The organism is Streptomyces sp. NBC_00846 (assembly GCF_045207325.1).
In the GTDB taxonomy this organism is placed as follows: Bacteria; Actinomycetota; Actinomycetes; order Streptomycetales; family Streptomycetaceae; genus Streptomyces.
The window spans coordinates 2871781-2987123 of record NZ_CP108846.1; the positions used below are offsets into that span (position 1 = coordinate 2871781).

101 protein-coding genes, 1 tRNA gene, 9 pseudogenes and 1 riboswitch (2 of these 112 only partly in view) are annotated in these 115343 nt (G+C 69.6%); of the genes and pseudogenes, 51 read left to right on the forward strand and 60 right to left on the reverse strand.

Annotated elements, in window-relative coordinates; translation table 11 throughout:
• From eno to OG936_RS13205, 6 genes are all read right to left on the reverse strand, one after another.
• On the reverse strand, nt 1-985 hold the 5' portion of the coding sequence (gene eno / locus OG936_RS13180) for a phosphopyruvate hydratase (RefSeq protein ID WP_383757657.1). Its footprint begins 302 nt before the window's first position; only the first 985 of its 1287 coding nucleotides appear in the window; the start codon lies at nt 983-985; its stop codon lies beyond the left edge, outside the window.
• Nucleotides 986-1313: 328 nt separating this feature from the next.
• Nucleotides 1314-2078: a transglycosylase family protein gene (locus OG936_RS13185; RefSeq protein WP_406494749.1), complete on the reverse strand. Its 765-nt coding sequence runs from the start codon at nt 2076-2078 to the stop codon at nt 1314-1316.
• 3 nt (nt 2079-2081) lie between these two features.
• Nucleotides 2082-2253, reverse strand: a riboswitch (cyclic di-AMP (ydaO/yuaA leader).
• A 300-nt stretch (nt 2254-2553) separates the two neighbouring features.
• Nucleotides 2554-3525, reverse strand: coding sequence for a transglycosylase family protein (locus tag OG936_RS13190; protein WP_406494751.1), 972 nt, complete (start codon nt 3523-3525; stop codon nt 2554-2556).
• A 105-nt stretch (nt 3526-3630) separates the two neighbouring features.
• Nucleotides 3631-5220 carry a cytochrome P450 gene (locus OG936_RS13195; RefSeq protein ID WP_406494753.1) on the reverse strand — a complete coding sequence of 530 codons (1590 nt, stop codon included), beginning with the start codon at nt 5218-5220 and terminating at the stop codon, nt 3631-3633.
• 9 nt (nt 5221-5229) lie between these two features.
• Complete coding sequence (locus OG936_RS13200; RefSeq protein WP_406494754.1) at nt 5230-6204, reverse strand: nucleoside triphosphate pyrophosphohydrolase; 975 nt, start codon at nt 6202-6204, stop codon at nt 5230-5232.
• A gap of 45 nt (nt 6205-6249) precedes the next feature.
• Nucleotides 6250-6906, reverse strand: a complete 657-nt coding sequence (locus OG936_RS13205; protein WP_406494756.1) for a SurA N-terminal domain-containing protein — start codon at nt 6904-6906, stop codon at nt 6250-6252.
• A 463-nt stretch (nt 6907-7369) separates the two neighbouring features.
• Between OG936_RS13205 and OG936_RS13210 the strand changes: the two genes are divergently transcribed.
• Both OG936_RS13210 and OG936_RS13215 read left to right on the forward strand, forming a co-directional pair.
• A complete protein-coding gene (locus OG936_RS13210; protein WP_406492113.1) occupies nt 7370-7840 on the forward strand; it encodes a helix-turn-helix domain-containing protein in 471 nt (156 codons plus the stop codon).
• Nucleotides 7729-8511: an IS630 family transposase gene (locus OG936_RS13215; protein WP_406492112.1), complete on the forward strand. Its 783-nt coding sequence runs from the start codon at nt 7729-7731 to the stop codon at nt 8509-8511. Before OG936_RS13210 ends, OG936_RS13215 begins: the two co-directional genes overlap by 112 nt.
• Nucleotides 8512-8524: 13 nt before the next feature.
• Here OG936_RS13215 and OG936_RS13220 read toward each other — a convergent pair whose 3' ends face one another.
• From OG936_RS13220 to OG936_RS13240, 5 genes are all read right to left on the reverse strand, one after another.
• On the reverse strand, nt 8525-9358 hold the full coding sequence (locus OG936_RS13220) for a glycoside hydrolase domain-containing protein (protein WP_406494758.1): 834 nt from the start codon (nt 9356-9358) through the stop codon (nt 8525-8527).
• Nucleotides 9359-9583: 225 nt separating this feature from the next.
• Nucleotides 9584-9712, reverse strand: coding sequence for a hypothetical protein (locus OG936_RS13225; protein WP_406494759.1), 129 nt, complete (start codon nt 9710-9712; stop codon nt 9584-9586).
• Nucleotides 9713-10041: 329 nt separating this feature from the next.
• Nucleotides 10042-11580 (reverse strand): protein kinase domain-containing protein, encoded by a 1539-nt coding sequence (locus tag OG936_RS13230; RefSeq protein WP_406494760.1) that lies wholly within the window; start codon nt 11578-11580, stop codon nt 10042-10044.
• A complete protein-coding gene (locus OG936_RS13235) occupies nt 11577-12230 on the reverse strand; it encodes a hypothetical protein (RefSeq protein ID WP_406494761.1) in 654 nt (217 codons plus the stop codon). The genes OG936_RS13230 and OG936_RS13235 overlap by 4 nt, the downstream gene beginning before the upstream one ends.
• A 98-nt stretch (nt 12231-12328) precedes the next feature.
• Nucleotides 12329-14431, reverse strand: a complete 2103-nt coding sequence (locus OG936_RS13240) for an N-6 DNA methylase (protein WP_406494762.1) — start codon at nt 14429-14431, stop codon at nt 12329-12331.
• A gap of 322 nt (nt 14432-14753) precedes the next feature.
• Here OG936_RS13240 and OG936_RS13245 point away from each other — a divergent pair, with 322 nt between their 5' ends.
• Nucleotides 14754-15593 (forward strand): DUF4190 domain-containing protein, encoded by an 840-nt coding sequence (locus OG936_RS13245; protein ID WP_406494764.1) that lies wholly within the window; start codon nt 14754-14756, stop codon nt 15591-15593.
• Between the two features lie 28 nt (nt 15594-15621).
• Nucleotides 15622-16374, forward strand: coding sequence for a hypothetical protein (locus tag OG936_RS13250; RefSeq protein WP_406494766.1), 753 nt, complete (start codon nt 15622-15624; stop codon nt 16372-16374).
• Between the two features lie 238 nt (nt 16375-16612).
• Here the strand turns inward: OG936_RS13250 and OG936_RS13255 are convergent.
• A pseudogene (locus OG936_RS13255) lies at nt 16613-16813 on the reverse strand (HNH endonuclease); the annotation flags it as partial.
• A gap of 191 nt (nt 16814-17004) precedes the next feature.
• Between OG936_RS13255 and OG936_RS13260 the strand changes: the two are divergent.
• The 4 genes from OG936_RS13260 to OG936_RS13275 are packed head-to-tail and all read left to right on the forward strand — an operon-like array spanning nt 17005 to nt 22833.
• Nucleotides 17005-18384 carry a tyrosine-type recombinase/integrase gene (locus tag OG936_RS13260; RefSeq protein ID WP_406494768.1) on the forward strand — a complete coding sequence of 460 codons (1380 nt, stop codon included), beginning with the start codon at nt 17005-17007 and terminating at the stop codon, nt 18382-18384.
• On the forward strand, nt 18381-20192 hold the full coding sequence (locus OG936_RS13265) for a hypothetical protein (RefSeq protein WP_406494769.1): 1812 nt from the start codon (nt 18381-18383) through the stop codon (nt 20190-20192). Before OG936_RS13260 ends, OG936_RS13265 begins: the two co-directional genes overlap by 4 nt.
• Nucleotides 20189-22321 carry a hypothetical protein gene (locus OG936_RS13270; protein ID WP_406494770.1) on the forward strand — a complete coding sequence of 711 codons (2133 nt, stop codon included), beginning with the start codon at nt 20189-20191 and terminating at the stop codon, nt 22319-22321. The genes OG936_RS13265 and OG936_RS13270 overlap by 4 nt, the downstream gene beginning before the upstream one ends.
• The gene (locus OG936_RS13275) at nt 22318-22833 is read left to right on the forward strand and encodes a hypothetical protein (protein WP_406494771.1); all 516 of its coding nucleotides are present in this window, start codon (nt 22318-22320) and stop codon (nt 22831-22833) included. The genes OG936_RS13270 and OG936_RS13275 overlap by 4 nt, the downstream gene beginning before the upstream one ends.
• Nucleotides 22834-22867: 34 nt before the next feature.
• Here the strand turns inward: OG936_RS13275 and OG936_RS13280 are convergent, their stop codons facing one another.
• From OG936_RS13280 to OG936_RS13295, 4 genes and pseudogenes are all read right to left on the reverse strand, one after another.
• Nucleotides 22868-23509, reverse strand: a complete 642-nt coding sequence (locus OG936_RS13280; protein WP_406494772.1) for a DUF6183 family protein — start codon at nt 23507-23509, stop codon at nt 22868-22870.
• Nucleotides 23412-23999 carry a DUF6183 family protein gene (locus tag OG936_RS13285; protein WP_406494773.1) on the reverse strand — a complete coding sequence of 196 codons (588 nt, stop codon included), beginning with the start codon at nt 23997-23999 and terminating at the stop codon, nt 23412-23414. Before OG936_RS13285 ends, OG936_RS13280 begins: the two co-directional genes overlap by 98 nt.
• A gap of 66 nt (nt 24000-24065) precedes the next feature.
• Nucleotides 24066-24827 (reverse strand): HNH endonuclease family protein, encoded by a 762-nt coding sequence (locus OG936_RS13290; protein ID WP_406494775.1) that lies wholly within the window; start codon nt 24825-24827, stop codon nt 24066-24068.
• A gap of 63 nt (nt 24828-24890) precedes the next feature.
• Nucleotides 24891-25121: pseudogene (locus OG936_RS13295) on the reverse strand (HNH endonuclease family protein); the annotation flags it as partial.
• A gap of 122 nt (nt 25122-25243) precedes the next feature.
• On the opposite strand from OG936_RS13295, the gene OG936_RS13300 reads away from it, so the two are divergent.
• From OG936_RS13300 to OG936_RS13310, 3 genes are all read left to right on the forward strand, one after another.
• Complete coding sequence (locus OG936_RS13300; RefSeq protein ID WP_406494777.1) at nt 25244-26374, forward strand: tyrosine-type recombinase/integrase; 1131 nt, start codon at nt 25244-25246, stop codon at nt 26372-26374.
• Nucleotides 26375-26700: 326 nt separating this feature from the next.
• Entirely contained in the window at nt 26701-28575 is a 1875-nt protein-coding gene (locus OG936_RS13305) for a tyrosine-type recombinase/integrase (protein WP_406494779.1), read from the forward strand.
• The gene (locus OG936_RS13310; protein ID WP_406494781.1) at nt 28572-29171 is read left to right on the forward strand and encodes a DUF6262 family protein; all 600 of its coding nucleotides are present in this window, start codon (nt 28572-28574) and stop codon (nt 29169-29171) included. The genes OG936_RS13305 and OG936_RS13310 overlap by 4 nt, the downstream gene beginning before the upstream one ends.
• A gap of 74 nt (nt 29172-29245) precedes the next feature.
• Here OG936_RS13310 and OG936_RS13315 read toward each other — a convergent pair whose 3' ends face one another.
• From OG936_RS13315 to OG936_RS13335, 5 genes are all read right to left on the reverse strand, one after another.
• Nucleotides 29246-30583 (reverse strand): tetratricopeptide repeat protein, encoded by a 1338-nt coding sequence (locus OG936_RS13315; RefSeq protein ID WP_406494783.1) that lies wholly within the window; start codon nt 30581-30583, stop codon nt 29246-29248.
• A 72-nt stretch (nt 30584-30655) separates the two neighbouring features.
• Nucleotides 30656-31426, reverse strand: a complete 771-nt coding sequence (locus OG936_RS13320) for an HNH endonuclease family protein (protein WP_406494785.1) — start codon at nt 31424-31426, stop codon at nt 30656-30658.
• 10 nt (nt 31427-31436) lie between these two features.
• A complete protein-coding gene (locus tag OG936_RS13325) occupies nt 31437-31835 on the reverse strand; it encodes a hypothetical protein (RefSeq protein ID WP_406494786.1) in 399 nt (132 codons plus the stop codon).
• 172 nt (nt 31836-32007) lie between these two features.
• Nucleotides 32008-32787, reverse strand: coding sequence for a GntR family transcriptional regulator (locus OG936_RS13330; RefSeq protein ID WP_406494788.1), 780 nt, complete (start codon nt 32785-32787; stop codon nt 32008-32010).
• Nucleotides 32784-33326 carry a GntR family transcriptional regulator gene (locus OG936_RS13335; protein ID WP_406494789.1) on the reverse strand — a complete coding sequence of 181 codons (543 nt, stop codon included), beginning with the start codon at nt 33324-33326 and terminating at the stop codon, nt 32784-32786. The genes OG936_RS13330 and OG936_RS13335 overlap by 4 nt, the downstream gene beginning before the upstream one ends.
• A 155-nt stretch (nt 33327-33481) precedes the next feature.
• Between OG936_RS13335 and OG936_RS13340 the strand changes: the two genes are divergently transcribed.
• A complete protein-coding gene (locus tag OG936_RS13340; RefSeq protein WP_406494791.1) occupies nt 33482-33904 on the forward strand; it encodes an ATP-binding protein in 423 nt (140 codons plus the stop codon).
• A gap of 115 nt (nt 33905-34019) precedes the next feature.
• Here OG936_RS13340 and mfd read toward each other — a convergent pair whose 3' ends face one another.
• The 3 genes from mfd to OG936_RS13355 form a co-directional block, all read right to left on the reverse strand.
• Nucleotides 34020-37550 carry a transcription-repair coupling factor gene (mfd, locus tag OG936_RS13345; protein ID WP_406494793.1) on the reverse strand — a complete coding sequence of 1177 codons (3531 nt, stop codon included), beginning with the start codon at nt 37548-37550 and terminating at the stop codon, nt 34020-34022.
• A gap of 396 nt (nt 37551-37946) precedes the next feature.
• Nucleotides 37947-40532: an ABC transporter permease gene (locus tag OG936_RS13350; protein WP_406494794.1), complete on the reverse strand. Its 2586-nt coding sequence runs from the start codon at nt 40530-40532 to the stop codon at nt 37947-37949.
• The gene (locus OG936_RS13355) at nt 40529-41317 is read right to left on the reverse strand and encodes an ABC transporter ATP-binding protein (protein WP_383757712.1); all 789 of its coding nucleotides are present in this window, start codon (nt 41315-41317) and stop codon (nt 40529-40531) included. The genes OG936_RS13350 and OG936_RS13355 overlap by 4 nt, the downstream gene beginning before the upstream one ends.
• Nucleotides 41318-41759: 442 nt before the next feature.
• On the opposite strand from OG936_RS13355, the gene OG936_RS13360 reads away from it, so the two are divergent.
• A complete protein-coding gene (locus OG936_RS13360) occupies nt 41760-43361 on the forward strand; it encodes an MFS transporter (protein WP_406494795.1) in 1602 nt (533 codons plus the stop codon).
• Here OG936_RS13360 and OG936_RS13365 read toward each other — a convergent pair.
• The 3 genes from OG936_RS13365 to OG936_RS13375 form a co-directional block, all read right to left on the reverse strand.
• Complete coding sequence (locus tag OG936_RS13365) at nt 43247-43891, reverse strand: hypothetical protein (RefSeq protein ID WP_406494797.1); 645 nt, start codon at nt 43889-43891, stop codon at nt 43247-43249. The two genes, OG936_RS13360 and OG936_RS13365, sit on opposite strands and share 115 nt — an antisense overlap.
• A 363-nt stretch (nt 43892-44254) precedes the next feature.
• A complete protein-coding gene (locus tag OG936_RS13370) occupies nt 44255-45466 on the reverse strand; it encodes an IS4 family transposase (RefSeq protein ID WP_406494799.1) in 1212 nt (403 codons plus the stop codon).
• A 157-nt stretch (nt 45467-45623) separates the two neighbouring features.
• The gene (locus tag OG936_RS13375) at nt 45624-47618 is read right to left on the reverse strand and encodes an NAD(P)-binding protein (RefSeq protein ID WP_406494800.1); all 1995 of its coding nucleotides are present in this window, start codon (nt 47616-47618) and stop codon (nt 45624-45626) included.
• A 313-nt stretch (nt 47619-47931) separates the two neighbouring features.
• On the opposite strand from OG936_RS13375, the pseudogene OG936_RS13380 reads away from it, so the two are divergent.
• From OG936_RS13380 to OG936_RS13390, 3 genes and pseudogenes are all read left to right on the forward strand, one after another.
• Nucleotides 47932-48456: pseudogene (locus OG936_RS13380) on the forward strand (transposase domain-containing protein); the annotation flags it as partial.
• Nucleotides 48457-48975: 519 nt separating this feature from the next.
• Nucleotides 48976-49203 (forward strand): annotated as a pseudogene (locus OG936_RS13385) (transposase); the annotation flags it as partial.
• A gap of 33 nt (nt 49204-49236) precedes the next feature.
• On the forward strand, nt 49237-49503 hold the full coding sequence (locus tag OG936_RS13390) for a hypothetical protein (protein ID WP_406494802.1): 267 nt from the start codon (nt 49237-49239) through the stop codon (nt 49501-49503).
• Between the two features lie 151 nt (nt 49504-49654).
• On the opposite strand, the gene OG936_RS13395 is transcribed toward OG936_RS13390, so the two are convergent.
• A complete protein-coding gene (locus tag OG936_RS13395) occupies nt 49655-50110 on the reverse strand; it encodes a GNAT family N-acetyltransferase (RefSeq protein ID WP_406494804.1) in 456 nt (151 codons plus the stop codon).
• Between the two features lie 360 nt (nt 50111-50470).
• Between OG936_RS13395 and OG936_RS13400 the strand changes: the two genes are divergently transcribed.
• The 4 genes and pseudogenes from OG936_RS13400 (at nt 50471) to OG936_RS13415 (ending at nt 53248) form a co-directional block, all read left to right on the forward strand.
• Nucleotides 50471-50941 carry a DUF485 domain-containing protein gene (locus tag OG936_RS13400; RefSeq protein ID WP_406494806.1) on the forward strand — a complete coding sequence of 157 codons (471 nt, stop codon included), beginning with the start codon at nt 50471-50473 and terminating at the stop codon, nt 50939-50941.
• A complete protein-coding gene (locus OG936_RS13405) occupies nt 50938-52557 on the forward strand; it encodes a cation acetate symporter (protein ID WP_406494807.1) in 1620 nt (539 codons plus the stop codon). The genes OG936_RS13400 and OG936_RS13405 overlap by 4 nt, the downstream gene beginning before the upstream one ends.
• 72 nt (nt 52558-52629) lie before the next feature.
• Nucleotides 52630-52938, forward strand: a pseudogene (locus tag OG936_RS13410) (DUF5753 domain-containing protein); the annotation flags it as partial.
• Nucleotides 52939-53020: 82 nt separating this feature from the next.
• Entirely contained in the window at nt 53021-53248 is a 228-nt protein-coding gene (locus tag OG936_RS13415; protein ID WP_406494808.1) for a DUF397 domain-containing protein, read from the forward strand.
• 145 nt (nt 53249-53393) lie between these two features.
• On the opposite strand, the gene OG936_RS13420 is transcribed toward OG936_RS13415, so the two are convergent.
• From OG936_RS13420 to OG936_RS13430, 3 genes are all read right to left on the reverse strand, one after another.
• Entirely contained in the window at nt 53394-54287 is an 894-nt protein-coding gene (locus tag OG936_RS13420) for a cellulose-binding protein (RefSeq protein ID WP_406494809.1), read from the reverse strand.
• Nucleotides 54288-54471: 184 nt separating this feature from the next.
• Nucleotides 54472-56919, reverse strand: a complete 2448-nt coding sequence (locus tag OG936_RS13425) for an SUKH-4 family immunity protein (RefSeq protein ID WP_406494811.1) — start codon at nt 56917-56919, stop codon at nt 54472-54474.
• Nucleotides 56920-56924: 5 nt separating this feature from the next.
• A complete protein-coding gene (locus OG936_RS13430) occupies nt 56925-57902 on the reverse strand; it encodes an SMI1/KNR4 family protein (RefSeq protein WP_406494813.1) in 978 nt (325 codons plus the stop codon).
• A gap of 302 nt (nt 57903-58204) precedes the next feature.
• Between OG936_RS13430 and OG936_RS13435 the strand changes: the two genes are divergently transcribed.
• Together OG936_RS13435 and OG936_RS13440 are read left to right on the forward strand one after the other, a co-directional pair.
• Entirely contained in the window at nt 58205-58729 is a 525-nt protein-coding gene (locus OG936_RS13435; protein WP_406494814.1) for a YwqJ-related putative deaminase, read from the forward strand.
• A gap of 10 nt (nt 58730-58739) precedes the next feature.
• Nucleotides 58740-59273 (forward strand): SUKH-3 domain-containing protein, encoded by a 534-nt coding sequence (locus OG936_RS13440; protein ID WP_406494816.1) that lies wholly within the window; start codon nt 58740-58742, stop codon nt 59271-59273.
• Between the two features lie 172 nt (nt 59274-59445).
• Here OG936_RS13440 and OG936_RS13445 read toward each other — a convergent pair whose 3' ends face one another.
• Complete coding sequence (locus tag OG936_RS13445; RefSeq protein WP_406494818.1) at nt 59446-60759, reverse strand: sensor histidine kinase; 1314 nt, start codon at nt 60757-60759, stop codon at nt 59446-59448.
• A gap of 161 nt (nt 60760-60920) precedes the next feature.
• On the opposite strand from OG936_RS13445, the gene OG936_RS13450 reads away from it, so the two are divergent.
• The 6 genes from OG936_RS13450 (at nt 60921) to OG936_RS13475 (ending at nt 65784) form a co-directional block, all read left to right on the forward strand.
• Nucleotides 60921-60991 (forward strand) — tRNA-Gln (locus OG936_RS13450).
• A 109-nt stretch (nt 60992-61100) separates the two neighbouring features.
• On the forward strand, nt 61101-62549 hold the full coding sequence (gene glmU, locus OG936_RS13455) for a bifunctional UDP-N-acetylglucosamine diphosphorylase/glucosamine-1-phosphate N-acetyltransferase GlmU (RefSeq protein ID WP_406494820.1): 1449 nt from the start codon (nt 61101-61103) through the stop codon (nt 62547-62549).
• A 120-nt stretch (nt 62550-62669) separates the two neighbouring features.
• Complete coding sequence (locus OG936_RS13460) at nt 62670-63644, forward strand: ribose-phosphate diphosphokinase (protein WP_406494822.1); 975 nt, start codon at nt 62670-62672, stop codon at nt 63642-63644.
• A gap of 180 nt (nt 63645-63824) precedes the next feature.
• Nucleotides 63825-64406 (forward strand): 50S ribosomal protein L25/general stress protein Ctc, encoded by a 582-nt coding sequence (locus OG936_RS13465; RefSeq protein ID WP_406494823.1) that lies wholly within the window; start codon nt 63825-63827, stop codon nt 64404-64406.
• A gap of 114 nt (nt 64407-64520) precedes the next feature.
• Nucleotides 64521-65114, forward strand: a complete 594-nt coding sequence (gene pth, locus OG936_RS13470; RefSeq protein ID WP_383757759.1) for an aminoacyl-tRNA hydrolase — start codon at nt 64521-64523, stop codon at nt 65112-65114.
• 199 nt (nt 65115-65313) lie between these two features.
• Nucleotides 65314-65784, forward strand: a complete 471-nt coding sequence (locus OG936_RS13475; protein ID WP_406494826.1) for a hypothetical protein — start codon at nt 65314-65316, stop codon at nt 65782-65784.
• Between the two features lie 27 nt (nt 65785-65811).
• Here the strand turns inward: OG936_RS13475 and ppc are convergent, their stop codons facing one another.
• Nucleotides 65812-68541: a phosphoenolpyruvate carboxylase gene (gene ppc, locus OG936_RS13480; RefSeq protein ID WP_406494828.1), complete on the reverse strand. Its 2730-nt coding sequence runs from the start codon at nt 68539-68541 to the stop codon at nt 65812-65814.
• A 339-nt stretch (nt 68542-68880) separates the two neighbouring features.
• On the opposite strand from ppc, the gene OG936_RS13485 reads away from it, so the two are divergent.
• The 3 genes from OG936_RS13485 to OG936_RS13495 all read left to right on the forward strand — a co-directional run bounded on the left by OG936_RS13485 (nt 68881) and on the right by OG936_RS13495 (nt 71427).
• Nucleotides 68881-69885 (forward strand): acyl-CoA desaturase, encoded by a 1005-nt coding sequence (locus OG936_RS13485; RefSeq protein WP_406494829.1) that lies wholly within the window; start codon nt 68881-68883, stop codon nt 69883-69885.
• On the forward strand, nt 69882-70568 hold the full coding sequence (locus tag OG936_RS13490; protein WP_406494831.1) for a TetR family transcriptional regulator: 687 nt from the start codon (nt 69882-69884) through the stop codon (nt 70566-70568). The genes OG936_RS13485 and OG936_RS13490 overlap by 4 nt, the downstream gene beginning before the upstream one ends.
• A 157-nt stretch (nt 70569-70725) precedes the next feature.
• Nucleotides 70726-71427, forward strand: coding sequence for an alpha/beta hydrolase (locus tag OG936_RS13495; protein WP_406494833.1), 702 nt, complete (start codon nt 70726-70728; stop codon nt 71425-71427).
• Here the strand turns inward: OG936_RS13495 and OG936_RS13500 are convergent.
• Nucleotides 71411-71743 (reverse strand): annotated as a pseudogene (locus tag OG936_RS13500) (transposase); the annotation flags it as partial. The gene OG936_RS13495 and the pseudogene OG936_RS13500 overlap by 17 nt on opposite strands.
• Here OG936_RS13500 and OG936_RS13505 point away from each other — a divergent pair.
• From OG936_RS13505 to OG936_RS13515, 3 genes and pseudogenes are all read left to right on the forward strand, one after another.
• Nucleotides 71742-71870: pseudogene (locus OG936_RS13505) on the forward strand (IS701 family transposase); the annotation flags it as partial. The pseudogenes OG936_RS13500 and OG936_RS13505 sit on opposite strands and share 2 nt — an antisense overlap.
• A 176-nt stretch (nt 71871-72046) precedes the next feature.
• Nucleotides 72047-73339, forward strand: a pseudogene (locus OG936_RS13510) (IS701 family transposase); the annotation flags it as partial.
• A gap of 346 nt (nt 73340-73685) precedes the next feature.
• A complete protein-coding gene (locus OG936_RS13515) occupies nt 73686-74534 on the forward strand; it encodes a hypothetical protein (protein WP_406494835.1) in 849 nt (282 codons plus the stop codon).
• A gap of 58 nt (nt 74535-74592) precedes the next feature.
• Here OG936_RS13515 and OG936_RS13520 read toward each other — a convergent pair.
• A pseudogene (locus tag OG936_RS13520) lies at nt 74593-75301 on the reverse strand (helix-turn-helix domain-containing protein).
• Between OG936_RS13520 and OG936_RS13525 the strand changes: the two are divergent.
• The gene (locus OG936_RS13525) at nt 75204-75410 is read left to right on the forward strand and encodes a hypothetical protein (protein ID WP_406500780.1); all 207 of its coding nucleotides are present in this window, start codon (nt 75204-75206) and stop codon (nt 75408-75410) included. The pseudogene OG936_RS13520 and the gene OG936_RS13525 sit on opposite strands and share 98 nt — an antisense overlap.
• A gap of 115 nt (nt 75411-75525) precedes the next feature.
• Here OG936_RS13525 and OG936_RS13530 read toward each other — a convergent pair whose 3' ends face one another.
• The 3 genes from OG936_RS13530 to OG936_RS13540 form a co-directional block, all read right to left on the reverse strand.
• On the reverse strand, nt 75526-76164 hold the full coding sequence (locus tag OG936_RS13530; RefSeq protein ID WP_406494836.1) for a tyrosine-type recombinase/integrase: 639 nt from the start codon (nt 76162-76164) through the stop codon (nt 75526-75528).
• A gap of 185 nt (nt 76165-76349) precedes the next feature.
• A complete protein-coding gene (locus OG936_RS13535; RefSeq protein ID WP_406494837.1) occupies nt 76350-76562 on the reverse strand; it encodes a DUF397 domain-containing protein in 213 nt (70 codons plus the stop codon).
• Nucleotides 76559-77425 carry a helix-turn-helix domain-containing protein gene (locus tag OG936_RS13540; protein ID WP_406494839.1) on the reverse strand — a complete coding sequence of 289 codons (867 nt, stop codon included), beginning with the start codon at nt 77423-77425 and terminating at the stop codon, nt 76559-76561. The genes OG936_RS13535 and OG936_RS13540 overlap by 4 nt, the downstream gene beginning before the upstream one ends.
• A gap of 199 nt (nt 77426-77624) precedes the next feature.
• Here OG936_RS13540 and OG936_RS13545 point away from each other — a divergent pair, with 199 nt between their 5' ends.
• From OG936_RS13545 to OG936_RS13570, 6 genes are all read left to right on the forward strand, one after another.
• Nucleotides 77625-77864: a hypothetical protein gene (locus tag OG936_RS13545; protein WP_406494841.1), complete on the forward strand. Its 240-nt coding sequence runs from the start codon at nt 77625-77627 to the stop codon at nt 77862-77864.
• Nucleotides 77861-78148, forward strand: coding sequence for a hypothetical protein (locus OG936_RS13550; protein ID WP_406494842.1), 288 nt, complete (start codon nt 77861-77863; stop codon nt 78146-78148). The genes OG936_RS13545 and OG936_RS13550 overlap by 4 nt, the downstream gene beginning before the upstream one ends.
• Nucleotides 78145-78432, forward strand: coding sequence for a hypothetical protein (locus tag OG936_RS13555; RefSeq protein ID WP_406494844.1), 288 nt, complete (start codon nt 78145-78147; stop codon nt 78430-78432). The genes OG936_RS13550 and OG936_RS13555 overlap by 4 nt, the downstream gene beginning before the upstream one ends.
• A gap of 13 nt (nt 78433-78445) precedes the next feature.
• The gene (locus OG936_RS13560) at nt 78446-78973 is read left to right on the forward strand and encodes an ATP-binding protein (RefSeq protein WP_406494846.1); all 528 of its coding nucleotides are present in this window, start codon (nt 78446-78448) and stop codon (nt 78971-78973) included.
• Nucleotides 78970-79533 (forward strand): Uma2 family endonuclease, encoded by a 564-nt coding sequence (locus OG936_RS13565; protein ID WP_406494847.1) that lies wholly within the window; start codon nt 78970-78972, stop codon nt 79531-79533. Before OG936_RS13560 ends, OG936_RS13565 begins: the two co-directional genes overlap by 4 nt.
• A gap of 303 nt (nt 79534-79836) precedes the next feature.
• Nucleotides 79837-79989, forward strand: coding sequence for a hypothetical protein (locus OG936_RS13570; RefSeq protein ID WP_406494849.1), 153 nt, complete (start codon nt 79837-79839; stop codon nt 79987-79989).
• 12 nt (nt 79990-80001) lie between these two features.
• Here the strand turns inward: OG936_RS13570 and OG936_RS13575 are convergent, their stop codons facing one another.
• The 4 genes from OG936_RS13575 to OG936_RS13590 are packed head-to-tail and all read right to left on the reverse strand — an operon-like array spanning nt 80002 to nt 83252.
• Nucleotides 80002-80367, reverse strand: a complete 366-nt coding sequence (locus OG936_RS13575; RefSeq protein ID WP_406494851.1) for a VOC family protein — start codon at nt 80365-80367, stop codon at nt 80002-80004.
• A gap of 16 nt (nt 80368-80383) precedes the next feature.
• Entirely contained in the window at nt 80384-81805 is a 1422-nt protein-coding gene (locus OG936_RS13580) for a zinc ribbon domain-containing protein (RefSeq protein ID WP_406494853.1), read from the reverse strand.
• Nucleotides 81802-82410, reverse strand: coding sequence for an IS607 family transposase (locus OG936_RS13585; RefSeq protein ID WP_406494854.1), 609 nt, complete (start codon nt 82408-82410; stop codon nt 81802-81804). The genes OG936_RS13580 and OG936_RS13585 overlap by 4 nt, the downstream gene beginning before the upstream one ends.
• A gap of 32 nt (nt 82411-82442) precedes the next feature.
• Complete coding sequence (locus OG936_RS13590) at nt 82443-83252, reverse strand: trans-aconitate 2-methyltransferase (RefSeq protein ID WP_406494856.1); 810 nt, start codon at nt 83250-83252, stop codon at nt 82443-82445.
• A gap of 88 nt (nt 83253-83340) precedes the next feature.
• Here OG936_RS13590 and OG936_RS13595 point away from each other — a divergent pair, with 88 nt between their 5' ends.
• The gene (locus OG936_RS13595; protein ID WP_406494857.1) at nt 83341-83835 is read left to right on the forward strand and encodes a MarR family winged helix-turn-helix transcriptional regulator; all 495 of its coding nucleotides are present in this window, start codon (nt 83341-83343) and stop codon (nt 83833-83835) included.
• Nucleotides 83836-83860: 25 nt separating this feature from the next.
• On the opposite strand, the gene OG936_RS13600 is transcribed toward OG936_RS13595, so the two are convergent.
• From OG936_RS13600 to OG936_RS13640, 9 genes are all read right to left on the reverse strand, one after another.
• Nucleotides 83861-84655, reverse strand: a complete 795-nt coding sequence (locus tag OG936_RS13600; RefSeq protein ID WP_406494859.1) for a LuxR C-terminal-related transcriptional regulator — start codon at nt 84653-84655, stop codon at nt 83861-83863.
• 309 nt (nt 84656-84964) lie between these two features.
• On the reverse strand, nt 84965-86131 hold the full coding sequence (gene galK / locus OG936_RS13605; protein WP_406494861.1) for a galactokinase: 1167 nt from the start codon (nt 86129-86131) through the stop codon (nt 84965-84967).
• Nucleotides 86128-87108 carry a UDP-glucose 4-epimerase GalE gene (gene galE, locus OG936_RS13610; protein WP_406494863.1) on the reverse strand — a complete coding sequence of 327 codons (981 nt, stop codon included), beginning with the start codon at nt 87106-87108 and terminating at the stop codon, nt 86128-86130. The genes galK and galE overlap by 4 nt, the downstream gene beginning before the upstream one ends.
• The gene (gene galT / locus OG936_RS13615) at nt 87105-88148 is read right to left on the reverse strand and encodes a galactose-1-phosphate uridylyltransferase (protein WP_406494865.1); all 1044 of its coding nucleotides are present in this window, start codon (nt 88146-88148) and stop codon (nt 87105-87107) included. Before galT ends, galE begins: the two co-directional genes overlap by 4 nt.
• 275 nt (nt 88149-88423) lie before the next feature.
• On the reverse strand, nt 88424-89119 hold the full coding sequence (locus tag OG936_RS13620) for a LuxR C-terminal-related transcriptional regulator (RefSeq protein WP_406494866.1): 696 nt from the start codon (nt 89117-89119) through the stop codon (nt 88424-88426).
• A gap of 279 nt (nt 89120-89398) precedes the next feature.
• The gene (locus tag OG936_RS13625; protein WP_406494868.1) at nt 89399-91345 is read right to left on the reverse strand and encodes a PQQ-binding-like beta-propeller repeat protein; all 1947 of its coding nucleotides are present in this window, start codon (nt 91343-91345) and stop codon (nt 89399-89401) included.
• 106 nt (nt 91346-91451) lie between these two features.
• Nucleotides 91452-93338, reverse strand: coding sequence for a PQQ-binding-like beta-propeller repeat protein (locus tag OG936_RS13630; RefSeq protein WP_406494869.1), 1887 nt, complete (start codon nt 93336-93338; stop codon nt 91452-91454).
• 247 nt (nt 93339-93585) lie between these two features.
• Nucleotides 93586-95454 (reverse strand): PQQ-binding-like beta-propeller repeat protein, encoded by a 1869-nt coding sequence (locus tag OG936_RS13635; RefSeq protein WP_406494871.1) that lies wholly within the window; start codon nt 95452-95454, stop codon nt 93586-93588.
• A 123-nt stretch (nt 95455-95577) separates the two neighbouring features.
• A complete protein-coding gene (locus tag OG936_RS13640; RefSeq protein ID WP_406494873.1) occupies nt 95578-97392 on the reverse strand; it encodes an ABC-F family ATP-binding cassette domain-containing protein in 1815 nt (604 codons plus the stop codon).
• 228 nt (nt 97393-97620) lie between these two features.
• On the opposite strand from OG936_RS13640, the gene OG936_RS13645 reads away from it, so the two are divergent.
• Entirely contained in the window at nt 97621-98253 is a 633-nt protein-coding gene (locus tag OG936_RS13645) for a lipoprotein (protein ID WP_406494875.1), read from the forward strand.
• 28 nt (nt 98254-98281) lie between these two features.
• Here the strand turns inward: OG936_RS13645 and OG936_RS13650 are convergent, their stop codons facing one another.
• The 6 genes from OG936_RS13650 to rsmI form a co-directional block, all read right to left on the reverse strand.
• Nucleotides 98282-99175 carry a 4-(cytidine 5'-diphospho)-2-C-methyl-D-erythritol kinase gene (locus OG936_RS13650; protein ID WP_406494876.1) on the reverse strand — a complete coding sequence of 298 codons (894 nt, stop codon included), beginning with the start codon at nt 99173-99175 and terminating at the stop codon, nt 98282-98284.
• Nucleotides 99172-100101 carry a 16S rRNA (adenine(1518)-N(6)/adenine(1519)-N(6))-dimethyltransferase RsmA gene (gene rsmA / locus OG936_RS13655; protein ID WP_406494877.1) on the reverse strand — a complete coding sequence of 310 codons (930 nt, stop codon included), beginning with the start codon at nt 100099-100101 and terminating at the stop codon, nt 99172-99174. The genes OG936_RS13650 and rsmA overlap by 4 nt, the downstream gene beginning before the upstream one ends.
• A 79-nt stretch (nt 100102-100180) precedes the next feature.
• Nucleotides 100181-100705, reverse strand: coding sequence for a ubiquitin-like domain-containing protein (locus OG936_RS13660; protein ID WP_406494879.1), 525 nt, complete (start codon nt 100703-100705; stop codon nt 100181-100183).
• A gap of 121 nt (nt 100706-100826) precedes the next feature.
• A complete protein-coding gene (locus tag OG936_RS13665) occupies nt 100827-101693 on the reverse strand; it encodes a TatD family hydrolase (protein WP_406494881.1) in 867 nt (288 codons plus the stop codon).
• A gap of 59 nt (nt 101694-101752) precedes the next feature.
• On the reverse strand, nt 101753-102136 hold the full coding sequence (locus OG936_RS13670) for a hypothetical protein (protein WP_383757821.1): 384 nt from the start codon (nt 102134-102136) through the stop codon (nt 101753-101755).
• A gap of 177 nt (nt 102137-102313) precedes the next feature.
• Entirely contained in the window at nt 102314-103192 is an 879-nt protein-coding gene (gene rsmI, locus OG936_RS13675) for a 16S rRNA (cytidine(1402)-2'-O)-methyltransferase (RefSeq protein WP_266746683.1), read from the reverse strand.
• A 215-nt stretch (nt 103193-103407) separates the two neighbouring features.
• Between rsmI and OG936_RS13680 the strand changes: the two genes are divergently transcribed.
• The 8 genes from OG936_RS13680 to OG936_RS13715 all read left to right on the forward strand — a co-directional run bounded on the left by OG936_RS13680 (nt 103408) and on the right by OG936_RS13715 (nt 112470).
• Nucleotides 103408-105174: a dolichyl-phosphate-mannose--protein mannosyltransferase gene (locus tag OG936_RS13680; RefSeq protein ID WP_406494883.1), complete on the forward strand. Its 1767-nt coding sequence runs from the start codon at nt 103408-103410 to the stop codon at nt 105172-105174.
• Nucleotides 105175-105768: 594 nt separating this feature from the next.
• Nucleotides 105769-106164: a VOC family protein gene (locus OG936_RS13685; RefSeq protein ID WP_406494884.1), complete on the forward strand. Its 396-nt coding sequence runs from the start codon at nt 105769-105771 to the stop codon at nt 106162-106164.
• A 295-nt stretch (nt 106165-106459) separates the two neighbouring features.
• On the forward strand, nt 106460-106891 hold the full coding sequence (locus tag OG936_RS13690; protein ID WP_406494886.1) for a hypothetical protein: 432 nt from the start codon (nt 106460-106462) through the stop codon (nt 106889-106891).
• A 211-nt stretch (nt 106892-107102) separates the two neighbouring features.
• On the forward strand, nt 107103-108545 hold the full coding sequence (locus OG936_RS13695; RefSeq protein WP_406494887.1) for an IS630 family transposase: 1443 nt from the start codon (nt 107103-107105) through the stop codon (nt 108543-108545).
• Between the two features lie 64 nt (nt 108546-108609).
• Nucleotides 108610-110256, forward strand: coding sequence for a penicillin-binding transpeptidase domain-containing protein (locus OG936_RS13700; protein WP_406494888.1), 1647 nt, complete (start codon nt 108610-108612; stop codon nt 110254-110256).
• Nucleotides 110257-110353: 97 nt separating this feature from the next.
• Entirely contained in the window at nt 110354-110851 is a 498-nt protein-coding gene (locus tag OG936_RS13705) for a YbaK/EbsC family protein (RefSeq protein WP_406494890.1), read from the forward strand.
• On the forward strand, nt 110848-111699 hold the full coding sequence (locus tag OG936_RS13710; protein WP_406494891.1) for an EamA family transporter: 852 nt from the start codon (nt 110848-110850) through the stop codon (nt 111697-111699). Before OG936_RS13705 ends, OG936_RS13710 begins: the two co-directional genes overlap by 4 nt.
• A 618-nt stretch (nt 111700-112317) precedes the next feature.
• On the forward strand, nt 112318-112470 hold the full coding sequence (locus OG936_RS13715) for a hypothetical protein (protein WP_406494892.1): 153 nt from the start codon (nt 112318-112320) through the stop codon (nt 112468-112470).
• Nucleotides 112471-112679: 209 nt separating this feature from the next.
• On the opposite strand, the gene OG936_RS13720 is transcribed toward OG936_RS13715, so the two are convergent.
• The 3 genes from OG936_RS13720 to OG936_RS13730 form a co-directional block, all read right to left on the reverse strand.
• The gene (locus OG936_RS13720) at nt 112680-113480 is read right to left on the reverse strand and encodes an SDR family NAD(P)-dependent oxidoreductase (RefSeq protein WP_406494894.1); all 801 of its coding nucleotides are present in this window, start codon (nt 113478-113480) and stop codon (nt 112680-112682) included.
• Nucleotides 113477-114640 (reverse strand): serine hydrolase domain-containing protein, encoded by a 1164-nt coding sequence (locus OG936_RS13725; RefSeq protein ID WP_406500429.1) that lies wholly within the window; start codon nt 114638-114640, stop codon nt 113477-113479. The genes OG936_RS13720 and OG936_RS13725 overlap by 4 nt, the downstream gene beginning before the upstream one ends.
• A 66-nt stretch (nt 114641-114706) precedes the next feature.
• On the reverse strand, nt 114707-115343 hold the 3' portion of the coding sequence (locus OG936_RS13730; protein WP_406494896.1) for an energy-coupling factor ABC transporter ATP-binding protein. It continues 134 nt past the right edge of the window; only the last 637 of its 771 coding nucleotides appear in the window; the start codon falls outside the window, past its right edge — the gene reads right to left on this strand; its stop codon occupies nt 114707-114709.

A 115343-nucleotide genomic window follows, 5' to 3' on the forward strand; every position in this document is an offset into this window, starting at 1 on the left:
CGGAGCCCTCCTCGATGCCGCGGGCCAGGCGCTCCGGGTTGGTGACGAAGAGGTCGTCGCCGACGATCTGCACCTTGGCGCCGAGCCTGTCGGTGATGACCTTCCAGCCGGCCCAGTCGTCCTCGTACAGCGGGTCCTCGATGGAGACCAGCGGGTACGCGGAGACGAGCTCCTCGTAGTACTCCGTCATCTCGGCGGCCGAGCGGGACTTGCCCTCGAACTCGTACGAACCGTCCTTGTAGAACTCGGACGCGGCGACGTCGAGCGCGAGCGCGATGTCCTTGCCCGGGACGTAGCCGGCTTCCTTGATGGCCTCGACAATGAGGTCGAGGGCGGCGCGGTTCGACTCCAGGTTCGGCGCGAAGCCGCCCTCGTCGCCGAGACCGGTCGAAAGTCCCTTGGTCTTCAGGACCTTCTTCAGCGTGTGGTAGACCTCGGCACCCCAGCGCAGCGCCTCGGAGAAGGACTCCGCGCCGATCGGAGCGATCATGAACTCCTGGATGTCCACGTTGGAGTCGGCGTGCGACCCGCCGTTGAGGATGTTCATCATCGGAACGGGCAGCAGGTGCGCGTTCGGGCCGCCGAGGTAGCGGAAGAGCGGCAGGTCCGAGGCCTCGGAGGCGGCGTGGGCGACGGCCAGCGAGACGCCGAGGATGGCGTTGGCGCCGAGCGAGCCCTTGTTCTCGGTGGCGTCCAGGTCGAACATCGCCTGGTCGATCAGCCGCTGCTCGGTCGCGTCGTAACCGACGAGCTCCGGGCCGATCTGCTCGATCACGGCGAGGACGGCCTTCTCCACGCCCTTGCCCTGGTAGCGGTTGGGGTCACCGTCGCGAAGCTCAATGGCCTCGAACGCGCCGGTGGAGGCGCCGGACGGCACGGCAGCACGGCCGGTGCTGCCGTCGTCGAGGCCAACCTCGACCTCGACCGTGGGGTTCCCCCGGGAGTCGAGGATTTCCCGGGCTACGACGACGTCGATGGACGGCACGAGGCATCTCCTTCTGGGATATGACACTGGTTGTGCAGGGTCACTTTGGCCTTGCGACAAGAGCCTAACCGGCCCGGCCCGCTCAGCCGGACGACCGCCCGACCCCTGGGACGAAAAAGGACCCGAGGACGCTCATCGCCGGACAAACCGTCAGAATTTTACTGGTCAGCAACTACAACAGTTGAACGATCACACAGAGCGGAAGCGCCACGTAGGGGTGGCGCGCGGGGGTGCCGGCCGGGGTGGCATGCGACACAGGAAACCCCGGCCCGGCGCATACGGGGGGATGCGCGCCGGGCCGGGGTGCTCGGGGAGGAGAGGCCCTGGACTACTTGGTCAGGTGCAGCTGCTGACCCGGGTAGATCAGGTCCGCGTCCTTGACGATGTCCTTGTTCATCTCGAACAGCCGCTGCCAGCCGCCCTCGACCTTGTGGTCGGCGGCGATCTTGCTCAGGGAGTCGCCGGAGACGACCTTGTACTCGCCGTCACCCTTCTTGACCTTCTGGCCGGTCGGGGTGGTGACGGTCTTCTTCGACTCGGCCTGCGGGGCGGCGGAGCGGTCCGAGCGGTCGGCGGCGGGGGCCTCGGCGCGCTCGGCCTTCTTCGGCTGCGCCTGCTGCACCGGCTGGGACTGCTGCTTCGGCGCGGCCGGGGCGCTCTGCTGCTTGGTGGCGCCGGAGTTCGAGGAGGAGCCGGTGTCGACACCCGGGTTGACACCGTCGTTGGTCAGATTGCCGGCACCGGCACAGCCCCAGGCGCCCGGGCCCTGCATGGCGAGGAGCTTCTCGGCGGTGGCGATCTGCTGGGCCTTGGTGGCCAGGTCGGCACGGGGGGCGTACTGCGTACCGCCGGCGGCGGCCCAGCTGGACTGCGAGAACTGCAGACCGCCGTAGTAGCCGTTACCCGTGTTGATGGACCAGTTGCCACCCGACTCGCACCGGGCAACGGCGTCCCAGGTGGCGACGGAGGCGGCGGAGGCGCCGGTCGCGCCCATCAGCGGAACGGCGACGGCAGCACCGGCGACACCGGCGAGCGTGGCGACACGGACGGCCTTGGACGGGCGGCGGTGCTTGCCCTTGCTGGAAAACAGCATGGAACTTCTCCTCACCGACGCCTACGAGGTGAGCTGTCGGGTTCGGGCCAAGTGAGTTGCCCGGCCGCACGTCCTAGCGCGCGACTTCACCCCAAGCCGGTCCTGATGCGTCTTTCGACGATCGGGCCCGGCGCTTACCTGGGTCCCCCGCTCCTGCCTACGGCGCTTTACGCGTCTGTTCCCTTCGACCGACGGCAGGATTCGGCGTGACGGTCGACGGGGCCCGCGGTGCGAGCGGTTCCGACCGTAAACATAGGCAACCCCCACTTTCAAAGATGGACACATCGGACAATCAGCCCTTACTTGCATGTGAGGAACCATCGTTTTCGCAGGTGGGAGGCGATACAGCCGGAGTCCCCGGGCGCGACACGCCAGTTGACGCAAAGAGACCCATGTCTCACTTACGCATAAGCGGACATAGGCCTCTGAACTGCCCCGATTTTTGGGTCTCTTTTAGTCGATTTTCAGACCGCCCTCATTCGGCCTTCACGCCGAGATCGAGACTCTGGCCAGGGAGAATGAGGTCCGGGTCGGAGCCGACGGCACTCTTGTTGGCCTCATAGAGCGCGGGCCAGCCACCAGGAACCTTCTGTGCGTCAGCAATCGCCCAGAGATTGTCGCCGGGGCGGACGGTGTACGTGCCGTCGGCGGCCGAGGCGCCCGCGTCGCGTGCGTCACCGTCGCCACGTGAGGCATGGCGGCCCGACTCGCGGCCCAGCCCGCCGTCCGCACCCCGGCTCGCCTCGGCGGCCGGTGCGCCACGGTGCTTGCCACCCGTACGGCTGAGGGAATCGGATGAATCACGCACATCGTGCACTTCGGGCGCGTCGGAGGACGGGGCGGCCGACTCGGTGGTCGAGGGCCGCGCGGAGGACTTGGCCTTGTCCGTCGACCCACCGGCACCGCCCGAGCCCTTCGAGCCGCCCTTGCCGTGCGTGGCGCCCTTGCCGTTCGTAGCGCCCTTGCCGTTGCCGTTCGACGGTGTGGCGTCCGACGTGCCGTCAGCCGGCTCCGTGCTCTGCGCCGGCTCGGGGGCGGGCGCGATCCCCGGATCGACGCCCGGCAGCGTCCCGTCCTCCGCAAGGCCGGAGATGACCGCACAGCTGGGCCAGGCCCGCGGGCCACGGTCCTCCAGGACCTTCTCGGCCACGGCTATCTGCTGCGCGCGGCTGGCGAGGTCGGCGCGCGCGGCGTACGAATCGCCGCCGTACGCCTTCCAGGTCTCCTGCGAGAACTGCAGGCCACCGTAGAAGCCGTTGCCGAGGTCGGCGCTCCACATGCCGCCGCTCTCGCACTCGGCCACCCGGTCCCAGGTCGTGGCGTCGGCCGCGTGCGCGCCGGCCGCGCCGAGCAGCGGGATGGCGATGGCCGATCCGGTCACGCCCGCGGCGACGACGATGGCGGGTGCCTGACGAGGGCGACGGTGTCTGCCGTTCGCGGAGCCCATGGGGATGCCTTCCGTGTGACTGACGAGTGACTGGTGAGTCGAACGGTGAACCTAGCGGGACTCGAACGCGCGTCACAAGTCGATGCAGCGCAGATCACGTGAAAGTCACAGCGTTGACGGGTCATCACTTCGTGTCGGCGTGGACCCCGGTGTGAACTCCACGGGCAGTGTGCGCAGTCCACGCATGATGAGCCCGCCACGCCACCTCAAATCGGCATGTTCCACCGCAAGTCGCAGGTCGGGAAGGCGCCTCAGGAGCGTGGCGAGGGCGGTCTGTCCCTCCAGCCGGGCGAGCGGTGCTCCCAGGCAGTAGTGGATGCCGTGCCCGTATCCGAGGTGCTGATTGTCACTCCGCGCGAGGTCGAGCGTGTCGGGGTCCTCGAAGCGTTCCGGGTCGCGGTCGGCGGCGGCGAGGACGACGAGTACGGGGTCGCCGGCCGCGATCTCCTGTCCGCCGAGCGTCAGCGGCTCGGTGGCGAACCGCCAGGTCGCCAGCTCCACCGGACCGTCGTACCGCAGCAGTTCCTCGATCCCGGTCTCCAGCAGCCGGCTCTCGCCCGCGTCGAGGGAGAGTTGCAGCCGCTCGCGCTGTGCGGGGTTGCGCAGCAGGGCGTACACGCCGTTGCCGACGAGATTGACGGTTGTCTCGAATCCGGCAAACAGGAGGATGAAGGCCATGGCCGCGGCCTCGTTCTCGGTGAGGTGCTCGCCGTGGTCGCTGGCCCGGATCAGCCCAGAGATCAGATCGTCCCCCGGGTTCTCCCTTTTACGGTGGATCAGTTCGGCGAGATAGCCGCGCATCTTCTTCACCGACCTGGCCACCCCGCCGCGCGGGCCGCCGCCGTGCCGGATCATCATGCCCGCCCAGTCCCGGAAGTCGTCCTGGTCCTCGGGCGGGACGCCGAGCAGGTCGCAGATCGCGTAGATGGGGAGCGGGAACGCGAAGTCGTGGATGAGGTCCGCCTTCCCCTCCGCGATGAAGCGGTCGATGAGGCGGTCCGTCAGTTCCTGCACCCGCGGGGCGAACTCGGCGACCCGGCGCGGGGTGAACGCCTTGGAGACGAGGCGGCGCAGCCGGGTGTGGTCGGGCGGGTCGATGTTCAGCAGATGCGTCATCAGCTCCGCCTTGCGCTCGCCCGGGATGCCCGTCTTCCCCTTGGCGTGCGCCGGCTCGGCGTGATGCGCCGGGTTCTTGGAGAGCCGGGCGTCGGCGAGGGCCTGACGGGCATCCGCGTACCGGGTCACGAGCCAGGCCTCGACGCCGCTGGGCAGCGCGGTGCGGTGCACGGGGCTGTGCTCGCGCAGCCAGGCGTAGGCCGGGTACGGGTCGGTGGCGAACTCCCACGTGAAGAGTTCGGGTGCGTCGGCGGGGCGGGCGGCGGACCGACCGGCGGGACAGGCGACGGGGTCGGCCGCCGGCTGATCGGCGGGGCAGGCGGCGGAGTCGGCCGCCGGCTGATCGGCGGGACGGTCGTCGCGGCCGTCCGCGGGCTGACCGGTGGGACGGGCGGCGGGGCAGGCGGCGGAGTCGGCCGCCGGCTGATCGGCGGGACGGTCGTCGCGGCCGTCCGCGGGCTGACCGGTGGGACGGGCGGCGGGGCAGGCGGCGGGGTCGGCCGCCGGCTGATCGGCGGGACGGTCGTCGCGGCCGTCCGCGGGCTGACCGGTGGGGCGGGCGGCGGGGCTGTGGTTCACCCCCCGACGTTATCCGTTGCCCTCCGCCGCCCGGATGGCGTCCCGGTAGGCGCGGCCCGCGGCCCGCAGTGCGGCCTCGGGGTCGATGCCGTCGCGTTCGGCGCGTACGGCGAGGGCGAGGAGCTCGTAACCGATGCCGTCGCCCGTGGGGAGCGCCACGTCGAGCTCAGCGGTACGGACCCGGCCGGCCAGTTTCGCCGCCAGGGCGAGCCCGGGCTGGCCGAGCGGCACGCCGTCGGTGACCGAGTCGCGCTGCTTCTCGACGGCCTTGGTCCGCAGCCAGTGCGCGTGGACGTCCTCCGGGGTCTCGGCGGTCTCGTCGCCGAAGACGTGCGGGTGGCGGTGGATCAGCTTCTCGACGAGGGTCGCGGCCACGTCGTCGACGGAGAAGGGTTCCTCCCCGTCCTCAGGGCGGCCTTCCTCCGCGATCCGCGCGTGGAACACGACCTGGAGCAGTACGTCCCCGAGCTCCTCGCACAGTTCGTCGCGGTCCCCGTCCTCGATCGCCTCAACGAGTTCGTACGCCTCCTCGATGGCGTACTTGGCGAGGCCCTTGTGGGTCTTCTGCGAGGTCCAGGGGCATTCGATCCGGATCCGGTCCATGACCTGGACCAGATCGAGGAGCCTGGCGCCCGGCAGATCGTACGAACCGGGCAGCAGCTCCAGGTCCGGCATCTGTACCCGTCCCGAACCGGCCAGCCGGGCGAGCCCGTCGGTCAGCGGCTGGTTGCCTTCGCCGCCCGTGAGGACGACGACGCTCCGGCCGCCCGCGCAGGCGTCGACGAGCTCCTGCGCGGTGGGCGCGGACTGCTCGATGGCGACGCCCGCCTCGCGCAGATACGGCAGCTGCGGATTGTCCTGCTCGGCGCAGAGCACCCGGTCGGCGGCGTGCAGCGCCTGCCAGGCGGGCCAGGACAGGAGCCCGGGTGCTACGCGGTGACTGGCGGTGAGCAGGACGATACGGCCGGGATCTTCAGCGTTCACCGTTCGAATCTACTCCGGTCGGTCCGGTCGCCGTTTCCCCGTCTCCTAGATGCCGGACTCGGCGCCCGCTCCGGCGGGCTTGGTGACCTGCTTGATCCAGGGGGCCTTGTAGTTGGCGAGCTGGGTCTGCTTGTCATCCCAGGCGCCGTAGCGCGGATTGACGTCGACCTTCAGTTCCTTCGACGCCTTGCCGAGCGCGTCGCCGACGGCCTTCTGCCCCTCGGGCTGCTGGAGGTCGGCGCCGAGCGCCTGGGCCAGCTTCGTCAGCTGGACCTGCTCGCGCAGGACGGCGTCGATCTGGTCGGGGGCGACCCAGCTCTGCTGGAGCATCGCCGTCCGCAGCTGTGCCTCTCCCCCGGACTGGGCGGCCGCCGCCTTCCGCATCTGCTGGATCTCGTTGCGGCTGACGGTCACGCCCGCGTCCCGCGCGGCCCGGTCCAGGACCCGGTCGAAGATCATGCCGTGCAGCTTGGCCCGGCTGAGCTGCCCGGACTTGTCGATGAGCTGCGAGGCGTCCTTCGAGTCGCGCTGGGCCTCCCGCACCGCCGCCACCTGGCCCTGCAGCGTGGACACCTCGATCCGGTCCCCGCCGACGAGGGCCGCGGCACCCGGGTGGGCCTGGCTGCCGCAGGCGGTCAGGAGTGGGGCTCCGGCCAGCAGGGCGGCGGAGACGGTGAGCGCGGTGCGACGGCGGCGGTGCAAAGGAAACCTCCCGGGGAGAGTTTGTGCATCAGTGCACAAGACCTTGCGTTGATCGATGTTAGGCAGTGGATGTGGTTGAGGCCACTGGTTCGACCAACGATTCGGAAGGAGTTGGGGTTGTGGGAGCCCGCGCGGGGCTAGACGGCGGTCAGGAAGGTCGTGCTCGCCGCCCCCCGCATCGTCGGCAACGGGACCCGGCCTCCGGGAACTAGTGCCGCGACCGGCAATGTTTGCCCGGAAGGAGCGTCGTCCAGTGCGTGCGATCGCAAGGCGGCCGGAAGTCCTTGTAGCGGAGCTACCAGGGCTTTTGGCCAACGCAGCGAGCGTGCGTGCTGGACGACGCGACGGGGCAAAGCTTGCCGGGAGGGGCACTAGTAGCGTGTCGCTGTTTAGTTATGGCGTGTCTGGTTGGGAGGTTGGTGTCTGGCAGATTCCTTCCCCTTTGCCAGACAGGACTGTTGTCATGGGTTCGCAGAAGAAGCGGCCGGTCAGGTTGACCGTGCAGGATCGCGAGGAGTTGGTCCGGGTGACCACGACAGGTGTTCGTGGGGCCTCGATGATCATGCGTGCGCGGGTACTGCTTGCACTGGATACCTCGGCGGGTGAGGCGGATCCCAAGGAGGTGATCGCGGCCCGGCTCGGCGTCTCCGGTGAGACGTTGCGGCTGGTCGCCAAGCGTTTCGCCGAGACCGGTGGCGATGTTCACGCCACGATCGCGCGGAAGAAGCGCGACCTCCCACCGGTGCCCTCGCCAGTGACCGGTGAGGTCGAAGCCCGGCTGATCGCGATGGCGTGCTCACAGCCACCCCAAGGCCATGCCCGGTGGTCACTGCGGCTGCTGGAGAAGCACGTCGCGCTGGTCGAGGACATCCCCGATCTGGACCACTCCACCATCGGGCGGGTCTTAAAAAAACGGAACTGCGTCCTCACCTGAAGAAGTGCTGGACCATCCCACCACGAGCGAACGCGGAGTTCGCGGCCCGGATGGAAGACGTGCTGGCCGTCTATGCCCGGCCATATGACCCGGCACGTCCGGTGGTGTGCATGGACGAGAAGCCCTACCAGCTCCTCGACCATGCCCGCGACCCGCTCCCGGCCCGCCCTGGTCACGACGCCTGCCAGGACAGCGAGTACATCCGCTGCGGCACGTGCTCAATCTTCGTGTGGGTCGAACCCCTGCGCGGGTGGCGTCGAGTTCAGGCACTGTCCCAGCGGACCCGGATCGACTGGGCCGGCCAGGTCAAGCAGCTGCTGAGCGTGGATTACCCCGACGCCGAGGCCGTGGTGCTGGTGATGGACAACCTCAACACCCACGGCATCGCCTCACTGTACGAGGCATTCGAACCAGAAGAGGCCTTCGCGCTGGCCCAACGCCTCGAGATCCACCACACGCCCAAACACGGGTCATGGCTCAACATCGCCGAGATCGAACTCTCCGCGCTGACCCGGCAATGTCTCGACCGCCGGATCGGCGACCTCGACATCCTCAACACCGAACTCTCGGCCTGGCAGAACGCCACCAACACCGACCAACGTCACGTGGACTGGCAGTTCACCACGCACGACGCACGCATCAAGCTGCGCCACCTCTATCCCAAAAATTAGCTGCGACGGTCTACTAGCCCACGATCGCGACGGGCGCGTCCCAGGCGTTCCGGTCGATCGTGAGCGTGCCGCCGGTGTGCGTCACCTTCTTGTTGACGGCGTACTGGTGGCCGCGACGGTGCCCTGTGTACAGCGTCGACGCGTACGGGAAGCCCTTCGTGGTGGAGTACACGTCGTCGTAACGGGCGTACCAGAGGATCTCCGGCAGGTCCGTGCGGTTCGTGGCGTTGGCCACGACGGCGGCGCTGGAGTTGCTGAAGCCGTAGAAGCCGGACCAGTAGCCCTTGGCCTTGACCGTCTTGTCGAACGACCGGATATAGGCGAGCACCGTGTTCACACAGGAAGTGTTCTTCGGGTCGAAGTACTCCATGTCGAGGTAGACCGGGCTGCCCGGCTTCATGCCGAGCGCCGCTTCCTTCGCCACGGCGTCGTTGGCGTCGGTGACGGCCAGTGAGGTGGCGTTGGCGGCGGTCATCTTCTCCGGGTTGGCGCTGGTCTGGCACGGCGGCTGCGCGCCGACGTACAGCGGGACCAGCTTCCAGCCGACGGCGCTGACGGACTTCACCCAGGAGGCGGTGAGGTTGGGCTGCGCGCAGCCGCGGTTCTTCCCGCCGACGTATACGGCGGCACCGTGGTAGACGGAGGAGCTGTACCAGCCCTTCATGGTGGTCAGCGACGGCGCGGTGCAGGTGTCGAAGACAGGCCCGGTGTAGATCTTCGGCGCGGGCCTGGAGACCGTGGTGGCGGTGGCGGCCTGGGCGAGGAACGCACCCCCGGCGAGAACGGCCACGCCGGCCACGGCCAGGGAGATACGGCGACGCTTCTTGGATATGCGGTGAGAAGGCACGGAGACCTCGACAGTGCTCGAAAGAAGTGTGAGGCCGACGGGGCAGGCGGGTCGTCAGCCGCCCCGGCGGCAGATCACGGTCTCACATCGCGATCAACGGCTCGCCGACAAATGGGGCGTTCTGCCAGCCGTTGCGAAAACTTGGCGTGCTCATTGCCTTCACCGCCTACGTCGGGGCCCGTCGGCCCCCTCCAGGCGAGCGCCGGGCCCCGGCCCTGCCGGTTCCTACGCCGCCGCTACGGCGATCCGCTGTGCCACCGCGTCAAGCTCCTTGCGGCTGACCAGTGGGAAGAAGAGGCGCAGAGCACTCCCCAGCGACTCGTCGAACAGCGCCCGACGTCGTCTCGCGTTCAAAACACACCACTCCGGGTGGATCGAAAAAGTACGGTTCGGCGAGCGGGCGCGGAGAACCGCGCGGAGAGCGACAACCACACCAGGGATGCAGGGTTCTTGAGGCTGTGTACAGCTCAGCACGCGTGCCGGGTTACCTTGCCGCACGAAGACGCGCCATCGTGCCGCCCCCCGTCATCCAACTCAGCGCCCCGGACCGGCTGAGAATCTCCCCCTCCGCCGGCCCGCCCGTCGAACGTGACATTCACGCACTGGTCCGCAAACTCCGCGACCTGATGAAAGCCCCGTGAAATGACCGGCGATTCGGCCCGTCGCGCCGGTCGGCCGCCGGGTCAGCCGCCGTGTACCTCCACCTGGCGGTCGAGCCGGCGGCGCAGCTCCACCGGCAGTGGGTGGTGTGGTCCGTAGGCCCGCTCCGTGTCGTAAAGGAGCCCCTGCAGCTGCACACGCGCCGCCATGTGGTCACCGACCGCGAGCAGCAGGTGCCCGATGCGGTTGCGGATCTCGAAGGAGCGGGCCGGATCGTTGCCCGTGGCGTAGTGGTTCTCGTAGTACGGGAGAACGGCGCGGTATTCCGCGAGGGCGGCGGCAGGTTCGCCGAGCTGTTCCAGGCACTGGGCCGCGTCGTAGCGGAACTGGAGCGTCCGGGCGTCGGCCGGGCCGGCCTCCGCGGCGCGGTCGTCGGCGAGGCGGCGCAGTTCGGGCAGGGCGCGGCGGTACTGGCCGTCGTCCATCAGCGTCGCCGCGTACTGCTTGCGCAGGATACGGACCACGGCGGAGTCCTCGCCGTGCTGTTCGGCCGCGACCGGGAGGATCGAGCCGAGGATGTCCACGGCCTGGGTGATACGGCCCTCTCCAAGCAGCTTCTTGACGTCGTCGACGGCGGTTGCGACATCGGGCCGGGCGGCCGTAGGTGCGGGTGGGGCCGGGGGCGGGGGCGGTGTGGTGGCGCGGTCGGGCCAGGGGGCGTGCGGGCGCAGGAAGGGGCGGGTCGGGTCGAGTGGCCCGGTGGGGAGCCCGTTGCCCCGGGAGGGGAGCAGCGGGGCGAGGTGTTCGTACACCTCCTGGGCGTCGGCCGGACGGTGCTGCGGGTCCTTGGCCAGCAGCCGCAGCACCAGCGTTTCGAGCGGCTCGGGGATGTCGGGCCGGATCCGCCGGACCGGGAGCGGCGGCTCGTACAGGTGGCGGTGCAGCACGCCGAGGGCGGTCGATCCCGCGAACGGCACGTCGCCGCTGAGGAGTTCATGCAGGAGCACACCGAGTGCGTACAGATCGGTGTACGGGCCGACGGCACCGCCCATCGCCTGCTCGGGCGCCATGTAGGCCGGGGAGCCGATCGGCGAACCGGTGTGGGTGAGGCGGGTGGTGTCGGTGTCCAGGACGGAGGCGACGCCCAGGTCGAGGACGGTGACGGTGCCGTCCGGACGCACCATCACGTTGCGGGGCTTGAGGTCGCGGTGGACAATCGGCACCGCGTGCACGGCGCAGAGGACGGCGCAGAGCTGGGCGGCGACCGCGACGGACCACTGCCAGGGGTACGGGTCGTGCTCGGCCAGGTGGTCGGCGAGGTCGGCGCCCTCGACGTACTGCATGACGAGGAACAGGTCGTCGCCGTCGCTCCCCGCGTCGTGGACCGTGACCAGGCCCGGGTGGCCGACCTGGGCAGTGACCCGGCACTCACGGACGAAGCGGCGGCGCAGCTCGTCCGCCGCCTCGCTGCCGACGGGGCCGGTGACCCGGTCGGGGCGGAGCAGCTTCACCGCGACCCGGCGGTCCAGTCGCTGGTCGTACGCCGTCCAGACCTGCCCCATGCCGCCCTGACCGAGGACGGTCGCCAGCTGGTACCGCCCGCCGATGACGCGTCCGCTCACCGGTTCTCCTCCTTACGGAGGTAGTCGCTCAGCTCGTCGAGCTCGGCACGGACCTGGTCGATGCGCTGGGGCGCGGCGGGCGGATAGCCGTAACCGGGGGTGGCGGACGGCGGGACCGGGGCCGAGGCCTGGGCCGGGGCCTGGGGCGGGGCCTGGGGCGGGGCCTGGGGCGGGGCCTGGGTCAGCGGTGGGGACTGGGTCAGCGGTGGGGACTGCTGCGGGACGTATCCGCCGTACTGTCCTTGCGCCTGGGGATGAGGCCGGGGCACAGGCGGACGGAGGGTGCCGTACGGTCCTTCGGGGCCGTAGTGGCGTATCTCCGCGTACAGGTAGTAGGCGACCACGCCGACCATGACGCCGAATATCCAGGAGACCCCGATGAACGCCTCCGCGTCGCTCGTCTTCTCGGGGTCCTCCGGCATGACGATCATGAACGCGAAAAGCCCTGTGTTGAGCGCGAACACGAGCGCGAGCAGGGCCCAGTCCCGCCCCTTGCGGGTGACAATCGCGAGCCGCAGCATCGCGGCCCAGCCCAGAAGACCGCAGCTCAGCACGGTCAGTGCCACGAAAACCACGCGCAATGCCGTCAGCACCGCCGAGGACGGACGACGCTTCGGTTGCTGCTCCGGCGGATAGCCGTAGCCGTGCATGTGCCGCTCCTGGAAGGCGTATGTCGGACGTGTGCAGTGAGCGTATACACCGACACCGACAGCTGGTCCCGAGTTGTGCGCAACCGTTGTGGTTGACGTCACTTCGGCGGGACCGTGCCGTCCGTCAACCCGTCGTACATCCCCTGGACCAGCTGCCCGCCGAGCCGCCCGGCCAGCCGGAGCGCGTCCTCGAACTCGGAAAGGGCGCGGAACCGTTCTCCGTACTTCCGCTGTTCCGCGAGCGGTAGCCGGGGCAGTTGGAGGCGGCGGGCGTCCAGCCGGGTGGCGGTGGAGGCGTAGCTGCTGGCCTGGCGGTTGTTGGCGGTGCCGCGCAGGAAGCCGGCGAGGAACCAGGGGTCGAGGGCGGCCGGATCGGGGCGCAGCAGCTGGAGGTTGCGGCCCAGTGCGGCGCCCGTGGTGGACTCGTCGATGACGCGGGTGACGGAGCCGCCGCCGAGCACGGGGACGACGACATCGCCCGGTTCGACGAGGACGGGCTCCTCGGAGGGCCCGTCGGCGGGGAGGCTTCCCGAAGGGGCGGCGGAGCCGAGGACGTCGTGTTCCGTGAGGACGGGGACCGGGCCGGTGCCGGAGCCGCCGGTGCGGAGCTGGAGTGCGCCGGCGCGGGCGAGTTCGCCGACGGTGGTGAGCGGCCAGCGGGCCGGCTCGGCGGGGGTCACGGCCGGCGGGGTGAGGGAGCCGGTGAGTCCGAGCGTCTCGGTGAGCCGCTCCCGTACGCGGATCAGCTCGGCCGGACCGCCCGCGGCGGCCGGGGACGGCAGATGGCGAGCGGGGGCCAGGTCCACGTCGTCGTCGAGGAGTTCGATGACGGGGACGGCGCTCGCGCCCACGCCCTTGGCCGCGTTCTCGCGCTCGCCCTCGAACCATTGCCAGGCTTCGAGCACGGCGCTGCGCACCGCCTGCCAGTCGAGCCGGTCGCGCCCACCGGACGGAGCGGCGGCCGCCGGGCCCGCCGAGGGGGATTCGGCGGGTTCGGCGGTGTCGACGAGCAGCAGTTCGGGCGAGGGGTGCGGGCCGCTGCCCGGCTTGCGCAGCACCCAGAGGTGGAGCGGAACGCCGTACGGGGGTGCGGCACCGGCCGGGAGCGCGATGACGGCGCGCAGGGCGCCGCGGCGCAGCAGATCCGCGCGGATCCGGCGACCGGAGCGGCGCGAAGCGGCGGCCGGGGGCATCAGGAGTACGGCGGTGCCGCCCTCGCGCAGATGGGCCAGGGCGTGCTGGACCCAGGCGAGTTCGGACTCGGTGCGGGCCGGGAACCCGTACTCCCAGCGCGGGTCGTAGGCGAGCTCGTCGTGGCCCCAGTTGCGTTCGTTGAACGGCGGGTGGCAGAGCACGGCGTCGGCGGCGAGCTGCGGGAAGGCGTCGGCGCGTAGGGTGTCGCCGGCCCGCGCCGCGAGGGCGCAGCTGTTGTCGGGGTCGGTGTGCAGGGCGAGCCGCAGTGCGGTGAGCGCGGCGAGGTCGGGGTCGGCCTCCTGCGCGTACAGGGCGGTCGGGCGGTCGACGGCGCGCAGCAGGGCGCCGGTGCCCGCGGCGGGGTCGAGGACGGTACGGGCGGGCTGCTTCCCGGTCTCCACCAGGGCGGCCATGAGTTCGGCGAGCCCAGGTGGCGTGAGTGTGTACTGGCGTGGGTTGGCGTCCAGTTGGCGGCCGAGGAGGAACTCGAAGGTCTCCCGGGCCCCGGTCTCCGCGGCGAGCTCCGCGGCGCCCCGGAGCAGCGGAACGGACGGAAGCAGTTCGGCGCGGCCGGGAGTGTGAACAGCCCGTCCGGCTACCGTGGCGGGCCCGAAGCGGTCGGCAAGCATGTCCTTGAGGGCGAGGGACAGCACACCGGCCATCGCCTCGTCCGACACAGCGGCGATCTCCCGCCAGGCGGTGGGGCTGTTGCGCCGGAGCAGCAGGGCGCAACCGGTGTGGACCAGGACGGGGACCGCGCCGGCCGGGTGTCCGGCGAGCTGCTGCCAGACCCGTTCACGGAGCGGGACCTCGGCGAGTTTCCCCTGGTCACGCAGCCACTGCTCGACCTCGGGCAGGGCGAAGGACGGGCTCGTCTCGGTGCCACCGACGGGCTTGGGAAAGTCGGCATGGCGGCGGCGCCAGTTGCTGACGGCGGCCCGCCCCACGCCCGCGAGCCGGGCGATCCCGGCCGCGGTCACCTCTGTCGAGGTCGAGTTCTCCGGCACTGACTGTCTCCCTGGTCCTGGCACTGGCTGGTCCTGGTACCGGCTGGTCCTGGCACTGGCTGGTCCCGGCACTGACTGGCCCGGCAGTGGCTGTCCCTGCAGTGACTGGCCTGGCCGTGGCTGGCCTGGCAGTGACCTTCGTGCGGTGTTGACGAGCATACCGATCCCGGTTACGCGCCGCCGATTCACAGCGTGCATCAACCCCTCCAGCGTGAACCATGTTGACTCGGTTCACAAGCTCTGTTGTTATTGACTCATCGCTACAGGAGCGATGCACGGAACCGCTCACCATCCATCTCTGCATCCGCCGGAGGGCACAGCCATGTCCCAGTTCACACAGCCGCCGCAGTCCCCGCAGCCCCAGCAGCCGTACGCTCCGGCCCAGATGCCGGGCGCACGCCCGGCCCGTAACGGACTGGGCATCTCCGCCCTCGTCCTGGGTGTCATCGGCGCCGTGTCGGGGCTGATCCCGTTCTTCTTCTGGCTGGCGGGCATTCTCGGCGTCATCGCCCTGATCCTGGGTCTGGTGGGCCGGGGCCGGGCCAAGCGCGGTGAGGCCACCAACAAGGGCATGGCCACCTTCGGCGCCGTCCTCGGCCTGATCTCGCTGATCCTCTCGGTGGTGGGCGCGGTGATCACCTTCAAGGCGGTGGACGACGCGGTGAACGACCTGAACAAGGCGGTGTCGGACACCACGGCCTCCGCGAAGCCGAAGCCCGGCGGCGACGGTTCCGCCAAGGACGGCGGATCCGAGAAGAAGAAGGACACCGGAAAGGCGCTGGAGGCCGGCGACTCGGCCGTGTACGACGACGATCTGACGGTCACGGTCGGCGACGCCACCTCGTACACCCCGGACGCGTACGCCGCCGGGCACACCAAGGGCAAGAAGGCCTACCGGGTCGCCGTCGTCATCGAGAACGCGGGCAAGGAGAAGTTCGACTCCGCGCTCGTCAGTGTCTCGGCCCGGGCCGGCCAGGACGGCGTGGACGCCGAGCAGATCTTCGACAACAAGGTCGGCGCGGGCTTCTCCGGCACGGTCCTGCCGGGCAAGAAGATCACGGTCCAGTTCGCCTTCGACGCCCCCGCGGACGCCAAGAACCTGACGGTCGAGGTCAACCCCGGGTTTACGTACGACGCCACCCAGTGGGACCTGAAGCTCTGACCTTCTCTCCCGACCGGAGCCGACCATCATGCGCCCACTCGCCCGCACCGCAGCAGCCGCTCTCTGCACCGTGACAGTCCTCGCCCTCACGGCGGCCTGCGGCACGCTCTTCGACGACGAGCGGACCGCCGCTCCCTATGCACGGCTGACCGGCCCCGAGGTCGTCAACAAGGCCCTCGCGGCGACCCGGAGCGCCAAGTCGCTGCGCATGGCGGTGGAGACGACCTCCGGCGAGGGCCCGGTCAGTGCGTTCGTCGCCACGGATGTCAGGGGCGCGTGCACGGTCACGCTCTCCCTGGGCGCGGCAGGCACCCTGGAGCTGGTGCGGACGGAAGGCGCGGTCTACACCCGGTCCGACGCCGCGATGCTGAGGGAGGCCACCGCCCAGGACGGCCCGGGCAAGAACACCGCCGCCGACGTCGAGAAGCTCACCGGCCGCTGGGTGAAGGCCCCCAGCGGCGACCCGTACGCAGAGCCGGCCGAGCGCTACTGCGACCGCGAGGCGTTCCTCGGCCTCCTCGCCCGGAAGAGCGGGACGGCCCGCAAGGGAAAGACGACGACACCCGGCCCCGACTCCACCTCCGACATCCCCACCCTGACCGTCAACGGCAGGACGGACGAGGGGACATGGACGGCAAGCATCGCCTCCGAGGGCAGGCCCTACCTGCTGGGAGCGCATCTGACGGACGGCGCCGGCGGCAACGGCCGCCCCCTCACCGTCGAGTTCTCCGGGTTCAACAAGCCGTTCTCGGTGAAGAAGCCACAGATCTCACCTTCTTGACCAGCCGAACACCACGGAGCCCTCGACCAGCCCGACACCACGGAACCCGCCCCCATCCGGGCGGGTTCCGTCGGCGCGTTCACAGCCGATGCCGCACCCACACATGGGGCTCCGCATACACCGCGTACTTCCGTTGCACCGAGCAGCGCACCGGCGTCGGCGCACCCGGCACCTCCGCGTCACCCGCTTCGTCGCGCCCGGCCGTGCTCACGCCCCGGACACCCACGCGCTGCGGAGTTCACCCCCCGCACTGCTCCAGCATGGCCTGCTTGTCGGCGGTGGTGACCGGCAGTTCGTACTTCAGCGACACCTGCGCGAACCGCACCGCGTACGAGCAGCGGACCGGCTTGTAAGGCGGCAGCCAGGACGCCGGCCCCGAGTCGCGCTTGGCGTTGTTGGCCGGGCCGTCCACCGGAAGGAGATTGAGCGGGTCATTTATGTCGGCACCCGTAACCGTCTCACCGAGCTCCCAGTTATGTAGGCGTTCAGCTTGTCTCATACGGGGAGGGTGGCGTGCGCGTGACGGACTCTGGAGAAGCCGACGCCGATTCGGAAGCGATGGTGCTACTGCACAGGACCCGAGCAGGCGGGACGTCCTCGGCCGATCCACTCCCCTTCGACGGACGCTCGGTGCTCCGACGAGCCGGTGCTGACGAAGGCAGGCCCTTCATCCTCGGCCCGGACGGCAGCTACGACCGCGACCTGAACCGCTTCCTGCGCGACCTGGAGAGCTGGGGCGTGCGGGCGGAGAACAGCCGGATCGCGTACAGCACCGACGTCATGCTCTACTGCCGCTTCCTCCACGAGTCCCGCGACGGCAAGTCGATCTGGGACACGGACGGCGCCGATCTTCGCGCGTACAAGTCCGTACGGCTGCACGGCGACGGTCCGGGCAAGGTGTCCGCGGCGACCTGGAACCGTTCCATCGCCGCACTCGACAAGTGGGTGCAGTGGTCGCTGTACGAGGAGTTGTTGTCGGCCGCGCCGTTCCGGTACGTCGACAAGACCGTGGTGTCGCCGCAGGGACCGAAGCGCGTACGGGTCAATGCGGACGCCGAGCCCGAGGTACCCAGGCAGCCGATTCGGTTCCTGTCGCACGAGGACTTCATGCTCTGGCGGGACGTCGGGCTGCGCGGGCTGTTGCCCGACGGTGCCCCGGATGCCAAGTGGCGTGGGCGCAACGGCGAACGCAACGCTCTCTTCGCCGATCTCCTGGTCTGCACAGGAATGCGGCTGGGCGAGGCCGCAAGTCTGCTGACGACGGAGCTGCCGCCAGTGAACGGCAGACGCCTGATCGGCGACATCACTGTCTCGGCCGCCGTGGCGAAGCGCGACAGGGCGCGCACGGTGTACGTCCGCCCCCGGGTGACCCGCGACCTGCACCACTACGTCGGGATGGAGCGTGACGAGCTGGTGCAGCGGAGGCGCGTCCGAGGCACATACGAAGCGGATGCGGAGCGGCTGCCGGTACGCCGGGCGAGTCGGCACGCGTTGGTGGTCGAGAACGGAACGAGCTGGTCGTACTCGCGCATCGGCGCGGCGGACCGGGCGCGGCTCATCCAGGTCGACGGCCGAGGAAGCGCACTCGGTCCTCTGTCGCTGTGGCTCGGTGAGAACGGGATGCCGCTGAGACGCAATACCTGGCAGTCGGTCTTCCAGCGGGCGAACGAGCGGTGTACCGCCTTCGGGCTCGACTTCGACGTCCACCCGCACACCCTGCGGCACACGTTCGCGGTGCACATGCTCGGCCTGCTGCTGCGACAGACAGTCCGGGCACTCGGCATGCGTGAAGACCGCCGGTTCACCCACGCGGAGGTGAAGCGCCTGCTCATCGGCAACCCTCTGCGCAAACTCCAGCTCCTGCTCGGTCACCGCCACGAGGCGACCGTCTACACGTACCTCGACGTGCTGGACGAGGCCCAGGAGATCGTGCTCGCGGCGCTGAGCGAGTGGGACGAGCAGGCCGCCGCCTTCGAACGGATCCGCCTGGATGCGGAGGAGGACCAGTGAGCCCGCGCCGTGTCCGCTTCCCTGCCGCCGTCGAGCCCCCTGCCGCGGCCGAGCCTGTGCCGACGATCGGCCCCGTGATCTTCACGGTGGATCTGAACGGAAGTCCCGAGGAAATCGATCTGTCGGGGCTTCCGTGCCCGCGCCTCGTCCGAGCCCTGTCCAACGCCCTCGTCGACGTCATCAGCAGCCCCGGCACTCTGCGCGACCGCAGTGGCGTCCGCTACGTCGTCAAACGCATCCGGGAGTTCGTCGAGTTCACTGCCGCCGCCCTGCCCGACTCGGCCGCCGAGCTGCGTCTGAGCAACCTGGAGTCCGGCCTTCTGGACGCCTTCGAGACACGGCTGATCGCTCGGTACGGAGAGACGAGCAAGGAGCCATACCTCACCATGACATACCTCGTGAGGCTGCTGAAGCTGGTGCACGAGGCACACCCCGAAGCCTTCGGGGCCGCCTTTCACGCCCGCCTGGGCTTCACATCCGCGTCGGCCCACCGAGCGTCGACGCCGCTCGACGCGTATCCGTTCCCGGTACTCGACGCGTTGGAGGCCACCGCCCGGGACGATGTCGCCCGCATCCGCGACCGAATCCTGGAGGGCGAGAAGCTGGCGTCCACGGGCCGCGACCCGCGCCAACACGGGTGGGAACGGCTGGAGAACATCCTCTGGTACATCGAACACCACGGCCCGCTGACCGCCGAGGACGCCTCGTACAAGATACTGCGCCCCTGGGGCGGCAGAGAGGAACTCAACGGTCGTCTCCACCTCACCGCACGGGACCTGGTGCCCTTCCTGCTCCTGCTCGTCTGCCAGACAGGCATGGAACCCGAGTGCGTCCGGCAGCTGCGGTCCGACTGCCTGGCGAGTCCTGCACGTGGTTATGTCAGCATCGCGTACGTCAAGAAGCGTGCCCCCGGTTCTGCACACAAGACGGTCAGGGTCGCCGACGGTGGCTCGCTGCGCTTCCCCGGTGGCGTGATCCGGCTGGCCCTGCGTCTGGCGAAACGGACTCGCGAGCTGATCGGCAGCGACGCGCTGTGGTGCGACCTCGGTGGCCATGGACGAGCTCGTGCGTCCTTCGACGAAGGTCCTCGGGGCCGGTCGGACGTGACCCGACGGTGGATGTCCGAGCATGGGCTGGACCGTCTCGCCGACCGCGACGGCAGTCCAGTCACCCTCGACCTGCGGCGAGTACGCAAGACCGTCAAGTCCCGCCAGTATCTGCGAGCCGGCGGAGTGCTTGAGGACTTCGCCTCCGGCCACACCCGGCCGGTCGCCGCCAAGCACTACGCGGACATCGGCGCCCACGAAGAGACCCACGACCAGGCTGTGGAGGCGGGCCTTGCACAGGCGCTGGGCGTGGCTCTGGCCCCACCGGTGGTGCTGTCGGACGACGGAGACCGACTCGACGACAGCCAGGCCGCGCTGACCGCGCGGGAGATCGAGTCGGCGCTCACCGGCGAGCAGGACGTATGGCTCGCCTCCTGCCGCGACTTCTTCGCATCGCCGTTCGCCCGCAAGCCCGGTGCTGCCTGCCCCGTTCCGGCCTGGGGCTGCCTGGAATGCCCGAACGCGGTGTTCACCAGCCGGCACCTGCCGAGCCTGCTGTCCTTCCTGGACTTTCTGGAGCGACAGCGCGAGGAATACCCCGCCGCCGAGTGGACCGCGCGGTTCGGTCTCGCGTGGGATCGCATCGTCCACGGTGTCCGCGCGCGCTTCAGCACGCGCCAGATCGCCACGGCGCAGGCCATCGCTGAGGGCGGCAGCGATCGCCTGCTGCTACCCCCGTCGTTCCTGGAGGTCATCGCATGACTGCCGTCCCCAAGCCACGTACCGCTGATCACGACCTGTCCCCGGCGGCATCGGAGTACGCGCTCCCGGAGCGGCTCACGCGAGGCATGCCGAGCCGGGGTCCGCTTCTGTCCGAGGACGTCTGGGATCTGCGGTGTGTGCTGCCCCGCACCTGGCGGACATGGCGGCTCGACTTCAGGCAGATCGGCGATCCGATGACACGGCGTACAGCGAAGGAGTACGTCGCCTCCCGCCTCCACCGAGGCTCCCTGGGCCTCGGCCCCATGAAGGCCACGGTGGCGGCGGGAGAGCTGCGCGTCTTCATCGCCGTAATGAGCGACCTGCGAGAGGTGGGTGCCGAACGGTTGTCCGCCGTCGGCCGCACCCACCTGGACGCCGTGTTGACGCGGTGGAAGCCCAGCCCGGGCAACGCCGTCCGTAACATCACGCTGCTCAAGCACCTGGCGGCCCACGGGCCGTTCCTGTCCCAGGACCGGCTGAACCTCCTGCCTTGGAACGGCCGCAGCGCCTACGCCGTCGCCGGGGTGCGGCGGGTCAGGGGAGAGAACGCCACCCCACGCATTCCCGAGGAGGTCCTCGCGCCGCTGCTGCGGGCAGCGGTCTTCTACGTGGAGACGGTCGGCGGCGACATCCTCGCCGCCCAGCGGGAGATCGCCGCGCTCGAAGCAGCACGCAAGGGCCGGAATCTCGGCCATGGCCAGGCACACGAACGGGTGCTGGCCTTCATCGCCGAGCGCCGAGAGGCCGGCCGAGGCATCCCCGCACTCCCACTCGAGACCGCGCACACCGTGCCCGACGCCGTCACCGTCGGCGGCGTACCGCAGAGCCCCAACCACCGCCTCGTCTCCCTCCTGACCGGCTGCGGCAACGCCGCACACCTTCGACCGCTGATCGCAGAAGCCGGCAAGGACATCGGCTACGAGGAAGGTGGCCTGGACACCCCGATGTCCGAGTGGCCGGCCACTGGCAGGCCGTGGCGCCCACGGCTCAGCCCCTTCACGTTGGCCAACGAGTTGTCCTTCCTGCGAACGGCATGCTGGATCGTCATCGCCTATCTGTCCGGGATGCGGGACACGGAAGTTCGTGAGCTGGATCGCCACTGCGCCATCATCGAGACCGGAGCCGACGGGCGTGCCCGGTACAAGGTCCGTGGACGGGTCTACAAGGGGAAGGACCGCAAGCTCAGCGGTGACGAAGCCGAGTGGGTGGTCCTGGACGTCGTGCACCGGGCCGTCGCCGTTCTCAGGGAGATCAACGACGACCCCGGCCACCTCTTCGGCTACGACGGCGGCGGCCGCAACGGATACGTGCTCCTCAGCAACATGCCCCGGCGCATCAGAGCCTTCCGCGACCACCTCAACGAGCTCTTCAGCACGACGGATGAGCTCTACATCCCGCTGCCGGCGACGGACGAGCGCTCCCCGACGGTGGAGGACGAGGTCGAGGAAGATGCACCGGCGCCCACGGCGCTTCCCTGGGCCTTCGACACCAGGCAGTTCCGGCGCACCCTCGCGTGGCACATCGCCCACCAGCCCTTCGGGGTGGTCGCGGGCGCCCGTCAGTACAAGCACGCCGCGATCACCATGTTCGAGGGATACGCGGGCACCTCCGCCTCCGGCTTCGCCGACGAGGTCGCCGCCGAGGAGGCCGTCGCCAAGCTCGATTATGTCGAGGACCTCTACCACGACTGGAACGAGGGCGGGCGTTCCGCGGGCGGCGCCACCCAGCGCATCGAGGCCGAGTTCGACCGCATCCGCGGCGAACTCGGCGATCTGGCAGGCGTGGTGGCCAGCCCCTCCCGCCTACGGACGCTCCTGCACCACCTGACGAAGACCCTGCACCCCGGCGTGCTGAACGACTGCTTCTACCAGGCGGAGACAGCCGTGTGCCGCAAGCGGGCCAAGCCTCTGGGCCGCCCCGTCCCCATGCTCGACATGTGCATGCGCTGCCCCAACTCGCGTCGTGCCGCCGTCCATCTGCCACGACTGGAACGAGCCCATGACATGGCCGAGTCCGAACTCGGCGGGACCACCGGCCTCCCGCGGCTCCAGCAACTGGCCATCACCGAGCACTTGGCCACGCTCACCCACCTGATTGCCGAGATCGACCACGAGGACGCCCGACGATGACCGACTCCACGGACGAGACCCTCCGAGCCGTCCGCACCGTCTTCGCACGTCTGGCCCGGGAGAACCTCAGCCTGACCGACATCGACCACAAGATCATGCACGCCTTCGAGCAGCTCATGCTGGGACGACCCGAGATTACCGACGGCAGGATCTCGGCGGTGAACATCTGCGCCGAGGCCGGCGTCTCCCGGGCCTCGTACTACCGCTCTCCCGTCGCGGCAGTGATCAAGGGGATTCTCAGTGCCCCCGAGTCCAGGCGTCCGGAGTCCGACGAACTCAGGCAGGAGACCGCGCGCCTTAAGCAGTCCGAGCGGAAATTGCGCCGGGAGAAGGCGGACGAGATCAGGGAGCTGCGGGCGACCCTTGCGGCGTACGCGAACCAGATCCAGGTCCTGGCACTCAGGAATGCGGAACTGGAGGCAGACACCCGGCGACTTCAGGCCCAGCTCGACGGAGGCCGGGAAGACGTGGTCAAACAACTGAGGCGATCACAGGAGCCGGCTTCCACTTGACGGCCCAAGTCGCATGCAGCATTCAGGACCGTGCTCAGTCGGTGTCCGTCGCGGCCAACATCGCCAGCCGTCGGCGTTCTGGAGAGACCGCGACGAGGCCGATGTCCCAGGCCACACGCTCGAACCACTTGGTTTCGGCGCCAAAGGCATACCAAGCGCACGCCCGGGCGCACGCCTCGACCTCCTCCGCAAGGATGCCCTGCGCCATACCGGAGAGGCCGGCCATGGACTGCCACGCGGCCAGGCGGCCGTAGGCGCCACCGGCGCCAGAGTTGTACGCGCCGCCCGTGGACGCGGCGGCGAAGAGAATCCGCCATGCGTGCTCCGGCGGGCAGGCCTCGACCGAAAAGGCGGTCTTCTTCGTCCCCGCGCCTTCCAGGCACGCCAGCCCGAGTGCCAACAGCATGCTCGGTACCGACTCGGCTGCCAGAGGAGCTGCCAGATCGAAGACGCGTGCTTCGATCCGGCCGTTCGACTCGTCGGCCCAGTTCGTCACAGCAGCGCCGGTGCCCTTGGCAACGGCTTCGGTCGTCGTTTCCTCAACTGACGGCACGTGCGCCCGGGCATCACTCTGCACCTCACGGTTCGCCGACGGGCCGTACGGTATCGAGTGGCTGCCTCCGCGCACGCTGTAGCTCGGCAGATCCGGCTGACCTTCCACCTCCGACAGCGCCAACGGCAGCTCCCCCCAGCGGATGATGACTCCAGTGCGGCGACGTCGCCCACCCGGCGATCCCCGGTGACTCCGTGACGTCAACACCCCTGAGCACCAGTTCATGGACAAGACACGCGCGCAGTTCCTCTGTGGCGTGTCCGGTGAACGCCACTGCGAGGTCCTCGGCCGGTTGGCTGGAGGCCAGCAGGGAGGCGGTATGGCGGCTGATCTTGCGGTCAGCGGCCTCCGCAGAAGAGACCAGCCGCAGTGCTTGGACGACGTTGCCTGGACCGGGCGTGGTGGCCAGTAGCCGGAGCAGGTAGTCGAAGACGTTCCTGTACTGCCATATCCGCCCCGCGTCGGTTGCATACGCTCCGGCGAGCGCGATGGCGAGATCCGCGACGAAGGCAGCGTCTCCCCGCTCAAGACTGCTGTCAGCCGTCTTCCATACGTCGGTGACGCTCTTCAGGCCCGGCAGTTTCGTCACGATCTTCTGTATGCGGTCAGCCACAGCGATGGAGCATAGGCGTTCCGCAGCGCGCAGGCGACGGCATTTCCCCTGATCACCGCAGCCCTCTCAGTCCCCGCACTGTTTGAGCATCATTTCCTTGTCCGGGGCTGTCACTGGGAGCTCATACTTTTCCGCGACCTGCGCGAACCGCACCGCGTACGAGCAGCGGATCGCCTTGTTCGGCGGCAGCCAGGATGCCGGACCGGAGTCCCGCTTGGCGGAGTTCGTGGAGCCCGAGACCGGCAAGAGGTTCAGCACGTCGTTGGCCAACTGCCGCCGCTTCTCCTTGCTCCAGCGCGCGGCGCCCATCTGCCAGGCGTACGACAGCGGCACCACGTGGTCTATCTGCACCTCGGTGGCCTTGGCCTTCTTCCAGGCGATTTCCTTGCCGGTGTACGGGTCGTACAGGTCCATCGACACGACAACACAGTCGGAACCCGTACGGAACTCGACGTTCCGACCGTGAAGTTTCAGCAGGTCGTTCCGCGTGTCACAACCATTCCGCGCCAGCGGCACCCCGTCCGCCGTATCCATCCACGCGTAGCCGAACTCGTCCCGGTCGTATCCCGTCTTCGGCCCCCGCCCCTTGGTCGTCACCTTGGAGATCAGCGCACGCGCTGACGCCTCGTCCTTCTCTGCCGAGATCGGGGCCAGTCCCGGCTTGGTTCCGTCAGGATCGGCCAAGGGACTCGTCCCGTACGTGGTGGACGTGCCGCCGCCTGATGAACCGCGCTCGCCGGAGAGTCCGCCTCCCGTACAGCCCGCCAGGACCGTCCCGACAACCAGTACAGCGCTGGCATGCAGCACGCCGCTCGTGAGACACCGCATGGACACGTGGCCACCCCGCCCCTGAGACACATCACCGTGAGACATCTACGCCGCCAACATAAGGTCATTGGCGATCTGCTGCCGCTTGGTCTCGTTCCAACGGGCGGCGCCCATCTGCCAGTCGTACGAGAGCGGCATGACGTGGTCGATCTGGACCTTGGTGGCCTGCTGCTTGCGCCAGTCGATGGTCGAGCCGGTGTACGGGTCCTTGAGGGTCATCGACACGACCACGCAGTCCGATCCGGAGCGGAACTTCACGTCCTTGCCGTCCCTGGCGAGGAGGTCGTTGCGGGTTATCTGCAGCTCTTTCATCGACGCGATGCACATGAGGCACAGCCGTAACCCATTCCTGTCCCTCGCCGTTATCGGTCATGCCGTGAGGCACATGAGCGACTTCGGAGACAGGAAGCAGATCCATGACGTTATGCACAGAGAAGGCCGTCTCACCCACCACCGGCGAGACCACCTGGCTCCTGGTCGACGAGGAGACGTACATGCCTCACCCCGAAGCCCGTGAGTTCTCCCTGTATCTGCGCGGAGCCGGGCGGTCACCGCAGACACAGCGCGCGTACATCCCCAGAATCGGCCGCTTCCTCAATTGGTGCGCAGAGCGGGGCACCAACTGGAGGACCGTCCGGCTCGGGGACATGAGCCTGTTCAAGTTCCACGTCGAACGGAAACCGACCCAGTACGGGCGGCCTCCGTCCGGCAAGACGGTCAACGCCACGCTCACTGCGGTGTGTGAGTTCCTCCGCTTCTGCGCAGTCCAGGGACATGTGGATCAGGAAGTCGCCGCGCGTCTCAGCGAGCCACGCTTCCTCGCCCACGCCCCGGCCGGCTTCGATCCCGGCGAGGGCTGCCAGCACCTGATGGTCAAAGCCCGCGTCCTGAAGGCGCCGGAGATCGAACGGGCACCACAGACGCTCACTGGCGTCCAGACGGAGCAGGTCATCGACGCCGCTCGCACTGCGCGTGACCGGCTGCTGCTGACCGTCTTGGTGGAAGCCGGTCTTCGCATCGGCGAAGCTCTTGGACTGCGGCGTGAGGACATGCATCTGCTCCCCGACTCCACGCACCTGGGCTGCCGAACCAGTGGCGCGCACCTGCACGTCAGGCCCCGTCAGGACAACGTCAACGGGGCGCGGGCCAAGGCCGGGCGCCCTCGCATGGTTCCGCTCACACCGGAAGTGGTGCACCGATACCGCGATCATCTCGCCGAGCGTGAACAGGTAGTCGGCTCCGCCGACTGTGACTACGTCTTCCTCAACCTCGTCGGCGTCCACGCGGGGCGTCCGCTCTCGTACTCCAATACCAAGCAAGTGATTGAACGGATCGGGAGGCGCTGTGGTCTGACCGCCCGGCCGCACATGATGCGGCACACAGCCGCCACCCGCTGGATCCGCAACGGGGTCGCCCCGGACGTCGTACAGACCCTCTTGGGGCACGCCTCCTCGGCGAGTACGGCCGTGTATCTGCACGCCCAGGACGAGGATCTCCGCGCAGCCGTCGCGGCCGTCGAAAGTCTCGCGCCGGAGCTGCTGCGATGACCGTTGCGCTCCTCCGCTCCGCTGCCGTTTCCTCCGTCCCCGGCGTCCGGGAGTGGCCGTCATGGCTCGCGGCACGCCTCCCCTCGGGCTGGCGCACAGATGAATGGGACCCCGTTCAGGCACTGTTCACTGCCGATCCCTGCAACCCGACGACCAGCGTGTTCGTCTGCTCCGTGGTCACCTGTGTCACTCATGTGGCGAGCAACGGATCCCGTTGCGACGCCTGCCGAAAAGCCCGATATCTCCTGGGGAACCCTGCGGATTTCGACACCACGCACACCCCAGATCCGGCCCGCCGCAGGCCCAACACCTCTGCGAACGGGGCGATGCCGGGCGTCTCCCAGTTCTCGCTCGCGGATGTGAGCCATGCAGTCCGGCAGGAGTTCCTGTATGGGCTCCAGCAGCGCGACGACGCCGGGATCAGCCTGGTCCCCCAGCGGGTACGCCGCATTGTGGCCGGCCTCCCCGCCGGACTCGGCTCGCTCCTCAACCTGGACGCCTCCTTCTCCTCCGGGCTTCCGGCTGCGGCCTCCGGCGTCCTGAACGGTGTTCTCCTGCACGTCCGACGAGCACGCGTCGAGTTCGAGGGCACCGATCCGGCCTCGGGCGACGTATGGGAGTGCGCCCTCATCGGGCTGACGGCAGGGCGCGGTCGCAAGTATGCCGCTGTCCACGGCGACATCGACTTCCGTCCGGTACGGCAGCGTTGGCTGCGGGAACTGGTCAAGGAGTACGGCCGCACGGCACGCCCCAACGTCATGGACCTACGGCAGACCGTCTACGCGGCGACCATCGCGTCCTCCGCGCTGGCAGGCCGCACTCACGGGGATGAGCCGGGGCTCCTCGCCATGGCTGACATGAACGCCGTAGTGGACATGTTGCGGATCACCAAGCGGCCCGAGGACGGTCACGACTACTCCACCAGCCACCGCAGAGCCCTGCTCCGCCACTGGCGCACGTTCCTGGAATACGCCCGTCAGGCCGGGATGATGGACCACGTGCCCGGCGGGTTCGCGCTCAACCCCCGCTTCCATAACATCGCAGCGGTAGAAGTGACCGAGGACGATCTCGGCCGTGCGATCCCCGAGCACATCATCGCCCAGCTCGACGTGCACCTCGGTCTGCTGGGCACCTCGACGGGGTACGCGAGCGGCGGCTGGACGGCCGCCGATTTCGCGCGGATGTACCAGGTGGCCTACGCGGTCCTCCGGGACACCGGCCGACGTCCGGGCGAGGTCACCAGCCTGCACCGCAACTGCCTGGAGCGGGTAGACGGCAAACCGACGCTGATCTACGACAACCACAAACGGCGACGCCACGGCCGTCGGCTGCCGATCTCGGAGAGCACCGCCCAGCTGGTCGAAACCTGGCAGAAAGAGCTCGATGCGCTACCGGCCGTACCAGCCTGCGCCCAGTGGCTTTTTCCCTCACCGGGACAGCGCAACCGTCCACGCCGCGGGCATCTGAACACTTCGCATTTCTGCAACCGGATCTTCCGGAACTGGGTCGACGAACTGATCCCTGACCTTGTGGACGACCGGCTCGACGAGGACGGCGTCCCGCGCGCCTACGACCGGACCCAGGTCGTCCCGTACGGCTTCCGCCACGCGTACGCCCAGCGTCATGCGGACGCGGGCACTCGCCCCGACGTCCTGCGGGAACTCATGGACCACCGTTCACTGGACGTGACCATGGGCTACTACAAGGTCTCCCTCAGCCGAAAGCAGGAGGCCGTGCGCAAAGTCGCGGCACTCGCCGTCGACCGGCACGGAGCAGCCCGCGGATTCGGCGATCCCCTCGCCTACGAGGTGGAAAGCGTCGGGGTTCCCTACGGCGGCTGCACCGAGCCGAGCAACGTCAAGGCCGGCGGCGGGCACTGCCGCATCCGCTTCCAGTGCGCCGGATGCGACTTCTACCGGCCCGATCCCTCCTACCTCCCCGCCCTGGAACAGCAGATCGCGGACCTGCGGGCCGACAAGGAAGCCGCCAGGGCGATGGAGGCCGCCGACTGGGTCGTGCGCAATCTCGACGACCAGATCCGCGCCTACTCGAAGTCGGCCGACGAGATGCGGCGGAAACTCGACGCGCTGCCCGCCGAGGAGCGGGCCGCCGTCGAATCCGCCTCACGCGAGCTGCGCAAGGCGCGTTCGGCAGCGGCCTTCATCCCTCTGCAGGCGCTGACGACGCGGAGCTCCGAATGAAAATCCCTGCCGCTTCCGGCGGCAACGACCGGAACGCCCGGGTCGAGCGCCTGCGCGTCAGCCGTGCCAAGGACAGCGAAGACAAGACCAGGCGTGCACTCGACGCCGTGGACGGCCTTCTCCGCTCGGGACGACGGATCACCGTCACCCAAGTGGCACGGGAAGCTTCGGTGTCCACGTGGTTCGTCTACAACCAGCCTCAGGTGCACCAGGCCGTTCAGGACGGCATCACCGCCCAGCAAGGGCGGGGGCGCCATAACTCCCTGACTCCGGAGACATCTCAGGTGTCTCAGGCCGGGTTGCGGACGGATCTCGCACTGGCCCGCGAAGAGATCAAGGACCTCAAGAAGGAGCGCGATCGGCTCCGTAACCGGCTCAGGCTGTCTCTCGGCGCCGAGTTGGAGGGCGTGAACCGGAACGAGCTGATCGAGCGGGTACAGCAGATCGAGCAGCGGAATACCGCGCTGGAGCAATCGCTTTCAGAGGCCAGGGACCATATCGCCGCCCTGGAGGGCCAACTACGTGAGGCGGAGGACGACCTCACCGCCGCGCGAGCCAGTCTCCGCCGTGCCATACGCTCCGTTCCGCCCCCGTAGCAGTGCGCTCTACTGCCGCACTCCGCGACTGTCCGGCTTGTGTGTCGTCTGCCGGACAGCCGTGAAGAGCGGAGTCAGAATGGGGGATCGTTGAAGAGCGTGCCGGTCCAGGCAGGTGCGACCGGCTCGGATGCGCGCTGCTGAAGGAGCACGACAGCATCTTTGACGCGCCCCAGGTCGATGAGGTGGCCGGCCAGGTCATGGCTGTTCGCGGTGGCGTGCTGTTCGAGAACGGCAACAGCCTCCTCGGTACGTCCGGCGCCAGCGAGCAGCTCAGCAATGTGCGGCACCGCGTACGAGGTGGATCCCTCGGGGTGGGAGCAGGCCTGTGCAACCGCTTCGTCGACGCCGTCGCGGGCGGCGATCAGCGGCAGCCGTATCCAGTACAGGTCCCAGTCCTCCTCGCCCCCGCGGGCGGCGGCGAGGGCGTCGAGGTGCGCCAGGCCCTCCTCGGGACGGCCCTGGTCGAGGCACAGGTCAGACAAAATATGCAGGATCCAGTCGTCTCCGTTGTGGGCGTCGGCCTGGACGCGCATCACGTCGATGGCTTCGTCCCCTTGGCCGTGCCGTGCCAGGAGCTGCGCCAGTTGTACCGCGCCGTGGCACTGGCCCGGCTGCTGGTACACGGCGATCGCGCCTTCCACATCACCGCGCTCCTCCAGCACCTCGGCCAGGCGCCGCGCGGCGTGACCGAGGTGCTCGGTCGCCGCGTACGCGCGCAGTTCCTCGATCCGATCGTGTCTTGCCAGCAGGTCGGCCAGCTGGTCGTGGCTGTTGACGGAGGTGTGCTGCCGGGTGTGCAGCAGGGCGATCGCTTCGTCGATGCGGCCCTGGCGTTCGCGGATCGCGGCAAGCAACCCGATTGCCGTGTCGGGGTCGAGGCCTCGGCAGCACCATGGGCTGTCGCACCGGTGCTGGGCAGGGATCCGGGCAGCCAGCAGCGCGGCGATGTCTTCGTCCCGGCCGGCTTTTTCGGAGATGTCGACCAGAGCGGTGGCAAGAAGCCAGTCCTCGATTCCGGCGCTTAGCCGAGTGACCGCCCCGCCCGTCCGCCCGTGGCGGGTCAGTAGGCGCGCGAAAAACTCCAGCGGGAGCCCTCCCGCCCTCGCGTACGGCCGGGCAAGCGCGACCGCCTCCTCTGCCCGCCCCCAGCTCTCCAGCAGTTCCGCCTGAGTCTGGGCTGCCAGCCACCAGCCCGTGGCAACGTACGGAGCAAGCACCTCCAACGCCTGGGCTTGCCGACCCTGGTCACCGAGTAGCCGCGCCCATTCCCGCGCGCAGAACCATTCCCCACGCCGGGCCTGGACCTCCACCTCCTCGCTGTGGCCGAGTTCAAGAAGCCGGGAAACCAGGAGCGGAGGAATACAGCCGGACAATGTCCGGGCCTGGTGGTCGAGATCGGCAGCGTCCATGACTGCGCACCTTAGCCACCGTGTCCGACATGGGCCCTACAGCCCCTGGTCGGGGCAGTCATCGGGATGCTGTCAGTCCTGACACTGCTTCAACATCGTTGCTTTGTCCGCCGTCGTCACCGGGAGCTCGTACTTGTCGGCGACCTGCGCGAACCGCACCGCGTACGAGCACCGGATCTTCTTGTTCGGCGGCAGCCAGGCCGCGGGCCCGGAGTCCCCCTTCGACGAGTTGGCGCGCCCTTCGACAGGAAGCAGATTGAGGACGTCGTTCGCCAGTTGCTTGCGCTTGCTCTCCGGCCATCGAGCGGCGCCCATCTGCCAGCTGTATGACAGCGGGACCACATGGTCGATCTGCACCTCGGCCGCCTTCGCCTTCTGCCAGACGATGTCCTTGCCGGTGTACGGGTCGTACAGGTCCATCGAAACGACCACACAGTCGGAACCAGCTCGGAACTGGACGTTCCGACCATGGAGCTTCAGCAAGTCGTTCCGCGTGTCACAACCGTTCCTCGCCAGCGGCACCCCGTCCGCCGTGTCCATCCAGGCGTAGCCGAACTCGTCGCGGGCGTAGCCCGTCTTCGGCCCACGGCCCTTCGTGGTGAGCTCTTCGATGGTCTTGCGCGCCTTGGACTTGTCCGCCTCCGAAGTTAGCGCGGCGAGCCCGGGCTTCGTCCCGTCGGGATTCGCCAGTGGGCTCACCGCATACCCGGCAGCGGCGTCCGGTCCAGATCCTGAGGAGGCTCCACCAGACTCCAGGTCGTCACAGCCCGCGACGAGCACGGCGGCAACGGCGACCGTAAGGACGGCCCTCTTCCCGCGAACGGACAGGAGCCTGTGACTCATGTGCCTCTCATTACGCACAGCCGACCACACCCTGCATACGCTGCGAGAACAGCCCCATCACAACGCGAACCATAGAGATAATGCGGGTGTCGCAGCCGTTCCGGGCAAGCGGTATCCCGTCGACCGAGTCCTTCCACGCATAGCCGAACTTGTCGCGCGCGTACCCGGTCTTCGGCCCCCGCCCCTTCGTCGCCACCTTCTCGATGATCTGCCGGCCAGTTGCCCGGTCCGCCTCGGAGGTGAGCGGTGCGAGACCCGGCTTCGTACCGTCGGCGTTGTCCAGCGGGCTCGCCCCGAACCCGGTGACGGCAGCCTCTCCGCCGCCCTGCTGCCCGGCCCCGGAGGACGTCTGCTCGGGGTCGCAGCCGGTCAGGGCCAGCACCGCCGCCGCGCCGATGGCGGGCAGCATCACTCGGTACGTACGCGGAGATATCACTCGAAGCCGTCCTGAGGAGAGAAAGCCGAACCCGGGAATCGTACGGATGTCTCCCCCTGCGAGGCATGTTCATGGCTACGGTTCGGGCCGGATGCGGCCGGAATCACACTTCCCCGGCAGGCCGACCAGTCACAGAACGCCAGACTCACTCGGCCGTGAACTCGTACTGCAACTCGTACAGATGACCCGCCTTGACCATGACAGTCGCTTCGATGGGCCGCTCCCGGTCGCTGTAGACAACGCGCAGTGTCCGCAGAACCGGCAGCCCACCGGGCAGCCGCAGCGCCTGGTACTGGTCCTGCGTGGGTACCCGCGCGGAGACCCGGTCCACGCTCAGCCGCGGCGGGTAGCCCAGCTCCGCAAGCAGGGTCGGCGTGCCGCCGGTGATCTTGCGGCGCTCCGTCATCACCGTGCCCCGTGCGATCTCCAGCGGGTAGTAGGACGCGACCAGTTCCACCGGCTCGTCGTCCATCACGAGAAGCTGGCGCCGCAGAAGTGCGGTGCCGGACTTCGGGAGCCGGAGTGCTGCGGCGACGTCCGCGGGCGGCTCGGCCTCGGCGACCTCAAGGAGTGTGCTGTGTGCGCGGGAGCCGATCTTCGCCGCCTCTGTCAGCCAGCGGTACGGCTCACCCGAACCTGCCGGGGCCATGTACGAGGCCGGGCGGACGGTTCGCTGTCGGTGTTCACGGACCGTCACCGCGGCACCTGCCCTGCCGATCACCAACTGTTCGTCCTTGAGCAGCTGCAGCGCCTTCTGCACGGTCGCGTTCGAGGCGTTGAACCGTTCCTTGAGGTGCACGGTGGACGGCAGGCTGGCACCAGGGGCAAGGTCCCCGCCCATAATCTGGTCCCTGAGGTCGGCCGCGATGCGCTCGTGCAGTGAACGGCGGTCGACGGCATCCGCTTCGGGTCTGGGCACAGTCATCCGATCCTGATCTCGTATCGCAACTTCTGGCGCCGTGGAGGCATGGCCATCACGTCGACCTGAATGGGCCGGTCCGCGTCGTCCAGCGTGAGCCGGGTCAGTTGCAGTACGGGTTCCCCCGCCGTCAGCCGCAGTTGCTCCCGCTCGTGCTCGGTCGCCTGCCGCGCGGTCACGTCCTCGCGCACGCGGACGCCAACATAACCCAGGTCCGCCAGAAGCCTGATCGCCCCGCCCGGGATCTTGGCAGTCTCGGCCAGGCCGGTGCCGCCCGCGATGTCCACGGGGTAGTACGTATCCGTCAACTCACACGGCTCGCCGTCGAGATACATGATCCTGCGCCGGGCAATAACGCTCTGCCCGGCGGGCGTGCCCAGCAACTCCGCGACCGGCCCCGGAGCCTCCACCTCGCCTGCCTGGACAATGCGCTGAATGCCCCGGCGGCCCTCTGCGGCAGCCTCCGCAGCCCAGGCGTCGCCTCGGGCTCCGGGGGACGCGGCGAGGTACGGCACCGAAGTGCTGATCCATTCACTGCCGCCCATAGTCCTTCTCCTCCGCAGCCAACGCCCGTACCAGCCTGCCGCATCACACGGTAGGCGACTCTGGCGTACCCCCACAGAGTAGACCTTGCCGCTTTTCGTGAATAGCAGCACAGTCCTCTTCACGTTACGGCCCGCGAGCAAGGCGGTGAACCACCGTGTCCCTGTCGCAGCAACGACGCTTTCCCCGCAGGCGCACCTCCGTTGGTGCCTCACGCGACTTCGTCACCGGCGTCCTTATCGAGTGGGAGCTCCACCCTCTGGTCGAGGACATAAAGCTGTGCATCTCGGAGCTCGCCACCAACGCGTTGGTGCATGGCGCGCCACCCGGGCGCGAGTTCTGCGTCGGACTCCACCGGGGCGAGGAGCTGGTGCGGCTGGAGGTCCGTGACAGTGGACCCGGTCGGCCCACGGTCCAGCAGCCCGGCGACGACGCCTGCTCAGGGCGTGGGTTACGCCTCGTGAACGAGCTTGCCGATGACTTCGGCGTCGACGATCACGTCGTGGGCAAGACCGTTTGGCTGAGCTTCAAGATCCCGGCCGCCTCCACGCTCCCGTCACGTGCTCGGGAGCGAACGTGACACTTCGGCACCGACATGTCACGTCGGAAGGACATGTGACGGCGCGGGCAGGTCCGGATCGCAAAAGGGGGAGAGGCTGACTCTGCGGTCTCTCCCCCGCCTTGCGTACGGTGCCTCACGACCCCAGGATCGTCGTGAGGAACTCCCCCGTCCACGCCAGCAGTTCGCGGCCGACGACCGGCTTGCCGCCGATCCTGCCGGTGGTGGGGCGGGGGACCAGGATCTGGTGGACGGCCGGCTTGATGATCGTCTTCGGGTAGAGGCGCTTGAGGCGGAGCTCCTGCGATTCGCGCAGCTCGACCGGGGCGAACCGGATGTTCGAACCCTGGAGCACGATCTCGCCGACGCCGCAGGCGCGGGCCAGCATGCGCAGGCCCGCGACGAGGAGCAGGTTCTCGACCGGCTCGGGGAGCTTGCCGTAGCGGTCGGTGAGTTCCTCGCGGACCGCCCTGATGTCGTCCTCCGTGTTGGCGGAGGCGATGGCCCGGTACGCCTGGAGGCGCAGCCGCTCGCCGGGGGCGTAGTCGTGGGGGACGTGGGCGTCGACCGGGAGCTCGATCTTGACCTCCAGGGGCGGCTCCTCCCCCACACCGCCTTCGAGGGAGGCCCGGTAGTCGGCGACCGCCTCGCCCACCATGCGTACGTACAGGTCGAAACCGACGCCCGCGATGTGGCCGGACTGTTCGCCGCCCAGCAGGTTTCCCGCGCCGCGGATTTCGAGGTCCTTCATCGCCACGTACATGCCCGCGCCCATCTCGGTGTGCTGGGCGATCGTGGCCAGGCGCTCGTGGGCCGTCTCGGTGAGCGGCTTCTCCGGGGGGTAGAGGAAGTAGGCGTAGCCGCGCTCGCGGCCCCGGCCGACCCGGCCGCGCAGCTGGTGGAGCTGGGAGAGGCCGAAGTTGTCGCCGCGCTCCACGATCAGGGTGTTGGCGTTGGAGATGTCGATGCCGGACTCGACGATCGTCGTGGAGACCAGGACGTCGAACTTCTTCTCCCAGAAGTCCACCACCACCTGTTCCAGGGCCTGTTCGGACATCTGGCCGTGTGCTGTCGCGATCCTCGCCTCGGGGATGATCTCGCGCAGCCGGGCGGCGGCCCGGTCGATCGACTCGACGCGGTTGTGGATGTAGAACGCCTGGCCCTCGCGGAGCAGTTCACGGCGGATGGCCGCGCCGATCTGCTTCTCCTCGTACGGTCCGACGAAGGTGAGGACCGGGTGGCGCTCCTCGGGCGGCGTGGTGATCGTCGACATCTCGCGGATGCCGGTGACGGCCATTTCGAGGGTACGGGGGATGGGTGTCGCGGACATGGTGAGAACGTCCACGTTGGCGCGGAGCTTCTTCAGCTGCTCCTTGTGCTCGACGCCGAAGCGCTGTTCCTCGTCGACGATGACCAGGCCGAGGTCCTTGAACTTCGTCTCGGAGGAGAAGAGGCGGTGGGTGCCGATGACCAGGTCGACGGAGCCCTCGCGGAGCCCTTCGAGGGTCGACTTGGATTCGGAATCCGACTGGAAGCGGCTCAGCGCCCGTACGTTGACCGGGAATTGGGAGTAGCGCTCGGTGAACGTGCCGTAGTGCTGCTGGACCAGGAGGGTCGTGGGGACGAGGACGGCGACCTGCTTGCCGTCCTGGACCGCCTTGAAGGCCGCCCGTACCGCGATCTCCGTCTTGCCGTAGCCGACGTCGCCGCAGATCAGCCGGTCCATCGGGACGGACTTCTCCATGTCCTCCTTGACTTCGGCGATGGTGGTGAGCTGGTCGGGCGTCTCCGCGTACGGGAAGGCGTCCTCCAGTTCGCGTTGCCAGGGCGTGTCGGGGCCGAAGACATGGCCGGGCGCCGCCATCCGTGCCGAGTACAGCTTGATCAGGTCGGCGGCGATCTCCTTGACGGCCTTCTTGGCGCGCGCCTTGGTCTTGGTCCAGTCGGCGCCGCCGAGCCGGTGCAGGGTCGGTGCCTCGCCGCCGACGTACTTGGTGACCTGTTCCAGCTGGTCGGTCGGAATGTAGAGGCGGTCGCCGGGCTGGCCACGCTTGGCGGGGGCGTACTCGACGAGGAGGTACTCACGGGTGGCGCCCTGCACGGTGCGCTGCACCATCTCGATGTAGCGGCCCACCCCGTGCTGCTCGTGGACGATGTAGTCGCCGGTCTCCAGCGTCAGCGGGTCGATCGTCTTGCGGCGGCGGGCCGGCATCCGGCCCAGGTCCTTGGTGGCGGTGCGCTGGCCGGTGAGGTCCGTCTCGGTCAGTACGGCGAGCTTCAGCGCCGGGTCGACGAAACCTTGGTCGATCGCGCCGCAGGAGACGTGGACCAGGGACGGGGAGATCTCGGCCAGGTCGGGATCCAGCCGGGCCGCGATGCCCTCGCCGCTCAGCACCTCGACGGTACGGGAGGCGAGCCCCTGGCCCTCGGTGACGTACACCGTGCGCCAGCCGTCGGCGATCCAGCCCTTGGTGTCGGCCAGCGCGCGGGCGGTGTCGCCCCGGTACGACTCCGGGGCGTGCATCGTGAGCTTGAGGGTGTCCTCGTCGAGCTCCTCGTCCGCGGCGAACGGGGAGACCGACCACCACATCATCTCCAGCTCGCGGGCCCGGTCGCGGACGTCCGCGATGCCCCACAGCGATGCCGCGCCGACGTCGATCGGGGCCTCGCCACCGCCCGCGGTGGCCGCCCAGGACGCCTGGAGGAACTCCTGGCTGGTGGCGACCAGGTCGGCGGCCCTCGTACGTACCCGCTCCGGGTCGCAGAGCAGCGCCATCGAGCCCTTCGGCAACACGTCGAGCAGCAGCTCCATGTCGTCGACGAGGACCGGGGCGAGGGACTCCATGCCCTCCACCGCGATCCCTTCGGCGATCTTGCCGAGCAGCTCGCCCAGCTCCGGGTGCTGCTCGGCGAGGGCGGCGGCCCGCGCGCGGACCTCGCCGGTCAGCAGCAGTTCCCGGCAGGGCGGCGCCCACAGTCCGTGCTCGGCGATCTCCAGCGACCGCTGGTCGGCGATCTTGAAGTAGCGGATCTCCTCGACGTCGTCGCCCCAGAATTCCACCCGAAGGGGGTGCTCCTCGGTCGGCGGGAAGACGTCGAGGATGCCGCCTCGCACGGCGAATTCACCGCGCTTCTCGACCAGTTCGACCCGGGAGTACGCGGCTGCCGCGAGCGCGTCGACCGTCTTGCCGAGGTCGGCGCTCTGTCCGATGGCCAGCGCTACGGGTTCCAGGTCACCGAGCCCCTTGACCTGCGGCTGGAGCACGGAGCGCACCGGTGCGACGACGACCTTGACGGGCCCGGTCTCCGGGTCGTCCTTCCTCGGGTGCGCGAGGCGCCGCAGCACGGCGAGGCGGCGGCCCACGGTGTCGGAGCGGGGCGAGAGCCGCTCGTGCGGCAGGGTCTCCCAGGACGGGAACTCGGCGATCGTGTCCGGCGGCAGCAGGGTGCGCAGCGCGGCCGCCAGGTCCTCGGCCTCCCGGCCGGTCGCGGTGACGGCGAGCACGGTCCGGTCGGTCTCGCGGGCCAGCGCGGCCACGGCGAAGGGGCGGGCGGCGGGCGGGCCGACGAGGTCGACATGCATCCGGTGGCCGTCGGTCGCGGCCTTCACCGCTTCGGAGAGTGCCGGGTCACGTACGACGACATCCAGCAGACCGTGCAGGCTCATGAAGGGCTTCCGTCCGGGTAACGAGGGTGAGGTCTAACAGCCGGCTGCTGCCAGGGGGCAACGCGTAGGGGCAACACGAAGGACCCGACACGTCTCACGGGCCGGGGGTTCCCAGGGTACGACTCCGCTGTGACAGCCGCGCCCGCAATCCGGCTCAGCGGGTCGGATCCGGCCGCCGCCGGCCCGTCGCCGGATCCGGCCGCCACCGGCGCGTTCCCCGGCCGGACGCAGCCGGCCCCGGGGTGTTTGGAGGAACACCCCGGGGCCGGATCAGTCATCCTACGTCGGGCGCCGGAATCACCGGTCTCGCCGATCGCCTCCGACCGCGCCGACCGCGCCGGTCTCGCCGACCTCGCCGACCTCGCCGGTCTCGCCGGTCTCGCCGATCGGTCCTCGCTATTCCGTGGCGATCGCGTTCAGCACGTTCATCCTGCCCGCCCGGAACGCCGGGACCAGGGCCGCGAACAGGCCCACGAAGGCCGAGGCGACGAAGACCGTGAGGATCGTCGGCCACGGGATCTCCAGGACGTTGAGGCCCTCCAGGGCCAGCAGCTTCTGGGCCGCCGTGCCCCAGCCCATGCCCAGGCCGAGGCCGAGCAGGGCTCCGAAGACCGCGATGACCACCGACTCCAGGCGGATCATCCGGCGCAGCTGACGGCGGGAGAGGCCGATGGCGCGCATCAGACCGATCTCACGGGTCCGCTCGACCACCGACAGGGCCAGGGTGTTCACCACACCGAGCACCGCGACGATGATCGCGAGCGCCAGCAGGCCGTAGACGATGTTCAGCAGCTGGCCGATCTGGTCCTTCAGCTGCTGCTTGAAGTCGGCCTGGTTCTTCACCTCGTACTGCGGGTACTTGACGAGGGCGGCCTTCAGCGCGGCGTACGCCTCCTTCTCCTTGCCGTCCGCGGCCTTCGCGAACATCATCATGTTCTTCGGCAGGCTGTCGGCGGGGACGTACCGCGCGGCGGTCGCGACGTTCGTGTACATCGCGCCCTTGTCGATGTTCACGTCGTCCGAGGTGATCGCGGCGAGCCTCAGCTTCGCGGTCTCGCCGCCCCTGAACGCGACGGTGAGCCGGTCGCCGACCTTGAGGTGGTGCTTGGTGGCGTACGTGTCGCCGACGGACATGGCGTCCTTGCCGTACGCGTCGGCCAGCTTCCCGGCGACCGTCTCACGCCGGACGTCCTCCCGGTACGTGGGGTCGACGGCGGCCAGGGCGTTGTTCTCGGTGGTGCCGTCGGGGGCCGTGATCCTGGCGCTGACGACCTTGTAGCCGGTGAAGTGCTCGATGTCCGGCACGGACTCCAGGGACTTGACCGCCTGGTCCACGAGGGGCGTCGGGTTGCCGCCGACCGGCTGGACGATGAAGTCGGCGCCGACCGACTTGTCGAGTTCCTCGGTGGCCGAGGCGACCATGGAGGATCCGACGACCGAGAGGCAGGCGACCAGGGCGAGGCCGATCATCAGGGCGGCGCCGGTCGCTCCGGTGCGGCGCGGGTTGCGCAGGGCGTTGCGCTCCGCGAGCCGTCCGACGGGGCCGAACATCCGCAGCATGACGGCGCTCAGCACCCGGACCACGAAGCCGGCCAGCAGCGGGCCGATCACGATGAAGCCGATCAGGGTGAGAACCACGCCCAAAGCGAGGAAGAGCGAGCCCTCGCTCGACTTGTCGGCCTGCGTCGCGGCGTAGAGCGCGGTGCCGCCGCCGAGGGTGAGGACCAGGCCGATCGCGGCCCTGACCCGGCCGGCCCGGCCGTCCGCCGGGGTTCCGGCGTCGCGCAGGGCGGCCATCGGGGAGATCTTCCCGGCGCGACGGGCCGGGATGTACGCGGCGACGACGGTCACGATGATGCCGAGCGCGAGGCCGACGACCGGAGTCGTCCAGGCGACCGTGAGGTCGTCGGTGGACAGGTCCATGCCCACGGCGCCCATGAACTTCATCAGGCCGACGGCGAGGCCGATGCCCGCGCCGACGCCGAGGACGGAGCCGAGGATGCCGAGGAACAGCGCCTCGATGAGCACGGAATGGTTGACCTGCTCACGGCTGGAGCCGATGGCCCGCATCAGGCCGATCTCGCGGGTGCGCTGGGCGACCAGCATCGAGAAGGTGTTGACGATCAGGAAGATGCCGACGAGGAAGGCGATCCCGGCGAAGCCGAGCATCGCGTACTTCATGACGTCGAGGAAGGAGCCCATCGAGTTCTTGTTGGCGTCCGCGGCCTCCTTCTGCGTCTGGAGCTTGTACGCGGAGGTGTCACCGAGCGCCGTGGCGACGGTCTGCTTCAACTGCGTGTCGCTGACGCCGTGTTCGGCGGTGACGGAGATGAGGCTGAAGACGTCCGGCTTGCCGAGCAGTTTCGTCTGCGCGGTGACGGTGTCGAAGTAGACGACCGCCGCGCCGGGGTTGGTGACCTTGAAGGTGGCGATGCCGCTGATCGTCGCGTTGATGTCGCCGGTGGCGGCGATGGTGCGCAGCTCGTCGCCGATCTTGAGGTGGTGCTTGTCGGCGGTGTCGGCGTCGACCATCACCTCGGTCGGGCCGCGCGGTGCGTGGCCGGAGGTGATCTCCATCGAACGCAGGTCGTTCTTCGTCCAGTTGCCCGCGATCGTCGGGGCGCCCGTCGTGGAACCCATGTTCTTGTTGTCGCTGTCGACGACGGTGACGGACATGCTGAAGACCGCGCCCTCGGCGTCCTTCACACCGGTGGCCTTGCCGACCTGCTGGACGGCGGAGGCGGGGAGCGTGACGGGCTTGCCGTTCCCCGGAAGCCGGTCGTCGTCCTCGGGGGTCTTCGGGCTGACGGTGACATCGGCCGACGTCGCGGCGAAGAGCTTGTCGAACGTGGTGTTCATGGTGTCGGTGAAGACGAGCGTGCCGCACACGAACGCCACCGACAGCAGGACCGCGACGGCGGAGAGCGCCATGCGTCCCTTGTGGGCGAAGAAGTTCCGCCTCGATGTCTTCCAGACGGTCATGACGTCCGCCCGCGCGAGTCGAAGTCCTTCATGCGGTCGAGGACCTGGTCGGCCGTCGGGTTGTGCATCTCGTCGACGATGCGCCCGTCGGCGAGGTACAGCACCCGGTCCGCGTAGGAGGCGGCGACCGGGTCGTGGGTGACCATGACGATGGTCTGGCCCAGTTCGTCGACGGACTTGCGCAGGAAGCTCAGCACCTCGGCGCCGGCCCGCGAGTCCAGGTTTCCGGTGGGCTCGTCACCGAAGATGATCTCCGGCCGGGCGGCGAGCGCCCTGGCCACCGCGACGCGCTGCTGCTGGCCGCCGGAGAGCTCGGTGGGCCGGTGCTTCAGCCGTTCGGCGAGACCGACCGTCTCCACGACCTGCTGCAGCCAGGCCTCGTCGGGCTTGCGGCCCGCGATGTCCATCGGCAGCGTGATGTTCTCCAGCGCGTTGAGCGTGGGGAGCAGGTTGAACGCCTGGAAGATGAAGCCGATCCGGTCCCGGCGGAGCTGGGTGAGCTTCTTGTCCTTGAGCCCGGTGATCTCGGTCTCGTCGAGGAAGATCTGACCGGAGGTCACGGTGTCCAGGCCGGCCAGGCAGTGCATCAGGGTCGACTTGCCGGAGCCGGACGGGCCCATGATCGCCGTGAACTGCCCGCGGGCGATGTCCACATCGACATGGTCGAGCGCGACGACCCGGGTCTCCCCCGCCCCGTACGCCTTGACGACCTGTCGCGCTCGCGCAGCGACGGCCGTACGCCCTCCAGTGCCCTCGTGCCTGGGAATGGTTACAGCCGTTGTCACGGTTTATCTCCTATGTCGGTCATGTGGTTTTCAGGTGGTCGCGGCGTACGTCTGAAGTCTGGTGTCTGCAGGTGCCCGGCGCGCTGGTGCCCGGCGCAGTCTTCGGGTGGGGTTTTCCCCACCCCGCCCCCTGCGGTCTGCCGCATCCGCGGTGGGAATCAGCCGCATTTGGCGGTGTAGGAACACGTTAAGGAACGGACCGCCGCCGTCACGTCCTCCGCCGGGAGGAACCACCCCTGGGCAGAAGTGGGGAGCGCCCCCTAGGGGTCTCGGCCCCAGGGTGGAGAACCGTGTCAGGGGCCGGCCCCGGGGGTGCATGTGCCGAGGTCGGCAGGGGAACCGGGTCCGCCCCCGGCCTCCTCCCCCAGCAGCGGCACCTCCCCACCGCCGCCCACGGGTGAGACAGTGTCCGAGAAAGTGCGTGCAGGGGGAAGGAATCTCGGTGAGCGGCGCGGGCGGTAACGGGGACGGCAGTACCGAAGCGATACCCGACCCCGGGCTCACCCCGGGCTCCTCCCCCGCGACGCCGCGCGGACGCGGTCCGGTGGTCGCCGCCCTGATGCTCGGGATGGCCCTGTCGGCCATCGACGGCACCATCGTCTCCACCGCCGTCCCGCAGATCGTCGGCGATCTCGGCGGCTTCGCCGTCTTCTCGTGGCTGTTCTCCGGCTATCTGCTGGCCGTGACGGTGTCCCTGCCGGTGTACGGAAAGCTCTCCGACACCTTCGGCCGCAAGCCGGTCCTGATCGTCGGCATAGCCCTCTTCCTATTCGGTTCGGTGCTCTGCGCCGCCGCCTGGAACATGGCCGCGCTGATCGCCTTCCGGGTCGTCCAGGGCCTGGGCGGCGGCGCCCTGCAAGGCACCGTGCAGACCATCGCCGCGGACCTCTACCCGCTCAAGGAACGACCGAAGATCCAGGCCAAGCTGTCGACCGTGTGGGCCACTTCGGCGGTCGCGGGGCCGGTGATCGGCGGGCTGTTCGCGGTGTACGCGGACTGGCGCTGGATATTCCTGATCAATCTGCCGGTCGGGGCGCTCGCACTCTGGCTCGTCATACGCCACCTCCACGAGCCGTCCGGCACCCGCCGGGCGGCCGGCGCGCCCCGCCCCCGGATCGACTGGGCGGGTGCCCTCCTCGTCTTCGCGACGGGCACCCTGCTGCTGACCGCGCTCGTCCAGGGCGGCGTCGCCTGGCCCTGGTTCTCCGCCCCGTCCCTCGGGCTGCTGGCCGGCAGCGTCGTGCTTGGCGCGCTGACCGTCGTCGTCGAGCGGCGGGCCGCCGAGCCGATCATTCCCGGCTGGGTCTGGCGGCGGCGGACCATCGCCTCGGTCAATCTGGCGCTGGGCGCGATGGGGCTGCTGATGGTCGCCCCCACGGTCTTCCTGCCGACGTACGCCCAGTCGGTGCTGGGTCTCGGCCCGATCGCCGCCGGATTCGTCCTGTCCGTGATGACCCTGAGCTGGCCGGTGGCGGCGGCGTTCTCCAACCGCGTCTACAACCGCATCGGCTTCCGCCGCACCGCGATCACCGGCATGAGCTGCGCCCTGCTGATACTGCTCGCCTTCCCGCTGCTGCCGTATCCGGGCGAGGCCTGGCAGCCCGCCCTGATCATGCTGCTGCTCGGCGCGGCGCTCGGCCTGTTCCAGCTGCCGCTGATCGTCGGCGTCCAGTCGACGGTCGGCTGGGCCGAGCGCGGTACGACGACCGCGTCCGTGCTCTTCTGCCGCCAGGTCGGCCAGAGCATCGGCGCCGCGCTCTTCGGGGCCGTCGCCAACGGAATCCTCGCGTCCCGGCTGGCCGCCGCCCCGGTGCCCGGGCTGCCGGGCGACCTGGACGCGATCTCGCACGCACTGGACAACCCGGGCAAACTCTCGGCCGCCGCGACGGACTACCTGCGGCGGGCCGTCGACGCCGCCGTCGACCACGTCTACCTGGGCGCCGCCGGGGCCGCGGCACTCGCCCTCCTCGTGCTCGTCTTCGTGGCCCCGCGCCGCTTCCCCGTCCTCCCCGAGGAGCCCGCGAGCGACGCCCCGGCGCGGTAGACCGCAGACGTCCGGCGCCACGGCGCCGGGCGGGTGCAGATCGTGGCGAGGAGGGGGTGGGTGCGGATGCTCTTGAACCGGCCGTACTCGGCACCCTGCTTGGCCCGGCCGTGGACCCGTTTGTGGGTGGAGTCGACATCAATGAACGCCGGCTTGTCCGCACCGGGCAGCAGCGGAGTGTGCGCGGTCAGCGCGGCAAGAAACTTCCGGTGCACGGAGTGGAGTTGAAGCGCATGGCCGTGGGTGAACGCACGCAGGAACGTGCCCAGTGTGGAAGGGGCGCGAATACCGCCGAATAGGGCCGGCATCGCGCCATGCCGCAGCACGTCCAGGTCGTCGATGCTGTCCGCACCCGCAACCATCCCGGCCACGATGCTGGTGACCTTGGCATCCGCCGCAGCCCCCGCACCGTTCCTCATTCCGGTCAGCTTCACCTTCGCGGCCACCGGGTCCGACAGGCCACACCGTTCGGCCAGCCGCATTACCGGAACCAGCCCGGCATACGCGACCAGATTCGGGTCATCGAACACAGCGGAGACCGCTGCCGGAGTGTGGGAAACTTGCATCTACGAGGTGCCGTGCTGATTGTGCGTGCTGGAAGCGTCGGAACTCCCATCATCGCAGGTCAGCAGGCACCTCTTCTCGTTTCCTCATCCACAGGACGCGAGCCACTCGGTGGATCGAGGCTAAGCGCAATACCGTTCAGTTAGTGGTTTTGGATGATGATGTGGGGGCTGTGTTTGGGCTGGGGCCAGTGTGTGTGGTGGGAGCGTTTCGCGGCCCATTTCAGGACTTTGCGTTTGACGACTCGGGGGTGTGAGCGTTTTCGGCGTGTTGGGTTGAGATGTTGGGTGAGCCATCGGATGGCGTGATGCCAGATCGCGTCGGCTGCGTCAGTGCCCGGAGGGGGAAAATGCGCTCTGCGCGACTGAACGACGGGCGATACGGAGGGCCTTGACGAAGGAGACTCTGTCGGGGTCGTAGCCGGCGTGCGCGGCAGTGTCGGCCATCAGGGTGCGGATGGCGTAGTGGCAGCACAGGTGTCCCCAGATTTCTTGCTGGACAAGGTCGGGGGCTTTCGAGCGCAGTACCGCGCGGGGCCCGCGCTGGTGGGTTTTCAGCTCGTCGAAGGTTGTCTCGATCTCCCACCGTTGGGCATAGGCGGCTGCGAGGTCCTCGGCGCCGGCCTCGGCAGGGTCGAGGATCGTGGTCAACAGCCGGTACTCCTCGGCGTTGCCCCGGCCGTCATCGACTGTGTAGTCGATCACTCTGACCGTGAGCGGCTCCGTCGCGGCCCGGTTCGTGCCCGACGTCGGGACGATCCGGGCCAGCCAGGACCCGTCGGTCAGGGTTTCCAGATACCGGGGCCGCAGGTTCGTTTTCACTCGCCAGAGCAGATCCGCTCCTGTGGCCGCGGCCTGCTGCCAGAGGCGGAACCCGTAGAAGCCCCGGTCGGCCAGGACCAGTTGGCCCAGCTCCAGCCGACCGACGAGCTGCCGGGACAACTCGATCTCCGACACGCTGCACGGGCCGGTGACAGCGTCGAAGACCGCATGGGTGCCGCATTCCGCCAATGCCACCAGGCGGGCCTGCGGAAACGCGGCCCGCTCCCCCCGGCTGGAAGCGGGCCGCCCGAAGAACTCTGCGTTGGCTGCCGTGTCTGCCACATCCAGGCACGTCCCGTCGATCGCCACCAGGCGACGCCCGGCCAGCCACGACCCCGGCGTGTCAGGCCCCGCCAGCGGACGCGCAACCCTCGCGAAGAGATCCCGCACCGGCTCGAACCCCAGACGAGACCTGGCCTGGAAGATCGCCGACTTCGAGGGCGGCGTGAACGACTCCGACCACCCCGACGCCCACGACAGCCCGTCCGTGAGCTGCGCGAACACATCCTCGTAGGAGCCATCCGAATACAGCGCCATCCCGATCGAGAAGTACGCCATCACCCGCGCGGGCAACGACCGGTGACGCCGCTCAGTACGCCCCGCCTCCTCGATCACCGCGTCAACCACGTCCGCGGGAAACACCCGCGTCAGCAACCCCACAGACACCAAATCCGACAACCGGACACCAGACGACGGCTTCACCCAACCAGAACGCGGCATCCCCCACGATAACCCAGAAGCGCTTAACTGAACGGTATTGCGCTAACCCGCCTGCCGCCGGCTGTGGGGTCCGGCCGCGCTTCCCCCGCACACGTCGAGATGCTCAGGCTCGAATGGCCCACAGACGTGTGACGTCGGCGGGCCAGTTCGGGCTCCGTCAGAAGGCGATGCCGTCGACACCGCGGGAGACGATGTCGCTGGGCTTGCCCGCCAGGTCGCGGACCGCCCGCCAGGCCATGTCCATCGCTGAGTCGACGTAGGCACGAGGGGCCGAGTCGGTGTTCGCGATCGCGACCCGCCCCCACGTCTGGCGGGCGACGTGGCTCGGCAGCTCGCCGTAGGGCCAGAACGTGTCCCAGGGACGGCCGTACTCGTAGGCGTAGGCGTGGGCCCAGCGGTTGACCGTGATGCCCTTGATGTCGCGCGCCGGGTCGAAGCCACCCGGGCCGAGGGCGCGGGCCAGCTGGTCGCGAAGATTGCGCTCCATCTCTGCGAAGCTCGTCTTGATCAGCTCGCCCCGGCCTGCCGCGCCCTGTCGGCGGGGCGGGAGACCGGGCCGGCACGCCGCGCGAGAGACATGCAGGATCGCCGACTCGCTCGGCTTGTCGGGGAAGTGGTAGCCACCCATGCTGACCGGGAAGTCCAGTTCGGCGCCCGTCCAGTAGCCGGTCGGGAACCGAACGCTGGAGATCTTGAGGTTGTCCAAGGCCTTCCAGTTGCGGACCAGAACGCTGGTGTACACGAGGGCAAGACGCGGGCTGTCCTTGAGGGCGTCCCGCTGCCGCTGGGAGATCTCGCTGGTCAGGAACGGGATGATCTGGTTGTTGCAGGCGAGAACGACGTGCTCGGCGCGGACGGTCTCCAAGCGGTCCTTGCGCACGTAGGAGACCTGCACCTGGCGGGCGGAGTCCGGGTCGCCCTCGTGTACGACGCGCACCGCCGGCGAGTTCAGCCGGATCCGCACGTTGTTGCGGCGCCGATCGAGCTCGCCGTACTGGATCCGGCTGGTCGGGATGGTCTCCATCCCCTGACCCGGCATGGCATGCGGGATCAACTTCCGCACGAGCGAGTAGACGACCCCTGCGTTGCCCTCGGGGAAGTGGTAGATGTAGTCGTCCTCCGAGGTCCACACCTTGTGGCCGGTGGGCGCGATCCGCGGATCAGGGCCACCGTCCCAGTCGAGGCCGAGCCCGTCGAATCCGGCGAACTCGATCGACGCGTCGAGCGCGCCGACGGCGTCGGCGCCATAGCCCCAGTTGCCGTTCGGCGTGGTCTGCAGGAACTTCTGGGCGTCGGGGTGTGCCTTGACGTAGTCGCGCAGGTAGTCGAGGTAGGTGATGTCGGCGAGCTTGTCCTTCTTCTGCTGGTCGGAGAGCCCGGGCATCCAGTCCCGGGGGGCGTCGTAGATGGCGGCGAGGTCGGCCTTGGCTTGGGCCGCCATCGGCGCGCCCTCGAGGATCGTCGAGTACGGCGTGCCGCCCTGCCAGGTGACCAGGTGGTCCTTGCCCCAGGACTCCTTGTCGAAGAACAGGCCACGCCCCAGGCCGTGGCGCGCGTTGAAGCCGGAGTCGAAGTACTTCTCGAACCGCTCGACGCGGATCCCGATGTCGGTGAGCAGTTGTCGGGCGGGCGGCGCGTACGTCGAGGGCGACTCCAGCGATTGCGACCCGCCGTAGCTCAGCAGTGTTCGAGCGGTGGTGCGGAACTCGTTGCGCCGCGCGTGCCCGCCGATGTCGTCCATCGCATCGAGCACGAGGATTTTGCAGTTCTTGCCGAACTCCATCTGGTAGTAGCGCGCAGCCGAGAGCCCGCTGATGCCGCCGCCCACGACGACGAGGTCGTACTTCTCGTGGGTGTCGCGGGGCTCCGGCGCGTCGTCCCAGAAGGTTCCGTCTCGCAGGGCGTGCGGCACCTTCATGGCGGCGTCGGTGTACCCGCGCAGGCCTTGCCAAGTCGGCGGGTAGTAGCGTGCATCGGCCCTCGGGGCCTCTGTGGCCGAGGCCGGCCCCGCCGCCGCGCTGCCCGCGATGCCCCCCGCCACCAGCGCGCCCACGCCCAGGGCGACGCCGTCCAGGAAGTCGCGACGGCGGATCTTCCGGTTCATGCCCAGCTCGTCTTCGGTGAAGTCGCTCAACTGGCTCGCCCCCAACACCCTCGGAGAATGTACGGATCCAGGCGTCATGCGGGTCGTTCACAACTGAATCCGCACAGCAACGGGGCCTGATGCTACGGATCTGCTCGTCGGCGGTCAATGGTGCGGTCAATGGTGCTCGGGTCGCCGGAAGGCCCCAACGGACCGTGTCTGGCGCCGTAGTTCGTCGCGCAGGACATCCAGGGCCAGCCGCCCGGCGGGCGAGGAGGGGCGTGACGTGTGCGGGAAGGTCCATCGCCGGACACCCGCAGGGGGCACCGACAGGGCCTAGCACAATACCGTTCAGTTAAGCGCTTCTGGGTTATCGTGGGGGATGCCGCGTTCTGGTTGGGTGAAGCCGTCGTCTGGTGTCCGGTTGTCGGATTTGGTGTCTGTGGGGTTGCTGACGCGGGTGTTTCCCGCGGACGTGGTTGACGCGGTGATCGAGGAGGCGGGGCGTACTGAGCGGCGTCACCGGTCGTTGCCCGCGCGGGTGATGGCGTACTTCTCGATCGGGATGGCGCTGTATTCGGATGGCTCCTACGAGGATGTGTTCGCGCAGCTCACGGACGGGCTGTCGTGGGCGTCGGGGTGGTCGGAGTCGTTCACGCCGCCCTCGAAGTCGGCGATCTTCCAGGCCAGGTCTCGTCTGGGGTTCGAGCCGGTGCGGGATCTCTTCGCGCGGGTTGCGCGTCCGCTGGCGGGGCCTGACACGCCGGGGTCGTGGCTGGCCGGGCGTCGCCTGGTGGCGATCGACGGGACGTGCCTGGATGTGGCAGACACGGCAGCCAACGCAGAGTTCTTCGGGCGGCCCGCTTCCAGCCGGGGGGAGCGGGCCGCGTTTCCGCAGGCCCGCCTGAAATGGGCCGCGAAACAGCGCTGTACCAGGGTGGAGTTGCACGGTCGGCCGCTCGGCGGCCGGATTCGTACGCACGAGGGGGATGCGCGGTGCTGATGAGGCCGAACGAGAGCTTGGACCGGGCGGTTGGCTCTGTACGCGACGACGAGGTTCTGGCACACATTCCGGATGCTGTTGGTGACCTTCGGCGCGAGCCCCCTTCGAGTTCCGGCGGTCGCTGGTCATGCAACAGCCGCCAAGCCAGGCTGCCGACCGAGGGCAGTACGAGAGACGCCCATCGGCTACGACTCCGCCATCCCGCACTGGCGTAACGGCACGACGTCCATGGACCCCAACAAGATCACCAACAGCATCCATTCCGTGAGAGCAATCAACGGGTTCCGTCTCGGCGGCTTAGCGTCATCTGGTACTACAGCCGGAGATCTTGTGACGAGGTCCCGGGCTCGTGTTGACCGGGCATGATGCGGGATGTGACGGCTGAGCGGATAGCCGAGTGGCGTGACGAACTAACCAGGCTGACCGGCTCGTTGGGGCATCTTCCGCAGAGGGTTCAGAAACCTGAGCGCGAAGACCGGTTCTCCAGCCAGTGCACCGAAACCGTCCCGCCCCGGTCCTGGACGGCCGCTCGGCTCGAAGAACCACCGCCCTGCCACCCGTCACGACGTGGGACGAGTCCTCGCTACCGGCGAGGCATACAGCCGCCCCACGCACCACAAGGTCGGCACGAAACCCCGACGAGCAGGCTGACAAACGACAACGCGGATCAGCACAATTGAGCACATGCGATACGAGGAGAGAGCCAAGCTCACGGCCGTGAGGGCCCTGATTCCGCTGGTCATCCTCGTCGCCTCACCAGCGTTGCTGATGGCAGGAGCGCCGATCCGCCGCCGCTGCCTCCGCTACGTCTACCGCGATGAAGCCCCGCAAATCATCGACAAGCAGCGGGGCCGGGTCAGCGCCCACTACTTCGTCGTCAACCACCCCTTCCTCGAATGGCTCTGCTGGCCCACAGAGACACTCACCCGCCTCATCGAGCGCCGAGGTTAAACGACAAGCTTACGAGTGCGGGATTAATCGCCTCAAAAGGCAACGGGCTGTCGCCACGAGATACGACAAACTCGCCGTCCGTTACGAAGCGGCCGTTCTCGTCGCAGCCATCAACGAATGGCTGTAACGCGGTATGCCGTGACCAGGTTGGTCACGCAGGAGCGGCGTAGCAACGCACGGTCACAGTTTCGGTCGGACTCCACTGCTGATCGACGGTGGCCAGCAAGCTCCAGCCCAGACGTTCATACAGAGCCGCTGCCGCGATGTCAGAGGCCACGACATCGAGGACCGGATGCAGATCGCGTTCCCGCGCTTCCCGCACCGCCTGCGCCATCAACAGCGCGCCGATCCCTTGACCCCTGGCCGTCGGAGCGACGAACAGGCGGCTGACCACGGCAGTCACCTCGACACTCAGGCCCTCACGCCTGCTCCACAGGCCGGGGGCCGCGTCCCCTGACTCGCTACGGGACAGGCCGATGTGACCAAGGATCCGCCCGTCCGCTTCCGCTACCCAGGCCGCGAACAGTGACGGCTGCGACAGCCAGCCGACGGGGTGGTCCGGCCAGTTCACCGGATATCCGTCGGCTTCGTGGACGTCAGCGAGCACCAGGACGCACTCGTCAAGGTCCGACTCACTGCGACGCCGGACATGACGGATCAAGGGGCCTTCAGCCGCGAGGGCATGCTTTCGATTCACGGCAACATGGAAGCACAGCCGAGCAGCGCATGTCCGTGACCAGCACTTTCGCAACAGGCCCCTGGGTGAACAAGCGCCGTCGAAGACCTTTCCGCAGGGGTTTCCGCCGGGCCGGATCTCATGCAACTGAGCCATTACCTTGGGTAGTTCCGGCCAACGTCTCCCCAACCCCCCATACCGGCGAGTAATGTTCGCGCTTCCGACAGCACCACCGCACTCCTGCCTTGCCGTCCAGCCCAGGACCCGAGCCATGCAAGGAGCAGCACCCAGATGTCGTACGGAAGCCCACCCTCGTCCCCGTCCCCGTACTCCTCCTGGCCCGAACGGCTGCCGACGGCACCCCGAGGGCATCGGCCCCCTTCTCCGCAACACCCCGATTACCTGCTGCCCTGGCAGAGTTCGGACCCCGTGCCGCCCCCGGAGCTGCCGGACCCGCCCGCCACCCCCGCGGCCGGCGGCCCCCGCCACGGCGACCTGCGCCGGCTGCGCACCGCGTACCGGTTGCTGCGGCGCATCACGACCCTGACCGCACTCGGCTACTTCGTCGCCTTCCTCCTGCTGTCGGCCTTCGCCAAGGGCCTGATGGAACGCTCCCTGTTCGGCGGCCTCAACATCGGCCTGGCACTGGGGCTCGGCCAGTTCCCGGTGACGCTGCTCGCCGTCGTCCTGTACGAACGGACCGCCCGGCACACGGTCGACCCGCTCGCCGCCCGGCTCCGAAGAGCGGGAGCGGCCCGGTGAACGGATTCGACAAGTCCGCGCAGTCGATGTCCCTGGTGGCGTTTCTCGCGGTGGCCACCGTCGCGCTGCTGCTCTGTGTGATGACCGGTCCGGACCGCGACGACCTCGACGAGTTCTACGCCGGCTCCCGCTCGCTCTCGCCCCTGCAGAACGGCCTCGCCCTCGCGGGCGACTACCTCTCCGCGGCCACGGTTCTCAGCACCACCGGCATCATCGCCCTCACCGGCTACGACGGGACGATCCTCGCCCTGAGCATCACCCTCTCGCTCGTCCTGCTGATGTTCCTGCTGGCCGAACCCCTGCGCAACGCGGGCGGGTTCACCGTGGGCGACCTGCTCGTGCGCCGCGCCCCCGGCCGCGCCGTCCGCATCACCGCCTGTGCGACCACCCTCGCCGCGCTCGTCCCGATGATGGTCGTCCAACTCGCCAGCAGCGGCGATCTGCTCGCCTTCATCCTGGGCTTCGACAGTTCGGGATTCCGCACCGGCGCCATCATCGGACTCGGCACCCTGATGATCGGCTACGCGGCGATCGGCGGCATGAAGGGCACGTCACTGATCCAGATCGTGAAGACGGTCGTCCTCTTCGTCGCCGCGTTCACCATCTCCGTACTGATCATGAACCGTTTCGGCTGGGACACCGGCGCCCTGCTCTCGGCCGCCCGGAACAGCAGCGGCGCCGGTGCCGGGTATCTGCGCACGGGGCTCCAGTTCAAGGGCAGCGGACTCGACATGGTCAGCTCCGAACTGACCGTGGTACTCGGTGCCGCCTGCCTGCCCCACGTGGCCATGCGGATGACGAGCGGCCGCTCCACCCAGGCCGTCCGCCGCTCACTGTCCTGGGCGATCGCCGTGGTCGCCGCGATCTGTCTCCTCGTCGTCGTGATCGGCTTCGGCGCGGGGGCACTCGTCGGCCACGACCGCATCACCGCCGCCGGAGCATCCGGAAACAGCTCGATCCTCCAGGTCAGCAGCGTGGTCGCGGGCGGCGGACAACTGGGCGCGCTGATCGTCACGACGATGACGACAGCGATCTTCCTGACGCTGCTCGCCTCCGTCGCCGGAATGATCCTCGCCTGCGCGAACTCCCTCGCACACGATCTCTTCGCCCACGGACTGCACGGGGTGCGCGACCCGAACAGGAAGCCACTGCCGGGCCTGTCCGAAATGCGTACGGCACAGGCCTCGACGGTCGCCGTCGGACTGCTCGCCATCGCCCTCGCCGTCGTGGCCAGACACTGGAACGTGCAGGCACTGGCGACGCTCTCGTTCTGCGTCGGCGCGTCGGCGCTGGCCCCGGCCCTCGTCTACAGCATGTTCTGGCGACGCTTCACGCGCACCGGACTGCTCTGCACCCTGATCGTCGGCACCGTCACCGTCATGGTGCTGATCACCGGCACCAATCTGGTCTCGGGCTCGCCCTCCTCGGTCTTCCCCGGGCAGGACTTCAACTGGTTCCCGTTCACCACGACCGGCCTCGTCTCCATCCCCGCCGGATTCCTGGCGGGCTGGCTGGGAACCGTCCTGCCCCGTTACACGGCGGCCGAGGCCCGCCGCCGGTACGACAGGGAGGAGCCCCGCATCCTGGCGGGGGTGCCACCGGCCGACCGCACCTGAGAACGGGGGCGCAGACGTCGGCCGGAGAAGGACGATCGCGAGGAACACCTGGAGGAGCGGCTGACGGCACGATTGGACCGTCAGAAGCGCCTGTGGTCCGCCGATCGTCCCGAGCTGTGGGTGGTCCTCGACGAGGCGGTGCTACGACGCCCGGTGGGTGGCCCGGCAGTCATGCGCGCCCAACTGGCCCACCTGCCGGCCGCGGCCGAGGAGCCCCACATCACCCTGCAGGTACTGCCGTTCGCCCAGGGCGAGCACGCCGCCATGGGCGGATCCCTGACCGTTCTGGTCCTTCCCGACGGCACCGAGGTCAGCTACACAGAAGGCGCGCACTACGGCCAGTTGATCGAGGATCCGGAGGAAGTCAGGCGCTTCGCGGTGACCTACGAGCAGCTCCGGGCGGCAGCTCTGCCCCCTCTCATGTCGCTCGACATGATCCGATCCGCGATGGAGGACAACCACCGTGACGCGAGTGTCCCGTCCCGATCTGACCGACGCCGCCTGGCGCAAAAGCAGCTACAGCAATCAGGAGGGAGGCAACTGCGTGGAAGTGGCGGACGGATTCCCCGGAGTCGTCCCCGTCCGTGACAGCAAGAAGGCCAGCGGCCCGGCACTGTCCTTCGCCGCGCCCTCCTGGACCTCGTTCATAGCCGAGTTGAAGAAGGACCGCCGCTTCCACCCCGTCGGGTAGTCGGCGAGCCCTCGGACCGGCCGACACGCTGCCGCATCCGAGGGTCGGCGCGTGGGCGGACATCCGGATGCCGCCAGTCCTTGAGGCCGTCGCAGCCCGGTTCCGCCTACGCGAATATCCGTGACAGTGCACTGCACTGCACCGATCAGTCCTCCGCCGGGCCCACCCGCCCGGTGAGCGCCGCGAGGGAGTTCCGCACGTGCGTCATGTGCGCCTGCACCTCCTCGCGGCCCTCCTCGTGCTCCCGCAGAATCCGCTCCGTCTCCCGGATCACCCGCTCCTCACGGACCCTGGCCGCCGCGATCAGCGCCGCGCCCTGCGCCGCCGCGTCCTCCTGACCGTGCCGCGCGGCCTCCTCCGTCTCCGCCAGCGCCCGCCGCGCCTCGGCCAGACGGGCCTCCGCCTGCTCGGTCAGCTCATCGTGCCGCGCCGCCTGCGCCGCCTCGGCGTCCGCCACCTCGCGTTCGGCCGCCTTCCACCGCTCGGCGTGCTCCTGCTCCTGGTGGGCCAGGACGCTCGCGGTGCGACGATGTGTCTCGGCCATCGCGGACTCCGCCAGTTCCCGCACCTCCGCGGCCTCCTCGCGGGCCTCGGCGAAGGTCCGGTCGGCGGCGCCCCGGGCCGCGGACAACGTCTCGTCGGCATGCCTCTCGGCCGCCGCCCGCATCGCCCCGGCATCCGCGCGCGCCGACTCGCTGAGCCCCCGGCCCGCCTCGTCCGCCGCGTCCCGCAACGCCTGCGCCTCCTCCTGGGCGGCGCCCAGGACGGCCTCGGCCTCGCCTTCGGCGAGCGCCAGGATCCGCTGGGCGCGCTCACCGAGCGACGCGTAATCCTGCGGGGCCAGCTGCGCGACGGCCTCGCCCAGCCGCACCGACTCGGCCGACAACTCCTCCACCAGCGCGGTCAGCCGGGCCACCTGCTCCCACGCCCCGTCCCGCTCCGCCGACAGCGCGCCCACGGCCCGGTCCACCTGCTCCGGACGGTAGCCACGCCCCCGTACGCCGACGAAGCCATGCACGGACACCGGTGCAGAACTCATCCCTGAAGCCTCTTTCCGACTCTCCGACCACCTGCAGTACGTCTAAGGATGCGGCAATTGCCGCAGAAGTCGGAATCCATCAGCGACTTTCCGGACGGAAGCGACCGGCATCACAGACCGCACACAGCACGGCGCCCGGCCCCCCTCACGGGGAACCGGGCGCCGTACGCGGAAACCTGCCGGGTCAGATCAACCCGTCCCACATCTGTTCGAGCAGTACGGACCACCAGCTCTCCGGCGACGCCAGCGCCGCCGCGTCCAGCGCCACCAGCTGGGCCTGGAAGTCGACCGTCCAGCGGCCCGCCTGCTCCGGATTGAGCCCGAACCTCAGCCGCCACATCCGGCCGAGCAGCGCCATCGAACGCTGGAACTCCGGCAGCCCGGTGTTCACGAACTGCGGCGGCACCGACTGAGAGCCGGGCCCTGCCTCGACCGGCACCGCCACGATGTTCGCGGTGCCGTACTGGACACAGATCGCCCGCCCGAAGTCGGACCCCATGACGAGGTACGACCCCGCGTCCGGGGCGGCCTGCACCTGCCGCTGGGCGGCCAGCTCACCCAGCGTCGGCACCACCGGCCGGCCCGGCTGCGCCCAGAAGAACGGCCCGAAGTCGGCGGGCAGCCCCGCCCACACCAACGTCTGTGCCACGGTCTCGGGCACACCCTGCCGTGACACCGCGCGCTGATCGAAGCGGAGGATGCCCTGCGGCCCGAAGGCCTGCAACAGCTCCTGCGCGACGGCCTCCGGCGGCAACGGCGGCGCGGGGTGCATCTGCGGCAGCGGCGCCCGCACCGGCGCCGGCCGCGCCGGCCCGTCCGCCACCTGATGCAGCTCGCCCTGATGCGTGAGCAGATGCTGCATGCCCTGCTGGCGGCTGGCGTGATCGGTGCCGTACGGGGCGACGCTGGTGATCCGCACCTGCGGCCAGGTCTCCCGGATCATCCGCGCGCAGTACCCACCGGGCAGCTCGCACGACTCCAGCTCGGTGTGCAGCTCGATGACCTGCTGCGGCGGCACGTTCATGGCCCGCAGCTCGTGCAGCATCTGCCACTCGGGATGCGGGGTGCCGGGCGCCGAGCGGCGGATCAGCTGCTGCTCGCTGCCGTCGGGCGCGCGGTAGCGCAGCACGGCCTGGTAGCCGGGGCCGACGGTCGGCTGACCGACGGGTGCCTGCGGATACCCGTACGCCTGGGGCGGTGGCGTGGGGGCGCCGCCCTGCGGCATTCCGGGCGGACCGGGAGGACCAGGCGGACCAGGCGGCTGCGGCGCACCCGGGCCGCCCCTGCTCGGATCCGCCAGCATCGTCGCCGCATGATGCACCCCACCACCGGACGGCGGAGGCGTCGAACCGGGCGGGGCAGGGGGCGCCGGCGGACCGGAAGGACCGGGAGGACCAGGGGGCCCCGGAGGGCCGGGAGGGCCAGGAGGTGCGGGCGGACCAGGAGGACCGGGCGGCTGCGGCGCACCCGGGCCACCCCTGCTCGGATCCGCCAGCATCGTCGCCGCATGATGCACCCCACCACCGGACGGCGGAGGCGTCGAACCGGGCGGGGCAGGGGGCGCCGGCGGACCGGGAGGACCCTGCTGGGAAACGAGCTGCGTCGGCAGGTATCCGCCCGCCGGAGCGCCGGGCGCACCCGGACCCGAGGGCGGCGGCACAGGCGCACCCGGCCGCGCACCCGGCGTACCGGGGGCACCCGGCGGCGGCGGGGTCGTCGGACCGCCCCCGCGCGCACCGCGCGGCGGGACGACGGCCTTGCTGGTGGCCGCGTCCGCGATGTCACCGGCACCGGGGCCGGGAACCGGGCCGGAAGCACCCGGCGCACCCGGCGCACCCGGCGCACCCGGCGCGGGCGCACCGCTGCCCCGCGGCTCCAGGCCGGGGGCGACCGCCGTCGGCGGCAACCGACTGCCCCCCGACATCAGGGCGGTCGGCGCGTCGGCCGGCACGACCGGCGGCGGGGTCCCTTCGTCGTCGGCACCCGAAAGCGGCGGCGCGAACACCGTGGCCGGCAGCGGCACCGCACCGTCGTCGGAACCCGCGTTGGTGTCGGTCCCGGCCCAGGGGGTGGCCCCGGCGGGCACGCTCGGCGGCGACGCGGCGACGGAGGACGCCTGAACGCCATCGTTGGCCGTCGGCTCGTACGCGACCGGCCCACCCCGCGAACCGTCCGGCGGAGCCGGAGAAGCCGACGGGGCCGAGGGAGCCGACGGGGCCGAAGGGACCGCGGCCCCCTCCCGCCCCGCCCGCTGGTCCGCAATACCCAGCTTGTCGGCCGCTTCCTGGAGCCACTCCGGGGGGCTCAGCAGGAACGACGTCTGATTCAGGTCGATGCGCTGCGGCGGCTCCGGAGCGGCCGGAGCCGCCGCGTGCGCCCCGTACTCCTCCTCGTACCGCCGGATCACCTCACCCACCGGCAACCCCGGCCACAGCGTGGCCTCACCACTGTCCCGGGCGATCACCAACCGCTGCCGGCCCCCGTCCGAGACCGGACCCTCGGCACGGTCCTCGCCCCACACCACGAAGCCCAGCTCGAACTCCCGCACCCGCACCTCACGGTGCTGGTACGCGGGCATCTCGCCGTTGATCCACTCGTCCGCGCGCTCCTGCGCCTGCGCAAAGGTCACCATCGCGCTCACCCCTCCACCGGGACGGCCCGCGCGAAGCCGCCGTCCACCATCAGGTTCGCCACGGTCTCCAGCTCCGGCGGATTACCCGCCAGACGCTGCAGGAAGGAATCGAAATCGCCGCCGCACGGCAGCAGCAGCCGGTCCACCCGCTCCTGCACCGTCCAGCCGTCCTGGTCCCGGGCGTCGTCGTACGCACAGAACCAGACCGAGCCGACCCCATGGCCCTTCACCTTCACCGCGAGAAGGCCCCCCTGGACGAAGCCGACGCCCAGGTAGTCCTTGGTGAGGTGGTCCCGCAAGCACTTGTTCACGTACACCAGATCGTTCACGGCGGCCTCCTCGCGCACCGTGAAGAACGGCTGGTCGACCAGGAGACCGAGCTCCGCGTCGAGGGCCGCCCCGACCGGAGCCGAACCGCCCGCCGCTTTCAGGAAGGACCGGTACGCACCGGGCAACCGGTAACCGAGGTCCTCCTCCACGCCCAGGATCTGCTGCTCGCTCACCGCCACGGCCCCCTTGGGCAGCCGGAAGTGCGCGGGCCGGGTCTCCTGCAAGGGGCGTGTGCCGCGCTTGTTCTGGTCGACCGCCGTGGCAGCGAGGCCGCCATGGTGCCTGAGCAACGCCTTGACCTCGACCGGAATCAGCTCCATGCGCCGCCCACCGGGGACGTGGTGCCAGGTCCAGCCATGCGGGGTCGCGACCGCGGGAATCGTGTCCCACAGCTCATGGCCACTCGCCGCCAGCACCGCATTGGCCGAGACATAGTCGGTGAGCCGCAGCTCATCGACGCCGAAACCCGGCGGAGGCGCGGCGATCTCGGCGGCGGCGCGCGCGTACGGCGCGAAGTCCGGGCTGCCGTGCTCGTCCATCCGCACGCCTCTGGGATGACGGGACGCCCGGACCGGGTCCGGGAAATGCACGAGCTGCCCGGCATAGGCCGCGTTCGGTGGCGCGGCTTGCTGCCCGAGCCGACCTGTCGTCATGGCGGTTGCCCCCTGCTGCGTCTGGCTGGTGAGGACCGACCTGCCCAAGGGGGCGGTCCGCGCACAGCCTATGCGGTGGCGCAAGAGCGGGTCCCGCCCGTGCGCCGCCCCCTTTTCCTTCCGTCACGAACCGTCACAACGACGTGACGGACAAGCAACGCTCCTGCCCCATCCGGCGACACGGAGGCACGTTTCCCCGCCCCAGCTTCGCGACGAGCCGCGACATTTGGCAGGCTGTCACCGCAACTCGGGGGCGTGCACATCGCGCAGCTACCGCTGCCGGCACGGGAGGGAAAGCACCAATGCACACCGCACGAACAGTCACGACCGGGGACCCACGCCTCAGCTGGAGCAACACCGGAACCAGCCCCATACCCCGCCTGCACCACCGCCGCGACGGCATCCTGCCCGCGGTGGCCGCGGCGCTGTCCGTGCGCGGCGAGACGCTCACGTGCACGGCGGGCAAGGGAGACCAGCCCCCCGTGCTGCACCCCCTCGTCCAGGACTTCCTCGACACCCTCACCAGCAGCCAGCGCGAACGCTTCACCGGCCGCTGCCCCGAAGCGATACTGCTGTCCCGGCAACTCACCGCCGCGGAAGCCGGCCGCTCCAAGCGGGCCCAGCGCAAGCCCCTGACCAACGGCGAAGCCCGCCGCGCCCTGAAGCACTCACGGCTCACCGCACGGCGCATCCGCGAGGACGGCGACCCGATGCACGGCAGTTACGCGCCGCCGTGCCGCTCCTGCACGGAGATGCTCGCCCACTTCGGCGTACGTCCCGTCGACCTCACGACCACCGGGGCGGCGACCACCGCCGAGAAGGGCTGACCGGGCGCCGATGCACGACCGAACCGACCTACCCGAACAGGCAGGCCCCACGGGCCGGGACCCCCAGCCCACGACCCGCTTCCCCGTCGCCGTCGACGCCGCCCTGCGCGCCGCGGGCTGGCAGCCGGGCCGCTGGGACATCCGCCGGGCCGAGGAATGGGCCGACGCGCTGCGCTCGCACGCGTCACCCGCCGGTCATCAGCACGCGGTCTTCCCGGCCGCCGTCGAGGCGTGGGCGGAATTCGGCGGACTCCACATCACGGCGTCCGCGCCCGGCCGGCAGATCGCGCCCTCCCCCGTACGCATCGACCCGATGAGCGGCCTGCATCTCGCCCGCACGCTCGGCGACCTCGGCCGGGCGCTGGAGACCGAGGTCAGCCCTCTCGGCGAGGAGGGGGACGGGCAGGCCGTCCTCGCGATCGACACCGAGGGACGCGTCTACAGCATCGACCACACCGGGGACTGGTACCTCGGCCCGGACATCGACCAGGCACTCGCCACCCTGATCGGAGGCATCCAGCCGGAACGCCTGATCCCCGGCTGAGCGGCCCGGATCTTCCGGCCGACCCCGGCACGAACCGGCCCGTCCGGCGAGGGAGGACAAGTCGGCACCCGGCCGTGCCCGGCCGTGCCCGGCCATGATTCCGTCCTGGCAACCCGCCGTCCCGGTTCCGTCCTCAAACGCCGGACGGGCTGGTAACTGCCCGCCGGGCAGGTCAGGCCGCCCCCCGGTCCGGCAGGACCGCCGACACCCGGAAACCCCCCGCGTCCGTCGGCCCGGAAACGAAGACGCCGCCGAGCCCCAGCACCCGCTCCCGCATGCCGACGAGCCCGTTGCCCCCGCTCGGCAGCCCGGCGTCCGCCGTGGCGGCGTCCGACGGGCCGTTCTCCACCTGCATCGCGACCTCCGCGTCCCGGTGCGCGAGCCGCACCCATGCCTTCGCGCCGGCCGCGTGCTTGTGAACATTCGTCAGGGCCTCCTGCACCACCCGGTACGCGGTCTGCTCGACCTCAGGAGCGTACGGGCGGGCCTCGCCGTCCACCGAGAGTTCCACCGTCATGCCGGCCGCCCTGGACTCCCCCACCAGGGTCTCCACCTCATGCAGCCGGGGCCCGTCCTCCGCCGCGGCTGCCGCCACGGCCGCGGCCGCCCGGCCGACCGACGCGAGCGGCACCTGCGCGGACCGCGCCGGCACGGGCTCACCGCTCCGCAGCACCCCGAGCATCTCGCGGAGTTCCGTCAGCGCCTGCCGCCCCATGTCACCGACCAGCGCGGCGTTCCGTACCGCCTTCGCCGGGTCCTTCGGCGCGACGGCCTGCAACGCGGCAGCGTGCACGACCATCAGGCTGACCCGGTGCGCGACCACGTCATGCATCTCACGGGCGATCCTGGTGCGCTCCTCCGTACGCGCCCACTCGGCCCGCTCCTCGGCCCGGTCGGCGAGCAGCGAAAGCTCCCGCTCCAGCGAGTCCGCCCGCTCCCGCAGGCTCTCCATCAACCGGCGCCGGGCCCCTATGTACAGGCCGAACAACACGGGCGGCGCGGTGAGCCCGAGCGACATGAACAGCGAGAGCAGCGGCACGTACCAGTCGTCGCGCCCGAAATCGGTCTGCGCGTCGACGCTCTGCCGCAGCCGTACGTACGTGACGATGAACGTCCCCGTGAAGGACATCCCCATCAGCACCGCGGTGATTCTGCGCGGCACATCGGAAGCGGCCAGCGTGTAGAGGCCGACCAGTCCCATCAGGAAACCCATCTCGGCGGGCGTCGTCGCGATCGACACCAGCACCACGGCGATCGGCCAGCGCCGCCGCACCACCAGCACAGCCCCCGCGAGCAGCCCGAACACCACACCGACCGGCACCGGCAGCCCGGTGTCCCCGGCGAATTCCACCCCCTCCAGAGCGCACTCCAGCGCCGACAGGACCGCGAGCCCCACGTCCAGGGCGACGCTGCGCCGCCTTTCCCACCACCCATATCCGCGGGTGATCGGACCCGCGGCTTCCCGGTATGCCCCCGTTGTGGTCATGCCGTCCAGACTACGGGCGGACGCACCTCGTTTTCGGGTGACCGGGACAGCGGACGCGGATCGGGGCACCGTGACCCGTCGCGTCCGGGGCCGGTGGTACGGCATAGTGTTGTCTGCCCGGTCGACGACCTGACGCCGTGTCCAGTCGATCGGCTTTGCTGTCCCCTGTGGTGTAACGGCAGCACAGTGGCTTTTGGTGCCATTTGTCCGGGTTCGAATCCTGGCAGGGGAGCTTCTGCGAACGGGCCCCGACCAGTGCGGTCGGGGCCCGCGCCCGTGTCGGCCCCCGGGCGCCCCGGTATCCTTCGGATGTCCACCACCCGAAGCCGAAGGGCATTTCCGTGAGCGCCATCCGCCCGGCAGCCGTCGTCGTCCTCGCAGCGGGTGAGGGCACCCGTATGAAGTCGAAGACTCCCAAGGTTCTGCACGAGATCTCCGGGCGCTCGCTCGTCGGACATGTCGTCGCCGCCTCCCGCGAGCTCGATCCGGAGCATCTCGTCGTGGTCGTCGGCCACGAGAGCGAGCGGGTCGGCGCGCATCTCACCGCGATCGACGACCGGCTGCGCACCGCCTACCAGGCCGAGCAGCGCGGCACCGGCCACGCCGTGCGCGTCGGTCTCGACGAGCTCGGCGGGACCGTCGAGGGCACCGTGATCGTCGTCTGCGGCGACACCCCGCTGCTGTCCGGCGAGACGCTCGGCGCTCTCGCCGCCACCCACACGGCCGACGCCAACGCCGTCACCGTGCTGACCGCCGAGGTCCCGGACTCCACCGGCTACGGGCGGATCGTCCGTGACCCGGCCGACGGTGCGGTCGTCGAGATCGTCGAGCACAAGGACGCCACCGAGGACCAGCGCGCCATCCGGGAGATCAACTCCGGCGTCTTCGCGTTCGACGGCCGGCTGCTCACGGACGCCCTCGGCAAGGTCCGTACCGACAACAGCCAGGGTGAGGAGTACCTCACCGATGTGCTCTCCATCCTGCGCGAGGCCGGGCACCGGGTCGGCGCCTCGGTCGCCGGTGACCACCGCGAGATCCTCGGCATCAACAACCGGGTCCAGCTGGCCGAGGCCCGGCGGCTGCTGAACCAGCGGCTGCTGGAGCGGGCCATGCTGGCCGGGGTGACCGTCGTCGACCCGGCGTCCACGCTGATCGACGCCACGGTCACCTACGAGCGGGACGCGATCGTGCACCCGGGCACCCATCTGCTCGGCGCCACGCATCTCGCCGAGGACGCCGAGGTCGGCCCCAACTCCCGGCTCAAGGACACCGTCGTCCACGCGGGCGCACGCGTGGACAACACGGTCGCGGACGGGGCCGAGGTCGGCGAGGGCGCGACGGTCGGCCCGTACGCCTATCTGCGGCCCGGCACCAGGCTCGGCACGAAGGCCAAGGCCGGTACGTACGTGGAGATGAAGAACGCCACGATCGGCGAGGGCACCAAGGTCCCGCACCTGAGCTACGTCGGCGACGCGACGATCGGCGACCACACCAACATCGGTGCCGCCAGCGTCATCGTGAACTACGACGGCGAGGCCAAGCACCACACCACGATCGGCTCCCACTGCCGTACCGGGGCGGACAATATGTTTGTGGCGCCCGTCACGGTCGGGGACGGTGTCTACACCGCGGCCGGCTCGGTCATCACCAAGGACGTACCGCCCGGTTCGCTGGCCGTCGCGCGCGGCCAGCAAAGGAATATCGAGGGCTGGGTGGCCCGCAAGCGTCCGGGAAGTGCCGCGGCGCAGGCGGCGCAGGCCGCCGTCCCGGAGCACGACAGCGAAAGCTGACCGGAAACAGGTGCGCCGAGCACGGCGTACCGTGATAGATGCTCACCCCATTTCGGCTGGCTCGTCGCACATCGGGACACATGCGCGCGGTGCCAGGAACACGTCTGAGGAGACTGTGCTGTGACCGGGATCAAGACGACCGGCGAGAAGAAACTGATGCTCTTCTCCGGCCGCGCCCACCCCGAGCTGGCCGAGGAGGTTGCGCACCAACTGGGTGTCGGCCTCGTGCCGACGAAGGCCTTCGATTTCGCCAACGGTGAGATCTACGTCCGCTTCCAGGAATCCGCCCGCGGCGCCGACTGCTTCCTGATCCAGAGCCACACCGCTCCGATCAACAAGTGGATCATGGAGCAGCTGATCATGCTGGACGCGCTGAAGCGCGCCTCGGCCCGCTCCATCACGGTGATCGTGCCGTTCTACGGCTACGCCCGCCAGGACAAGAAGCACCGCGGCCGTGAGCCGATCTCGGCCCGTCTGATCGCCGACCTGATGAAGACGGCGGGTGCCGACCGCATCCTCACCGTCGACCTGCACACCGACCAGATCCAGGGCTTCTTCGACGGCCCGGTCGACCACCTCTTCGCGCTGCCGATACTGGCCGACTACGTCGGCGCCAAGGTCGACCGCTCGAAGCTGACGATCGTCTCCCCGGACGCCGGCCGGGTGCGCGTCGCCGACCGCTGGTGCGACCGTCTGGACGCCCCGCTCGCGATCGTCCACAAGCGTCGTGACAAGGACGTCGCCAACCAGGTGACGGTCCACGAGGTCGTCGGCAATGTGAAGGGCCGGGTCTGTGTCCTGGTCGACGACATGATCGACACGGGTGGCACGATCTGCGCCGCCGCCGACGCGCTGTTCGCGCACGGCGCGGAGGACGTCATCGTGACGGCGACCCACGGTGTGCTGTCGGGTCCGGCGGCGGACCGTCTGAAGAATTCCAAGGTCAGCGAGTTCGTCCTCACGGACACCCTGCCGACCCCGGGTGAACAGGAACTCGACAAGATCACGGTGCTCTCGATCGCGCCGATGATCGCCCGTGCGGTGCGCGAGGTCTTCGAGGACGGCTCGGTCACCAGCCTCTTCGAGGAGCAGTAGACGCGGGGCTCGGAAGATCCACTTTGGGTGCGGCCTCCCCGCCGGGTAGACTCAGCGAGTTGCTCGGCGAGGGAGGCCGTACCCATGGGTACGGCGGTCCGTTATCGACGCGCTCTTCGTAGCAGGCCTGTCGTGGGCCGGGTGACCGTCCAAGTTCTGTCACCTTACGAGGAGTGCATTATGGCCGAGATCAAGCTCACCGCCGAGGTCCGTACCGAGTTCGGCAAGGGCGCCGCCCGTCGTACGCGTCGCGCCAACCTGGTTCCCGCGGTCGTCTACGGTCACGGTGCCGATCCGGTCCACGTCACGCTGCCGGGCCACGCCCTGCTGCTGGCGCTCCGTACGGCCAACGTCCTGATCAACCTCGAGGTCGACGGCAAGAACGCCCTGGTCATCCCCAAGTCCGTGCAGCGCAACCCGCTCAAGGGCGACATCGAGCACGTCGACCTGCTGACCGTCAAGCACGGTGAGAAGGTCGACGTCGAGGTCCTGGTGCAGGTCGAGGGCGAGCTGGCCCCGGGCGGCAACCTCCTGGAGTACGTGCAGAACACCGTGCGTGTCGCGGCCGAGGCCACGAACATCCCCGAGTCCGTCACGGTCTCCATCGCCGGTCTCGAAGCGGGTGTCTCCATCTTCGCCAAGGACATTCCGCTGCCCAGCGGCTCCGTGCTGGCCGAGGACCCGGACGCCGTCGTGTTGTCGGTCGTCGCCGCACAGGTCGAGGCGGCTCCCTCGGGCGAGGAAGAGGGCGCCGAGGCCTGAGCCTCGCCCCACCTGGTTCAGTGACGGGGCGGCGGTTCCCTTTCGGGATCTGCTGCCCCGTTCGGCTCTGCCCGACCCGTTGCCGCCGTATGTGATGCGAGGAGACCCCGCGAGATGTCCGACGCCACCGAACCCTGGCTCATCGTGGGCCTCGGCAATCCCGGTCCCGAGTACGCGGCGAACCGGCACAATGTCGGCTTCATGGTCGTCGATCTCCTCGCGGAGCGGATCGGCGGGAAGTTCAAGCGGGCGCAGAAGGCCCAGGCGCAGGTCGTCGAAGGCCGGATGGGCCCGCCCGGACCGGAGAACCGCAGGGTGATCCTGGCCAAGCCGATGTCGTACATGAACCTCTCCGGCGGCCCCGTCACCGCGCTGCGCGACTTCTACAAGGTGCCGACCGACCACGTCGTGGCGATCCATGACGAACTGGACATCGACTACGGAACGCTCCGGCTGAAGCTGGGCGGCGGCGACAACGGACACAACGGGCTCAAGTCGATGACCAAGTCGATGGGCGCCGACTACCATCGGATCCGGTTCGGGATCGGCCGGCCGCCGGGGCGGATGCAGGTCGCCGACTTCGTGCTGAAGGACTTCTCGTCCGTCGAGCGCAAGGAGCTCGGGTACCTGGTGGACCGGACCGCCGACTCGGTGGAGTGCCTGCTGGCGGAGGGGCTGGAGCGCGCGCAGAGCGCGTACAACTCCTAGGACCGGCCCTCGCGGAGCGCGTACAACTCCTGGGCCCGGCCCTCGCGGAGCGCGTACAACTCCTAGGACCGGCCCTCGCGGAGCGCGTACAACTCCTGGGCCCGGCCCGCGCGCACAACTCTGACATTCCCGCCGGTACCCCGGCGATTTTCAGCCATAAGTTGACCGGGCGCGTTGCTCTGCCCAAGGATCGCTCTCCATGAAGCGGAGCTCATCCCACCGCGCCCTGGTCCACGCCCGTCACGCCGCCATGGGCGGTGTCGTCCTGCTGCTGCTCGCCTCGGGTGTGTTCTCCTCGTGGAGTTCGGCGCACCACATCGTTCTGCCCAAGGGCCGCGAGCACGGCACGATGACCGTCACGGGCTGTGGCGCCGATTTCTGTACCGGTCCGTTCGCACCGTCCGGGCAGGCTGCCGCGCGCACCCGGGTGACGATCGAGAAGTCTGTGGCGGCGCAGCGGGGCGAGCGCTTCCCGGTGGTCGTGAAGACGGGAACGGACGATGTCGTACGCACGGGGATTCCGGGTTTCCTGCATGCGTGGATGCCGCTGGGCGGCGCTTTGGTGCTGGCGGCCCTGGTGATCGGCGGCGGCCTGCGGCTGCCCCGGATCGCCTGGGCTACGGGGATCGCGGGTGCGGTCCTGCTGGTGGCGACGTTCTTCGCCCTGTGAGCGGGACCGCACCCGCGCCCCGGCGGCTCAGCCGGTGTTGCGCAGGCCCGCGGCGACGCCGTTCACGGTGAGCAGCAGGGCCCGGGCGAGCAGCGGGTCCGCCGCCTCGCCACGCTCCGCCGCCTCACGCTGGCGGGCGAGCAGCGTGACCTGGAGGTAGGAGATCGGGTCCAGGTAGGCGTCGCGGATGGCGAAGGTCTGCTGGAGCACCGGGCTGGTGCCGAGCAGTTCGGATTCGCCGGTGACCTTGAGGACTTCCTCGACCGTGAGCGCGTGCTCGGCCTCGATGTCGGCGAAGACGTGCTTCAGCTCGTCGGGGACGAGCGTGTCGACGTAGTGGCGGGCGATCCGCAGATCGGTCTTGGCGAGCGTCATCTCCACGTTCGAGATGAAGTTCCGGAAGAAGTGCCACTGTCCGTGCATCTCGGAGAGGACGGTGTCGAGACCGGCCTCGCGCAGTGCCTTGAGGCCGGAGCCGACGCCGTACCAGCCGGGCACGATCTGCCGTGACTGGGTCCAGCCGAAGACCCACGGGATGGCCCGCAGCCCGTCCAGGCCCGCGCCGGAGTCCGGACGCCGTGACGGGCGCGAACCGAGGTGCAGTTCGGCGAGCTGGTCGACGGGGGTGGAGGCGAAGAAGTACGCGGGCAGGTCGGGGTCCTCGACCAGCTTGCGGTACGCGGCGTGCGCGGCGTCGGAGACGGTGTCCATCGCGGCGTCCCAGCGGGCCAGGGCCTCGTCGGACTGACGGGGGGCGGTGTGCAGCGCGGAGGCCTGGAGGGTGGCCGCGACGGTCAGTTCCAGGTTCTCCCGGGCGAGCGCCGGGATGAGGTACTTGTCGGAGATGACCTCGCCCTGCTCGGTCACCTTGATCTCACCCTCCAGGGTGCCCCACGGCTGCGCGAGGATCGCGTCGTGCGAGGGGCCGCCGCCGCGGCCGACGGTGCCGCCGCGGCCGTGGAAGAGCCGCAGCCGTACGCCGTAGCGGTGCGCGACGTCGCGCAGCCGGCGCTGTGCCCGGTGGATCTCCCACTGCGAGGTGGTGATGCCGCCGAACTTGGAGGAGTCGGAGTAGCCGAGCATGACCTCCTGCACGTCGCCGCGCAGGGAGACGAGCCGGCGGTACGACGGATCGGCGAGCATCTCGTCGAGGATGACGTCGGCGGCGCGCAGCTCGTCGGTGGTCTCCAGAAGCGGCACGATGCCGATCTTGGCCCAGCCGCCGTGCAGATCGAGCAGTCCGGCCTCGCGGGCCAGGACGGCGGCCGCGAAGACGTCGTCGGCGCCCTGGCACATCGAGATGATGTAGGACTCGATGACCTCGGGGCCGAACCGCTCGAAGGCTTCCTTGATGGTGTGGAAGACGCCGAGGGTCTTCTCGCCGGCGGCGTCCAGCGGGGCCGGGGTCGGGGCGAGCGGGCGGCGCGAGCGCAGTTCCTTGGCGAGCAGCTTCTGCCGGTAGTCGCGCGGCATGTCCGCGTAGCGCCAGGACTCCTCGCCGAGCCGGTCGAAGAGCTGGCCGAGGGCGTGGTGGTGGGCGTCGGCGTGTTCGCGTACGTCCATGGTGGCGAGCTGCAGGCCGAACGCGGCGAGAGTGCGGATGGTGCGGTCCATCCGGCCGTCGGCGAACAGGCCGCCGCGGTGCTCGCGCAGCGAGTTCTGGATCAGTTCGAGGTCGGCGATGAGCTCGGCGGTGCCGAGGTAGTCGCAGCCGGGGCGGTGCGGGGTGCCGCCGGCGAGACGTTCGCGGGTGTTGACGAGCTTCTGCCGGATGCAGGTGGCCTTGAGGCGGTACGGCTCCTCGGCGTTCAGCCGCTTGTAGCGGGGGCTGATCTCGGGGAGGCGTTCCAGGTCGGCCTGGAGCGAGGTCAGCAGTTCGTCGGTGGCGCCGGTGTAGCGGATGGAGTTGGAGAGCTGCGCGCGGAGGTGGTCGACGAGCTCCAGCGCGTCGGTGATGCCGTGCTCGTGCTGGAGGATCAGTACTTCGCGGGTGACGGCGGGCGTCACGTTGGGGTTGCCGTCGCGGTCGCCGCCGATCCACGTGCCGAAGGTGAGCGGGCGGGTACCGGCGGGCAGTTCGATGCCGACGCGCTCCAGCTCGGCCGCGAGGTCCTCGAGTACGTCCCCGACGGCATTGGCGTGCAGTTCGTCGAGGTAGTAGATGGCGTTGCGGGCCTCGTCGGCCGGCTCGGGGCGCACGACGCGGAGTTCGTCGGTCTGCCAGATGAGGTCGATGTTCTCGGCGAGGCGCAGGTCCTGGCGGCGCCGGTCGGCGTCGATGACCGGCGTATCCAGCAGTTCGGCGATGCGGCGGAGCTTGTTGAGCACGGAACGCCGGGCGGCCTCGGTGGGATGCGCGGTGAAGACGGGCCGTACGTTGAGGTTGTTGACGGTCTCGCGCAGGTGGGCCGGGTCCGCTTCCTTCAGCCGGTCGGCGGTGCGGGCGAGGAGCCCGCCCTCGGCGGCGCGGCGGTCACGCATCTCGTGGGCGCGGTGGACCTGTTCGGTGACGTTGGCGAGGTGGAAGTACGTGGAGAAGGCGCGCACGAGCTGTGCGGCGGTCTCCAGGTCCGTGTCACCGAGGAGTGCGGCGGCGGCCTCACCGTCGGTGCGGGTCAGGGCGCGGACGCGCTCGACGAGGTCGAGGAGTTCCTGGCCCTCCTGGCGTACCAGGGTCTCGCCCAGCAGATCGCCGAGGCGGCGGATGTCGGCGCGCAGCTCGGGGCTGGCGGCGGGGGTCTGGTCGGCACTGCTCACAGTGTGCGGCTCCTTGCAGTGAATGAGGAGGTGTGTCGCGAAGCGACTCCCAAGAAGGGTGGCGGTGGGAGACGGGCGGGCACGAGGTCTTCCGGGGCCGCGGTCGGCAGCGGTGCTGACGCCACCCCGGGAAAGCAGAGTGCGGACCGCGCTGTCCGACCCCCACAGGATAGGTGTCCACACTCTGGGCACTGCTCCGCCCCGATCGGTTTTCCCTTCGTTGGACGGCTCGTCGCGCTCTCGTGCGGTGGGCCGTCGCGCTGCCATACTTACGTAAGCGTAGGTTACGGATGCGTAGCCGCAGCAGTCCGTCGTACTCCTCATCCCCAGGGGATCCCCATGAACACCAGCCCCGCTGCGGTCGACGAGGCCCAGCCGCCAACGGCCGATGACCAGGCCCTTCCCTCCGCCACGCTCGGCGGGGACAGTAAACGGTCGGTCGAGCAGTTCGCTCTCCTGTTGTTCATCGTGGTGCCGTTCGTGGCGCTCGTCGCGGCGGTGCCGCTGGCCTGGGGCCGGGGCGTGAGCTGGCTCGACGTGGGTCTGCTCGTGGCGATGTACTTCATCGGCTGCCACGGGATCACGATCGGTTTTCACCGCTATTTCACCCACGGTTCCTTCAAGGCGAAGCGCCCGCTCCGGATCGCTCTGGCCGTCGCGGGTTCACTGGCCGTGGAGGGCCCGCTGGTGCGTTGGGTGGCGGATCACCGCAAGCACCACCGCTTCTCGGACGCGGAGGGCGATCCGCACTCGCCGTGGCGGTTCGGCGAGAGCCTCCCGGCCCTGCTGAAGGGGCTGTGGTGGGCACATATCGGCTGGATGTTCGATGAGGAGCGGACGCTGCAGCAGAAGTACGCCCCCGACCTGATCAAGGATCCGGCGCTCCGTGGGATCTCGCGCCACTTCCTCACCCTCACGACCGTGTCGCTGCTGCTTCCGCCGCTGGTCGGCGGTCTGGTGACGATGTCGTGGTGGGGGGCGGCGACGGCCTTCTTCTGGGGCTCTCTCGTCCGGGTGGCGCTGCTGCACCATGTCACGTGGTCGATCAACTCCATCTGCCACGCGGTCGGCAAGCGTCCGTTCAAGTCCCGGGACCGGTCGGGGAACGTGTGGTGGCTGGCGGTGCTGTCGTGCGGCGAGTCCTGGCACAACCTGCACCACGCGGATCCGACGAGTGCGCGGCACGGTGTGATGAAGGGGCAGATCGATTCGAGTGCCCGGCTGATCCGCTGGTTCGAGAAACTGGGCTGGGCGTCCGACGTACGCTGGCCGGACGCCGCCCGGATCGAGTCCCGCCGCATCGAAGACGCCCGACGCGACCCCGCGCGCGTCGACGCGGCATGATTGACGACGTGGCGACCGACTCCAGAAACAGCAGCGAGAACAACCGTCCCCCCTCCGCCCGGCGCACCCGCCGGGTGCGGATGACCGGCAAGGAACGCCGCGAGCAGCTGCTGGACATCGGCCGCACCCTCTTCGCCGACAAGGGCTTCGAGGGCACGTCGGTCGAAGAGATCGCGGCCCGGGCCGGTGTTTCCAAGCCGGTCGTCTACGAGCACTTCGGCGGCAAGGAGGGCCTGTACGCCGTCGTGGTGGACCGCGAGATGCGCCGGCTCCTCGACATGGTCACCGGCGCCCTGACCGCGGGCCACCCCCGCGAACTCCTGGAACAGGCCGCGTTCGCCCTGCTCGACTACATCGAGACGTACACGGACGGTTTCCGCATCCTGGTCCGCGACTCCCCCGTCACCCAGTCGACCGGCACGTTCGCCTCCCTCATCAGTGACATCGCCACCCAGGTGGAGGACATCCTGGGCCTGGAGTTCAAGGCCCGCGGCTTCGACCCGAAGCTGGCCCCGCTGTATGCCCAGGCCCTGGTCGGCATGGTCGCCCTGACCGGCCAGTGGTGGGTCAACGCCCGCAAGCCGGAGAAGGCGGAGGTCGCGGCCCATCTGGTGAACCTGGCCTGGCACGGTCTGGAGAACCTGGAGTCGAAACCCCGGCTGGTAGGACACCGCAAGAGCTGAGGGGGCGGCGCGCAAGGGCCGGCCCGAGCGGTCAGCCGGATCGGGCCGCCGATGGAGTGGCCGCCCCAGCCAGGGCGTGTATCGAAAGTGGATCACTGACGGGGCTCGACGTCTAGGATCGCTTTCTTCGGCAAGTCGATCCGGGGAGGCGACCCGAGTGACCAGCGCGGTTTTGGTTCACGGCCTGTATCACCAGCCTGAGCACTTCATCCAGGTTGCTGAGGGCCTGCGAGCTGTAGGCGTGGACGTGGTTGCTCCCGAACTACATCGGGGCTCCTTGACCGCGGACACGGCGGCGGTGCAGGCCGCCGTTGACGTGCTGCCGGAGCCTCCCTTGGTTCTGGGCCACTCCTACGGAGGGTCCGTGATCACTGGTCTGCGTGGAGTCGGGCGCTTGGTGTATCTGGCGGCCTTCGTTCCGGATGCGGGTGAGAGTGCGGCGGGCTTGGGCGGCGCCTCCAGCCAGTTGAAATCCGCCATCGAGCCGCAGAACGACGGTTCTACGCGTCTTGCCCCAAGCCGGGCCGTGGATGCGCTGTACACAGATTGCCCTGGGCACCTGGCCGCTTGGGCAGTGGGACTACTACGAGCCCAGGCGGCCGGCTGCGGGCGAGGAGTCCCGGAGCGCCAAAGCTGGAAACATGCCCCTTCCGCCTACGTCGTGTGCGCGAAGGACCGAGCTATCGACCCCGGACTCCAACACGTCATGGCCGCGCGCTGTGACTCCGTCCGCGAGTGGCAGACCGGGCACTCTCCGTTTGTGGGCCGGCCGGAGCTGGTCATCAACCTTGTTCTGGAACTGCTCGACGCCTCGGACACACCGGGCCAGGCAGACCGCGGGATCACAACCACTCGTTGATGGCGGCGACGAGGACCGTCGCCTCGTAGCGGACCGCGAGCTTGTCATATCTCGTCGCCACGGCGCGGTGCCTCTTGAGGCGGTTGATTCCGCACTCGACCGCGTGCCGTGCCTTGTAGTCCTGCGGGTCGAACTTCGGCGGCCGGCCGCCGCGCGAGCCGCAATTCTTGCGGTTGCGGGCCTGGTCGGCCTTGTCCGGGATGGCGCAGCGGATGCCGCGGCGTCGCAGGTAGGCCCGGTTCTTGCGGGAGGCGTACGCCTTGTCGGCCCGCACTCGCCGGGGCCGGGTACGGGGCCTGCCGGCCCCGAGCTGGGGCCTGGCCCACTTCGAGGGCCGGACCTGGGGCGGCTGGCACCACCACGTCACCCTCGTCTCCGTCGCCCACGCCTTCTGCACCCTGCAGCGACTGGCCCGGGCCCCAAAAGACGCGGCGCCGGCCTGAGCCTCTACCAGGTCGTCCGCGAGCTACAGACCCTCCTCGCGGTGTGGACCGGCGCCTGCCCCACCTGCCACCGCAACATACCCACCCCGATACCAACCTGACCAAGCACTACTAGTAGGGCTTTGTTAGGTACCCCAAGTGATCCTCGTTGGATAGATTGTGATCTTCTTTCAGGTGTGACTCCTGAGGAGATGGAAGAGGTCCGGCCGCGTCTGGAGGCGTTCGCGGCCGAGATGCTTGGCTCGCTGGCCCGTCGGGACCAGCGGGCCAAGGGTGAGATGTATCTGCGCGGGCTGATGCTGGACGGCAAGCGCAAGTCGATGCAGCCGATGGCCGAGCGCCTGGGCGTGGACCACCAGCAGCTCCAGCAGTTCGTCTCGTCCTCCACCTGGGACTATTCAAAGGTCCGTGAGCGGTTGGCGCGTTGGGCTGCGGCGCACATTTCGCCCGAGGCATACGCCATCGATGACGTGGGCTTCCCCAAGGACGGTTATGACTCGCCGGGGGTGGCGCGGATGTACTGCGGCGAGCTGGGCAAGCGGGGCAACTGCCAGATCGGGGTCAGTGTGAACCTGGTCAGCGACCGCGCCTCCTCGGCCGTCGACTGGCGCCTGTTCCTGCCCGAGAGCTGGGACGACACCAAGCACAGCGAGGATCCGCTGCTGGCCGAGGCGATCCGGCGCCGCCGGGCCAAGGCCGGCATCCCGGCCGCCGCACGGCATCGGGAGAAGTGGCGCCTGGCCCTGGACATGCTCGACGAGGCGCGCAGGGAATGGGAGTTGCCCGACTTGCCGGTCGTCGCCGATGCCGGATACGGAGACGCCACCGGCTTCCGTGAGGGCCTGACCGAGCGTGGCCTGACCTACGCGGTCGCGGTCAAGGCGACCACGACCGCCCACCCGGGCGACGCGACGCCCGAGCGCCCGCCGTACTCCGGGCAGGGCCGCCCTCCCGTGCCCTCCTACCCCCAGCCGCACACCACCCTGCGCGCGCTGGCCCTGGCCACAGGACAAGCCGCCACCCGCACCGTCACCTGGCGCCAGGGCAGCAAGTCCACCAAGCACAACCCACGGGCCGAGATGCGCTCACGCTTCCTGGCCCTGCGCGTGCGCCCGGCCAACCGGTCCATCCGCCGGGCCACCGACGGCTCCCTGCCCGAATGCTGGCTGCTCGTCGAGTGGCCTCCCGACTCCGCCGAACCCACCGATTACTGGCTCTCGACGCTGCCCGCCGACACCCCACTACGAGAACTGGTCCGAATCGCAAAGATCCGCTGGCGAGTTGAGCACGACTACCGCGAACTCAAGGACGGCCTCGGCCTGGACCACTTCGAGGGCCGCAACTACCCCGGCTGGCACCGCCACGTCACCCTCACCTCCCTCGCCCAAGCCTTCTGCACAATGCTCAGGCTCGACCCAAAAGCCCCTGCGTCGGCCTGCCCCTCTACGCGGTCCTCCGCGAACTCCAAGCCCTCCTGGCCACCTGGACCGGCGCCTGCTCCATATGCGGCCAACCCGCCCCGGCACCCGAACCACACCACCGCACCTAACAAAGCCCTACTAGGGCCGCGTCAGGAAACGTTCGCCTCTTCGGACGTCGACAGGTAGTCGGCCCGCACCCTGGTCCTGCCAGCTCTGCCGGGCAACCGGCGCGGGGACAACTTCACAATATGAGGAGTGGCCGACGTAGCTGGGCCATGGTCCGCCGCCGGGAAGACGAGGGCCCGCGCGCGCCCCGAAGGCCCCTTCGCTTCCGGTCCGCTGTGGATGCCCGTACCGAAACCAACGGCTGTTCCGAGGGCAACCTTGTGGCCGCATGCGTGGTCATACCGGCGTGACCTCCCACCTGATCCTGCGAGGCCGTGGCACCACGGCCCATTTCGAAGGCCGGTCCGTCCTGCTGGAGCAGAACGGCACCCACCGGCACATTCCGGTGCGGGCGATCCAGGAGGTACGGGCGGCCGGGGCCAGGGGCGACAGGGCCGAGATCGAGCTGACCAGCGCCGGGGGCGATCCCACCGTCTTCGTGGTGACCCGGTCCTCCCCGGCGGCCGTGACGGCCTTCGTCTCGGCGGTGACCTCGGCGCTGCCCGAGCGGCGTGCCCCTCGCGACGGTATGGAGCTGGTGAGCGAGGAGACGTCTGCGGCTCCTGCGTGGCGGCTGTTCCTGACACGGCACTCCGGAGCGGTCGCGGCGGCTGTGTGCGCGGTGGTCCTCTGGGCCGCCCTCGTGGTCTACGTCGCGGCGACGGGAGAGCCGGGCCAGTGGCTCATGCCGCTCTTCGGGGCGCTGATCCTGCTTGCCGCGGGCCGCTATCTGCAGCTGGCCGGCGGCATCATGCGTGACCACTGGTCCACCCGTCGTAACGGCATCACGGTCGCCGCGACCTCCGCAGGACGAAACAGCGCGCGCAAGGAGATCTGGCGGTTCACCGATGCGGAGGGCCGGGCACGCACCTACGTCGGCAGCGGGAAGATCGTCAGTCGCGACCCGCGCAGGATCGAGGTGCGCTACGACCCACGCCACCCCGACAAGCTGTACGCCCCTCAGCCGGTGCTCGTGTACGTGGTGGTCGGGGTCGTCGTGACCCCCATGCTGGCGGGTCTCCTCGCCATGGGGGTGTGGCTCACACTCTGGCAGCTCGTCGACGTGCTCATGGGCTAACCCAGGCTGGGCCGCACCGCGAGGAGGCCCGGACCGTCGGCGGTGCGCTGGTGCCGTATCAGGCGACGTTCACCCTGTCGATGACGGCGCGTAGACGTCGGTCGTCGGCGTGGCGGTTCCGCCAGATGATGTAGCGGCGGATCATGCTGCCCTGCTCCTTGTGGCTGGCGTGGTCGGTGCCGTCGAGGGTGAAGTAGCGCAGGGCGGTGAACTGGGCCTCGATGCGGTTCAGCCAGGAGCTGTTGGTCGGGGTGTAGGCGAGCTCGACGTTTTTGGCTGCGGCCCAGTCGCCGACTCGGGAGTCCTTCTTCGTGGTCAGATGCGGGGAGAAGTTGTCGAGCACGATCGCGATGCGGATCTTGGGCGGGTAGAGGCTGCGCAGGTAGCGGCAGAATTCCAGAAACCTGGTGCGGTTCTTCTTCGGTTTGATGAAAGGACACGCCCTCCTCGCGGAGCAGGACCCGCAGGCCCTCGTGGCTGATGTCGTCGACCACCCCCTCGGCGACCAGGAAGTCGGCCAGCTTGGCCAGGCTCCAGGTCGAGAACGGCAGGCCGTGCTCGGCCGGCTTGGACTTGGCGATCTTCTTGATCTCCTGGCGTTCCGGGAGAGTGAACGTCCTGGGCCGGCCGCCCTTGTACTTGAGGTAGAGCGAGTCGAAGCCGTCGGCGTTGAAGTTGTGGATCACGTCCCGGACCCGGTCCGGGCTGGTGAACGTCACCTCGGCGATCTTCGCCACGGGCATGCCCTGCGCGAACAGCAGCACCATCTGGGCCCGCCGCCAGGTCACCACCGAACCGGTGCCCCTGCGGATGATCCGCAGCAGGCGCCGCCCCTCGTCGTCGATCTCCCGGACCCGCACACGTTCAGCCACGTGATCATTCTGGTCGCCCTTTTCCGGACTAAGGAAACGATCAAGGTTGAGGCTCCTTCGACAAGAGAGCGGTCCCGTCTGACGGCGGGACCGCTCGGTGGTGTTGGATTCGCGAACCGTCACACCGCGCTCGGCAGATCGACGCCAGACTGGCGACGGCCCGCGCTGGGGGGGTATCCCCCGTTCCGATCTTGGGGTGCGCCGGATCGCGCCGGCCGGTACTCGTCGGTTGGCCTGGCCTGGCGGCGCCGGTCGAGAAATCCCTGGTAGTGCCGGACAACGTCCTCGTTGAACACGGCGACGTAACCGCGAGTCGTTAGAAGATTCAAGTGTCCGAGCAAGGCTGCTCCGATGTGGATCGGGAGCCCGCTGTTGACCAGTTCCGTGGCCAGGAGCCGGCGAAAGTCGTGCGGGGTGAAGCTGGTGGCAAGGAAACCGGGGTGCTGTTCAGCGAGCTCGACGCAGTGGCGCTTCAGCATGTTCACCACGGTGGTGTCGGACATGACCTCGTGCTTGGTGCCGATCTTGCGTTGGAACAGGAACGGCATGGGCGTGCTGCTCTGCCGTTCCTTCGGGTCGTAGCGGGGCAGCAGCGGGATGGTCTGGCCGCCGGTCGTGTGGCGGCGGACGATGGCCGCGATGACGGCGAAGAGCTCGGCGGACATGGGAATGACGCGTTCCCGGTCGCTCTTGGAGGGAGCGACGACAAGCAGGGCGATAGGCCCTGGTGCCAGACGGCCCGTGGTGTGATCGTGCATGAGGAGTGGTCACAGCGTCTGCCGTATGAGAGTGAGTTGCACGGTCGCCTCGTAGCGGGCGACGCACCGGCCAAGCCTCCGGGCGTGAAACTGCCCGCATCGGCCGCCCGCGAGTGAGACCGGACAACGAAGCGGACCACCCCTGCTGGGGCGGTCCGCTTCGTGTTGTGCCAAAGACGGTCGCGTCAGACGGTCCGGTCCAGTCCGCTGCCCTTGACTCCGCCGAGGAACGCGGCGAACGCGGCGTTGGTGACAGCGAGGACGGGACATTGCGTGACCTTCGAGTCGCGGATGCCGGTCGCACCGTCCGCGAACGCCACCTCAACACAGTTGTCTCCACCTGAACTAAAGCTGCTCTTAGTCCAGTTGGCTGCACTCAAGTCAGCCTTGCCGCTCAAACTTCCTCCTTGATGATCTCACTGATGAAGTCGCGCGACGCTGGGATGTCCAGTGCCCGCGCACGCAGGTGATTGAAGGCGACGTCGTAGCGACCCACGTGAATATCCTCCTCCAGGTAGAGGGCAGTTGTCAGTGGTTCCACCACGGCCAGAGGGTCTCCGGCGTCGAACCGGAAGACCGTGAAGGCTCCGTCGATCCCGGCGTGCACACCAGCGCTGAACGGCAGCACCTGGATCTCAATCCCAGGCAACTCCTCAGTGACAGCCAGCAGATGATGGAGCTGTGCAGCCATGACCTCAGGTCCGCCGATCTTCCTGCGCAACGCGGCCTCATCCAACACACACCACAGGGACAGGGAGTTCTCTCGGCGTAGGACCTGTTGACGTTTCATGCGCAACTCGACGAACGTGCGCACTTCTCGAGCGGTCCGCCACTTGCCACTGCCATCTACAACCGCGTGCGCGTACTCGGGAGTCTGAAGGAGCCCCGGAATCAGCTGGACCGCATACCAGTCCGCGTGCGCAGCCAGCTCTTCGAGTTCGAGGTAGTCGGCGAAAGGGTCACGAACCGCGTCGCGGTACTGGTTGAACAGGTTGGCCCTACGCGGCGACGACGCGAGGGAGGCCAGCTTTCTGATCTCCGCCATGCGCTGCGTGTCCTCAACACCGTAAGCATCGAAGTACTTGTCCAGGGCGGCCGACGGGACACGCTGCTTCCCGTTCTCGATCTTGCTGAGCGCGGACGGGCCAGAGAGCCCCAACCGACCCACCGCATCAGGAAGGTTGAGCCCCGCACGCTGGCGCAGCGTCCGCAACGCAAGGCCGAGCCGACGGCGCATCAGGTTCGGACGAGCATCAGACATGCGTCAATCACTCCTCTCTGGCTCGGACTCTACACACACCTACTGGTACGGCATATGCCACTTTCACCCAGTCGAATGAAACCTCCCTGAACTACTTGCTGAGAAACCTTTCTAAGTTTCATGCTCAATTCCACAACACGACGCGCCCGCCCAGCAGCGCTGGGCGGCATCTCGCCACACGCCCCCGTAAGGAGTGGCCATGGCACCGCAACCCCCCACGGACCTTCGCACCGAGGTGCTCGACCTGCTCTCCCTCACCCCCGAGGCCCGCCTCTGCCTCGCCGGACTCGCCTGCGCCAGGTGCGGAAGCACCGAAGCCCTCCGGCCCGGCGGACACGCGTACACCCGCAGCCCCGGCGGCGGGCGGCTCGGGTGGGCCGTGCAGGTCTGCATGAACTGTCCCGCCAATCCGTCCCAGGAAAGGGAGTTGAGGTCATGACCAGCCTCGCCACCCGCACCACCGCCCGGCTGCGAAGCCTCTTCGCCCCACGCGGCCGGCACCGTGCCCTGCACCCCTCCCCCACGCCCCCGCAGGCCGCCTCCCCGCGCTCCCGCCCCGGGCCGTACGCCACCGACATCCCCATCGACGGCCGGGCCACCGCCCTGGTGCGGCCCTACCTGCTCACCCCCGAGCAGCGGCAGCGGCGCCGGGCGCTCTGGCTCGCGACGTACGGCATCGACGTCGGCCCGCGCCGCATCCACGGCGTGGAGGTGCCCCGGTGATCCGGCTGCTGCCCTGGACGGGGGCGGACGGGAAGCCCTGCTACCTCTCCACTGACGGCACCGGCTCGTTGTCCCGGCTCGCCGACCAGATCGAGTACGTACAGCTCGGCCTCGCGGGCAAGCTCCTCGACCACGTACGAGTCGTGCTCTCCGGCGCCACACCGGACACCTCGGAACTCAGGCTCCTGACCGCCCAGTTGGCCGACGCACTGCGCGACGCCCTGCTCATCGCCGAGAGCCGCGGCGACCGCCTCACTCTGGCGGACACCGATGAGGACCAGTGAAGGAGGCGCGGTCGTGTCACCGCTCATCGAAATCGTCCACGGCGCCCTCGCTAACTGCGCCACCGCTCCACAGGCACTGGGCCTAGTCTCCTTACCCGGCGGAACCCTCGCGTCCGCAAGCGCGGCTCGCTGTTACGTAAGAACGACGGCCCGGTCCTGGGGGCTGCCGCCGGACGCAGTGGACGCCCTGGAGCTGATCAGCGGGGAGCTTGCCGCCAACGCCCTGGAGCACAGCGCGAGCCGTTCGATCACCGTCGTGCTGTCCCGTACCGGCCGGACGGCCGTCGTCGGAGTGATCGACGAGGGGCGCGGCAGAGCGACCGTGGCGGGCGCGCCATCGCCGGATCAGGAGGACGGGCGCGGGCTGCTGATCGTCGACGCGCTGGCCTCCCGCTGGGGGCAGCGGCGCGCGTGCGGCGGTCTCCTCGTCTGGGCCGAGGTCGACACCGGACCGGCGTCACACCATTTGATGACGCCGGTCGATTCCGGCCGACACCACGAGGTAACAGGTTCAGAATCCCATCCGTGGGAGAGGACATGACTACCGAGCAGGGCGGATACACGGTGGACGATCTGTTCACCTTGTCCGAACTTCCGCCGCACACCGAGCTGCTCGACGGGAGCCTGGTGTTCGCCAGTCCGCAGCAGATCTTCCACAGCACAATGGTCGATCTCCTGGTGACCGGCATACGGCGCACGACGCCCCCGAATCTGAAAGTCCGCCGTGACATGACCGTGGTCCTCGACCGGCACAACGGCCCGGAACCCGATATCTCGATCATTCGTGCCGAGATCGAGCTGGGCCCGGACGAGACTCTCTACCGGGCCGCCGACGTCCTTCTCGCCGTCGAGGTCGCCTCCCCTGACTCCGAGGCCCGCGACCGCGGTACCAAGCCGCAGAAGTACGCCGCCGCCGGTATCCCGAATTTCTGGCTGGTCGAGGGGGACGGCACCGACCAGCACCCGGTGGTACGGGTCTATGAGCTGGACCCGGTGTCCAAGCCATACGCCCTGACCGCGACCCGCCATGGCCGGCTCAAGACGGGTGTCCCGTTCCCGATCAATATCGACATCACACTGGACGCACTCAAACAGCTCTGACCGCCGGGCACGGACCACTGTGCCCCGTTGGCCGAACGGGGCGAACACCCCACCGGCCCCACTGTCGGTACCGTACGAAGACCGAACCACCCGCACCGAAGGTCACCGTGAGCGCCCAGCCCGACAGCCCCTACGGACCGCTGATCCCCATGCCTGAGCTCACGCCCGACGCCTTGCGGGCCGCAGTTGCCCGGATCGCCCCCAGTCGCATTCCCGCGCTCACTCAGCATCTGTTCGGCCACGACGAACGCACAGCGGACGCAGAGCCTCGCTCCCCTGCGGGCATTCGTCCACTCCTGGGCCGTGTTCGTAGCGACCGAGCGGCATCCCAACCACGCCACCCGGCTGCGCGCACTGGAGCGGATCGTGGACGCGGGCGAGGAGGATCCGGCCAAAGCGATCGCCGAGATACGGCGTATCCGGGAGACAGCCGAGGCGGAGGCCGGACTGCCGTGACCGCCCTGCGGCTCACCCGTCCACCCGCTCCAGGAACTCCAGCCGGTTCCCCACCGGGTCGTGGCTGAAGAAGCGCCGGTGCCCCGGCAGGTCGCCGTCCCAGGTCACCTCCGCGCCGTGTTCCGCCAGCCGGGCCGCGTACGCCTCGATGTCCGTGACGCGCAGGCCGGGGTGGGCCTTCCTCGCCGGGTGGAAGTCGCGGTCGATGCCCACGTGGAGCTGGACCGGGCCCGCCTCGAACCAGCAGCCGCCGCGGGAGACAAGTGCCGGGGGCTTGGGCAGCTCCGTCATGCCGAGGGTGTCGATGTAGTAGGTGCGCAGGGCGGGCTCCGAGCCTTCCGGGGCGGCCAGTTGGACGTGGTCGAGGGCGGCGATCATCACTTCTGCTTCCTACTTATTGCTCGTTGTTGAGCATTCGGATATTTCGCTCTCCGCACGAGCACAGTTGTGCTGACGTGCTGGAGTCCTGGTCCATCGGCAGTCGGGACCGTTGGCGGTCGGTACGTTCCTGCAAGAGCTGTCTCACCCGCGTGTGCGCGGTGAACAGGGTGATGTCGGGATCACCGTCTCTGTGCAGGATGTTGACCGCTCCGGCGTGGTCGGCTTGCCACACAGCCCCGCACTCGGTGCAGTGAAGCCTGTCCCCTTTGCGGACACCAAGGATGTTCGTAAAGGGGACGACTTGTGATGTATAGGCAGCGTTGACCAGCCGCACCGCAGAACCTCTGCGGTCCGACACAGCTTTGAGCGCTTCCGCGGTGACACCCTTGGTCCACGCGGCGAGGCGTCGGTTCGTGTTCTTCCCCAGCTTCTTGACGCCGGCGAAAGTCGTGGTGAGGTCTTCGGCCACGATCACGGCCGCATTGTCGGCAACCGCGTGCACGGCCTTGAAGGTGAGGTCGCGGACTCGGCACTGCCACGCGGCCGAGCGCCGGTCATGCTTGAGGGTGCCGAGGTTGTTGTCACGGATACGCCGGGCTTTAGCCAGGTCGCCGCGCTGTTCGGCTTTCTCCGCGATGCTGCGAATTTTGGCCCGTCGGGCGTTCTTGACCTTCCGGTGATCGGACTCGGAGGTCAGCATGTCGCCGAGCCGGGTTCCGTGGTGCCGACCGTCGGAATCGGTGAGGACCTCGGTGTATCCCTTGTCCACGCCGATCGTGCGGGTGCCGACGGGACGTTTGGAGGACTTCATGTCCTTCGTGTCGATGGCGTAGTGCACCTCGACCCGGTTGCTGCGCAGGACAAGCCGCAGCGTGCCGGTCGGGGCAACCGTGGTGTTCAGCGGGATACGTACGAGCTGGCGGCGCTCCAGGCCGGGCACGGCGAGCCAGACGTTTCCGCCCTCGGTGAGGGTGAAAGTCTGGTACTGGTCGGCGCGGACCACGATCTGGTTGTGGGTGCGGTTGCGTCCGCGTTTCCAGTGCCGGCGCATCTGCCGGGCAAGGAATGGGTCATCGGACCAGGTGTCCCGCTTCAGCAGCTTGAACAGTCGCTTCCGCTCGGCCTCTTCCTTGGTGCGCTGGTTGATCGCACGGCGGACCTTGACCTTGGCCGCTTCCCGGTTGGCGGTGATGTCGGCGACCGCGTCCCGCACGGTCTCCTTCCACGCGTTCGCCAGGACGCCGAAGGTCTGCGCGGTGCCGTCGACGATCCACACATCACGGATCTGCCGGTCCGACCACGCGAGGCCGCCCACCGAGCCGAACTGCCGCCACACCAGCGAACGAACCACACCAAGGCGGCGAGCCTGCTCTTCTAACCGGCTGTACTTCCCGTCGTTGAGGCTCTTCGAGTAGGCGACGCGAGTGACTTTCACCGGCCACCGCCGGCCAACTCGTCCTTCAGCGCCTTCTCGTAGCGTCGCAGACCGTACAGGCGACCAGAGAAGGTGTGCACGATTGCCAACAGGTCCTGCACCATCTCTTCCTGCGGCGACAGTGACTCCTGATTCGCCACCACGATGGTGCAGCCGTTCTTCGTTGCGACGTGCTCCAAATAGTCGAACCCGAACCGGGCCAGCCGGTCCTCGTGCGCTATCACCAGAGTGCCGACCTCGCCCCGCTCGATCGCATCCATCAGGGCAAGGAACTTCGTCCGCTGGAGGTTCATCCCTCCGCCGACCTCGCAAATCCACTGATCGACAGCGAGACCGCGGCCCCGGCAGAACTCCTCCATCGCCCGCACCTGCGAGGCCAGATCGTCCTTCTGCCCAGGCGAGGACACCCGGCAATACACGATGGTCTGACGCGCTGACTCGTCGAAACCAGGCTGGAGCACCTGCCGCACGTCCGCATCGGTGAAATACCGCTGACCGGACACGCGTTGCGGCGCGATACGACCCTCGCGCTCCCACCTGCGAACAGTGGAAGCGGAGCGACCAACACGTTGCGCGAACTCGCTGATCCGATACATGCTGATCACCGTACACAACTCTGCATATGAGTAGGCAAGAATCAGGCACTAGATGTCAGCTCCTTACGGGCCACGGCGAAGATGCGGCGGAACGGGAAGACCGTGCCGTGCGGGCCCCGGGGGTAGGCGGTGCGCAGCAGGTCGCGGTATTCGGCGAGGAACGCGTCGCGGGCCTCGGGGTCGTCGGCCAGGGCCGTCAGGACGGGGCGCAGGCCGGTGCCCTTGACCCAGTCGAGCACCGGGTCCTCGCCGGGCAGCAGGTGCAGGTACGTGGTCTCCCAGACGTCCGCCGTGATGCCGGGGGCCGTCAGCGCGTCGAGGTAGGCGGCGGGGCTGAGCACCGCGTCGGCGTGGCGCAGCTCGTCGGCCAGGCGGTCGCGCCAGCGTGGGGAGCCGGCGAGTTCGCGCATCAGGACGTGGCTGGGCTGGTCGAAGTTGCCGGGGACCTGGAAGGCGAACGTTCCGCCGGGGGTGATGGCGTCCAGCCAGACCGGGAAGCGGGCGGTGTGGCCCGGGACCCATTGGAGGAGGGCGTTGGAGACGATCAGGTCGTACGGCTCCTCGGGGGTCCAGGTCGCGGCGTCGGCCTCGGCGAAGTCCAGGAGGGGGCCGGCGTGGGTGCGTGCCTGTTCCAGCATCTGCGGGGAGTTGTCGTAGCCGGTGATGTGCGCCTTCGGCCAGCGGTCGGCCAGCAGCGTCGTCACGTTGCCCGCACCGCAGCCGAGGTCGGCGATCCGGGGTGCGGGGGTGGCCGGAGGCTCGGCGATGCGGGACAGGAGGTCGTGGAAGGGGCGGGTGCGATGGTCCGCGTGGCGCAGGTACTGCTGCGGATCCCAGGTGGGTGCGGTCATGGAATCAGGATCACGCGAGAACTATCTCGATGTCAAGACACTTGAATTCAAGAGACTTCATGTCGACAGACCCTCTACACTGATCCACATGGAGGACGAGGTCGACCGACTGGTCGCTGCATGGCGCCGCGAGCGCCCCGACCTCGACGTGGAACCACTCGAGGTGCTCAGCCGCGTCTCCCGCCTGGCCCGCCATCTGGACCGGGCCCGCCGGATCGCCTTCTCCGAGCACAACCTGGAGCCGTGGGAGTTCGACGTACTGACGTCCCTGCGCCGCGCCGGCGCCCCCTACCAGCTCTCCCCCGGCCAGTTGCTCACCCAGACCCTGGTCACCTCGGGCACGATGACCAACCGCATCGACCGGCTGACCAAGAAGAACCTCGTCGAGCGGCTCCCCGACCCCAGCGACCGCCGCGGCGTGCTGGTCCGGCTCACCGCCGAGGGGCGCGACAAGGCCGACGAGTCGCTGGCCGGACTGCTCGTCCAGGAGCGCGCCATCCTGGGCGAACTCTCCACCCAGCAGCGGAGTGAACTGGCCGGACTGCTACGCCGGTTGACTGCCCCGTTCGACAACATTCCCTAGGAGGGCGCTGAGGATCTTGGCCGGATCAGCCCCCCAGGGCCTGCCCGGCCGGTTCCAGATCCACCGGTCCGACGCCCGCCCGCCGGGCCAGTGCGACCGCGGCCAGCGTCGAGTGCACGCCCAGCTTCCCCAGCACGTTCTGCATGTGCGTACGCACCGTGTGCGGGGAGAGGTAGAGCCGCTCCGCCACCGCCTTGCGCCCCAGACCCGCGACCATGCAGCGCAGCACCTCGCGCTCGCGCGGGGTGAGCGACTCGACGAGCTGTTCGCTCTCGGTGCGATGCTTGCGTGCCGCCGTCAGCTCCCGCAGCACGCCCGTGAGCAGGGCGGGGGGCAGGTGCGTCTCGTCGCGCAGCACCCCCCGGATGACCGTGAGCAGCCGTTGCAGCGAGCAGTCCTTGGCCACCCAGCCCGAGGCCCCCGCCTGCAGCGCCAGCGCGGCCCGGCGCGGGTCGTCCTTCTCGGCGAGCACCACCGTGCGCACGGAGGGCCGGCCCGAGCGGACCCCGGCGACCAGCGAGATGCCGTCCACCGGGGCGGCCTCCCCAGTGCGGGGCGCCGGGACGACCGCCCGGTCGCCCCGTACCCCGGCAAGGTTCCGCGCCCCGGCCAGAACTCCCAGTTCGGCATCGACCAGCATCACGTCGTAGCCGCGCCCCTCGGCGGCGGCCCGTTCCAGACACCGCAGCGCGGCGGGGCCACTGCCCGCCGCCGCCACCTCGACGTCCGGCTCGGCCGCGAGCGCCGCCGCGAGCGACTCGGCGAAGATGCGGTGGTCGTCCACCACGAGAACCCGGATACGAACCACAGGCACCCCCATGCTGCCTCTGTTGCTGGGCCACCCCCGGCCCGACGAAAGGACGGAACGGCCGCGGGTACGGCCGCCCGGATCGGGGAGATGGACCGCAGTCCCACGGCCGCCGCCGTGTGTCGACTGCCACCCGCCCCGGGCGCCGTACCCGACTGTCTCGTACCCCTGAATCAGCACCGGCCCCCACCGGTGCTGTGCATCAGCGTACGGCCGTCCGGCCGATGGGGAAGGCGATTCGCAGAAGTGGCAGGCTCTGCTCCGTAGCGTGTGATACGTGATCCGTCGTGAGGCGGAAGTGAATGGGCCTCAGGACAAGCATCAGGCCAGGCGCCGGGCACCCGCCGAAGGAACCGCCGGGAAGATACGCGGCGCCGCGTACCCCGCCGAGGCGAACGCCGCCAGCACGGACTTGGCGACCGTGTCCGCCTGCGCCTCCTCCACCAGGACGATCGCCGAGCCGCCGAAGCCGCCACCGGTCATCCGCGCGCCGAGTGCCCCGGCCTCGCCCGCCGCGGACACCACCAGGTCCAACTCCGGGCAGGAGACCCGCAGATCGTCGCGGAGCGAGACGTGCCCCGCGTCGAGGACCGGGCCCGCGCCCCGCACATCGCCCGCGTCGAGCAGCGCGATGACCTGCTTCACCCGTTCGTTGTCGCTGACCACATGGCGTACGTAGCGCACCACGGACTCGTCCACGCCGGCCTTCGCCAGGGTGTCCAGGGCCGCGCCGAGTCCGTCGTACGGCAGCTCGCGCAGCGTACGTATGCCGAGTGCCGCCGCCCCCGCCTCGCAGCCGGCCCGCCGCTCGGCGTACGCGCCGTCGCCGAGCGCGTGCTCGACCTGGGTGTCGACGACCAGCAGCCGCAGTCCGTGGGCCGCCAGGTCGAAGGGGACCTGGCGCTGGGTGAGGTCGCGGGTGTCGAGGTACAGCGCGTGGCCCTCGATGCAGCAGGCGGAGGCCATCTGGTCCATGACCCCGCACGGCACGCCGACGAACGCGTTCTCGGCGCGCTGGCCGATGACCGCCAGCTCCGGGGCGGAGAGCCCCAGTTCGAAGAGGTCGTTCAGGGCCAGCGCGGTGACGACTTCGAGCGCGGCGGAGGAGGACAGGCCCGCGCCGGTGGGAACGGTGGAGGTCAGCTGGATGTCCGCACCGGTGACCGGGTGGCCGGCCTCGCGCAGCGCCCAGAACACTCCGGCCAGGTACGCCGCCCAGCCGTGCCTCTGGTGGGGGGCCAGTTCGTCGAGCCGGAGCCGGACGACGCCGCCCGGTACGTCGGTCGAGTGGAGCCGCAGTTCGCCGTCGGTGCGGCGGGCCACGGCGGCGCGCGCGGTGTGCGGCAGCGCGAGCGGCATCACGAAGCCGTCGTTGAAGTCGGTGTATTCGCCGATCAGGTTGACCCGGCCGGGCGCCGCCCAGACTCCTTCGGGGGCGGTCCCGTACAGCTCGGTGAAAGCGGTGCGCAGCTCGGCGTCGTCGGTCATGGGGCGGTGGGCTCCTCTCGGCGGGCGAACGTCCAGGCGTCGGAGACGATTCCGGTCAGGTCGGCGCGTGACGGCGTCCAGCCGAGCCGCTCCCTGGCGCCGGCGGCGGAGGCGACGAGCACGGCGGGGTCACCGGCGCGGCGCGGGGCCGCGGTCTCGGGGACCGGGTGGCCGGTGACGGCGCGGACGGTCTCGATGACCTCGCGCACCGAGAAGCCTTTGCCGTTGCCGAGGTTGCAGATCAGGTGCTCGCCCGCGGTGGCCGCGTCCAGGGCGAGAAGGTGGGCCTCGGCGAGGTCGGCGACGTGGATGTAGTCGCGGACGCAGGTGCCGTCGGGGGTCGGGTAGTCGTCGCCGTACACGGAGATCGACTCGCGCTGCCCGAGGGCGACCTGGAGGACCAGCGGGATGAGGTGCGATTCGGGGCTGTGCCGTTCCCCGTAACTGCCGTACGCCCCGGCCACGTTGAAGTAGCGCAGCGAGACCGCGGCCAGTCGGTGGGCGGCGGCCTCGCCGGTGATCATGTGGTCAACGGCGAGTTTCGTGGCGCCGTAGGGGTTGGTGGGCGCGGTGGCGTCGGACTCGGTGATGGGGGTGGTGACGGGCTCGCCGTAGGTCGCGGCGGTGGAGGAGAAGACCAGGGTCCGTACGCCGGCGTCCCGCATCGCGGCGAGCAATGCGACGGAGCCGCCGACGTTGTTCACCCAGTACTTCTCCGGGTCCGCGACGGACTCGCCGACCTGGGAGTACGCGGCGAAGTGCAGCACCCCGTCGTACGAGGCGTCCAGCCACTTCGCCGCGTCCTGGACGCGGCCCTCGATGAACTCGGCCCCGGCCGGGACGCCCTCCCGGAACCCGGTCGAGAGGTCGTCGAGGACGGTGACGGCGTGACCGGCCTCCAGCAGGTGCTGGGCAACCACGCTGCCGACGTATCCCGCGCCGCCTGTGACCAGATACTTCTTCTGGGGCTTGCTCACTCGCTCGCTACCTCTCGCAGTCGCTGGGCCGCGGCCTCCGGCGGCACATCGTTGATGAACACGTTCATGCCCGATTCGGAACCCGCGAGGAACTTCAGCTTGCCGGATGTGCGTCGGATGGTGAAAAGCTCCAGATGGAGCCCGAAGTCCTCCCGCCCCGGAGCCCCGAACGGGGCCTGGTGCCAGGCCGAGATGTACGGGGTCGGCGGCTCGCCGGGGCCGAAGATCCGGTCGAATCGCCTCAAGAGTTCCAGATAGACCTGTGGGAACTCCGTGCGCGCGGCCTCGTCGAGTTCCCTCAGATCGGGGACGCGGCGGCGGGGATGGAGATGGACCTCGTACGGCCAGTGCGCCGCGTACGGCACGAAGGCGACCCAGTGCTCGGCGGCGATGACGATGCGCGAGCCGTCCTTCTCCTCGCGGGCCACGACGTCGTCGAAAAGGTTGCGGCCGGTCTCGGCCCGGTGGGCCTCCATCGAGCGGAGCATCAGTTCGGTGCGCGGGGTGACGAACGGGTATCCGTAGATCTGTCCGTGCGGATGGCCGAGCGTGACACCGATCTCGGCGCCCCGGTTCTCGAAACAGAACACCTGCTCGACCTGCGGGAGACCGGCAAGTTCGGCGGTGCGGTCGGTCCATGCCGCGAGGACCAGGGCGGCCCGGTCCTCGGTGAGGTCGGCGAACGAGGCGTCGTGGTCGGAGGTGAAGCAGACGACCTCGCAGCGGCCGGAGTCGCCGGCGAGCGAGGGGAAACGGTTCTCGAAGACGGCGACGTCGTAGTCCGCCTCGGGGATCTCGCTCAGCCGGCCGTCCCGCGAGGGACAGAGCGGGCACTCGTCGGCCGGCGGGTGGTAGATGCGGCCCTGGCGGTGCGAGGCGATGGCGACGCTGTCGCCGAGGAGCGGGTCACGCCGGATCTCGGACGAGGTCGAGACGGCATCGAGGGGCCGCCGGTCGACGGCGTCGCGCACGACATCGTCGCGGCTGTCGTAGTAGAGCAGCTCCCGGCCGTCGGCAAGCGTCGTAACCGTCTTCTTCACCAGGTTCCTCCAAACATAACCAAACACAATGAACCACAAGTCAACAGGTGCGTCAATGGCGAAGCAATGCGGGAGGTACGCGTACTCGGTTCAGCGATCCGGGTCCGCCCGTGCGCCTGAGCCCGGGAAAAGTGTTCAGCTCCGGAACACAAGAGCGTTGATTCCTTCGGGCTCGGTTCGCACAACGAAGGAAGTCGGCCCCGATGAACCCGGGCCGACGGCTGACACACCGCCTTCAGCGGGAGGCCCGGCCTCTCGGCGGACGCCCGGCGGCACTATTCGACGCCGTCGGGCCCCTGCCCGTCCAGCGGTACCGCCCGGTCCAGCAGGCCGGTGCGGGCCGCGAGGGCCGCGGCCTCCAGCCGGGAGCCGACGCCCAGCTTCATCAGCACCCGCTGCACATGCGTGCGCGCGGTGCTCGACGCGATCCGCATCCCGGCCGCGATCAGCCGGGTGTCCTGCCCCTCGGCGACCCGCACCAGGACCTCGATCTCGCGCGGGGTCAGCAGCTCCAGCAACCGCTGCCCCTCGTCGTCCGGTCCCGCGGCCGGGTTGAGCAGCTCGGCGAAGGCGCCCTGGAGCAGCTGTGGCGCCACCGCGGCCTCGCCGGCGCGCGCCTTGACCATCGCCCGCTCGACGCCCTCCATGCGCTCGTCGTGGCGGACGTATCCCGCGGCGCCCGCCGCGAACGCCGCCGCGATCCCGCGCGGGCTGGGCACCGGACCGAGCACCACCACGGCCACCTGCGGGCGCTCCCGCCGGATCCGTACGATCGGGTCGAAGGCACCGGGCTCGGCGGGCGCCGCAGTGCCGAACAGGCAGACGTCCGGGGCCCTGCTCACCACCAGATCCGCGGCCCCCGTGGTCGGCGCGGCCGCCGCGAGCACCCGGTGGCCCCGCAGTTTCAGCGCCGAGGCCAGCGCCTCGGCGAGCAGTCGGTGATCGTCGACCACCATGAGCCGCACGCCCATCGAGCACACCCCCGTAGCACCGGCGCCAGGCCCCCCGGCCCGCCCTGACCCGGCAAGCTACACGCTTGTTCGACGTTGCGGGCGTCTTACCGGCCAAAAGGCCTGAATGGCCGACTCGGCACGCATTCAAGATCAGTTGACAGCCCGACGTGTTCGACCGGGCATCGATTCGATCCGCCTGTCGACCATTACCGTTCGACGACGGCAGCGTCCGGGCCGTAGACGTGTGCGGGGGTGGCGCCGACGAACGGACGCCACCCCCGCGCATACGGCGGGCAGTTACTCCCTGATGAAAGCGATCGTCAGGCGGCGGCTCGTGTCCAGGGATCCCATGGGCTTACTCGCCATGGTGCTGGCCAGGTACAAGTGCCCCTCGTTGTAAAGGAATTCGGAGAAGTCCGGCGTGAAGCTGGTCTCCGCCTCGCGGATGGACCGGTCGCTCGGGTTCTCCATCAGCACCGTCTGCTTGAACGTGGCACCGTCGATGGAGACGACTTGGCCGCCCTTGTCGTACGGGGGCATCCGGTACGCGATGATGTTGCCGCCGTCCATGCGGATCGGGAACATCGTGTAGCGCTCCCCCGCGTCGGCCCGGTCGCTGGTCGGCTTGCCGGTCGTGAGGTCGAAGGAGACGATCTCATTGGTGTCGCCGTACTCGCCGGTGCCCTCATGGGCCTCGGTCGGCACGTAGATGCGGTTGTTGCCGACGGCCAGCTGGCTGCAGCTCTCGACCTCGGCGGAATGGCACCGCGCGGCGTACTTCTCGCCGTCCGCCGCGATCCTGGTGAGCAGCTTGCCGGTGGAGGCGTCGATCGAGAAGAAGTCCGAGATGCCGCTGCCGTCACCGGCGGTGTCGCCGACGTCGGCCGCGACGACCAGCGGCTTGGTGGAAACGATGCTCGCGTAGCCGACACCGGGCGGCATCTTGTACGAGGAGATCGGGGCGCCGGTCGTCGGGTTCAGTGCCTGGATGACGAGCTGCGGGTCTTCGTACGTACCGCACTTGCGGACCACGGCGAGCGCGTCGCCGCCGCCGTAGCCGGTGTCGTAGCAGCCGTCGGTGGAGACCTTGGGCTTCCAGCGCTCGGCGCCGGTGTTGAGGTCGAACGCCGCACCACCCTCGGTGCCGGCCGCGGCGACCGTGGTGCCGCTGAGCGTTATCTCGTCGTACCTGACCGGCGCGTCACCGCTGGTGGCGGCGGTCACCGACTTGCTCCACATCAGCTTGCCGGTATTCAAATCGAGCGCGCCGACCTGGTTGCACGGCTGGTACTTCTTGGCCGCGGTCGGCTTGCCCGCCTCGAAGGCGATGGCCGTCTTGTAGTCCTTGGACATGTGCCGGGAGGCGGCGCAGACCTGGCCGGCCAGCGGGATGGACCACAGCTTGGTCCCCTTGGCCAGGTCGTAGCCGACGATCTCGTTCACACCGGACTTCACGTATGCCTTGTCGGTCAGCCAGGAACCGTCGACCTTGGTGGTGTCGGTGACCTTCGGCAGCGGCAGCTGGAAGGCGACCTTGGACCTGGGGTCCGCCGGTGCCTTCTCCTTTCCGCCGCCACCGACCGCGCCGCTCTGGCCGCCGCCCTTGCCCTCGGCGGTGGCGCCGCCGGTCTGGGACGCCTCCTCCTTCTTCTTCTTGCCGTCGTCACCGCCGCTGGAGGAGTACCAGATGCCACCGGCGACGATCAGCACGACGGCGACCGAGGCGGCGACGATGATCTGCATCTGGGTGCTGAATTTCTTGCCGCCGTTCCCGTTCCCGTTGCCGTTCCCGTTCTGCTGCGACGGGTACTGCTGCTGCATCGGGGCGGTCGGGTAGCCGTACCCCTGCTGGGGCGGCTGACCGGGCGGCAGGCCCTGCGGGTAGCCGTACCCCTGCTGCGGCTGACCGGGCACGGGCGCCTGCGGGAAGCCGTAACCGGGCTGCGGCGGCTGACCCTGCGGGTAGCCGTAACCGGGCTGCGGCGGCTGACCCTGCGGGTAGCCGTAACCCGGAACCGGCTGCTGCGGCGGGGCCGCGGGCTGCGGGGCCTGCGGGGCGCCGAATCCGCTCGCGGGCGGGGTGGCCGGCTGCTTGCCGAACGGGTCGGCGGGCGGCGGTGCCGGCGCGCCGAACCCACCCGGCGGGGGGTCCTGCGGGGCACCGAACCCACCCGGCGGGGGGTCCTGCGGGGCACCGAACCCACCCTGGGGCGGCTCGTTGGGCGGCTGGGGCGGCTGCGTCATGGCGTACGTACCTCGGGGGGGAAGGGAGAGTCGGTGAGTCGGGGCGGGCAGCGGCAGCGCGAAGCGGCTCGGGCCGCCGCCCGCCGTGAGAGGTCTTCGTGAGCCGTCAGTTGCCGAAGGCCATCATGGTCTTCGTCTCCAGCTCTTCCTTGTCGTTTCTCGCGCTGACCCGTCCGCTCGCGATGAAGGAACGGCCACCGGCGTAGACGATGTTCGTGTCGTAGAAGGTGCTCTCGATCTGGGACGTCGACAAGGGGTGCTTCAGCAGCATCTTCACGGCGCCGCCGGTCGGTGCGAGGGTGGCGATCCCGCCGCCCTTGTTGTAACCGGCCTCCACGTACAGCAGTACGTCGGCGCCCTCCATGCGCAGCGGCTTCACCATGCGCTCGGCCGGGGCCGCGGCCTTCCACTTGGGCTTGCCGGTGTTCAGGTCGAACGCCACGACCTTGTTCGTACGGGCGAGGCCGCTGGAGTCCGGCGAGGTCGCGATGTAGAACGTGTTGGCGTCGGCGGCGACGCCGGTGCAAACGTCCAGGGACTTGATGAAGGAGGCGAAGGCGCCGCCGCAGTCCGGCGCGAACTTGTCGCCCTTGTCACTGACGAGCCCGGAGCGGAACGATCCGCTCTCCTTGAGGGAGAGGATGCTCCACTCCTTGTCCTTCTTCAGGGAGACCACCAGCGGGCTCACCGAGAAGACCCGGTCGACCTCCCAGCCGCGCTTGGGCCGGTAGGTCCACTTGGGCTTCCCGGTGGTCGGGTCGAGCTCCTGGACCTGGTGCTGCGGATTGTCGACGTCGTCGGTGCGGCAGTTGGAGGCGGCGATCAGCTTCGGCCCTCCCGCGAAGGCGAACGGCTGGCAGTCGCCCGGCTGCTTACCGAACAGTTCCTTGCCGTCGCTGACCTGGTACGCGCTGGAGTTGCCGGTGCGCCCGACCGCCACGGTGTTGCCGCTGATGGCGAGCGAGATCTCCGACATTATGTCCCACACGCCGTTCTTCTTGATCGACTTCTTCCAGCCGGCCTTACCGGTGTTGAGGTCGACCATCTGGAGGTCCGCGCAGACCGCCCTGTCGGTGGTGCCGTTATTGATTCCGATGACGATCTTGCCGTCGGTGGTGGTCTGCGAGGGCGCCGCACACAGGTCGGTGGGCAGCTTCAGCGTCCACTTCTGCTTCCCGTCGACCACGGAGTAGCCGGAAATGCTGCGGTACATGCCCTTGACGACGGTGTCGCCGACGACCCAGGGGCCGTACACGTCCGAGCCGTTGCGCGGCAGGTCGATGTCGTTCTTCTGCAGCCAGAGGACCTTCGCCTCGCCCGGCTTGCGGCCGGCGTTGAGGTCGTCGTCGCTCTCGCGGCCGTCCCCGTCACCGTTGCCGTTGCCCTCGTCGGCGGAGGGCGAGGTGCTCGGCTTGGCGTCGTCGCTCTTCCCCGCGACGGGCTTCTTGTCGTCGCCGCCCCCGTTCGTGGCGACGAAGATGCCGCCACCGATCACGAGGAGCGCGACGACCGCGGCGCCGATGATCAGCGCGGGCTTGCGCTTGAAGAGGCTGCCACCGCCGGGGCCTCCCGGGACCGGTGCGCCGGGGTACTGCTGCTGCGGGTAGCCGTAACCGGGCTGCGCCTGCTGGCCGTACGGGCCGGGCTGCTGGTTGTACGGGCCCGGCTGCTGGTTGTACGGGCCGGGTTGCTGGTTGTACGGGCCGGGTTGCTGCCCCTGACCGTACGGACCCGGCTGCTGGCCATAGGGGCCCGGCTGCTGCTGGTTGTACGGGCCGGGCTGCTGGGGATAGCCGTAATCGGGGGCCTGGCCGGGTATCTGGCCGGGGGGCTGAGGATAGGCGTAACCGGGCTGCGCGGGCGGCGGGGTCTGCGGCGGGCCCTGGGGTGGGCCCTGGGGCGGGCCCTGGGGCGGCTGAGGATTTCCCGACGGCGGCTCCTGCGGTGCGCCGAATCCCCCCTGCGGCGGTTGCTGGCTGGGCGGCTGGGTCATCAGCACGTCCCCCTTCGTGCGGTCCGGTGCCCGTTCCGGTCTCCCCCGCGATTCCGCAGAGCTCGAAGGGTCCGACAAGACCCCGTGAACTCCGCGGAAAGGAGCGAATCGGGCATGGATCCCGCAGTGTCACGACAGTCGAGCGGGGCTTCTTTGTACCACCCGCAACTCCCCGCCCACCGGGCCGGTCCGCCCCCTGTTCCCAAGGGAGAACCGGCCCGTGATGCCGCCGTTACGCCTCGGACCGTCAGCTGCCGAAGCCCACGATCGACCTCATCGACTTCTCCGCCTCGTCGTCGATCCCGCTGATCCTCGCCTGCGCAAGGAAACAGCGCCCGTTCGCATAGACGACCCGGGAAAGGGAGAAGTCCCTTTCGACCGCGGAGGCCGCCGCTGGGTGCCGCAGCACCATCTGCGGTGTGCCACCCGTGGGCGGGAGGGACGCGATACCGCCGCCCTTGTTCTTCTCCGCCGCCACATACATCAGCAGCCTGCCGCCCTCCATCCGCATCGGCATCATGGTCTGACCGGCCGGCGCCGCGGCCTTCCACTTGGTCCGACCGGTGTTCAGGTCGAAGGCCACGACCTTGTTGGTGGGATGGCGGGCCGCCGGGTCGGGCTTCGTCGCCAGGTAGACCGCCCGGTCGTCGGCCGTCACGCCGAGGCAGTTGTCGAGACTCTTGCCGTCGGTGAGGAGCTCCTCGTCGCACTCCGTCACGTAGTCCTCGGTGCCACCGACCAGTTGGGAGCGGTAGGTGCCGTTCTCATTGAGCACGAGGATGGCCCACTTGTCGTCCTGCTTCAGCGAGACGACCGGTGGGTTCGCCGAGTAGAACTGCGCTACCTGCCAGCCCTTCTTGACCTTGTACGTCCACTGGACCTTTCCGGTGACCGGGTCGATCCGCTGCACCTGCTGTTCCTTGTGGTCGTCGGCCGCCGTCTGACAGCTGGTGGCGGCGATCGCCACGGGACCGCTCGCGAAGCCGAACGGCTGGCAGTTCCCCGGCAGTTTCCCGAAGAGCACCTTGCCGTCACTGACCCGGAAAGCATCCGTCCTGGTGGTGCGCCCCACGGTCACGGTGTCGCCGTTGATCGCCATCGCGACGTGGGAGAGCTCGTCCCAGACGCCCTGGCGCCTGTAGGTCTTGTGCCAGCCGGCCTTGCCGGTCGTGAGGTCGACCATCTGGAGCGCGTCGCAGAACGCCCGGTCCCCGTGGCCGGACTTGATCCCGAGGACGATCTTGCCGTCGGCGGTGGCCTGCGAGGGCGCCGCGCACAGATTCGACGGCATGCGAAGGCTCCACTTCTGGCGACCGTCGGTGACCGAATAACCGGAGAGCGTGTGGAACATGGCCTTGACGATGGTGTCGCCGACGGTCCAGGGGCCGTACACGTCCGAGCCGTTGCGCGGCACATCGACGCCGCCCTCCTGGATCCAGAGGACCTTCGCCTCGCCCGGCTTGCGCTGGGCGTTGAGCGCGTCGGCCTCCGCGCGGAGGTCGCGCGTGCCCGGACTCGGGTCCCCGGCCTTGCCGTCGCCCTCGTCACCGGAGGAGCTCGGCCCGGGATCGGTGCTCGCCTTCGCCGTGGGCTTCGACGCGTCGTCGCCGCTCCTGGCGAACCAGATGCCACCGCCGGCCAGCAGCACCACCGCGAGCACGCCACCGATGACCGCTCCGCGTCGACCCCGGAAGAACCCTCCGCCACCGGGCCGCGGCTGTGACTGCGGGCCGAATCCGGGCTGCGACTGCGGCGGGTGGCCGTACGGACCGGGCTGCGCGGGGGCGTTGTACGGTCCCGGCTGCGCGGGGGCGTTGTACGGTCCCGGCTGCGGCGGCGCGTTGTACGGACCCGGCTGCGCGGGAACGTTGTACGGACCCGGCTGCGCGGGAACGTTGTACGGTCCCGGCTGCGGCGGCGCGTTGTACGGACCGGGCTGCGGAACACCGTACGGCCCCGGCTGTACGGGCGTGCCGTACGGCCCTGCGGCCTGGCCGGGCGGCGGCGCGGAGCCGTATCCGGGTGGGGGCGAGGACGGCTGAACCGGCCCCGGCGGCGGATCGTACGGGGCCCCGAAGTCTCCCTGCGGCGGTTGCTGGCCGGGCGGCTGGGTCATCAGCACGTCCCCCTTCGTGCGGACCGGTCCGGCGTCTGTACCTGCGCCGGGCGAGCATTCTTTCTACCACCCGCCCCACAGACCACACCGGTCACACCGGTCACACCGAAGGCACCGCAGCGATCAGGCGTCCTCGGCCAGTTCCAGCCAGCGCATCTCCAACTCATCGCGCTCCGCGACCAGTTCGCGCAGCTCCGCGTCCAGCTTCGCCACCTTCTCGAAGTCCGTGGCGTTGTCCGCGATCTGGGCGTGCAGCGCGGTCTCCCGTGTCGACATCTTGTCGAGCTGCCGCTCCACCTTCTGCAGTTCCTTCTTCGCCGCGCGTGCGGCCTGCGGGGAGACGGTCGCGGCCGGCGCGGCCTTCTCCTTGGCCGCGGGTGCGGCGGAGGGGGTGGCCGCCTCCTCCATCCGCTGCCTGCGCTCCAGGTACTCGTCGATCCCGCGCGGCAGCATCCGCAGCGCGCGGTCGCCGAGCAGCGCCATCACCCGGTCCGTGGTGCGCTCGATGAAGAACCGGTCGTGGGAGATCACGATCATCGACCCGGGCCAGCCGTCGAGGAGGTCCTCCAGCTGGGTCAGGGTCTCGATGTCGAGGTCGTTGGTGGGCTCGTCGAGGAAGAGGACGTTCGGCTCGTCCATCAGCAGGCGCAGGATCTGGAGCCGGCGCCGCTCACCGCCGGAGAGGTCGCCGACCGGGGTCCATTGCTTCTCCTTCGAGAAGCCGAACTGCTCGCACAGCTGGCCCGCGGTCATCTCCCGGCCCTTGCCGAGGTCGACCCGGTCCCGTACCTGCTGCACCGCTTCGAGCACCCGCAGGTTCGGGTTCAGCTCATGGACCTCCTGGGAGAGGTAGGCGAGCCTGACGGTCTTGCCGACGACGACCTTCCCGGCGGCGGGCTGGGTGTCGCCCTGCGTACGGGCCGCCTCGGCGAGCGCCCGCAGCAGCGAGGTCTTGCCCGCGCCGTTGACCCCGACCAGGCCGATCCGGTCGCCGGGGCCCAGCTGCCAGGTGAGATGGGTGAGCAGCGTCTTGGGGCCCGCCTGGACGGTCACGTCCTCCAGGTCGAAGACGGTCTTGCCGAGCCGCGCGTTGGCGAACTTCATCAGCTCGCTGGTGTCGCGCGGCGGCGGCACGTCGGCGATCAGTTCGTTGGCCGCCTCGATGCGGTAGCGCGGCTTGGAGGTACGGGCGGGGGCGCCGCGGCGCAGCCAGGCCAGCTCCTTACGCATCAGGTTCTGCCGCTTGGACTCCTCGGTCGCGGCGATCCGCTCCCGTTCGGCCCGGGCGAAGACGTAGTCGCTGTAGCCGCCCTCGTACTCGTGGACCGTGCCGCGCTGGACGTCCCACATGCGCGTACAGACCTGGTCGAGGAACCAGCGGTCGTGGGTGACACAGACGAGCGCCGAACGGCGGGCCCGCAGATGGCCGGCGAGCCAGGAGATGCCCTCGACGTCGAGGTGGTTGGTCGGCTCGTCGAGGACGATCAGGTCCTGCTCGGCGATGAGCAGCTTGGCCAGCGCGATGCGGCGCCGCTCACCGCCGGAGAGCGGCGCGATGACGGTGTCCAGACCGTGCTCGAAGCCCGGCAGGGCGAGCCCGCCGAAGAGCCCGGTGAGCACATCGCGGATCTTGGCGCTGCCCGCCCACTCGTGGTCGGCGAGGTCGCCGATCACCTCGTGGCGGATGGTCGCCTCGGGGTCGAGCGAGTCGTGCTGGGTGAGGACGCCGAGGCGCAGCCCGCCGCTGTGGGTGACGCGGCCGCTGTCCGCGTCCTCCAGCCTGGCGAGCATCCGGATGAGCGTCGTCTTGCCGTCGCCGTTACGGCCCACGACACCGATCCGGTCCCCCTCGGACACACCCAGGGACACACCATCGAGCAGGGCACGGGTGCCGTACACCTTGCTGACCTGCTCGACATTGACCAGATTGACGGCCATTTCACTCCTGCCCAGGGGATCGATCGACGTCCCAGGGTAGTCGGCTCGCGGCTGCGATAGCGTGCGGCAACCGATCAAGGGGCAGGGGCCCCGGTCGGAAGATCTTCGAACATCTCAGGGGTGGGGACTTCAGTGGGGACTTCGGCGGGGACTTCAGTGGGGACTTCAGTGGGGACTTCGACGGTGCGTGACACTGTGCGCGATGCTGTTCGAAGGCCGGTGCGGGGCATGGTTCCGGCGGCACTGCTGGCGACGCTTGTGCTGGCCGGCTGCTCGTCGGCGTCGCAGGATGCGGGGGCCGTGGGCGAGAAGCCGGCCGACGGGAAGCCGTCGCAGAAGGCCGAGGCGACCGGGAAGACCGCCGTCGAGGGAGACACGGTCGGCGGCTCCGGATCGGCCTGCCCGCTGCCCGTGACCTTCGACCTTGCCGCATCGTGGAGGCCGAAGGCCGTCCACGTCGATCCGGACTCCGAGCTCGGGGCCGCGCTCGGCGTGCAGGGCCAGGTCACCATGGTCTGCGAGATCGACGCGAAGCCGGCGGGGAACATCGGTTATCTACGGGTCTGGCAGGGCAAGAAGTCCGATCGCACCCCGCGCCAGGTCCTGGAGGCGTTCATCGCCGACGAGGACGGCGCCGGAAAGGTCACGTACACCGGGACCACGGCCGGTGACCTGGCCGCGGCCGAGGTCGGCTACACGGTCAGGAGCAAGCTGCTGGACGAGCTCAAGAAGGAGCGGGCCTTCGCCGTCGCCACCCCGGACGGGCCGGTCGTGGTCCATCTGGGCGGGATGGACTCCGAGGAGCACGAGGCGATGCTCCCGGCGTACGAGCTGGCCAAGAAGAGCCTGCGGCTCGGCTGACCGGCCGGGCGGCGCCGCCCGGCCCGGCTCACAGGACCGTGGCGCCCGGCGCCGGGGAGACCGCGGCCCGTGCGTTCCTGCATGTCCCCGAGGTGATCAGCGCCTCGGCCACCTTCCGGGCCGACTCCGCGTCCGCCACCAGGAACGCGGTGGTCGGCCCGGAGCCCGAGACCAGGGCGGCCAGGGCACCGGCCCCGGTGCCCGCGGCGAGGGTGTCGGCGAGGGAGGGGCGCAGGGAGAGCGCGGCGGGCTGGAGGTCGTTGCTCAGGGCGCCCGCGAGAGCCGTGGCGTCACCGGTCCGCAGCGCGTCCAGGAGTGCGGCGGACGCGGCGGGATCCGGGACGTCCGTACCGACCGTGAGCCGGTCGAACTCACCGTAGACGGCTGGGGTGGAGAGCCCGCCGTCGGCGACCGCGAAGACCCAGTGGAAGGTTCCGCCGACATCGATCGTGGTCAGCCGCTCGCCGCGGCCGACGCCGAGGGCCGCGCCGCCGACGAGGCTGAACGGGACGTCGCTGCCCAGCTCCGCGCAGATGGCGAGGAGCTCCTCCCGGCCGGCACCGGTGGACCAGAGGGTGTCGCAGGCCAGCAGGGCGGCCGCACCGTCGGCGCTGCCGCCCGCCATGCCGCCCGCGACGGGGATGTCCTTGGCGATGTGGATGTGCACATCGGGGGCGATGCCATGCCGTTCGGCCAGTGCGATCGCGGCGCGGGCGGCGAGGTTCGTCGCGTCCAGCGGGACCTTCGCGGCGTCCGGGCCCGAGCAGGTGATGCGCAGCTCGTCGGCGGGGGTGACGGTGACCTCGTCGTACAGGCCGACGGCGAGGAAGACGTTGGCCAGGTCGTGGAAGCCGTCGGGGCGCGGGGCGCCGACGGCGAGCTGGACGTTGACCTTGGCCGGTACGCGGACGGTGACGCTCACTCGCCCCTCCCGGAGGGCTCGTTACGGGCGTTCCCGGCGGGCTCGTTCCCGGCGGGCTTGTTCTCGGCGGGCTTGTTCTCGGCGATGGCGGCGAACTCCTCGACCGTCAGCGCCTCGCCGCGGGCCTGCGGCGAGATCCCGGCCGCGACCAGTGCCGCTTCGGCGGCGGGCGCGGAGCCCGCCCAGCCGGCCAGGGCCGCCCGCAGCGTCTTGCGGCGCTGGGCGAAGGCCGCGTCGACGACCGCGAAGACCTCGGTCCTGCTCGCGCTCGTCGCGATCGGCTCGGTGCGCCGGACCAGCGACACCAGACCGGAGTCGACGTTCGGGGCGGGCCAGAAGACGTTGCGGCCGATGGACCCGGCCCGCTTGACGTCCGCGTACCAGTTGGCCTTCACCGACGGCACACCGTAGACCTTGTTGCCCGGCCGGGCGGCCAGCCGGTCGGCGACCTCGGCCTGGACCATGACGAGGGTCCGCTCGATCGACGGGAACCGCTCCAGCATCGTCAGCAGGACCGGCACGGCGACGTTGTACGGAAGGTTCGCGACCAGCGCGGTCGGCGCCGGACCCGGCAGCTCCCGCACCAGCATCGCGTCGGAGTGCACCAGCGTGAACCGGTCGGCGCGCCCCGGCATCCGGGCGGCGACCGTGGCCGGCAGGGCGCGCGCCAGCACGTCGTCGATCTCGACGGCGACGACCCGGTCCGCCGCCTCCAGCAGCGCCAGGGTCAACGAGCCGAGCCCGGGACCGACTTCGACGACGACGTCGTCCGGGCGGACTTCCGCCGTCCGCACGATCCGGCGAACCGTGTTGGCGTCGATGACGAAGTTCTGACCGCGCTGCTTGGTCGGGCGTACGCCCAGCTCGGCGGCCAGCTCGCGGATGTCTGCGGGGCCCAGGAGGGCATCGGGCTCAGTGGTGCTCACCCGGTAAGCGTACGGCCGCGGCGCGACCGGGGGCTCGCGCCCGTCGCGCACACGGCTTCTCCGGCCGGGCGCCGGGCTCCTACCTCCGCGGCCGGACCACGACCTCGTCGCCGTCGGCGAGTCCGCTGCCGAGGGCCGGTGTGACGCTGTCGCGGGCGGCGAGCGTGACGCCCTCGTCGGCGAGGAACTCGTCGATGTCGCCCGCGAAGGTGTGCAGGGTGCGGGGCCTGCCGTCGACGTCCAGCGTCACCGCCTTGTCGCAGGCCACGAACGCCGTGGTGCCACCGGCCAGGAACGCGACGACGAGGGCCTGCGGGACGAGTCGGCGCAGGCTCTCGGGCCCGGCCGGGGCCCTGTGCCGCCGGGCGGCCCGGCGCGCCACCGCCCGGCCGCCGGGGGCGGCGGGGGCGCCGGTGGCGGGCGGGCGCCCTGGCGACGGCCGGTCGACGACGGTCGGGGCGTGGACCGCCCAGGCGGCGAGCGTCAGCCGCTCATGGAGCGGGACGGACGCGGGGGCGGCGGCGGGAAGCGGGGCGGGCGGGCGCGCCACCGCCGTACGCCCACTGCCGCGTGCCGCGCGGTGACTGCCCTTCGAGTTGCTCACGATGCTCCAGAGGATCCGATCGGCCGGCTCGCCTGATGGCGCCCGGGACAATAGCGGAGCATCGGTGACTCACCAAACCGGCTCGACCGCGTACCGTCACCAACGGGTGGGTACGTACGACTCAGTAGTCGAACGCGCGAGCGGTGTTGTCGGCGATGGCCGACGCCAGGGCGTCCTCGTCCACGCCCTTCACCTCCGCCATGGCACGCAGCGTGACCGGAATGAGGTACGGCGCGTTGGGCCGTCCGCGGTACGGGGCGGGGGTCAGGAACGGCGCGTCCGTCTCGACCAGGACCAGTTCCATCGGCGCGACGGACAGCGCGTCGCGCAGCGGCTGGGCGTTCTTGAAGGTGACATTGCCCGCGAAGGACATGAAGTACCCGGCGTCCGCGCAGGTCCGGGCCATGTCGGCGTCGCCGGAGTAACAGTGGAAGACGGTCCGCTCGGGGGCGCCCGCCTCGGCGAGGACGCGCAGCACTTCCGCGTGCGCCTCGCGGTCGTGGATGACCAGCGCCTTGCCGTGCCGCTTGGCGATCTCGATGTGGGCGCGGAAGGACTCCTCCTGCGCGGCCATGCCCTCGGGGCCGGTACGGAAGTAGTCGAGCCCGGTCTCGCCGACACCGCGTACGTGGTCGAGTGCGGCCAGCGCGTCGATCTCCGCGAGCGCCTCGTGGAGCGCCGCTGTCCCGCCCCCTTCGCGCGCCCCCTGCCGTGACCGCCCCTCGGGATCGCCGTGCACGATGCGCGGCGCCTCGTTGGGGTGGAGGGCGACCGCCGCGTGCACGCTCGCGTGCGCGGCGGCGGTCTCGGCCGCCCAGCGAGAACCGGCCACGTCGCAGCCCACCTGGATCACGGTGGTCACGTTGACCGCCGCGGCCCTGGCCAGGCCCTCCTCGACGGTCGCGTCCTGCATGTCCAGGTGGGTGTGCGAATCGGCGACCGGCACCCGGAGGGGTTCGGGCAGCGGCGGGGCTTCGGTACGGCTCATGACGACGATCGTACGAGGACCGCGCCGGGCGCCTCACCGGCGGTGGAAGCCGGACGGCCCTACTTGCGGTGGAAGGGGTGCAGCAGGTCGGACAGGTGCCAGTGGTGCTGCGCGCCCGCGGGTGCGGCGGCCATGGCCTCGTCGCCCTGGGCGCCGATGCCCTCGACAGGCGGCCGCGTGGGCCGGGGCGTGTGGAGCAGATTCTGGACGGCCGAGACCCGGCCGGCCCCCATGATCCGGACCACGTGCCCGTCGCAGTTCACGCAGCTGGGCCGGGAAAGGGGCGAGGGAACCCGCTCCCCGTTCGCCTTGTATATGACGTAGTCGTTGTTGGAGCCGTCGACGTGGTGCTCTATCTCGTAGGCCTGTTCCCAGCCGTGTCCGCACTTCATGCAGGCGAAGGCATACGCCTCATGGACGGTGGTAGGTGTGATCTCGCTCATGCCTGCTCCTTTGGTCCGCCGGACGGACATTCCGGAGAATGCGTCCTTGGTCCAGTGGACGCCCTTACCAGCGGCAGCGCATCGGACCGTAACGAGTGTTGGAGCGGTTTTGGCCAACTCGTGGCAGAAAGGCCCGGTGCGCGACTCCCGCTTTGCTTACGAGATCATTTCGTTGACCTATGCGGGGCCGGTTCGCTCCGCATTCTTTGCCGCCACGACCGCGTCGAAGACTTCGCGCTTGGGCAGTCCCGCGTCGGCGGCCACGGCGGCGATGGCTTCCTTGCGTCGCTCCCCCGCCTCTTCACGCACCCGCACCCTGCGTACCAGCTCCGCGGCGTCCAGTTCCCCGGGTCCGGAGTCGGCCGCGCCCTCGACGACGACGGTGATTTCGCCGCGTACGCCTTCGGCCGCCCAGGCCGCCAGCTCGCCCAGCGGGCCGCGCTTCACTTCCTCGTACGTCTTGGTCAGCTCCCGGCACACGGCCGCCCGGCGGTCGGCGCCGAAGACCTCGGCCATCGCCGCGAGGGTGTCGTCGAGCCGGTGCGGGGCCTCGAAGAAGACCATGGTGCGGCGCTCGTCGGCGACCTCGCGCAGCCTGCCGAGCCGTTCGCCCGCCTTGCGCGGCAGGAAGCCCTCGAAGCAGAACCGGTCGACGGGCAGCGCGGACAGGGCGAGAGCGGTGAGCACCGCGGACGGGCCCGGGACCGCGGTGACCTTGATGTCCTTCTCCACCGCCGCGGCCACCAGCCGGTAGCCGGGGTCGGAGACGGACGGCATCCCGGCGTCCGTGACCAGCAGGACGCGGGCGCCGCCGGTCAGTGCCTCGACGAGTTCGGGCGTACGGGCCGACTCGTTGCCCTCGAAGTAGGAGACGACCCGCCCCGTGGTGTGGATGCCGAGCGCCTGGGTGAGGCGGCGCAGCCGCCGGGTGTCCTCGGCGGCGACGACATCGGCCGTCTCCAGTTCGGCGGCGAGGCGTGGCGGAGCGTCCGCCACATCGCCGATGGGGGTTCCTGCGAGTACCAGCGTTCCAGTCGTTCCAGTCACATGAGCCATCCTCCCAGCACGGGCGACAGCGCTCGCGCCGTGACCGGCAGTGTTTGCCCGGAGGGAGCGTCGTCCAGTGCGTGCGATCGCAAGGCGGCCGGAGCCCTGGTAGCGGCGCTGCCAAGGCTTTTGGCCGACGCCGCGAGCGTGCGTGCTGGGCGGCGCGACGGGGCAAAGCTTGCTGGGATGGGCACTGGCACAGACACGTTCCCTACGATGGCGCGGTGACGAGTACTGCGCCCGAGGCCCAGCAGGGTCAAGACGCCGGGGAACCGCACGGCGAAGAGCCCGCCTCCTGGCAACAGCGGCTACGCCGCTTCGGCCATGCGACGCGGCCCGGAATCGGGCTGCGTGAACGGCTGGTGCCGCCGTATACCCGGCCCGGCGCCCGGTTGTGGGCGGTGCTCGGGATCTCCCCGCCGCTGGCCGGGCGCCTGGTGCGCTGGTCCGCCTGGGGTGGTCCGCTGCTGGTGGCGCTGGTCGCGGGGGTGCTGCGGTTCTGGAAGCTGGGCAGCCCGCACGCGCTGATATTCGACGAGACGTATTACGCCAAGGATTCCTGGGCGCTGATCAACCAGGGTTACGAGGGCAACTGGCCCAAGGACATCGACAAGCTCATCCTCGACGATCCGCCGAGGGTGCACGTTCCGGTGGACCCGGGCTATGTGGTGCATCCACCGGTCGGCAAGTGGATCATCGGGCTCGGGGAGCACTTCTTCGGTTTCACGCCTTTCGGCTGGCGGTTCATGGTCGCGGTGCTCGGCACGCTGTCGGTGCTGATGCTGTGCCGGATCGGCCGGCGGCTGTTCCGCTCGACGTTCCTTGGCTGCCTGGCGGGCACACTGCTCGCCGTCGACGGCCTGCATTTCGTGATGAGCCGCACCGCGCTGCTCGACCTGGTACTGATGTTCTTCGTGCTGGCCGCGTTCGGTGCGCTGCTGATCGACCGCGACTGGGCGCGGCGCAGGCTCGCCGCGGCGCTGCCGGTCGACGAAGAGGGTGTGCTGCGCCCCGATGCCGGGGTCGCGGAGAATCTGCGCCTCGGCCTGCGCCCGTGGCGGCTGACAGCCGGTCTGATGCTGGGGCTGGCCTTCGCCACCAAGTGGAACGGCCTGTACATCCTGGCCGGCTTCGGTCTGATGACGGTGCTGTGGGACGTGGGCGCGCGCCGGACCGCGGGTGCGGTGCGGCCGTACCTGGCGGTACTCAAGCGCGATCTGCTGCCGGCGTTCGTCTCCACGGTCCCGGTCGCGATCCTCACGTACCTCGTGTCCTGGACCGGGTGGATCGTCACCGACAAGGGCTACTACCGGAACTGGGCGCAGACCGACGGCAGGGGCGGCAACTGGACGTGGCTGCCGGACTGGCTGCGCAGCCTGTGGCACTACGAGTACCAGGTCTACGAATTCCATGTGAATCTGACCTCCGGCCACACCTACCAGTCCAATCCCTGGAGCTGGATCGTGCTCGGCCGGCCCGTCTCGTACTTCTGGCAGGAACAGCCGGGCTGCGCGGCATCGGAGACCGGCAAATGCTCCCGCGAGGTGCTGGCCATCGGGACGCCGCTGCTGTGGTGGGCGGCGTGCTTCGCCCTGATGTACGTGCTGTGGCGCTGGTTCTTCCGGCGCGACTGGCGGGCGGGCGCGATCGCCTGCGGCGTGGCGGCGGGCTGGCTGCCCTGGTTCTTCTACCAGGAGCGGACGATCTTCCTCTTCTACGCGGTCGTGTTCGTACCGTTCCTGTGTCTGGCGGTCACGATGATGATCGGCGCGATGCTGGGTCCGGCGGCGGGGAGCGGCCCCCGGCGGGAACTCGGCCTGGTGACCGGCGACGCATCGGGCGAACGGCGGCGGACGCTGGGGGCTGTCGCCGCGGGCGTACTGGTGCTGCTGATCATCTGGAATTTCATCTATTTCTGGCCGATCTACACGGGGACTCCGATCCCCGACGGTTCCTGGCGGGACCGGATGTGGCTGGACACCTGGATCTAGCTGGGCAAGAGCACCAAGAGGCCGCAGTTATCGAGACTGCGGCCTCTTGGTGATTGTTGGCCGTCATTGGTGCCCATTGGTCGCCCTCGGACGGCCCACAGGCGGCCCGGGGGCCTTCCCAACGGGCAGTGCATCCCGCTACGCCATTGCCAGGAAATCGCGATGGCGTGCTCAGGCCCGCTCTCCCCCTCGCCCCTGGCCAATAGGTCCCGCCACGGGGCCGGGTGCGGGTCAGAGAGGAAGAGCTGAAAGGACCGCCCGCCGGGCGGACGACTCTGGCGCACCAGGCCCGCCCCGGTCCCCGCCGCGAGCGGCCTGCGGGTGGTCGCCAAGAGGCAGCCCTCCGCCACTGAAAAGCCTCGGGTAGCGCCCCTCGACAGGAGGCTCTTAAGCCGGACGGGCACTGACGCTCTGCTAGACCTAAGCGGCTCCGCCGAATTCCGCTGCTGATCCGCACCTGCGGTACAAAACTGGCCGCCCCTGGTGAACGGGGTCTGGGGGCGAAGCCCCCAGGAACTTTTTGTTCCCGCACCTCAGCGGAGCTGCTTAGGGCCTGTCTCGAAGTCGGGTGTGAGCTTGTGACAAGATCGCGGGATGCTGCGACTCACCGATTTCATTATCGACTGCCCGGACACGATGAAGCTGGCGGCTTTCTACTCCGAGGTGACGGGCCGTCCGATCAAGGAAGGCAGCTCCGAGGACTGGGCTGGCATCCAGTTCGGCGAGATCGAGCTGGCATTCATCCGGGTGGACGACTACCGCGCTCCGCAGTGGCCCGACAGCGAGCACCCCAAGCAGTTCCACCTCGACTTCGAAGTGGACGAGATCGAGTCCGAGCAGCGCCGCGTCCTCGACCTCGGCGCGACGCTGAGGCAGGACTTCATCGGCCCCAACGGCTACGGCTGGCAGGTCTACACCGACCCGATCGGCCACCCCTTCTGCCTGTGCCGCAACAAGGGCGTTATCTGGACCGACCAGGGCCCGATCTAGCCCAAGCGCGACTACGACTCCGCTAGTGTCTCGTGATCCTGTCGGCGTTACTTGATCTTGTGTGTCTCGTTTGGACCGCGACCGCCGACGAAGTTCTCGCCCAGGTCCGGCTCGTCCAGACCAACATGAAGAAACTCGTCAATAACAACGCGAAATGACGCAATCAGGATCACGAGACACTAGAGGGCCTGTCCGGCCCTGATCCACCGCCGGAAAGATCATTGCTCTGCTCCGCCCCCGCATTCCATACTGAGTGCCGCCGCCGGAGATCCTGGCGGTGTTCAAGGGGGTAATCATGCGTATCGCTCGTAAGGCAGGCGTCGCGTTGACCAGTCTCGTGATGGCCGGGGGCCTCGCCACCGCGACATCCGGCTCGGCTTCCGCCGCGACGGACGAGACCTGCGGGTACCCGTCCGTCGATGTCTTCAACGACGCCGGCAAGTGGGCCGGCTCCGCCCTGTGGAGTGCGAACCCCGGCTGTGGCGTGACGGGGGACACCCTCGGCGCCTTCGACGCCACCGCCGACGGATATGGCGTCGTCGCCCATCTGAGCGCGCCCGACGGCAGCATCCCCGAACGTGTGGTCAGCACCTCCGGCCACGATTCGCCTTACACCGCGTGGAAGAGCGGCAACCTGCCCGAAGGCCATCAGTACATCATGTGGGCCTGCCTGACGAAGGGCGGCGTCGCGTCCCACTGTTCGAAGACCAAGACCGTGACCTCCTGACGCTCGCGTCCGATGACGGCTTGCGTCTGACGGGTCGCGTCTCCCTCGCCGGGTGAGCCCCGGCCGCCGCGGTGGATTCCGCGGCGGCCGGGGCTTTCGGCTGGGACGCCGGTGGTATCGCCCCTCTCGGGCCGGCCGACGTCCGGTGTCCGCCGTCCGGCGTCAGGCCGCCGGATCTTGTGTGTCTCGTTCTATGGGCATGGAGCTCTCTGTGGAACAGGCCGCCGAGCTACGGGAGTTGGTAAGCAGTCGGGACGTGCCTGCGGATATAGCCATGCGGGGCCGGATCGTGCTGTGGTCGTCTGAGGGGCGTCGGCGCAAGGACATCGCCGAGCTGCTGGGGGTGTCGCTGCCGACGGTGGACCGCTGGAAGCGCCGTTATGCCGAGCACGGCCCCGCCGGGCTGGAAGGCGACCGGCCCGGCGGGGCCCGGGAGCAAGTGCCGGCACGGGTACGGGCTCGGGTGATTGCGCTGACGCGTATGACGCCGCCGGACGGTACTGGTCTTTCGCACTGGTCCACACGCGAGTTGGCGAAGTACCTGAAGCGGACTGAGGACGTCACCGTGTCCTGGCACTACATCGCGCGGATCTGGCGGGAGGAAAATCTCAAGCCGCACCGGTCGGGCACCTTCAAGATTTCGAAGGACCCGGCGTTCGCGCAGAAGGTCGCCGACGTGATCGGTCTCTATCTGGACCCTCCGGGCGGCGCGGTGGTGCTGTCGATCGACGAGAAGACGCAGGTGCAGGCGCTGGACCGGACCCAGCCGGTGCTGCCCGTGGCATTCGCGGCCACCGAGAAGTGCACCCACGACTATGTGCGGCATGGCACGACGAACCTGTTCGCCGCCCTCGACGTCGGCACCGGGGACGTCATCGGTGAGTGCAGGCCGAACCGGAACGGCGCGACCTTCCTGGCTTTCCTGAAGAAGGCGGTGAAGCCACACGCGGGCAAGGAGATTCACGTCGTTTTGGACAACCTGTCCACGCACACCACGTCGGAGGTGAAGGCGTGGCTGGCCAAGAACCCGCATATCCACTTCCACTTCACTCCCGTCGGCTCCTCCTGGTTGAACCAAATCGAGATCTGGTTCGGCATCCTGACCCGGCAGTCGATCCGTCGCGGGACGTTCTCGAGCGTCAACGTCCTGGTCAAGCAGATCCGCGACTACATCAGCTCCTGGAATCAGGCGGCGAAACCCTTCACCTGGACCGCGACCGCCGACGAAGTTCTCGCCAAGGTCCGGCTCGTCCAGACCAACATGAAGAAACTCGTCAATAACAACGCGAAATGGCGCAATCAGGATCACGAGACACTAGGTCCAGCAGGCCCGCTAGCAACCCATAGGCGAGCCACGGACGCTTCATCAGAGTCCTGGCCACGGTGGCCCATCGGCTCCCGGAATTTCCCCCCGCCGGTCCCATGGCCAGACCATAGCCTCCGCCCACGGCACGGGACTGCGGCGAGGCAAAGCCCTCCCCATTCATTTCTGACCCATCCACACGGGAACGCCCATTCCCGACGGGTCCTGGCGGGACCGGATGTGGCTGGATACCTGGATTTAGGAGGGTGCACCATGATTCGACCGCTGTATTCATGCCACACGCATCCCGTTCCGATAACAACCATCTCGACTGTCACCGCAGTCCCGTAGGGTGCCCAGCAGCTTCCCCCTTGAACACGTTCAAGGGGAACTCCTGGGGAGGGGGGACTGACGGATGCGCAGTGGAGTGAAGGTCGCGATAGTCGGCGGCGTGTTCGCGGTCGTGGTCGGCGGGGTGGGCTACGGCGCGTACAACGTCCTGGACGGGCTGAACGGCGGTGAGGGTGGCGGCGACGGTACGGACGGCAAGTCCGCCTCCGCCGAGGTGAAGACGGGGCCGGTCACCGCCGCGGAGATCGATGACACGACGAAGCGGTTCCTCAAGGCCTGGGCGAGCGGGGACGCGGCCGTCGCATCGCAGCTCACCAACAACGCGACCGAGGCCGAACCGGCCCTGAGCGGCTACCGCGAGAGCGCCCATGTCACCGCCGCGGTGATCACTCCGGGCCCGGCGGTGGGTACGAAGGTGCCCTACACGGTGAAGGCGACCGTGTCGTTCAAGGGGAAGTCCAAGCCCTGGTCGTACTCCTCCGAACTGACCGTGGTGCGCGGCCTGACCACCGGCCGGCCGCTGGTCGACTGGGCCCCCGCCGTGATCCACCCGCAACTGACGGCCGGTGCGTCGCTGAAGACGGGTGAGGCGTCGACGCCGTCGATCGAGGCCGTCGACCGCAACGGCAGGGTGCTCACCAAGGAGAAGTACCCCTCCCTGGGGCCGATCCTGGACGCACTGGGCGACAAGTACGGGGCGAAGGCCGGCGGCACGGCCGGTATCGAGACCTGGATCGAGAGCGAGAACGCGGACAGGCCGGACAAGACCCTGCTGACCCTCACCAAGGGCAGACCGGGCAAGCTGCAGACCACCCTGGACGCGAACGCCCAGGCGGCGGCCGAGACGGCCGTGAAGAAGTTCAGCCAGGCGTCGGTGGTCGCAGTCCGGCCGTCCACGGGCGCGATCCGCGCGGTCGCCAACAATCCGGCCACCGGCTTCAACACGGCGATGCAGGGCAAGCAGGCACCCGGGTCGACGATGAAGATCGTGACGGCGGCGATGCTGATCGAGAAGGGCGTCGCGGCGGCCGACCGTCCGGTCGAGTGCCCGAAGGACGTGATGTGGCAGGGCCGCACCTTCCACAACCTGGGCCACTTCTCCCTCCCGGACACGGCCACGCTCACCACCAGTTTCGCCCGGTCCTGCAACACCGCCTTCATCAAGCTGATCGACGAGGTGGACGACGAGACCGCGCTCGCCAAGGAGGCCCGCGACGTCTTCGGCATCGGCCTGGACTGGCAGACCGGTGTGGTGACCTTCGACGGCAGCGTGCCCGAGGCCACCGGTGGCGAGGCGGCCGCCCAGTACATCGGTCAGGGCACGATCCAGATGAACGCACTCAACATGGCGTCCATCACCGCCACCGCGAAGAACGGCACCTTCCGCCAGCCGATCCTCGTCGACCGGGACCTCGACGGCCGGCCGATCGCCACCGCCTCCCGGTCGCTTTCCCCGTCCGCGTCCCAGCAGGTCACCAACATGATGCGCCAGACCGCGAGTTGGGGCACCGGAAAGGCCGCAATGGCCTCGGTCGGCGGCGACAAGGGCGCCAAGACGGGCTCGGCGGAGGTCGACGGCCAGGCCACGTCCAACAGCTGGTTCGCCGGCTTCAGCAACGACCTCGCCGCCGCGGCGGTCGTCCAGTCCGGCGGCCACGGCGGCGACGCGGCAGGCCCGGTGGTGGCGGCAGTGCTGCAAGCGGGGTCGTGAGGCACCGCCCCGCAGGGCTTCACGTGTGAACGGACGGTTCGGGGCACGCGCGGAACCCCGTCGCGCGCCCCGTAGCGCGTTCGCTAGCGTGCAGGGCATGAGCACTCCCGACACCACCGCCGCCGAAGCCCACCCCCGATTCGCCGAAGCCCTGCGGGAGCTGGGCCTCGATGTCGAGGTCCGCCGGTTCCCGGAAGCCACCCGTACCGCCGCAGAGGCCGCTGCCGCGATCGGCTGCGAGCTCAGCGAGATCGTCAAGTCCCTGATCTTCGAGGCCGACGGCGTGCCGGTCCTGGTCCTGATGGACGGCTCCTCGCGCGTCGACGTCGAGCTCGTCCGCGCGGAGCTGGGTGCCGCGAAGGTCAAGCGGGCCGGGGCCGAGCTGGTCCGGGAGACGACCGGGTACGCGATCGGTGGCGTACCGCCCTTCGGGCACCGTACAACGACCCGGGTGCTGGCCGACCGCGGACTGCTGGACCACGACGTGGTGTGGGCGGCCGCGGGCACCCCGCACACCGTCTTCCCGCTCGCCCCCAAGACCCTGATCGGGCACGCCGGTGGAACCGTGGTGGATGTGCGCGAGCAGTCCGCGTGACACCCCTGGTCGCCTTCGCCGTCCTGATCGCCGCTGTCACGCACGCCACTTGGAACGCGATCGCGCACGCGATCAAGGATCAGCTCCTCTCCTTCACCCTGATCTCCGGGGGCGGACTGCTGATCGGCGCCGCCGCGGCCGGCTTCGTCCCGTTCCCGGCCGCCGGGGCCTGGCCCTACCTGCTGGTCTCGGCGGCGCTGCACGTGGCGTACATGCTGCTGCTGATGCGTTCGTTCACCCTGGGCGACTTCGGCCAGATGTACCCGATCGCCCGGGGCACGGCACCGCTGGTGGTGACCGTCCTCGCCGCCGTCTTCGTCGGTGAGCATCCCGACGGCTGGGCCACGGCGGGCATCGCGGTGGCCTCGGCGGGGCTCGTGGGGCTCGCGCTCTGGGGCATCCGCGGCTCCGGCAGGCGCCCGGACTGGCCGGCGCTGCTGGCCGCCCTCGCGACCGGCCTGGCCATCGCCGGGTACACCACGGTGGACGGGGTCGGGGTGCGTGCCTCCGGCTCCTCGCTCGGATACATCGCCTGGCTGATGATCCTGGAGGGGATCGCCATCCCGGTGTACGCCCTCTACCGGCGCCGGTCCGCGCTCCTTCCCGCACTCAAGCCGTACGCCGGACGCGGGCTGCTGGGGGCGACCCTGTCGGTGACCGCGTACGGCCTCGTGCTGTGGGCCCAGACCCGGGCCGCGCTGGCCCCGGTCGCGGCGCTCCGGGAATCGTCCATCATCGTCGGCGCGGCCATAGGGACGGTGTTCTTCAAGGAACGGTTCGGCACACCGCGCATCGCCGCGGCGGGGCTGATGGCGGTCGGCATCGGGCTGATGCTGCACACGAGTTGAGCGGGGTACGTGCCCGGTTTCCGGGCCTGCGACCGGCACGTCGGGGCGGTGCGGGCGGTGAGGGATCCGATGGGGAGAAAAGGGGACAGTACGCCCGAGCATGACCGTTTCGTCAGGACTTCGGACTGCTTGGATGCGCAGGTCTCGCTCTCGCGGACGTCCACGCACCGAAAGGGACACCCCCGTGCCCAAGCGCAATCACCCTGTACTGGCTCTCGCCGCGGCCGTGCTGGCCGCGACCGCCGTCGCCGCGACCGGCGGAGCGCCGGCCTCCGCCGAGCCCGCTCCGAACCGGGACCTGATCAACAAGATGGACGGGAGCCGCCTGGCGCTGCTCAACAACAGCACCGCCGAAGGCGCCACCGGCATCACCCTGCGGGACCCGCGTGGAAGTACAGCACCGAGCAGTGGGAGTTCGACTTTTCGGCCTGGCAGGCGGATGCCCCCAACACGTACACGACCACGGTCAAGAACGAGGCCGCGAACAAGTGCCTCCAGCCCAGCGCCCCGACGCCGCAGCGAGGGACCACCGTCGTCGTCCGGACCTGTGACGGCTCACAGCTCCAGAAGTGGAGCCTGTACCCCGAGAAGGCCGGCGACAGCTACACGGGCTGGTGGATGTACCGGCCCGTGGTCGACAAGGACCTCGCCCTCAGCCTGAACAGGTACAACGACGGCAGCTGGGACACCCTCTACCTGAACATCGCGCAGCCCAGCTCCGACCGGCTGTGGCGCCGGACGTTCAACGACACCCCCACGGCCAACGGCTAGTGCCCCCTCCCGGCAAGCTTTGCCTCGTCGCGCCGCCCAGCACGCACGCTCCTTCCGGGCAAACATTGCCGGTCGCGGCACTAGTCCGGGCGGGGTGGGCGATGCGCCCGGGCTCGCCGCCCACCCCTTCGTGGGAACGTGACACCCGAACCCCGATGTGTCACGTCTTTTGCACCCCTTGTGCCCCGGCGGTGTCTACGCGGACTCCGTCACTCCGCCGAAGACGCCTGCCGGAAAGCGGAGTTCACCGCGGTCAGCCCGCCGTCCACCCGTAGTGTCGTGCCGGTGATCCAGGCCGCGTCGCGCGAGGCGAGGAAGGCGACGGCGGACGCGATGTCGTCGGGCTCGCCGATCCGGCCGAGCGGGTAGAGGCGGCTCACCCGGGACAGTTCCGCGTCCCGGCCCGCCCAGGCGTCCGTGCGGACCGTGCCGGGTGCGACCAGGTTGACGCGTACGCCGCGCGGTCCGGCATGGCCCGCGAGGGTGCGGGTCAGGCTGCCCAGGCCCGCCTTGGCGGCGCTGTAGGCGTGGTTGCCGAAGTCCTGTTCGCCGTTGACCGAGCCGATGTTGACGATCGCGCCCCGGCCGGAGGCCACCAGGTGCGGAAGGGCGGCGCGGGCGCACCGGTACGGGCCGGTGAGGGTGATGTCGAGGTCGCGCTGCCAGACCTCGTCGGGCTCGTCCTCGAAGAGCGGGGCATCGGACGTGCAGGCGTACGCGTTGTTCACCAGCACGTCGAGGGAGCCGAAGGCGGCGACGGCGTGGGCGACCGCGGCCTCGACCGCCGCCCGGTCGGACACGTCGCAGCGCAGTGCCTCGGCGGTCCCGCCCGTCTCGCGTATCGCCGCGGCAGTGCGTTCGGCTCGGTCGCCGTCCAGGTCGGTGACCAGGACACGGGCGCCCTCCGAGGCCAGTCGGCGGGCCGTGGCCGCCCCGATGCCCCGGCCCGCCCCGGTGATGAGCACGCCGTATCCGTCGAACCGTGAACCAGCAGAGGAAGGAGGAGTCATAGCGCCGACCGTACTGCCCTGACCAGGGCCTGGGCACGGGGATCGGCGGTGACTCCCTTCTGCAGACCGTTCGTCACATAGCCCAGCGCGATACCGGATTCGGGATCGGCGAAGCCGAGTGAACCGCCCCGGCCGGGGTGGCCGAAGGAGCCGGGGGCGAGCAGCGGGGCCGCCGGGCCGTGCAGCATGTAGCCGAGGCCGAAACGGGTGTTGACGACCAGGACCCGGTCCGGGCCCGCCGACTCCTCGGTGCGGGCGAGGGTGAGGGTGGCCGGGGCGAACAGGCGGTGGCCGTCGACCGGGCCGATCATCGCGGCGTAGCAGCGGGCCAGCGCGCGGGCGGTGGCGATGCCGTTGGAGGCGGGGAGTTCGGCCGCCCGGTAGTCGGGGGCGTTCTCGTCGGGGAAGGGGTCGATGGCCCCGAAGGCGCGGCGGGTGAGGGACTCCGGATCGCGGTACGCGTCGGTGACGGACCGCTTGGGGCGCATCCGCAGGGTGCCGCCGTTGCCCGCGAGGGCCGGTGGTTCGACGGGGCCGACGCGGCCCACCCGGTGCGCCTCGTCGGCCGGGAGGCCGAACCAGAAGTCCAGGCCGAGCGGGCGGGCGATCTCCTCGGCGATCCAGCGGCCGACGGTGCGGCCGGTGACCCGGCGCACCAGTTCGCCGATGAGCCAGCTGTAGGTCTGGGCGTGGTAGCCGTGGTCGGTGCCGGGCTCCCACTGGGGGCGCTGGGCCGCGACGGCCTGCGGACCGGAGATCCCGTCGGCCGCCTCGGAGGGGGTCAGCGGGCAGTCGAGCGCGGGTATGCCGGCCCGGTGGGCGAGGAGGTGGCGGACGAGCACCCGCTCCTTGCCGGCCGCCTTGAACTCCGGCCAGTACGTGCCGACCGGGGCATCGAGATCGACCTGGCCGCGCTGGTGCAGCAGCAGCGGTACGGCGGCGGCGATGCCCTTGCCGGCCGAGCGGACGATCTGCACGGTGTCGACGGCCCACGGTTCGGCCCGGTCGACGTCTCTCGTACCGGCCCACAGATCGACGACCTTGCGCCCGTCCCGGTAGACCGTGACTGCGGCGCCGCGTTCGCCGCGCTGCTCGAAGTTACGGACGAAGGCATCCCGGACCGGTTCGAATCCGGCCGCCACCGTGCCCCGTACGTCCACACCTGTTCCTGCGCTCCCGCTCATCCCCCCATGGTGCATCCCGTCGCAGGTCGCGGGTGGGGCGGGTCAGCTCGAATCCACGGTCACGGAACGCGGGTCGAAGCCGAAGGGCAGCTCCAGGCGGTGGCCGCGCATCAGCTTCTCGTCACAGAGCAGATCCTGGGTGCGGTCGTCGGCGGCGATGACGCCGTCGCTCAGGACGACCGCGCGCGGGCAGAGCTCCAGGGCGTACGGCAGATCGTGCGTGACCATGAGCACGGTGACGTCCAGGGACCGCAGGATGTCGGCGAGCTCGCGCCGCGAGGCCGGGTCCAGGTTGGAGGACGGTTCGTCCAGGACGAGGATCTCCGGCCGCATGGCGAGGACGGTGGCGACGGCGACGCGGCGGCGCTGGCCGAAGGAGAGGTGGTGCGGCGGCCGGTCCGCATACTGCGCCATGCCGACCTGCGTGAGCGCTTCGGTGACGCGTTCCTCCAGTGCGGCGCCGCGCAGCCCGGAGGCGGCGGGGCCGAAGGCGACGTCCTCCCGGACGGTGGGCATGAAGAGCTGGTCGTCGGGGTCCTGGAAGACGATGCCGACGCGGCGGCGGATCTCGGCGAGGTTGCGCTTCTCAACGGGGAGGCCGGCAACCCGGACAGTGCCCGCGCCGGCGTCGAGGATGCCGTTGAGGTGGAGGACGAGGGTGGTCTTGCCGGCTCCGTTG

Bases quoted from the DNA above. Each gene is read 5' to 3' on its own strand.
- OG936_RS13185 (WP_406494749.1), bottom strand. From the start codon at position 2,078: ATGCTGTTTTCCAGCAAGGGCAAGCACCGCCGCCCGTCCAAGGCCGTC.
- OG936_RS13190 (WP_406494751.1), bottom strand. From the start codon at position 3,525: ATGGGCTCCGCGAACGGCAGACACCGTCGCCCTCGTCAGGCACCCGCC.
- OG936_RS13210 (WP_406492113.1), top strand. From the start codon at position 7,370: ATGGGTTCGCAGAAGAAGCGGCCGGTCAGGTTGACCGTGCAGGATCGC.
- OG936_RS13235 (WP_406494761.1), bottom strand. From the start codon at position 12,230: ATGCACGGCTACGGCTATCCGCCGGAGCAGCAACCGAAGCGTCGTCCG.
- OG936_RS13245 (WP_406494764.1), top strand. From the start codon at position 14,754: ATGTCCCAGTTCACACAGCCGCCGCAGTCCCCGCAGCCCCAGCAGCCG.
- OG936_RS13250 (WP_406494766.1), top strand. From the start codon at position 15,622: ATGCGCCCACTCGCCCGCACCGCAGCAGCCGCTCTCTGCACCGTGACA.
- OG936_RS13270 (WP_406494770.1), top strand. From the start codon at position 20,189: ATGACTGCCGTCCCCAAGCCACGTACCGCTGATCACGACCTGTCCCCG.
- OG936_RS13275 (WP_406494771.1), top strand. From the start codon at position 22,318: ATGACCGACTCCACGGACGAGACCCTCCGAGCCGTCCGCACCGTCTTC.
- OG936_RS13290 (WP_406494775.1), bottom strand. From the start codon at position 24,827: ATGCGGTGTCTCACGAGCGGCGTGCTGCATGCCAGCGCTGTACTGGTT.
- OG936_RS13300 (WP_406494777.1), top strand. From the start codon at position 25,244: ATGACGTTATGCACAGAGAAGGCCGTCTCACCCACCACCGGCGAGACC.
- OG936_RS13305 (WP_406494779.1), top strand. From the start codon at position 26,701: ATGCCGGGCGTCTCCCAGTTCTCGCTCGCGGATGTGAGCCATGCAGTC.
- OG936_RS13310 (WP_406494781.1), top strand. From the start codon at position 28,572: ATGAAAATCCCTGCCGCTTCCGGCGGCAACGACCGGAACGCCCGGGTC.
- OG936_RS13315 (WP_406494783.1), bottom strand. From the start codon at position 30,583: ATGGACGCTGCCGATCTCGACCACCAGGCCCGGACATTGTCCGGCTGT.
- OG936_RS13320 (WP_406494785.1), bottom strand. From the start codon at position 31,426: ATGAGTCACAGGCTCCTGTCCGTTCGCGGGAAGAGGGCCGTCCTTACG.
- OG936_RS13325 (WP_406494786.1), bottom strand. From the start codon at position 31,835: ATGCTGCCCGCCATCGGCGCGGCGGCGGTGCTGGCCCTGACCGGCTGC.
- OG936_RS13330 (WP_406494788.1), bottom strand. From the start codon at position 32,787: ATGACTGTGCCCAGACCCGAAGCGGATGCCGTCGACCGCCGTTCACTG.
- OG936_RS13335 (WP_406494789.1), bottom strand. From the start codon at position 33,326: ATGGGCGGCAGTGAATGGATCAGCACTTCGGTGCCGTACCTCGCCGCG.
- mfd (WP_406494793.1), bottom strand. From the start codon at position 37,550: ATGAGCCTGCACGGTCTGCTGGATGTCGTCGTACGTGACCCGGCACTC.
- OG936_RS13350 (WP_406494794.1), bottom strand. From the start codon at position 40,532: ATGACCGTCTGGAAGACATCGAGGCGGAACTTCTTCGCCCACAAGGGA.
- OG936_RS13370 (WP_406494799.1), bottom strand. From the start codon at position 45,466: ATGCCGCGTTCTGGTTGGGTGAAGCCGTCGTCTGGTGTCCGGTTGTCG.
- OG936_RS13390 (WP_406494802.1), top strand. From the start codon at position 49,237: ATGCGATACGAGGAGAGAGCCAAGCTCACGGCCGTGAGGGCCCTGATT.
- OG936_RS13400 (WP_406494806.1), top strand. From the start codon at position 50,471: ATGTCGTACGGAAGCCCACCCTCGTCCCCGTCCCCGTACTCCTCCTGG.
- OG936_RS13420 (WP_406494809.1), bottom strand. From the start codon at position 54,287: ATGAGTTCTGCACCGGTGTCCGTGCATGGCTTCGTCGGCGTACGGGGG.
- OG936_RS13425 (WP_406494811.1), bottom strand. From the start codon at position 56,919: ATGGTGACCTTTGCGCAGGCGCAGGAGCGCGCGGACGAGTGGATCAAC.
- OG936_RS13430 (WP_406494813.1), bottom strand. From the start codon at position 57,902: ATGACGACAGGTCGGCTCGGGCAGCAAGCCGCGCCACCGAACGCGGCC.
- OG936_RS13435 (WP_406494814.1), top strand. From the start codon at position 58,205: ATGCACACCGCACGAACAGTCACGACCGGGGACCCACGCCTCAGCTGG.
- OG936_RS13440 (WP_406494816.1), top strand. From the start codon at position 58,740: ATGCACGACCGAACCGACCTACCCGAACAGGCAGGCCCCACGGGCCGG.
- OG936_RS13445 (WP_406494818.1), bottom strand. From the start codon at position 60,759: ATGACCACAACGGGGGCATACCGGGAAGCCGCGGGTCCGATCACCCGC.
- OG936_RS13465 (WP_406494823.1), top strand. From the start codon at position 63,825: ATGGCCGAGATCAAGCTCACCGCCGAGGTCCGTACCGAGTTCGGCAAG.
- pth (WP_383757759.1), top strand. From the start codon at position 64,521: ATGTCCGACGCCACCGAACCCTGGCTCATCGTGGGCCTCGGCAATCCC.
- OG936_RS13475 (WP_406494826.1), top strand. From the start codon at position 65,314: ATGAAGCGGAGCTCATCCCACCGCGCCCTGGTCCACGCCCGTCACGCC.
- OG936_RS13485 (WP_406494829.1), top strand. From the start codon at position 68,881: ATGAACACCAGCCCCGCTGCGGTCGACGAGGCCCAGCCGCCAACGGCC.
- OG936_RS13490 (WP_406494831.1), top strand. From the start codon at position 69,882: ATGATTGACGACGTGGCGACCGACTCCAGAAACAGCAGCGAGAACAAC.
- OG936_RS13515 (WP_406494835.1), top strand. From the start codon at position 73,686: ATGCGTGGTCATACCGGCGTGACCTCCCACCTGATCCTGCGAGGCCGT.
- OG936_RS13530 (WP_406494836.1), bottom strand. From the start codon at position 76,164: ATGCACGATCACACCACGGGCCGTCTGGCACCAGGGCCTATCGCCCTG.
- OG936_RS13540 (WP_406494839.1), bottom strand. From the start codon at position 77,425: ATGTCTGATGCTCGTCCGAACCTGATGCGCCGTCGGCTCGGCCTTGCG.
- OG936_RS13545 (WP_406494841.1), top strand. From the start codon at position 77,625: ATGGCACCGCAACCCCCCACGGACCTTCGCACCGAGGTGCTCGACCTG.
- OG936_RS13550 (WP_406494842.1), top strand. From the start codon at position 77,861: ATGACCAGCCTCGCCACCCGCACCACCGCCCGGCTGCGAAGCCTCTTC.
- OG936_RS13565 (WP_406494847.1), top strand. From the start codon at position 78,970: ATGACTACCGAGCAGGGCGGATACACGGTGGACGATCTGTTCACCTTG.
- OG936_RS13575 (WP_406494851.1), bottom strand. From the start codon at position 80,367: ATGATCGCCGCCCTCGACCACGTCCAACTGGCCGCCCCGGAAGGCTCG.
- OG936_RS13590 (WP_406494856.1), bottom strand. From the start codon at position 83,252: ATGACCGCACCCACCTGGGATCCGCAGCAGTACCTGCGCCACGCGGAC.
- OG936_RS13595 (WP_406494857.1), top strand. From the start codon at position 83,341: ATGGAGGACGAGGTCGACCGACTGGTCGCTGCATGGCGCCGCGAGCGC.
- OG936_RS13600 (WP_406494859.1), bottom strand. From the start codon at position 84,655: ATGGGGGTGCCTGTGGTTCGTATCCGGGTTCTCGTGGTGGACGACCAC.
- galK (WP_406494861.1), bottom strand. From the start codon at position 86,131: ATGACCGACGACGCCGAGCTGCGCACCGCTTTCACCGAGCTGTACGGG.
- OG936_RS13620 (WP_406494866.1), bottom strand. From the start codon at position 89,119: ATGGGCGTGCGGCTCATGGTGGTCGACGATCACCGACTGCTCGCCGAG.
- OG936_RS13625 (WP_406494868.1), bottom strand. From the start codon at position 91,345: ATGACGCAGCCGCCCCAGCCGCCCAACGAGCCGCCCCAGGGTGGGTTC.
- OG936_RS13630 (WP_406494869.1), bottom strand. From the start codon at position 93,338: ATGACCCAGCCGCCCAGCCAGCAACCGCCGCAGGGGGGATTCGGCGCA.
- OG936_RS13635 (WP_406494871.1), bottom strand. From the start codon at position 95,454: ATGACCCAGCCGCCCGGCCAGCAACCGCCGCAGGGAGACTTCGGGGCC.
- OG936_RS13640 (WP_406494873.1), bottom strand. From the start codon at position 97,392: ATGGCCGTCAATCTGGTCAATGTCGAGCAGGTCAGCAAGGTGTACGGC.
- OG936_RS13645 (WP_406494875.1), top strand. From the start codon at position 97,621: ATGGTTCCGGCGGCACTGCTGGCGACGCTTGTGCTGGCCGGCTGCTCG.
- OG936_RS13665 (WP_406494881.1), bottom strand. From the start codon at position 101,693: ATGAGCCGTACCGAAGCCCCGCCGCTGCCCGAACCCCTCCGGGTGCCG.
- OG936_RS13670 (WP_383757821.1), bottom strand. From the start codon at position 102,136: ATGAGCGAGATCACACCTACCACCGTCCATGAGGCGTATGCCTTCGCC.
- rsmI (WP_266746683.1), bottom strand. From the start codon at position 103,192: ATGGCTCATGTGACTGGAACGACTGGAACGCTGGTACTCGCAGGAACC.
- OG936_RS13685 (WP_406494884.1), top strand. From the start codon at position 105,769: ATGCTGCGACTCACCGATTTCATTATCGACTGCCCGGACACGATGAAG.
- OG936_RS13690 (WP_406494886.1), top strand. From the start codon at position 106,460: ATGCGTATCGCTCGTAAGGCAGGCGTCGCGTTGACCAGTCTCGTGATG.
- OG936_RS13700 (WP_406494888.1), top strand. From the start codon at position 108,610: ATGCGCAGTGGAGTGAAGGTCGCGATAGTCGGCGGCGTGTTCGCGGTC.
- OG936_RS13705 (WP_406494890.1), top strand. From the start codon at position 110,354: ATGAGCACTCCCGACACCACCGCCGCCGAAGCCCACCCCCGATTCGCC.
- OG936_RS13715 (WP_406494892.1), top strand. From the start codon at position 112,318: ATGTACCGGCCCGTGGTCGACAAGGACCTCGCCCTCAGCCTGAACAGG.
- OG936_RS13720 (WP_406494894.1), bottom strand. From the start codon at position 113,480: ATGACTCCTCCTTCCTCTGCTGGTTCACGGTTCGACGGATACGGCGTG.